Source organism: Pseudomonas sp. P867, from assembly GCF_019891455.1.
Taxonomy (GTDB): Bacteria; Pseudomonadota; Gammaproteobacteria; order Pseudomonadales; family Pseudomonadaceae; genus Aquipseudomonas; species Aquipseudomonas synxantha_A.
This window is the reverse complement of the sequence record NZ_JAFLXB010000002.1, coordinates 225,034-337,874: the sequence shown is the minus strand read 5'-3', so window position 1 is coordinate 337,874 and position 112,841 is coordinate 225,034. Positions and strand designations below refer to the sequence as shown.

At 60.5% G+C, this 112,841-nt stretch carries 109 protein-coding genes and 1 other RNA gene (2 of these 110 only partly in view); 63 read left to right on the top strand and 47 right to left on the bottom strand.

Going from position 1 to position 112,841, the window contains the following annotated elements; translation table 11 throughout:
- Together J1G33_RS05070 and J1G33_RS05065 are read left to right on the top strand one after the other, a co-directional pair.
- Positions 1-100 carry the end of an aldehyde dehydrogenase gene (locus J1G33_RS05070; protein WP_032878725.1) on the top strand. It extends 1,394 nt beyond the left edge of the window, so the window shows 100 of its 1,494 coding nt (coding positions 1,395-1,494); its start codon lies beyond the left edge, outside the window; the stop codon is at positions 98-100.
- 150 nt (positions 101-250) lie between these two features.
- Entirely contained in the window at positions 251-1,393 is a 1,143-nt protein-coding gene (locus J1G33_RS05065; protein ID WP_103734159.1) for an MFS transporter, read from the top strand.
- A gap of 11 nt (positions 1,394-1,404) precedes the next feature.
- On the opposite strand, the gene J1G33_RS05060 is transcribed toward J1G33_RS05065, so the two are convergent.
- Both J1G33_RS05060 and J1G33_RS05055 read right to left on the bottom strand, forming a co-directional pair.
- Positions 1,405-2,973 carry a phospholipase D family protein gene (locus tag J1G33_RS05060; protein ID WP_081883358.1) on the bottom strand — a complete coding sequence of 523 codons (1,569 nt, stop codon included), beginning with the start codon at positions 2,971-2,973 and terminating at the stop codon, positions 1,405-1,407.
- 62 nt (positions 2,974-3,035) lie between these two features.
- On the bottom strand, positions 3,036-4,460 hold the full coding sequence (locus J1G33_RS05055) for a PLP-dependent aminotransferase family protein (RefSeq protein ID WP_103734160.1): 1,425 nt from the start codon (positions 4,458-4,460) through the stop codon (positions 3,036-3,038).
- A gap of 166 nt (positions 4,461-4,626) precedes the next feature.
- On the opposite strand from J1G33_RS05055, the gene J1G33_RS05050 reads away from it, so the two are divergent.
- Complete coding sequence (locus tag J1G33_RS05050; RefSeq protein WP_078822630.1) at positions 4,627-4,851, top strand: DUF1127 domain-containing protein; 225 nt, start codon at positions 4,627-4,629, stop codon at positions 4,849-4,851.
- Here the strand turns inward: J1G33_RS05050 and J1G33_RS05045 are convergent, their stop codons facing one another.
- Positions 4,852-6,144 carry an FAD-binding oxidoreductase gene (locus tag J1G33_RS05045; protein ID WP_032878732.1) on the bottom strand — a complete coding sequence of 431 codons (1,293 nt, stop codon included), beginning with the start codon at positions 6,142-6,144 and terminating at the stop codon, positions 4,852-4,854.
- A gap of 115 nt (positions 6,145-6,259) precedes the next feature.
- On the opposite strand from J1G33_RS05045, the gene J1G33_RS05040 reads away from it, so the two are divergent.
- Positions 6,260-6,613 carry a YkgJ family cysteine cluster protein gene (locus tag J1G33_RS05040; protein ID WP_223017777.1) on the top strand — a complete coding sequence of 118 codons (354 nt, stop codon included), beginning with the start codon at positions 6,260-6,262 and terminating at the stop codon, positions 6,611-6,613.
- Positions 6,614-6,618: 5 nt separating this feature from the next.
- On the opposite strand, the gene J1G33_RS05035 is transcribed toward J1G33_RS05040, so the two are convergent.
- Entirely contained in the window at positions 6,619-7,107 is a 489-nt protein-coding gene (locus tag J1G33_RS05035; protein WP_003176896.1) for an Lrp/AsnC ligand binding domain-containing protein, read from the bottom strand.
- 156 nt (positions 7,108-7,263) lie between these two features.
- Between J1G33_RS05035 and dadA the strand changes: the two genes are divergently transcribed.
- From dadA to J1G33_RS05005, 6 genes are all read left to right on the top strand, one after another.
- On the top strand, positions 7,264-8,565 hold the full coding sequence (gene dadA / locus J1G33_RS05030) for a D-amino acid dehydrogenase (RefSeq protein WP_223017776.1): 1,302 nt from the start codon (positions 7,264-7,266) through the stop codon (positions 8,563-8,565).
- Positions 8,537-8,890 carry a RidA family protein gene (locus J1G33_RS05025; RefSeq protein ID WP_005792470.1) on the top strand — a complete coding sequence of 118 codons (354 nt, stop codon included), beginning with the start codon at positions 8,537-8,539 and terminating at the stop codon, positions 8,888-8,890. Before dadA ends, J1G33_RS05025 begins: the two co-directional genes overlap by 29 nt.
- A 78-nt stretch (positions 8,891-8,968) precedes the next feature.
- Positions 8,969-10,042 carry an alanine racemase gene (alr, locus tag J1G33_RS05020; protein ID WP_005792469.1) on the top strand — a complete coding sequence of 358 codons (1,074 nt, stop codon included), beginning with the start codon at positions 8,969-8,971 and terminating at the stop codon, positions 10,040-10,042.
- Positions 10,043-10,158: 116 nt separating this feature from the next.
- A complete protein-coding gene (locus J1G33_RS05015; RefSeq protein WP_005792468.1) occupies positions 10,159-10,707 on the top strand; it encodes a cupin domain-containing protein in 549 nt (182 codons plus the stop codon).
- A 181-nt stretch (positions 10,708-10,888) separates the two neighbouring features.
- Positions 10,889-11,299 carry a c-type cytochrome gene (locus tag J1G33_RS05010; protein ID WP_032878737.1) on the top strand — a complete coding sequence of 137 codons (411 nt, stop codon included), beginning with the start codon at positions 10,889-10,891 and terminating at the stop codon, positions 11,297-11,299.
- Positions 11,300-11,437: 138 nt separating this feature from the next.
- Entirely contained in the window at positions 11,438-13,360 is a 1,923-nt protein-coding gene (locus J1G33_RS05005; protein ID WP_223017775.1) for an acetyl-CoA hydrolase/transferase C-terminal domain-containing protein, read from the top strand.
- A 115-nt stretch (positions 13,361-13,475) separates the two neighbouring features.
- On the opposite strand, the gene J1G33_RS05000 is transcribed toward J1G33_RS05005, so the two are convergent.
- Both J1G33_RS05000 and rep read right to left on the bottom strand, forming a co-directional pair.
- Positions 13,476-14,048: a xanthine phosphoribosyltransferase gene (locus tag J1G33_RS05000; protein WP_223017774.1), complete on the bottom strand. Its 573-nt coding sequence runs from the start codon at positions 14,046-14,048 to the stop codon at positions 13,476-13,478.
- A 58-nt stretch (positions 14,049-14,106) separates the two neighbouring features.
- A complete protein-coding gene (gene rep / locus J1G33_RS04995; RefSeq protein ID WP_005792464.1) occupies positions 14,107-16,116 on the bottom strand; it encodes a DNA helicase Rep in 2,010 nt (669 codons plus the stop codon).
- A gap of 265 nt (positions 16,117-16,381) precedes the next feature.
- Here rep and J1G33_RS04990 point away from each other — a divergent pair, with 265 nt between their 5' ends.
- Positions 16,382-18,046 carry a bifunctional diguanylate cyclase/phosphodiesterase gene (locus J1G33_RS04990; RefSeq protein ID WP_005792463.1) on the top strand — a complete coding sequence of 555 codons (1,665 nt, stop codon included), beginning with the start codon at positions 16,382-16,384 and terminating at the stop codon, positions 18,044-18,046.
- 125 nt (positions 18,047-18,171) lie between these two features.
- Here J1G33_RS04990 and J1G33_RS04985 read toward each other — a convergent pair whose 3' ends face one another.
- A complete protein-coding gene (locus J1G33_RS04985) occupies positions 18,172-19,575 on the bottom strand; it encodes a NorM family multidrug efflux MATE transporter (RefSeq protein ID WP_103734166.1) in 1,404 nt (467 codons plus the stop codon).
- A 151-nt stretch (positions 19,576-19,726) separates the two neighbouring features.
- Between J1G33_RS04985 and J1G33_RS04980 the strand changes: the two genes are divergently transcribed.
- Both J1G33_RS04980 and J1G33_RS04975 read left to right on the top strand, forming a co-directional pair.
- On the top strand, positions 19,727-20,647 hold the full coding sequence (locus tag J1G33_RS04980; protein ID WP_032878744.1) for a LysR substrate-binding domain-containing protein: 921 nt from the start codon (positions 19,727-19,729) through the stop codon (positions 20,645-20,647).
- A 177-nt stretch (positions 20,648-20,824) separates the two neighbouring features.
- The gene (locus tag J1G33_RS04975; RefSeq protein WP_122733005.1) at positions 20,825-22,801 is read left to right on the top strand and encodes a methyl-accepting chemotaxis protein; all 1,977 of its coding nucleotides are present in this window, start codon (positions 20,825-20,827) and stop codon (positions 22,799-22,801) included.
- A gap of 3 nt (positions 22,802-22,804) precedes the next feature.
- Here J1G33_RS04975 and J1G33_RS04970 read toward each other — a convergent pair whose 3' ends face one another.
- Positions 22,805-23,719, bottom strand: a complete 915-nt coding sequence (locus tag J1G33_RS04970) for an ABC transporter six-transmembrane domain-containing protein (protein ID WP_223017773.1) — start codon at positions 23,717-23,719, stop codon at positions 22,805-22,807.
- A gap of 112 nt (positions 23,720-23,831) precedes the next feature.
- Between J1G33_RS04970 and J1G33_RS04965 the strand changes: the two genes are divergently transcribed.
- Positions 23,832-24,407 carry a TetR family transcriptional regulator C-terminal domain-containing protein gene (locus J1G33_RS04965; protein WP_032878749.1) on the top strand — a complete coding sequence of 192 codons (576 nt, stop codon included), beginning with the start codon at positions 23,832-23,834 and terminating at the stop codon, positions 24,405-24,407.
- A gap of 6 nt (positions 24,408-24,413) precedes the next feature.
- Here J1G33_RS04965 and J1G33_RS04960 read toward each other — a convergent pair whose 3' ends face one another.
- Both J1G33_RS04960 and J1G33_RS04955 read right to left on the bottom strand, forming a co-directional pair.
- Positions 24,414-25,910, bottom strand: coding sequence for a YifB family Mg chelatase-like AAA ATPase (locus J1G33_RS04960; protein ID WP_005792457.1), 1,497 nt, complete (start codon positions 25,908-25,910; stop codon positions 24,414-24,416).
- A gap of 215 nt (positions 25,911-26,125) precedes the next feature.
- The gene (locus J1G33_RS04955) at positions 26,126-26,389 is read right to left on the bottom strand and encodes an accessory factor UbiK family protein (RefSeq protein WP_005792456.1); all 264 of its coding nucleotides are present in this window, start codon (positions 26,387-26,389) and stop codon (positions 26,126-26,128) included.
- A 422-nt stretch (positions 26,390-26,811) separates the two neighbouring features.
- Here J1G33_RS04955 and glnK point away from each other — a divergent pair, with 422 nt between their 5' ends.
- The 4 genes from glnK (at position 26,812) to sutA (ending at position 29,592) form a co-directional block, all read left to right on the top strand.
- Positions 26,812-27,150 carry a P-II family nitrogen regulator gene (gene glnK / locus J1G33_RS04950; protein WP_002555808.1) on the top strand — a complete coding sequence of 113 codons (339 nt, stop codon included), beginning with the start codon at positions 26,812-26,814 and terminating at the stop codon, positions 27,148-27,150.
- A gap of 34 nt (positions 27,151-27,184) precedes the next feature.
- Positions 27,185-28,522, top strand: a complete 1,338-nt coding sequence (locus J1G33_RS04945; protein WP_032878752.1) for an ammonium transporter — start codon at positions 27,185-27,187, stop codon at positions 28,520-28,522.
- A gap of 209 nt (positions 28,523-28,731) precedes the next feature.
- Entirely contained in the window at positions 28,732-29,157 is a 426-nt protein-coding gene (locus J1G33_RS04940; RefSeq protein WP_005792453.1) for a secondary thiamine-phosphate synthase enzyme YjbQ, read from the top strand.
- A gap of 102 nt (positions 29,158-29,259) precedes the next feature.
- Positions 29,260-29,592: a transcriptional regulator SutA gene (gene sutA, locus J1G33_RS04935; RefSeq protein ID WP_032878753.1), complete on the top strand. Its 333-nt coding sequence runs from the start codon at positions 29,260-29,262 to the stop codon at positions 29,590-29,592.
- A 188-nt stretch (positions 29,593-29,780) separates the two neighbouring features.
- Here sutA and J1G33_RS04930 read toward each other — a convergent pair whose 3' ends face one another.
- From J1G33_RS04930 to J1G33_RS04905, 6 genes are read right to left on the bottom strand one after another with little or no spacing between them, the layout of a single operon-like run.
- A complete protein-coding gene (locus J1G33_RS04930; protein ID WP_032878755.1) occupies positions 29,781-30,476 on the bottom strand; it encodes an HAD-IA family hydrolase in 696 nt (231 codons plus the stop codon).
- Entirely contained in the window at positions 30,473-31,372 is a 900-nt protein-coding gene (xerC, locus tag J1G33_RS04925; protein ID WP_103734170.1) for a tyrosine recombinase XerC, read from the bottom strand. Before xerC ends, J1G33_RS04930 begins: the two co-directional genes overlap by 4 nt.
- 2 nt (positions 31,373-31,374) lie before the next feature.
- Positions 31,375-32,091: a DUF484 family protein gene (locus J1G33_RS04920; protein WP_032878760.1), complete on the bottom strand. Its 717-nt coding sequence runs from the start codon at positions 32,089-32,091 to the stop codon at positions 31,375-31,377.
- 13 nt (positions 32,092-32,104) lie between these two features.
- Positions 32,105-32,935, bottom strand: coding sequence for a diaminopimelate epimerase (dapF, locus tag J1G33_RS04915; protein WP_078822621.1), 831 nt, complete (start codon positions 32,933-32,935; stop codon positions 32,105-32,107).
- Between the two features lie 3 nt (positions 32,936-32,938).
- Entirely contained in the window at positions 32,939-34,186 is a 1,248-nt protein-coding gene (lysA, locus tag J1G33_RS04910) for a diaminopimelate decarboxylase (protein ID WP_032878765.1), read from the bottom strand.
- A 9-nt stretch (positions 34,187-34,195) separates the two neighbouring features.
- On the bottom strand, positions 34,196-34,363 hold the full coding sequence (locus tag J1G33_RS04905; RefSeq protein WP_003195417.1) for a lipoprotein: 168 nt from the start codon (positions 34,361-34,363) through the stop codon (positions 34,196-34,198).
- A gap of 238 nt (positions 34,364-34,601) precedes the next feature.
- Between J1G33_RS04905 and cyaY the strand changes: the two genes are divergently transcribed.
- The 3 genes from cyaY (at position 34,602) to rnk (ending at position 35,697) form a co-directional block, all read left to right on the top strand.
- Entirely contained in the window at positions 34,602-34,934 is a 333-nt protein-coding gene (cyaY, locus tag J1G33_RS04900) for an iron donor protein CyaY (protein WP_032878767.1), read from the top strand.
- Positions 34,935-34,936: 2 nt separating this feature from the next.
- Positions 34,937-35,155 carry a DUF1289 domain-containing protein gene (locus tag J1G33_RS04895; RefSeq protein ID WP_078822619.1) on the top strand — a complete coding sequence of 73 codons (219 nt, stop codon included), beginning with the start codon at positions 34,937-34,939 and terminating at the stop codon, positions 35,153-35,155.
- 131 nt (positions 35,156-35,286) lie between these two features.
- A complete protein-coding gene (gene rnk, locus J1G33_RS04890) occupies positions 35,287-35,697 on the top strand; it encodes a nucleoside diphosphate kinase regulator (protein WP_005792442.1) in 411 nt (136 codons plus the stop codon).
- Here the strand turns inward: rnk and J1G33_RS04885 are convergent.
- From J1G33_RS04885 to J1G33_RS04875, 3 genes are all read right to left on the bottom strand, one after another.
- The gene (locus tag J1G33_RS04885; protein ID WP_148853803.1) at positions 35,694-38,534 is read right to left on the bottom strand and encodes a class I adenylate cyclase; all 2,841 of its coding nucleotides are present in this window, start codon (positions 38,532-38,534) and stop codon (positions 35,694-35,696) included. The two genes, rnk and J1G33_RS04885, sit on opposite strands and share 4 nt — an antisense overlap.
- Positions 38,535-38,702: 168 nt before the next feature.
- On the bottom strand, positions 38,703-38,954 hold the full coding sequence (locus J1G33_RS04880) for a TIGR02647 family protein (protein ID WP_032878774.1): 252 nt from the start codon (positions 38,952-38,954) through the stop codon (positions 38,703-38,705).
- A gap of 95 nt (positions 38,955-39,049) precedes the next feature.
- Positions 39,050-39,334 (bottom strand): hypothetical protein, encoded by a 285-nt coding sequence (locus tag J1G33_RS04875; protein WP_032878776.1) that lies wholly within the window; start codon positions 39,332-39,334, stop codon positions 39,050-39,052.
- A 126-nt stretch (positions 39,335-39,460) separates the two neighbouring features.
- On the opposite strand from J1G33_RS04875, the gene J1G33_RS04870 reads away from it, so the two are divergent.
- Entirely contained in the window at positions 39,461-40,120 is a 660-nt protein-coding gene (locus J1G33_RS04870) for a glutathione S-transferase (RefSeq protein ID WP_032878779.1), read from the top strand.
- A gap of 97 nt (positions 40,121-40,217) precedes the next feature.
- On the opposite strand, the gene argH is transcribed toward J1G33_RS04870, so the two are convergent.
- Positions 40,218-41,612, bottom strand: coding sequence for an argininosuccinate lyase (argH, locus tag J1G33_RS04865; protein ID WP_005792438.1), 1,395 nt, complete (start codon positions 41,610-41,612; stop codon positions 40,218-40,220).
- A 501-nt stretch (positions 41,613-42,113) separates the two neighbouring features.
- On the opposite strand from argH, the gene J1G33_RS04860 reads away from it, so the two are divergent.
- From J1G33_RS04860 to J1G33_RS04835, 7 genes are all read left to right on the top strand, one after another.
- Positions 42,114-42,860 (top strand): LytTR family DNA-binding domain-containing protein, encoded by a 747-nt coding sequence (locus J1G33_RS04860; protein ID WP_005792437.1) that lies wholly within the window; start codon positions 42,114-42,116, stop codon positions 42,858-42,860.
- Between the two features lie 138 nt (positions 42,861-42,998).
- Positions 42,999-43,940, top strand: a complete 942-nt coding sequence (hemC, locus tag J1G33_RS04855) for a hydroxymethylbilane synthase (RefSeq protein ID WP_032878783.1) — start codon at positions 42,999-43,001, stop codon at positions 43,938-43,940.
- Complete coding sequence (locus tag J1G33_RS27825; protein ID WP_032878785.1) at positions 43,937-44,695, top strand: uroporphyrinogen-III synthase; 759 nt, start codon at positions 43,937-43,939, stop codon at positions 44,693-44,695. Before hemC ends, J1G33_RS27825 begins: the two co-directional genes overlap by 4 nt.
- Before the next feature lie 18 nt (positions 44,696-44,713).
- Complete coding sequence (locus tag J1G33_RS27820; RefSeq protein ID WP_032878787.1) at positions 44,714-45,829, top strand: uroporphyrinogen-III C-methyltransferase; 1,116 nt, start codon at positions 44,714-44,716, stop codon at positions 45,827-45,829.
- 5 nt (positions 45,830-45,834) lie between these two features.
- Entirely contained in the window at positions 45,835-47,076 is a 1,242-nt protein-coding gene (locus tag J1G33_RS04845) for a heme biosynthesis protein HemY (RefSeq protein WP_223017772.1), read from the top strand.
- A 237-nt stretch (positions 47,077-47,313) separates the two neighbouring features.
- Positions 47,314-47,835 carry a disulfide bond formation protein B gene (locus J1G33_RS04840; RefSeq protein ID WP_078822616.1) on the top strand — a complete coding sequence of 174 codons (522 nt, stop codon included), beginning with the start codon at positions 47,314-47,316 and terminating at the stop codon, positions 47,833-47,835.
- A 208-nt stretch (positions 47,836-48,043) separates the two neighbouring features.
- Positions 48,044-48,502: an Rsd/AlgQ family anti-sigma factor gene (locus J1G33_RS04835; protein ID WP_032878791.1), complete on the top strand. Its 459-nt coding sequence runs from the start codon at positions 48,044-48,046 to the stop codon at positions 48,500-48,502.
- A 52-nt stretch (positions 48,503-48,554) separates the two neighbouring features.
- Here the strand turns inward: J1G33_RS04835 and J1G33_RS04830 are convergent, their stop codons facing one another.
- Entirely contained in the window at positions 48,555-49,232 is a 678-nt protein-coding gene (locus J1G33_RS04830; RefSeq protein ID WP_103734174.1) for an FKBP-type peptidyl-prolyl cis-trans isomerase, read from the bottom strand.
- 192 nt (positions 49,233-49,424) lie between these two features.
- Between J1G33_RS04830 and J1G33_RS04825 the strand changes: the two genes are divergently transcribed.
- A complete protein-coding gene (locus J1G33_RS04825; RefSeq protein ID WP_223017771.1) occupies positions 49,425-50,411 on the top strand; it encodes an AlgP family protein in 987 nt (328 codons plus the stop codon).
- Here the strand turns inward: J1G33_RS04825 and J1G33_RS04820 are convergent.
- Complete coding sequence (locus J1G33_RS04820; RefSeq protein ID WP_032878795.1) at positions 50,408-50,872, bottom strand: TIGR02444 family protein; 465 nt, start codon at positions 50,870-50,872, stop codon at positions 50,408-50,410. The genes J1G33_RS04825 and J1G33_RS04820 overlap by 4 nt on opposite strands.
- Positions 50,873-50,922: 50 nt before the next feature.
- Here J1G33_RS04820 and J1G33_RS04815 point away from each other — a divergent pair, with 50 nt between their 5' ends.
- The 5 genes from J1G33_RS04815 to J1G33_RS04795 all read left to right on the top strand — a co-directional run bounded on the left by J1G33_RS04815 (position 50,923) and on the right by J1G33_RS04795 (position 56,620).
- A complete protein-coding gene (locus tag J1G33_RS04815; RefSeq protein WP_032878796.1) occupies positions 50,923-52,833 on the top strand; it encodes an ATP-binding cassette domain-containing protein in 1,911 nt (636 codons plus the stop codon).
- The gene (locus J1G33_RS04810; protein WP_005792426.1) at positions 52,833-53,405 is read left to right on the top strand and encodes a mechanosensitive ion channel family protein; all 573 of its coding nucleotides are present in this window, start codon (positions 52,833-52,835) and stop codon (positions 53,403-53,405) included. The genes J1G33_RS04815 and J1G33_RS04810 overlap by 1 nt, the downstream gene beginning before the upstream one ends.
- Before the next feature lie 89 nt (positions 53,406-53,494).
- Positions 53,495-54,127 (top strand): LysE family transporter, encoded by a 633-nt coding sequence (locus J1G33_RS04805; RefSeq protein WP_005792425.1) that lies wholly within the window; start codon positions 53,495-53,497, stop codon positions 54,125-54,127.
- Between the two features lie 140 nt (positions 54,128-54,267).
- On the top strand, positions 54,268-56,163 hold the full coding sequence (locus J1G33_RS04800; RefSeq protein ID WP_223017770.1) for an FTR1 family protein: 1,896 nt from the start codon (positions 54,268-54,270) through the stop codon (positions 56,161-56,163).
- A 1-nt stretch (position 56,164) separates the two neighbouring features.
- Positions 56,165-56,620 (top strand): YaiI/YqxD family protein, encoded by a 456-nt coding sequence (locus J1G33_RS04795; RefSeq protein ID WP_223017769.1) that lies wholly within the window; start codon positions 56,165-56,167, stop codon positions 56,618-56,620.
- Positions 56,621-56,624: 4 nt separating this feature from the next.
- On the opposite strand, the gene elbB is transcribed toward J1G33_RS04795, so the two are convergent.
- Positions 56,625-57,290 (bottom strand): isoprenoid biosynthesis glyoxalase ElbB, encoded by a 666-nt coding sequence (gene elbB / locus J1G33_RS04790; RefSeq protein ID WP_005792422.1) that lies wholly within the window; start codon positions 57,288-57,290, stop codon positions 56,625-56,627.
- A 115-nt stretch (positions 57,291-57,405) separates the two neighbouring features.
- On the opposite strand from elbB, the gene J1G33_RS04785 reads away from it, so the two are divergent.
- Complete coding sequence (locus J1G33_RS04785; protein ID WP_223017768.1) at positions 57,406-58,641, top strand: sterol desaturase family protein; 1,236 nt, start codon at positions 57,406-57,408, stop codon at positions 58,639-58,641.
- Here J1G33_RS04785 and J1G33_RS04780 read toward each other — a convergent pair.
- Positions 58,622-59,257, bottom strand: a complete 636-nt coding sequence (locus J1G33_RS04780) for a DedA family protein (RefSeq protein ID WP_194439549.1) — start codon at positions 59,255-59,257, stop codon at positions 58,622-58,624. The two genes, J1G33_RS04785 and J1G33_RS04780, sit on opposite strands and share 20 nt — an antisense overlap.
- A 208-nt stretch (positions 59,258-59,465) precedes the next feature.
- On the opposite strand from J1G33_RS04780, the gene hemB reads away from it, so the two are divergent.
- Both hemB and ppk1 read left to right on the top strand, forming a co-directional pair.
- On the top strand, positions 59,466-60,479 hold the full coding sequence (hemB, locus tag J1G33_RS04775; RefSeq protein WP_005792419.1) for a porphobilinogen synthase: 1,014 nt from the start codon (positions 59,466-59,468) through the stop codon (positions 60,477-60,479).
- A gap of 18 nt (positions 60,480-60,497) precedes the next feature.
- Positions 60,498-62,720, top strand: coding sequence for a polyphosphate kinase 1 (ppk1, locus tag J1G33_RS04770; RefSeq protein WP_005792418.1), 2,223 nt, complete (start codon positions 60,498-60,500; stop codon positions 62,718-62,720).
- Between the two features lie 73 nt (positions 62,721-62,793).
- On the opposite strand, the gene ppx is transcribed toward ppk1, so the two are convergent.
- A complete protein-coding gene (gene ppx / locus J1G33_RS04765; protein WP_005792416.1) occupies positions 62,794-64,296 on the bottom strand; it encodes an exopolyphosphatase in 1,503 nt (500 codons plus the stop codon).
- A 479-nt stretch (positions 64,297-64,775) separates the two neighbouring features.
- Between ppx and J1G33_RS04760 the strand changes: the two genes are divergently transcribed.
- From J1G33_RS04760 to J1G33_RS04745, 4 genes are all read left to right on the top strand, one after another.
- Entirely contained in the window at positions 64,776-65,423 is a 648-nt protein-coding gene (locus J1G33_RS04760) for a DUF1120 domain-containing protein (protein WP_078822608.1), read from the top strand.
- 121 nt (positions 65,424-65,544) lie between these two features.
- On the top strand, positions 65,545-66,231 hold the full coding sequence (locus tag J1G33_RS04755; protein ID WP_256584575.1) for a fimbria/pilus chaperone family protein: 687 nt from the start codon (positions 65,545-65,547) through the stop codon (positions 66,229-66,231).
- A gap of 103 nt (positions 66,232-66,334) precedes the next feature.
- Positions 66,335-68,740 carry a fimbria/pilus outer membrane usher protein gene (locus J1G33_RS04750; protein WP_262416729.1) on the top strand — a complete coding sequence of 802 codons (2,406 nt, stop codon included), beginning with the start codon at positions 66,335-66,337 and terminating at the stop codon, positions 68,738-68,740.
- The gene (locus J1G33_RS04745) at positions 68,706-69,284 is read left to right on the top strand and encodes a hypothetical protein (RefSeq protein ID WP_223017766.1); all 579 of its coding nucleotides are present in this window, start codon (positions 68,706-68,708) and stop codon (positions 69,282-69,284) included. Before J1G33_RS04750 ends, J1G33_RS04745 begins: the two co-directional genes overlap by 35 nt.
- On the opposite strand, the gene J1G33_RS04740 is transcribed toward J1G33_RS04745, so the two are convergent.
- From J1G33_RS04740 to J1G33_RS04725, 4 genes are read right to left on the bottom strand one after another with little or no spacing between them, the layout of a single operon-like run.
- Complete coding sequence (locus J1G33_RS04740) at positions 69,256-69,993, bottom strand: amino acid ABC transporter ATP-binding protein (RefSeq protein ID WP_223017765.1); 738 nt, start codon at positions 69,991-69,993, stop codon at positions 69,256-69,258. The two genes, J1G33_RS04745 and J1G33_RS04740, sit on opposite strands and share 29 nt — an antisense overlap.
- Positions 69,980-70,630, bottom strand: coding sequence for an amino acid ABC transporter permease (locus J1G33_RS04735; RefSeq protein ID WP_032878807.1), 651 nt, complete (start codon positions 70,628-70,630; stop codon positions 69,980-69,982). The genes J1G33_RS04740 and J1G33_RS04735 overlap by 14 nt, the downstream gene beginning before the upstream one ends.
- Positions 70,627-71,295 (bottom strand): amino acid ABC transporter permease, encoded by a 669-nt coding sequence (locus J1G33_RS04730; RefSeq protein ID WP_032878808.1) that lies wholly within the window; start codon positions 71,293-71,295, stop codon positions 70,627-70,629. The genes J1G33_RS04735 and J1G33_RS04730 overlap by 4 nt, the downstream gene beginning before the upstream one ends.
- A gap of 14 nt (positions 71,296-71,309) precedes the next feature.
- Positions 71,310-72,095, bottom strand: a complete 786-nt coding sequence (locus J1G33_RS04725) for a transporter substrate-binding domain-containing protein (protein WP_103734179.1) — start codon at positions 72,093-72,095, stop codon at positions 71,310-71,312.
- Positions 72,096-72,350: 255 nt separating this feature from the next.
- Between J1G33_RS04725 and J1G33_RS04720 the strand changes: the two genes are divergently transcribed.
- From J1G33_RS04720 to J1G33_RS04695, 6 genes are all read left to right on the top strand, one after another.
- Complete coding sequence (locus tag J1G33_RS04720; protein WP_032878811.1) at positions 72,351-73,046, top strand: FCD domain-containing protein; 696 nt, start codon at positions 72,351-72,353, stop codon at positions 73,044-73,046.
- A 120-nt stretch (positions 73,047-73,166) separates the two neighbouring features.
- A complete protein-coding gene (trxA, locus tag J1G33_RS04715; RefSeq protein WP_032881181.1) occupies positions 73,167-73,496 on the top strand; it encodes a thioredoxin TrxA in 330 nt (109 codons plus the stop codon).
- 234 nt (positions 73,497-73,730) lie between these two features.
- On the top strand, positions 73,731-74,990 hold the full coding sequence (gene rho, locus J1G33_RS04710; protein ID WP_003176825.1) for a transcription termination factor Rho: 1,260 nt from the start codon (positions 73,731-73,733) through the stop codon (positions 74,988-74,990).
- 156 nt (positions 74,991-75,146) lie between these two features.
- Positions 75,147-77,129 (top strand): acyltransferase family protein, encoded by a 1,983-nt coding sequence (locus tag J1G33_RS04705; protein ID WP_032878812.1) that lies wholly within the window; start codon positions 75,147-75,149, stop codon positions 77,127-77,129.
- Positions 77,130-77,188: 59 nt separating this feature from the next.
- Positions 77,189-78,655 (top strand): 4-hydroxy-3-polyprenylbenzoate decarboxylase, encoded by a 1,467-nt coding sequence (gene ubiD, locus J1G33_RS04700; RefSeq protein WP_223017764.1) that lies wholly within the window; start codon positions 77,189-77,191, stop codon positions 78,653-78,655.
- Positions 78,655-79,623, top strand: a complete 969-nt coding sequence (locus J1G33_RS04695) for a CDP-6-deoxy-delta-3,4-glucoseen reductase (RefSeq protein ID WP_223017763.1) — start codon at positions 78,655-78,657, stop codon at positions 79,621-79,623. Before ubiD ends, J1G33_RS04695 begins: the two co-directional genes overlap by 1 nt.
- A gap of 121 nt (positions 79,624-79,744) precedes the next feature.
- On the opposite strand, the gene J1G33_RS04690 is transcribed toward J1G33_RS04695, so the two are convergent.
- Positions 79,745-80,227 carry a sn-glycerol-3-phosphate transporter gene (locus J1G33_RS04690; RefSeq protein WP_223017762.1) on the bottom strand — a complete coding sequence of 161 codons (483 nt, stop codon included), beginning with the start codon at positions 80,225-80,227 and terminating at the stop codon, positions 79,745-79,747.
- A 326-nt stretch (positions 80,228-80,553) separates the two neighbouring features.
- Here J1G33_RS04690 and J1G33_RS04685 point away from each other — a divergent pair, with 326 nt between their 5' ends.
- Both J1G33_RS04685 and J1G33_RS04680 read left to right on the top strand, forming a co-directional pair.
- On the top strand, positions 80,554-82,941 hold the full coding sequence (locus tag J1G33_RS04685) for a TonB-dependent receptor (protein ID WP_223017761.1): 2,388 nt from the start codon (positions 80,554-80,556) through the stop codon (positions 82,939-82,941).
- A gap of 27 nt (positions 82,942-82,968) precedes the next feature.
- The gene (locus J1G33_RS04680) at positions 82,969-83,622 is read left to right on the top strand and encodes a gamma-glutamylcyclotransferase (protein WP_198707213.1); all 654 of its coding nucleotides are present in this window, start codon (positions 82,969-82,971) and stop codon (positions 83,620-83,622) included.
- Here J1G33_RS04680 and glpT read toward each other — a convergent pair.
- Both glpT and J1G33_RS04670 read right to left on the bottom strand, forming a co-directional pair.
- A complete protein-coding gene (gene glpT / locus J1G33_RS04675; protein WP_032878817.1) occupies positions 83,619-84,956 on the bottom strand; it encodes a glycerol-3-phosphate transporter in 1,338 nt (445 codons plus the stop codon). The two genes, J1G33_RS04680 and glpT, sit on opposite strands and share 4 nt — an antisense overlap.
- Positions 84,957-85,247: 291 nt before the next feature.
- Positions 85,248-86,225 carry an NADPH:quinone oxidoreductase family protein gene (locus tag J1G33_RS04670; protein WP_223017760.1) on the bottom strand — a complete coding sequence of 326 codons (978 nt, stop codon included), beginning with the start codon at positions 86,223-86,225 and terminating at the stop codon, positions 85,248-85,250.
- Positions 86,226-86,375: 150 nt separating this feature from the next.
- Here J1G33_RS04670 and J1G33_RS04665 point away from each other — a divergent pair, with 150 nt between their 5' ends.
- Positions 86,376-86,783 (top strand): flagellar basal body-associated protein FliL, encoded by a 408-nt coding sequence (locus J1G33_RS04665; protein WP_005792398.1) that lies wholly within the window; start codon positions 86,376-86,378, stop codon positions 86,781-86,783.
- A gap of 41 nt (positions 86,784-86,824) precedes the next feature.
- Here J1G33_RS04665 and J1G33_RS04660 read toward each other — a convergent pair whose 3' ends face one another.
- The 4 genes from J1G33_RS04660 to J1G33_RS04645 form a co-directional block, all read right to left on the bottom strand.
- A complete protein-coding gene (locus tag J1G33_RS04660; RefSeq protein ID WP_032878820.1) occupies positions 86,825-87,943 on the bottom strand; it encodes an ABC transporter permease in 1,119 nt (372 codons plus the stop codon).
- Positions 87,943-90,660 (bottom strand): ribosome-associated ATPase/putative transporter RbbA, encoded by a 2,718-nt coding sequence (gene rbbA / locus J1G33_RS04655; protein ID WP_223017759.1) that lies wholly within the window; start codon positions 90,658-90,660, stop codon positions 87,943-87,945. The genes J1G33_RS04660 and rbbA overlap by 1 nt, the downstream gene beginning before the upstream one ends.
- On the bottom strand, positions 90,657-91,622 hold the full coding sequence (locus J1G33_RS04650; protein WP_032878823.1) for a biotin/lipoyl-binding protein: 966 nt from the start codon (positions 91,620-91,622) through the stop codon (positions 90,657-90,659). Before J1G33_RS04650 ends, rbbA begins: the two co-directional genes overlap by 4 nt.
- 68 nt (positions 91,623-91,690) lie before the next feature.
- The gene (locus J1G33_RS04645) at positions 91,691-92,140 is read right to left on the bottom strand and encodes an EVE domain-containing protein (protein ID WP_032878824.1); all 450 of its coding nucleotides are present in this window, start codon (positions 92,138-92,140) and stop codon (positions 91,691-91,693) included.
- Positions 92,141-92,334: 194 nt separating this feature from the next.
- On the opposite strand from J1G33_RS04645, the gene J1G33_RS04640 reads away from it, so the two are divergent.
- Positions 92,335-92,481: a hypothetical protein gene (locus J1G33_RS04640; protein WP_005792392.1), complete on the top strand. Its 147-nt coding sequence runs from the start codon at positions 92,335-92,337 to the stop codon at positions 92,479-92,481.
- A 7-nt stretch (positions 92,482-92,488) separates the two neighbouring features.
- On the opposite strand, the gene J1G33_RS04635 is transcribed toward J1G33_RS04640, so the two are convergent.
- The 4 genes from J1G33_RS04635 to J1G33_RS04620 all read right to left on the bottom strand — a co-directional run bounded on the left by J1G33_RS04635 (position 92,489) and on the right by J1G33_RS04620 (position 93,909).
- Positions 92,489-93,118, bottom strand: a complete 630-nt coding sequence (locus J1G33_RS04635; protein ID WP_032878825.1) for a 5-formyltetrahydrofolate cyclo-ligase — start codon at positions 93,116-93,118, stop codon at positions 92,489-92,491.
- Between the two features lie 58 nt (positions 93,119-93,176).
- A non-coding RNA gene (gene ssrS / locus J1G33_RS04630) (6S RNA) lies at positions 93,177-93,355 on the bottom strand.
- Positions 93,356-93,385: 30 nt separating this feature from the next.
- Positions 93,386-93,703, bottom strand: a complete 318-nt coding sequence (locus tag J1G33_RS04625) for a cell division protein ZapA (RefSeq protein WP_005792389.1) — start codon at positions 93,701-93,703, stop codon at positions 93,386-93,388.
- A complete protein-coding gene (locus J1G33_RS04620; RefSeq protein WP_003177365.1) occupies positions 93,700-93,909 on the bottom strand; it encodes a TIGR02449 family protein in 210 nt (69 codons plus the stop codon). Before J1G33_RS04620 ends, J1G33_RS04625 begins: the two co-directional genes overlap by 4 nt.
- Before the next feature lie 138 nt (positions 93,910-94,047).
- On the opposite strand from J1G33_RS04620, the gene J1G33_RS04615 reads away from it, so the two are divergent.
- The 8 genes from J1G33_RS04615 to gcvH all read left to right on the top strand — a co-directional run bounded on the left by J1G33_RS04615 (position 94,048) and on the right by gcvH (position 103,030).
- Positions 94,048-94,605, top strand: a complete 558-nt coding sequence (locus J1G33_RS04615) for a YecA family protein (protein ID WP_032878826.1) — start codon at positions 94,048-94,050, stop codon at positions 94,603-94,605.
- Between the two features lie 20 nt (positions 94,606-94,625).
- Positions 94,626-95,948, top strand: coding sequence for a Xaa-Pro aminopeptidase (gene pepP / locus J1G33_RS04610; protein WP_032878828.1), 1,323 nt, complete (start codon positions 94,626-94,628; stop codon positions 95,946-95,948).
- Positions 95,945-97,132 (top strand): 2-octaprenyl-6-methoxyphenyl hydroxylase, encoded by a 1,188-nt coding sequence (gene ubiH / locus J1G33_RS04605; RefSeq protein ID WP_078822596.1) that lies wholly within the window; start codon positions 95,945-95,947, stop codon positions 97,130-97,132. The genes pepP and ubiH overlap by 4 nt, the downstream gene beginning before the upstream one ends.
- A 61-nt stretch (positions 97,133-97,193) precedes the next feature.
- Complete coding sequence (locus J1G33_RS04600) at positions 97,194-98,411, top strand: 2-octaprenyl-3-methyl-6-methoxy-1,4-benzoquinol hydroxylase (protein WP_177464456.1); 1,218 nt, start codon at positions 97,194-97,196, stop codon at positions 98,409-98,411.
- Positions 98,412-98,570: 159 nt separating this feature from the next.
- Positions 98,571-99,575, top strand: coding sequence for an extracellular solute-binding protein (locus tag J1G33_RS04595; RefSeq protein ID WP_223017758.1), 1,005 nt, complete (start codon positions 98,571-98,573; stop codon positions 99,573-99,575).
- Between the two features lie 162 nt (positions 99,576-99,737).
- Positions 99,738-101,354 (top strand): iron ABC transporter permease, encoded by a 1,617-nt coding sequence (locus J1G33_RS04590; protein WP_078822594.1) that lies wholly within the window; start codon positions 99,738-99,740, stop codon positions 101,352-101,354.
- A 156-nt stretch (positions 101,355-101,510) separates the two neighbouring features.
- Complete coding sequence (gene gcvT / locus J1G33_RS04585) at positions 101,511-102,593, top strand: glycine cleavage system aminomethyltransferase GcvT (protein ID WP_005792381.1); 1,083 nt, start codon at positions 101,511-101,513, stop codon at positions 102,591-102,593.
- Positions 102,594-102,646: 53 nt separating this feature from the next.
- On the top strand, positions 102,647-103,030 hold the full coding sequence (gene gcvH / locus J1G33_RS04580; RefSeq protein ID WP_103734193.1) for a glycine cleavage system protein GcvH: 384 nt from the start codon (positions 102,647-102,649) through the stop codon (positions 103,028-103,030).
- A 144-nt stretch (positions 103,031-103,174) separates the two neighbouring features.
- Here the strand turns inward: gcvH and J1G33_RS04575 are convergent, their stop codons facing one another.
- The 6 genes from J1G33_RS04575 to J1G33_RS04550 form a co-directional block, all read right to left on the bottom strand.
- Complete coding sequence (locus J1G33_RS04575) at positions 103,175-104,317, bottom strand: DegT/DnrJ/EryC1/StrS aminotransferase family protein (RefSeq protein WP_032878841.1); 1,143 nt, start codon at positions 104,315-104,317, stop codon at positions 103,175-103,177.
- Between the two features lie 164 nt (positions 104,318-104,481).
- Positions 104,482-104,796 (bottom strand): DUF2388 domain-containing protein, encoded by a 315-nt coding sequence (locus tag J1G33_RS04570; protein ID WP_003176799.1) that lies wholly within the window; start codon positions 104,794-104,796, stop codon positions 104,482-104,484.
- A 68-nt stretch (positions 104,797-104,864) separates the two neighbouring features.
- Entirely contained in the window at positions 104,865-105,311 is a 447-nt protein-coding gene (locus J1G33_RS04565; protein ID WP_223017757.1) for an NfeD family protein, read from the bottom strand.
- Positions 105,312-105,321: 10 nt separating this feature from the next.
- Entirely contained in the window at positions 105,322-106,242 is a 921-nt protein-coding gene (locus J1G33_RS04560) for an SPFH domain-containing protein (protein ID WP_003195285.1), read from the bottom strand.
- A 76-nt stretch (positions 106,243-106,318) separates the two neighbouring features.
- The gene (locus tag J1G33_RS04555; RefSeq protein ID WP_223017756.1) at positions 106,319-108,013 is read right to left on the bottom strand and encodes a GspE/PulE family protein; all 1,695 of its coding nucleotides are present in this window, start codon (positions 108,011-108,013) and stop codon (positions 106,319-106,321) included.
- Between the two features lie 82 nt (positions 108,014-108,095).
- Positions 108,096-108,434, bottom strand: a complete 339-nt coding sequence (locus J1G33_RS04550) for a hypothetical protein (protein WP_223017755.1) — start codon at positions 108,432-108,434, stop codon at positions 108,096-108,098.
- A gap of 127 nt (positions 108,435-108,561) precedes the next feature.
- Here J1G33_RS04550 and J1G33_RS04545 point away from each other — a divergent pair, with 127 nt between their 5' ends.
- The gene (locus J1G33_RS04545) at positions 108,562-109,032 is read left to right on the top strand and encodes an Lrp/AsnC family transcriptional regulator (protein WP_005792372.1); all 471 of its coding nucleotides are present in this window, start codon (positions 108,562-108,564) and stop codon (positions 109,030-109,032) included.
- A 70-nt stretch (positions 109,033-109,102) separates the two neighbouring features.
- Here J1G33_RS04545 and J1G33_RS04540 read toward each other — a convergent pair whose 3' ends face one another.
- A complete protein-coding gene (locus J1G33_RS04540; protein ID WP_223017754.1) occupies positions 109,103-110,470 on the bottom strand; it encodes a CYTH domain-containing protein in 1,368 nt (455 codons plus the stop codon).
- A 158-nt stretch (positions 110,471-110,628) separates the two neighbouring features.
- Between J1G33_RS04540 and argE the strand changes: the two genes are divergently transcribed.
- Positions 110,629-111,777, top strand: coding sequence for an acetylornithine deacetylase (argE, locus tag J1G33_RS04535; protein ID WP_103734196.1), 1,149 nt, complete (start codon positions 110,629-110,631; stop codon positions 111,775-111,777).
- Between the two features lie 133 nt (positions 111,778-111,910).
- Positions 111,911-112,841: the 5' portion of an amino-acid N-acetyltransferase gene (gene argA, locus J1G33_RS04530; RefSeq protein ID WP_005792368.1), read on the top strand. 368 nt of this gene lie beyond the right edge of the window; the window shows 931 of its 1,299 coding nt (coding positions 1-931); the start codon lies at positions 111,911-111,913; its stop codon lies off the right edge, out of view.

Here is a 112,841-nt window from a genome sequence, read left to right as displayed (position 1 = left end):
ACCGTTTGGTGGTTTCAAGCAGTCGGGTAATGGCCGCGACAAGTCGCTGCATGCGTTCGACAAGTACACCGAGCTGAAGGCGACCTGGATCAAACTCTAAGCAGCACTGCAGGCCAAACGTGGGAGGGGGCTTGCCCCCGATAGCTGGGTGTCAGCCACTGCATGTGGTGACTGGCCCACCGTTATCGGGAGCAAGCCCCCTCCCACACTGTTTTGTGCGACCCCGTAAATTATCCACAGGAGCGTGGCAATGCGTTGGGCGACTTATTTCGCCGTCCTGGCCTCGGTACTCAGCGTTGGCCTGGCCTTGGGCGTGAGCATGCCGTTGGTATCCCTGCGTCTTGAAGGCTGGGGCTACGGCAGCTTCGCCATTGGCGTGATGGCGGCGATGCCGGCATTCGGCGTATTGCTGGGTGCCAAGGTCTCCAGCCGAATGGCGTCCTGGCTCGGCACTGCCAACCTGATGCGCCTGTGCCTGTGGGCCGGGGCGCTGTCTATCGGTTTGCTGGCGATCCTGCCCAGCTACCCGGTGTGGCTGGTGCTGCGGTTGATGATCGGGGTGATCCTGACCATCGTATTTATCCTGGGTGAAAGCTGGATCAACCAACTGGTGATCGAGCAGTGGCGCGGCCGCCTGGTGGCGCTGTATGGCTGCACTTATGCCTTGAGCCAGCTGTCGGGACCCTTGCTGCTGGGCCTGATGGGCACCGATCATGATTACGGGTTCTGGGTGGGCGTCGGCCTTTTGGTAGTGGCGCCGCTGCTGTTGCTGGGGCGATCCGGGGCGCCGACGGCTGATGCGTTCAGCGTCACGTTCAGCGAGCTGTGGCGCTTTTGCCTGAGCTTGCCGGCGATTGCCTGGGCGGTGGCGTTATTCGCCGCATTCGAAGCGATGATTCTGACGCTGTTGCCGGTGTACTGCCTGCAACAGGGCTTCACTGCCGAGATTGCCTTGGCGATGGTCAGCACAGTGGTCGTGGGTGATGCGCTGCTGCAATTGCCCATTGGCGCCCTGGCCGATTACTTGCCGCGCCGCACGTTGTTCCTGGGGTGTGCGCTGCTGTTGCTGGCGTCGAGCCTGGCGGTGCCGTTGTTGATGCACACACTGCTGGTCTGGCCGGTGTGGGTGCTGTTCGGCGCCAGCGCGGGTGGGTTGTTTACCCTGTCGCTGATTTTGATTGGCGAGCGCTACCGTGATGATGCGTTGGTGCGTGCCAACGCCCACGTGGCGCAGCTGTGGGGCATTGGCTGCCTGATCGGGCCGCTGGTGGCGGGTGCGGGCAGCCAATGGGTCAGCGGTCATGCACTGCCATTGCTGATGGCGGCGGGGGCGTTGGGGCTGGTGGTGCTGTTGCTGCGCCAAGGGGCGTTTGGAGCAGCGCAGCCTGCCTGAACTTCTTTGGCTTAAAGCATACGTTCCAGGCCAACTGACGTGGCGAACCAAGCATTGAAACGGCGCCACCAACTGCCGGGCTCGCGGGTCAGGGTGTGCAATTGCCCGTTGTCCTCGGTGACCCACACCACATTGCCATCCTGCAATTTCGCCTCGTAGCTCAGCGTCGGCGCCATACCTTCCAGCGCCAGGTTGCGCACATGCTCCGCCAGTTCAGGGCTGTCCACCAGCACGCCGACTTCGGTGTTCCACAGCACCGAGCGCGGGTCGAAATTGAACGAGCCGATAAATGACTTCTCGCGATCGAAGATCATTGCCTTGCTGTGCAGGCTCGAATCGGAGCCGTAGAGGCTGCCTCGACGAAACAGGTGCGGGCCACTGCTGGCACTGGGGTCGCCTGGTTGTCGGCGCAGCTCATAAAGTTTGACCCCATGCTCCAGCAGTGCCTTGCGATAGGGCGCGTAACCGCCGTGCACGGCCGGTACGTCAGTGGCTTCAAGGGAATTGGTCAGCAGGCTCACTGACACCCCTGCGTCGGCCCTACCTGTCAGGTACACCAACCCGGGCGACCCCGGAACGAAGTACGCCGAAATCATGATCAGTTCACGGCTGACCCCTTCCAGCTCCGGGGCCAGTTGGGTGGTGAGCAGCAACTGCGGGTCCGGATCAGCCTTGGCCAGCACCTTGCTCGGTGCGTCCCACAGCGCCTGATTCCAGGCCCAGATCAGCTCACGGCGCCAGATGTCCATACGTGGTCGGGTCTGGTAGGTACGCAGGCGGTTATACAGGGCGTGGTTCTGCTGACGCGATTGCGCCAATGAAGCTTCCAGGCGCCCGCGGGCGACGGCCAGATCGATTTTGGAGGGCATCTTCGAGACAAACTCATCAATAGGTTTGCTCAGTGCGCTGTTCCAGTACTGATCGAAACTGTGACCCAGTTGCTCTGCCACCGGTCCGACGCTGAGCATGTCGATATCGGTGAAGTTCAGGTTGGGCTCGGCGTCGAAATATTCGTCCCCCAGATTGCGCCCGCCCACAATGGCCACGCTGTTATCCGCCAGCCACAGTTTGTTGTGCATGCGCCGATGTTGCAGCGACAGGTTGAATACACGGCCCATGGCGCGTGTAACGCCGGTGCTGCGGCCCAAATGCAGGGGGTTGAACAGGCGAATTTCGATTTTGGGGTGGGCGGCGAGGGTGGCGATGATTTGGTCGAGGCCGTCGCTGGTGGTGTCGTCCAGCAGGATGCGCACACGCACACCGCGGTCGGCGGCCTTGAGCAGTTCGTCCACAAGCATACGCGTGCTGATGCCGTCGTGAACGATGTAGTACTGCAAATCGAGGCTGGATTGGGCGTTGCGGATCAGCTCGGCGCGAGCCATGAAGGCTTCACTGCTGTTGGGCAGCAAGCGAAAACCCGAGCGCCCTTGGTGCGGCGCCGCCTGGGCCTGGATCGAGCGACCGAACGAGGAGCCGTTCGCCGGCAGGGCATCGCTGGGAATACGCGGTGTGTCGACCGTGGCGCAGCCGCCCAGGGCCAAGGTGCCCAACAGCAAAAACGGTAATAGCCGTCGAATTATCAAGGGAGCTGCTTCCAGGTCAGGGCGGTTATCGATATATGACGGCCTTTTCCGGCGAAAGGTCAGTGCAGCGTCTCTGCCAGCATCTTGAGCGCGGCGGCGCCGACCTTGCGCACCGCTTCTTCAATCTGCGGGGTTGGCTTGGCGGCATAGTTCATACGCAGACAGTTACGGTATTTGCCGGAGGCAGAAAAGATGCTGCCTACGGCCACTTGCACGCCTTGTTCCACCAACACGCGATTGAGCTTCAAGGTGTCGAAGCCCTCCGGCAGTTCGATCCACAGCAGGAAGCTGCCTTGGGGCCGACTGGCGCGCGTGCCTGCCGGGAAGTAGCGGCTCACCCAGTCGAGCATCAAGTCGCGATTGCGCTGGTATTGCGTGCGCATCCGGCGCAAATGCGGTTCGAAATGGCCGTTTTTGAGAAATTCGGCAATCGCAATCTGCGGCTGGGTGGCGGTAGAGCCGGTGCTGATGTATTTCATGTGCAACACCCGGTCCAGGTAGCGCCCCGGCGCCACCCAGCCAATGCGTAACCCGGGTGCCAGGGTTTTCGAGAATGAGCTGCAGAGCAGCACGCGGCCATCGTCATCGAAGGATTTAATGGTGCGCGGGCGTGGGTAGCTGTAGGCCAGTTCGCCATACACATCGTCTTCGATGATTGCCACGTCATAGCGCTGCGCGAGTGTCAGCAGTGCGCGTTTGCGCGCCTCCGGCATGATGTAGCCCAACGGATTGTTGCAGTTGGGCGTGAGCTGGATGACTTTGATCGGCCACTGTTCCAGCGCCAGTTCCAGCGCTTCCAGGCTAATGCCGGTGATCGGGTCGGTGGGGATTTCCAGGGCTTTCATGCCCAGGCCCTTGAGGGTCTGCATGGCGCCGTGGAAGCTGGGCGAGTCCACCGCAACAATATCGCCGGGCTCGCAGATCGCCCGGATGCTGGCCGACAGCGCCTCATGGCAGCCGGTGGTGATCACAATGTCTTCAGCGGTCAGTTGGCAGCCGGAGTCCAGCGACAGTCGAGCGATTTGCTCGCGCAATTCCATACAGCCAAGGATGTTGTCGTAATACAGGCCCGGCAGATCCTGGCGACGACTCACCCGCGCCAGGCTGCGCAGCAAAGGTTTCAGGGTGGGTGACAATACATCTGGCATACCACGGCCCATCTGTATGACGTCTTTGCGGGGTACCGCGCGAATCAGCTCAAGCACCTGGTCCCACTGGGAGATCTCTACCGGCCGTTGTGCCGGGCGGCCTACCTCGGGCAGGGCCGGCAGCTCGCGACCGGCGGGTACAAAGTAACCGGACTTGGGCTTGGGCATTGCCAGGCCGTTGTCTTCCAGCAACCGATAGGCCTGCTGCACGGTACTCAGGCTGACCCCGTGCTCCACGCTCAAGGCTCGCACCGAGGGCAAGCGATCGCCGGGGCGATAGAAGCCTTGTTCGATGCGAGTGCCGAGCAATTCAGCGAGGTTGACGTAAAGGGTCATGGCGGCCGCTCCTGATAGACCAGTACAGATAGAGTGAAAATACAGGATTCAGCCATCCATAGGCAGTATCTGTATGGATTTAATAAAAACAGGCTGGATCTGTAATGGTTTTGCTCGTGCCCCCATCCTAGTCACTCAAGGCAACAAGCCAACGAGGGGCAGCAAAATGAACGGCATGAGCGATGTGCGGCTGGCGCTACACAGCCAAGAACTGGAAGCAGGGCAGCAGCGGGCAACGACTGCGCCTGTCGGCAGCCGCTGGAGCCTGTTCTGGCACCGTCGTCACACGCGCAAGGCGTTGCTTACGCTGACCCGCGAGCAGCTGCTGGACGTGGGTTTGACCGCTGAACAGGCGCGCCAGGAAGGCCTGAAGCCGTTCTGGCGCAGTTGATCACACCAGTTCTTTGAGGCGGTGCCAGAGCATCCCCAGCGCCAGCAGCGGTGAACGCAAGTGTTTGCCACCGGGGAAGGTGATGTGCGGCACCTGAGCGAACAGGTCGAAACGCCCCTGTTGCTGGCCGCTGATGGCTTCGCCGAGCAACCTGCCCGCAAGGTGCGTGGCATTCAGGCCGTGACCCGCGTAAGCCTGGGCGTAATACACATTGGGTTGATCCGCCAACCGGCCGATCTGCGGCAGGCGGTTGGCGCCGATGCCGATCATGCCGCCCCACTGGTAGTCGATCTTCACGTCGGCCAGTTGCGGGAATACCTGCAACATTTTCGGTCGCATATAGGCGCCGATATCCTTGGGGTCGCGTCCGGAATAGTGGCAGGCGCCGCCGAACAACAGGCGGCGGTCGGCGGACAGGCGGAAGTAATCCACCGTCACGCGCTGGTCACACACGGCCATGTTCTGCGGCAGCAGGCGGGTCGCTTGCGCTTCACTCAAGGGCTCGGTGGCGATGATGTAGCTGCCAGCCGGTAGTACCTTGCCACTCAATTGCGGGTTGAGCCCATTCAGGTAGGCGTTGCAGCACAGCACCAGGGTTTTGGCACGTACGTGGCCCTGGGCGGTGTGCACCTTGACGTCGGGGCCGTAGTCGATGCGCGTCACTTCAGACTGCTCGAACAACTTCACGCCCAACTGCTGCGCGGCGGCTGCTTCGCCCAGCGCTAGGTTCAGTGGGTGCAGGTGACCAGAGCCCATGTCGATCATGCCGCCCACATAGCGCTCGGAGCCGATCACGCTGCTCATCTGGCTGGCTTGCAGCAGGCGTACCTCGTGGCGGTAGCCCAGGCTGCGCAGTTCTTCGGCATCTTGCGCCAGGCCCTGCAAATCACGGGGTTTGTTGGCCAGGTCGCAGTAGCCCCAGGTCAGGTCGCAGGGAATCTGGAAGCGTTCTACGCGGTCACGCACGATCTCCACGGCTTCCAGCCCCATCAGCTTCATCTGGCGCACGCCGTCACTGCCGATCACGGACGCGAACTGATCCAGCCCGTGGCCGACGCCGCGAATCAACTGGCCGCCATTACGCCCGCTGGCGCCCCAGCCAACCCTGCGCGCTTCCAGCACCACCACGCTGAAGCCGCGCTCGGCCAGCTCCAAAGCCGTGTTGAGCCCGGAATACCCCGCGCCAATCACGCATACATCGGCGCGCAGCTCGCCTGTCAACGCCGGGTACTCGGGGTGCGGCACGCTGCTGGCGGCGTAGTAGGACGCGGTATGCCGGGCGCTGGCGGTCATGGGGAGCCTCCCTGTTTGGAAAATTTGACGCAGGATACAGCGGTCCGATGAAGCTGTCTGCGCGCTGCGTTTTGCGTCAGAATCCACGCCTATTCGCCGTTGGGTATGTGTATCGATGAGTTGCAACAGTCAGAAAGTCAGCGCGCTGCGCAGACAGATTCCTTCATTTGAATGTGTTCCGGGTTGCCATGACTGCTGTGGGCCGGTGACCACTTCGCCTGAGGAAATGTCGCGCCTGCCACGCAAGACGGCCGCCGAGCAGGAGGCCGCCATGGATGAGCTGAACTGCGTGCACCTGGGGCCCCATGGGTGCACGGTGTATGACGAGCGGCCACTGATCTGTCGCCTGTTCGGCACCACCAAGATCTTGCCATGCCCCAATGGGCGCCGACCGGTTGAGCTGATTCATCCGCGGGTCGAGAAGCAGATCCATGAGTACATGGCGAGTACCCGGCAAGTGCTGGTCTGACTGAGTCAATCGGGGATCGGCAGGTTCAGGCTCTCCTTCACCTCTTCCATCACGATATAGCTCTTGGATTCGCGCACATGGGGCAACTTGAGCAGGATATCGCCGAGCAACTTGCGGTACGAAGCCATCTCCGAAATGCGCGCTTTCACCAGGTAGTCGAAGTCCCCTGATACCAAGTGGCACTCCAGCACATGAGGCAGTTTCAGCACGGCGCGGCGAAATTCCTCAAAGGTGTCGCCAGACTTGTAATCCAGGCTGATCTCGACAAATACCAGCAGGCTGCCTTTCAAATGCTGCGGGTTGAGCCGCGCGTTGTAGCCCATGATGATCCCTTCGCGCTCCAGGCGCCGCACCCGCTCGGTACAGGGAGTGGTGGACAGCCCGACCTTTTCCCCCAGCTCCGTGAACGAAATGCGCCCGTCGGTTTGCAGGATGCGCAGGATATTGCGGTCGATCTTGTCCAGCTCCCGCTTGGTCTGGGTGTTGGTACGCATAGGGGATACGCCTCTGTGAAAAGGGTTTTTGCCAAGAATTGTCGCCAAATATAGGCATTTATATAGTGAAATGCACTGGTGATTGTTTTTTACACTGCGTCCATCATTGCTCGAATAACACACGTCAGCGGCTAAGCCCGTGATGAGGATATAAAAATGCGCGTTCTGGTCTTGGGTAGCGGTGTCATTGGGGTGACCAGTGCCTACTATTTGGCGCGGGCCGGCTTCGATGTCTTGGTGGTCGACCGTCAACCTGCCGCTGCCATGGAAACCAGTTTCGCCAACGCCGGCCAGGTGTCCCCTGGCTACGCCTCGCCATGGGCCGCGCCGGGTGTGCCGCTCAAGGCTATCAAGTGGTTGCTGCAGCGCCACGCGCCGCTGGCGATCAAGGCAACCGCCGATATCGATCAATACCTGTGGATGGCGCAGATGCTGCGCAACTGCACGGCCAGCCGCTATGCCGTGAACAAGGAGCGCATGGTGCGCCTGTCCGAGTACAGCCGCGACTGCCTCGACGAATTGCGTGCCGAGACCGGCATTGCCTACGAAGGTCGCAGCCTCGGTACGACCCAGCTGTTCCGCACCCAGGCCCAACTTGACGGTGCCGCCAAGGATATCGCGGTGTTGAAAGAGTCCGGCGTGCCGTTCGAACTGCTTGATCGCGCCGGTATTGCCCGTGTTGAACCGGCCCTGGCCAGCGTTACGGATATCCTCGCCGGTGCTTTGCGGCTGCCGAATGACCAGACGGGCGACTGCCAGATGTTCACCACACGCCTGGCCGAGATGTGCAAGCAGTTGGGTGTGGAGTTCCGTTTCGAGCAGGACATCCAGCGCCTCGATTACGCCGGTGATCGCATTAACGGTGTGTGGATCGACGGCAAGCTGGAAACCGCCGACCGCTATGTACTGGCCCTCGGCAGCTACTCGCCGAAGCTGCTCAAGCCCCTGGGGATCAAGGCACCGGTTTACCCGCTCAAGGGCTACTCGCTGACCGTGCCGATCACCAACCCGGCAATGGCGCCCACCTCGACCATTCTCGATGAGACCTACAAGGTCGCGATCACCCGTTTCGACAACCGTATTCGTGTCGGCGGCATGGCTGAAATAGCCGGTTTTGACCTGTCGCTGAATCCACGTCGACGTGAAACCCTGGAGATGATCGTCAACGACCTTTATCCTCAGGGCGGCGATTTGGCCCAAGCCAGTTTCTGGACCGGTCTGCGTCCGACCACACCCGACGGCACGCCGATTGTCGGTGCCACCCCATTCAAGAACCTGTTCCTGAATACCGGTCACGGCACGCTCGGCTGGACCATGGCCTGTGGCTCTGGCCGCTTGCTGGCCGACCTGATGGCAAAGAAAACGCCGCAGATCAGCGCCGCCGGCCTCGATATTTCCCGTTATGGCAATCACCAGGAGTCCGCACAACATGTCAATCCAGCGCCAGCTCACCAATGAGCGCATGAGCCAGATCGTGGTTCACAGCGGTACCGTGTATCTGGCCGGGCAAGTCGGCGACGACCTGAGTGCCGGGATTGAACAGCAGACCCGTGAAACCCTGGTCAATATCGAGCGTTTACTGGACCTGGCCGGTACCGACAAGTCCAGGTTGCTGTCGGTGACCATCTACCTGAAGGATATTGACGCCGACTTCGCCGGCATGAACGCGGTGTGGGACAAGTGGCTGCCCAAAGGCGTCGCTCCGGCCCGTGCCACGGTTGAAGCCAAATTGTGCGAGCCGCAAATCCTGGTAGAGCTGTCCGTCGTGGCGGCGCTGCCTTAGCAACGATCCCTCTCCCGGCGCCGACGTTGTTGGTCGGCACCGGTTTTTCTTCACCTTGCTGCCTAGAAGCCTGCCGCCATGCGTCCAGCCCGTGCCCTGATCGACCTTCAAGCCTTGCGCCACAACTACCAATTGGCCCGTGAAGTCACGGGGGCCAAGGCGCTCGCCGTGATCAAGGCCGATGCCTACGGCCATGGTGCCGTGCGCGTGGCCCAGGCACTGGAAACCGAAGCCGACGGGTTTGCCGTGGCGTGCATCGAGGAAGCCCTGGAACTGCGTGCCGCCGGCATTCGCGCGCCGGTGCTGTTGCTGGAAGGCTTTTTTGAGGCGGACGAGTTGCCGCTGATCATCGAACAGGATTTGTGGTGTGTGGTGCATTCGTTGTGGCAGCTTGAGGCCATCGAACAGGCCAAGCTGAGCAAACCGCTGACCGTGTGGCTCAAGCTGGACTCGGGCATGCACCGTGTCGGCTTGCATCCCAAGGATTATCAAGAGGCGTACCAGCGTCTGCTGGCCAGCGGCAAAGTCGCGAAGATCGTGTTGATGAGCCATTTTGCCCGCGCCGATGAGCTCGATTGCGTCAGCAGCAACGAACAAGTCACGGTATTCGAAGCAGCTCGCCAAGGCTTGGCTGCCGAAGTCAGCCTGCGTAACTCCCCATCTGTATTAGGCTGGCCAGGCGTGGCCAGCGACTGGGTACGCCCAGGCATCATGCTCTACGGCGCAACGCCATTTGGCGAAGACCAGGCCTTTGCCGCACGGTTGCAGCCGGTGATGACCCTGGAGTCCAAAATCATTTGTGTACGCGAACTGCCGGCTGGCGAACCCGTGGGCTATGGCGCCAGGTTTGTCACGCCCAAGCCGATGCGCATCGGAGTGGTTGCCATGGGCTATGCCGACGGTTACCCCCGCCACGCGCCAACCGGTACGCCGGTGCTGGTGGCGGGCCAGCGCAGCCAACTGCTGGGGCGCGTGTCCATGGACATGCTGTGTGTCGACCTTACCGACTTACCCCAAGCGGGCCTTGGCTCAACCGTGGAGTTGTGGGGCAAGAACATCCTCGCCAGTGACGTCGCCACTGCTGCCGATACCATTCCCTACCAGATTTTCTGCAACCTGCGCCGGGTGCCAAGGCTCTATTGCGGCGCTTGATGGCCGGATACGAATGCAGCTGCTCGGGATTTAGGCCCAAGTGTTGTAAATACTGAACGCTGTCGCCATGATAACGCTCAATTACAACAAAGCCTGAATCCTAGGAGGCTCCTGCATTGGACGTCGGCGAACGACTGCAATCCATCCGTAAACTCAAAGGTCTTTCCCAGCGCGAGCTTGCCAAGCGCGCGGGCGTCACCAACAGCACCATTTCGATGATCGAGAAAAACAGCGTCAGCCCCTCGATCAGCTCCCTGCGCAAGGTGTTGGGCGGTATCCCCATGTCCATGGTCGAGTTCTTTTCCGAGGAGATCCTCCAGGAAATACCGACGCAGATCGTCTATAAAGCCAATGAGCTGATCGACATCTCTGACGGTGCCGTCACCATGAAACTGGTGGGCCGGGCGCACCCGAGCCGGGCCATCGCCTTTCTCAACGAAATTTACCCGCCGGGCGCCGACACGGGCGAAGAAATGCTCACCCATGAGGGCGAGGAAACCGGGATTCTGCTGGAAGGTCGCCTGGAATTGGTGGTCGGTCTTGAAACTTTTGTGCTCGAAGCTGGCGATAGCTACTACTTTGAAAGCACCAAGCCCCATCGTTTTCGCAACCCGTTCGATGTGCCGGCGCGACTAATCAGCGCAGCCACGCCCGCGAACTTTTAACAAAAGAGGCGCCCTGCCAGCGTTGCAGAGGCTCCCATAGCTGTATCCGTGTGGCCGTATCTCCCTTTATTTAATAGGGTTGTTTCGGCAGCCCGGGCTAACCGTTATACTTTCGCCGCCTGCGAAACCGTGGCCGCAGGCGTGAATAGCCACCATTGAGGGTGAACGCGTGAACCTAATTATGAAAATGCTGGCTGCACCAGCAACCGTACTGGCCCTATGGGCTGTCAGCGCTCAAGCTGCGACCAATGATGACATTGCCAAGCGCCTGGAGCCTGTGGGCCAGGTTTGCGTCCAGGGCCAGGAATGCAAGGGCATGGAAGTGGCCGTGGCAGCGGGCGGTGGCGGTGCGAAAACACCGGACGAGATTATCGCCAAGCACTGTAACGCGTGCCACGGTACTGGCCTCTTGGGTGCGCCGAAAGTTGGCGACACCGCCGCCTGGAAAGAACGCGCCGACCACCAGGGCGGCCTCGATGGCATCCTGGCCAAGGCCATCACCGGTATCAACGCCATGCCACCCAAAGGCACCTGCGCTGATTGCTCGGATGAAGACCTCAAAGGCGCCATCAAGAAGATGTCCGGCCTGTAATCAGACGATCTTCGCCAAAAATGCCGCTTACGAGCGGCTTTTTTGTGCTCGCGATTTATGTTTCGACGCTGTTCATTGCAGCAAAGACCCGGCAAGCTCGGTCCAACTCCAATTCATGGAATGTTCGGGAGCAGTCCGATGGTGCAGTTGTGTTCAATCGAGCAAGCAGTTGACGACGTACTGGCGCGGTTGCCGGCGCATATCCAAATGGGCATGCCGCTGGGTCTTGGCAAGCCCAATCTGTTCGCCAACGCGCTGTACCGGCGTATTGCCAAACTGCCGGAGCGGGCGCTGACGATCTACACCGCGTTGAGCCTGGGCCGCCCGACGATGGGCGATGGCTTGCAGAAGCGCTTTCTCGAACCGTTCATCGAGCGGGTGTTTGGTGACTACCCTGAACTGGACTTCCTCGCCGACCTGCACAAGGACAGCCTGCCGAAAAATATCCAAGTGCAACAGTTTTTCATGCAGCCCGGCAGCCTGCTCCACAGCACTTCGGCGCAGCAGGATTACGTCAGCAGCAACTACAGCCATGCCGCCCGCGACATCAATGCTGCCGGCCTGAACCTGGTGGCGCAACTGGTTGCCAGCAGCGCCGAGCATCCTGATCGCCTGAGCCTGAGCTGCAACCCGGATATCACCCTCGACCTGCTGCCGATGATCGCCAAGCGCCGCGAAGCCGGGGAAACCATCCTCGTTGTCGGCCAGGTCCACAGCGATCTGCCCTACATGCCCGGCGACGCCGAGTTGGGCATGGACGCGTTCGACTACCTGCTCGATGAAAAAGACAGCACCACATTGTTTTCCACGCCGAACATGCCGGTGGGCTTCCAGGATCATTTTATTGGCCTGCACGCCAGCACCCTGGTACGTGACGGCGGCACCTTGCAGATTGGCATTGGCTCCATGGGCGATGCGCTGACCGCTGCCTTGCTGGCGCGCCAGGCCGATAACGAAGCCTATCGATTGCTGCTGACGGACCTGGATGTGTATCAGTGGGCGCCACTGATCAGCCGTGAGGGCGGTGTCGAGCCTTTCGCACGTGGTCTTTACGGTTGCAGCGAGATGTTCGTCAACGGGCTGTTGGTGCTGGCGGATGCGGGGATTGTGCGCCGCAAGGTCTACCCGGATGTGGCGACCCAGACGCAGGCCAACGAAGGCACTCTGGACGATGCGGCGCAACCCGATGGCGTGTCGATCCACGGTGGCTTCTTTCTAGGGCCGCGCAGTTTTTACCAGCGCTTGCAGGAAATGACCCACGCCAAGCGTCTCGAATTCAACATGACTGCCATCAGCTATATCAACGAGCTGTACGGCCAGGAAGAACTCAAGCGGCTGCAGCGCCTGGATGCGCGCTTTATCAACAGCGCGATCATGGTCACATTGCTCGGTGCCGGCGTGGCCGACCAGCTGGAAGACGGTCGCGTGCTCAGCGGTGTGGGCGGGCAATACAATTTCGTTGCCCAGGGGCATGCGCTGGACGGTGCGCGTTCAATCCTGATTTTGCGCAGCTGGCGGGAGTCGGCGGGCGAGGTCAGTTCCAATATTGTCTGGGAGTACGGCCACTGCACCATTCCCCGGCACCTGCGGGATATCGTCATTACCGAGTACGGCATTGCCGACTTGCGCGGGCAGACGGATGCCAAGGTGATCGAAGCGCTGCTCAATATCACCGACTCGCGTTTCCAGGGCGACTTGATTGAGCAGGCACAAAAGGCCGGCAAGCTGCCCAAGGACTTCCAGCTGGATCCGCGCTTTGCGGACAACACGCCGGAACGCCTCCAGGCGATTCAGGCCAAGCATCGACGGTTGTTCCCGGAATACCCGTTGGGCAGTGATTTCACGGATGAGGAGCGGGACTTGTTGCGAGCGCTGAACTGGCTCAAGAGCAAATTCAAGCTGACGGAGATTCTGGAGTTGGGCAAGGCGGCACTGGATGCACCGGAGCCGCAGGCGTATCCCGAGCATTTGGTACGGATGCGTCTGGATAAGCCGGAGGGGTTTAAAGAGGATTTGTATCAGCGGCTATTGCTTGCTGGGCTACAGGCCACCGCCCGCTGACAGGCAACACAAATCAAATGTGGGAGCTGGCTTGCCTGCGATGAGGGCCTGACAGTCGATATCTCTGTCGTTTGACACTCCGCTATCGCAGGCAAGCCAGCTCCCACACGTTGATTTAGTCGATGAAGGTCACGACACCACCCGCCAAGGACTTCACCCGCGCCAGCGACTCAACCCGATAACCCTGCGCATCCAGCTCTGCACGCCCACCCTGGAACGACTTCTCGATCACGATCCCCAAGCCCGCAACAGTCGCGCCGGCCTGCTTGATGATCGAAATCAGCGCCTGGGACGCTTTGCCGTTGGCCAAAAAGTCATCGATCACCAGCACGCGGTCGCTGCTGGTCAGGTGGCGTGGGGAGATCGCCACGGTGCTTTCGGTTTTCTTGGTGAAGGAATACACCGTTGCCGACAGCAGGTTTTCCGTCAGGGTCAACGACTGCTGCTTACGCGCGAAGATCACCGGTACACCCAGGTTCAGCCCGGTCATGATCGCCGGTGCAATACCTGAGGCTTCGATGGTGACGATCTTGGTGATCCCCGAATCCTTGAACAGCGCGGCGAATTCGTCGCCGATCAGTTTCATCAGTGCCGGGTCGATCTGGTGGTTCAAAAAGGCGTCGACCTTGAGAACCTGATCGGAAAGCACGATGCCTTCTTCGCGAATTTTCTTTTGCAGTGCTTCCACGGAAAGCTTCCTCTGATGGCGCAGCAGGCGCCGAAAGTAGATTGAAAAGTAGTCGATTCTAGCGCTTTAGCATTGCGCGTATATCCGCCAGGGCGGTGTTGCCGCGAACGGCCTTCACCTCGGTGGGGGTGTCGTCATTGCCTTCCCAGGCCAGGTCATCGGGCGGCAGCTCGTCAAGGAACCGGCTGGGGGCACAATCGATGATTTCGCCGTATTGCTTGCGCTTGGCGGCAAAGGTGAAGGCCAGGGTCTGACGTGCGCGGGTGATGCCCACGTAGGCCAGGCGCCGTTCTTCCTCGATGGTGTCGGCTTCGATGCTGGAGCGGTGTGGGAGGATTTCCTCTTCCATGCCCATGATGAACACGTAGGGAAATTCCAGGCCCTTGGAGGCATGCAAGGTCATCATCTGCACGCCTTCGGCGCCGTCTTCCTCTTCCTGCTGGCGCTCAAGCATGTCACGCAACACCAGCTTGCCGATGGCGTCCTCGACGGTCATTTCGCCGTCTTCGTCTTTTTCCAGGGTGTTCTTCAGCGCTTCGATCAGGAACCAGACGTTGCCCATGCGGTAATCCGCGGCCTTGTCGCTGGAACTGTTGGTGCGCAGCCAGTTTTCATAGTCGATGTCCATGACCATGCTGCGCAGGGCGCTGATCGGGTCTTCGCCGGCGCACTGTTCGCGCACCTTGTCCATGAAGCGCTTGAAGCGCGACAGGCGATCGGTGAAGCGCGTGTCCAGGTGTTCGCCCAGGCCGATTTCGTCGGTGGCGGCATACATGGAAATCTTGCGTTCGGTGGCGTAGTTGCCGAGCTTTTCCAGGGTAGTGGAGCCGATTTCCCGGCGCGGTACGTTGATCACCCGCAGGAAGGCGTTGTCGTCGTCCGGGTTCACGATCAGCCGGAAGTAGGCCATCAGGTCTTTTACTTCCTGGCGTCCGAAAAAGCTGTTGCCGCCCGACAGGCGATACGGCACCTGGTGGTGCTGCAGTTTCAGCTCGATCAGCTTGGCCTGGTAGTTGCCGCGATACAGGATCGCAAAGTCGCTGTAGGGCCGGTCGGTGCGCAGGTGCAGGCTGAGGATTTCCACGGCCACGCGTTCGGCTTCGGCGTCTTCGTTGCGGCAGCGGATCACGCGGATCTCATCGCCATGACCCATCTCGCTCCACAGTTGTTTTTCAAACTCGTGGGGGTTGTTGGAGATCAGCACGTTGGCGCAACGCAGGATGCGGCTGGTGGAGCGATAGTTCTGCTCCAGCATCACCACTTTCAGCGACGGGTAGTCTTCCTTGAGCAGCATCAGGTTTTCCGGGCGGGCGCCGCGCCAGGCGTAGATCGACTGGTCGTCGTCGCCCACCACGGTGAACTGGTTGCGCGTACCAATCAGCAACTTCACCAGCAGGTATTGGCTGGCGTTGGTGTCCTGGTATTCGTCCACCAGCAGGTAGCGTACCTTGTTTTGCCACTTCTCCAGGATGTCCTTGTGTTCCTGGAACAGCTTGACCGGCAGCAGGATCAGGTCGTCGAAGTCCACTGCGTTGAACGCCTTGAGCGTGCGCTGGTAGTGGGTGTAGACAATGGCGGCGGTCTGCTCCTTGGGGTTGCGTGCAGCTTCCAGGGCTTCGGCGGGCAGGATCAGGTCGTTTTTCCATGAGCCGATCATGTTCTTGATTTCGTCGACGCCGTCGTCGCCTGCGTATTCCTTCTGCATGATGTCGGTCATCAGGGCTTTGACGTCGGTCTCGTCAAAGATCGAGAAGCCGGGCTTGTAGCCCAGTCGCACATGCTCCTTGCGGATGATGTTCAGGCCCAGATTGTGGAAGGTACACACCGTCAGGCCGCGGCCTTCGCCGCCCTTGAGCAGGGTGCCGACCCGCTCTTTCATTTCCCGCGCCGCCTTGTTGGTAAAGGTCATGGCGACGATGTACTGGGCGCGGATGCCGCAGTTCTGGATCAGGTGCGCGATCTTGCGGGTGATCACGCTGGTCTTGCCGGAGCCGGCGCCGGCGAGCACCAATAGAGGGCCGCCGACGTAGTTCACGGCTTCTTGCTGCCGGGGATTGAGTCGGGACATACGGAGTTTTAGGAGTCGTTGTTCAAAAGGGCGGGCATTTTAACAGGCTGGCAAGATTCTGCTGCCTTAGAACGACGGTGTGACGTACCACTCGATCTAAATTTGCCGGTTTTGCTACTTTGCCGCAGGATGTGGGGAATACTCAGACTATTTTTCACAGTCTGCGTGTTTGATAACACCTATCATTTGTCACGCATTTATCATTGCCAGGCCGCACGTCATAATGCCATCGCTCACGAAATTTAGCAGAGTCTAGGGAGTTAGCTTGTCTACGCCTGTCGAACCCTTGCGTTTGCTGCTGCTGGCCGAAGAGCCTGCATGGGCAGCGTTGTTGCGCGAGTGCCTGGTGCCGATGGGCGAAGGGGCTGTGCTGATCAGTGCACCCAACTGGGACTCGGTGAGTCGTCTGTTCGATGACGATCAGGGCGCCGTGCTATTGACCACGCCCAGCCTGCAGCCCGGTCCTGGCCGCTGCAGCTTGCCGTGTGTATTGCTGTTGGAGCAGGAGCCGCTGGTGTCGCCGCTCGGTGTCAGCGACTGGTTGATCCTGAATGGGCTGGACCCTGAAACATTGCGCCGCTGCTTGCGCCATGTGCGCGAGCGCGGCGTTCTGGAGAACACCTTGCAGCGCTTGGCCGAGCAGGACCCGCTCACCGGTATCGCCAACCGCCAGGGCTTCCAGACACTGCTGGCGGCGCGGCTGGCGGACAACGAAGGCCGCGGCCTGGCTCTGGGCCATCTGGACCTGGACAACTTCCGTCATGCCAACGACGCCCTCGGCCACCAGGCCGGCGATCGGTTGATCCTGCAAGTGGTGTCGCGGCTCAAGAGCCAGCTCGAAGCCGGGGACCAGCTGGCGCGGCTGGGCAGCGATGAATTTGCCTTGCTGATCGACACCCGTCGCGCGCCCCAGCGTGCCGAGTGGATGGCCGAGCGCATCACCGAAGTGATGGCCGAGCCTTACTGGGTCGATGGCGAAAGCTTGTTGATCGGCTGCAGCCTGGGCGTGGCACATGCGCGCGCCCGCGCCGGCGCTGACCCGTTGATGTGGCACGCCCATATCGCCATGCAGCAGGCCAAAAGCACCCAGGGCTGCACCTTTCACATCTTCAATGAACGCATCAACCGCAACGCTCGCAGCCTGGCCGACCTGGAAAGTGAACTGCGCCGGGCTTTGCGCCGCGATGAGCTGGAGCTGCATTACCAGCCGCGCCTGGACTTGGACGACGGTCATATCGTCGGCCTCGAAGCCCTGGTGCGCTGGCGCCACGGTGAGCGCGGCTTGTTGCCACCCAGCGAATTCGTGCCGCTGGCCGAGCAGAGTGGCCTGATCGTGCCTTTGGGCTACTGGGTGATTTCCCGGGCCCTGCGCGACATGCAAGACCTGCGCGAACGCGGCCTGCCGCCGCTGCACATGGCCGTCAACCTGTCGTTTCGCCAGTTCCAGGACAGCCAATTGCTCTCCACACTCAGTCGCCTGATTGCCGAGCGTGGCGTGGAAGCGCAATGGCTGGAGTTCGAATTGACTGAAACCGCGGTGATGCGCCGCAGCGATCTGGTCAAGCAGACCATGGACGCCCTGGGCCGCCTCGGCGTGCGGTTCTCCCTGGATGACTTCGGCACCGGGTTTTCGTCATTCGTGCACCTCAACAGCCTGCCGATCGCCTTGTTGAAGATCGACAAAAGTTTTGTCGGCGGCATGGAAGAGCGCGAAGAAAACCGCAAATTGGTACACGCGATGATCAACCTGGCCCACAACCTCAACCTGGAAGTGGTGGCCGAAGGCGTGGAGACACCCGAGCAGCTTGAGCTGTTGCGGTTGTTCGGTTGTGACCAGGCCCAGGGGTACCTGATCAGCAAGCCGTTGCCGTTGGCGGAACTGGTGGAGTACCTGATGTTTGGGCAAAGCCAGCAGGCGCTGTTGGGCTGAGCCTTCAAAGTGGTTCAAATGTGGGAGCTGGCTTGCCTGCGATAGCGGTCGTTCAGCTAATAATGATTAGCCTGACACACCGCTATCGCAGGCAAGCCAGCTCCCACATGGACCGCGTGCACTCGCTAGTCAGGCAGTGCCGCTTGGAATCCAACAGGAGCATCCGGCTCCCGCCGAATCATCCGCTTCATCTTCGCCTCAAACGCCCATGTCAGGCTCACCGCCGCGCACGCCAGTCCCAGCGCCAAGCCCCACCATACCCCGGTGGGCCCCCAGCCTAAAGTGAACGCCATCAGCCAGGCCGAGGGCGCACCGATCAGCCAGTAGCAACCCAGGCCGACCAGGAAGGTGGTCTTGGCGTCCTTCAAACCACGGATACAGCCCATGGCAATGGTCTGCACACCGTCGAACAATTCAAACCACGCGGCGACGGCCAGCAGGCTGACGGCCAGGACGATGACGTCATGGAACGCCGGGTTGTCATGGTCGAGGAACAGCCCGATCAACGGGTCGGAAAACAGCCACAACACTACGGCAAATCCCAGCATTACCATGGCACCAAAGCCTATGCCGACCCGACCGGCCATGCGTGCCTGCAACAACTGCCCGGCGCCGTAATGCTGGCCGATGCGCATGGTCACCGCGTAGGACATCCCCGCCGGTACCATGAACGCCACCGAGACAATTTGCAGGGCAATCTGATGCGCGGCCAACTGGGTACTGCCCATGGTGCCCATGCACAACGCCGCAAAGGCAAACAGCCCGACCTCTACTGCATAGGTGCCGCCGATCGGCAGGCCCAGGCGCCACAGCTCGCGCAGGTAGTGGGTATTCAAGCGCAGCAGTCCAGTACCCAGCGGGTAGGCGGCGTAGGCGCGGTTGCTGCGGATGTACCACATCAATGCCAGCGCCATGCCGTTGGCGACGATGGCGGTCACCAGGCCAATGCCCATCAGGCCCAGTTTCGGCAGGCCGAACATGCCTTCGATCAAGGCGTGATTGAGCAGGTAGTTGACCACGGTGCCGCACAGGCTGATCACCATCACCGGCGTCGCCTTGCCGATCGCGCTGGTAAAGCCGCGCAGCGCCATGAAAGTCAGATAGCCGGGCAGGGCGAAAGGCAGGATGGTGAGGAATTGCCCCGCCGCTTGTACGTTGGTTTCGGTCTGGCCGAACATCAGCAGCACCGGCTTCAAGTTCCATAGCAGCAGCGCCGCTGCCAAGGCCATCAACCACGCCAGCCACAGCCCGGCCTGGGTGAGGCGCGTGGCGCCGTCGATATCGCCTGCGCCGTGACGAATGGCGACCAGGGTGCCCACCGCGGCAATCACGCCGATGCAGAAGATCGCCACGAACGAATAGCTCGCCGCGCCCAGGCCGCCGCCGGCCAGGGCTTCGGGGCTCAGGCGCGCCATCATCAGGGTGTCGGTCAGCACCATCAGCATGTGCGCCAACTGTGAGGCAATCAACGGCCCCGACAGCCGCAGAATGGCCCAGAGTTCGGTACGTGCCGGATGTTGCATGATCATCACACTCAAATAGTCAGGAAATGGGGGGAGATTGATTCTCGGCGCTTTGGGCGCTTTGCACAAAAGGATAAAAGCGATCGTTCACATGATTAAAACTCATGCCTCGTTGATTCTGATAGGGTGCCGATATTGCGCCGTCGGAGCTTTCCCAATGTCTCGTCGTCTTCCTCCACTGTATGCCCTGCGTGCATTTGAAGCCGCTTCCCGGCACAACTCCTTCACCCGTGCGGCGCAGGAACTGTCCATCACCCAAAGTGCGGTCAGCCGGCATATCCGCACCCTCGAGGAGCATTTCGCCTGCCGCCTTTTCCAGCGCAGCGGTCGCAATCTGCAGCTCACCGAAGCCGCACGCCTGTTGCTGCCCGGCGTGCGCGAAGGCTTCGCTGCGTTGGAGCGCGCCTGTCATACCTTGAATACTGAAGATGACATTCTGCGCATGAAGGCACCGTCCACCTTGACCATGCGCTGGCTATTGGCGCGCCTGAGTCGCTTCCGCGCCTTGCAGCCAGGCAATGAGGTGCAACTGACCAGTGCGTGGATGAGCGTGGATGAAGTGGACTTCAACCAGGAACCCTTCGACTGTGCGGTGTTGTTGAGCGATGGGCATTTTCCGGCGGACTGGGAGGCCAGTTACCTGTTCCCCGAATTGCTGATCCCCGTGGGCGCGCCGAACCTGCTGGATGATGGACCTTGGGACGCTGCCCGCCTGGCGAGTGCCGAGTTGTTGCATCCCACGCCTGATCGTCGTGACTGGCGCAACTGGCTGGAGCGCATGGGGTTGTCGTCCCGGGTGTCTCTCAAGGGTGGGCAGGTGTTCGATACCCTTGAGTTGGGCATGATCGCGGCGGCGCGTGGCTATGGCGTGTCCATGGGCGATTTGTTGATGGTGGCCGAAGATGTCGCCCAGGGACGCCTGAGCCTGCCGTGGCCCAGGGCGGTCGCCAGTGGGGAAAGTTACTACCTGGTGTGGCCGAAAACCCGTCCCGGGGGGGAACGCTTGCGACGGCTGGCGGAGTTTCTTCAAGGTGAAGTCAAAGCGATGGAGTTGCCCCAGGTTGAACGTCTCGATTGAGTAGGTGCCGGCGTTTGATGCAATCGTTTGCGGGATACCCCTGTGATTCGCTCAAGTATTACCAAGTGCCGCCGAAGAAGGTGTGTTGGAACCATCGTGCACCAACGTTTCCCACTAGATAATTTGCCGAGCAGCGCTATGAGATCAGGATGATCCTGGCCTCGGCCAGGAGCTGTCATGTCTCAACCTCGTGCCCGGATTGCCTCCCAGTTAGGTCTCGCCCTTGCCGTGATTCTGGCTGTCGTTATCAGCGGCAGCACTGTGTTTGCCCTGCGTTCCCTTGACTCCGCCAACCTCGACACCCGTGAGGAGCACCTGGCCAGCGAGGCGCGTTTGCTCGCCGACCAACTCAATACCTTCCACAGCACCTTGCGCGAGAGTACCCAGCGTTTGAGCGGGCTGTTTGAAAAACGCTTCGGCGCCGGCCTGAGTGTGCGTGCCGACCAACCCGTGGCCGTGGCCGGTGTACAGACGCCGAGCCTGTACCTGGGTAATGAGGTGCTGAACAACAATTTCGAAGAAGTGGATGAGTTCAAGCAAATGTCCGGCGGTGTGGCCACCGTATTCGTGCGCAGCGGCGACGACTTTATCCGCGTGAGCACTTCCCTGACCAAGCAGGACGGCAATCGTGCCATCGGGACCGTGCTTGACCGGCAGGGCGCGGCTTACCAGCGTGTTGCCGATGGCCAGACCTATATCGGCCGTGCGGTATTGTTCGACCGTTCCTACATGACCCAGTACAGCCCGGTACGTGACAGCAACGGCAAGGTCATCGCCGTGCTGTTTATCGGCTTCGATTACACCGACGCGCAGAACGCCCAGTTTGAAAACCTCAAGCGCTTCCGCCTCGGCCAGACCGGCTCCCTGGCGCTGCTGGATGAGCAGAAGCATTGGCTGGTGCCGCCAGCCGGCGTGCAGGCGCCGGACCAGGCCATTGCCGTGATGCTCGACCTGGCAAAGACGCCGGGGGCAGGGCGTTTTTGGAGCGACAAGAATGAAGATTTCTATAGCGTCTCGGTGCCGTTCGAAGGCGGCCCCTGGGCGGTGGTGGCGAGTATGCCCAAGGCGGAAATACGCGCCGTGACGTGGGAAGTCGGGATTCGCCTGGTGATCGGCAGCGTGCTGGCGATGTTGCTGGCAGTGGGCGCCACGGTGTGGCTGTTGCGCAGCAAGCTGGCGCCATTGAGTGATTTGGTACGCCAGGCGCAAGCTCTGGGCGCAGGCGACTTGAGCGCACGCCTTAACGTGTCCAGCCATGACGAAATCGGGCAGTTGGCGCGCAGCTTCAATCAGATGGGTGAGGCGCTGTCGACCATGGTTTCGCATATCCGCAGTGCTGCCGAACAGGTCAACAGCCGCGCCCAGGCGCTGTCGGGGCTATCCGGTGGCGCCTACGAAGGCATGGAGCAACAGTCCGGCGAGATCACCAGTATGGCCGGCGCGGTGGAAGAGTTCAGCGCTACCTCGTTGAACATCGCCGACAACATGGGCAACACCGAGCGCCTGGCGCAAGAGAATGCCCAGCAGACCCGGATCGGCCGCACCTCGATGCAAGAGGCGTCATCGTCGCTGGAGCATATTGCCACTGCCCTGAACAGCACAGCCGCAGTGATCAACACCTTGGGCCAGCGCTCCCAGGAAATCGGCGGGATCGTCGGTGTGATTACCTCCATCGCCGAACAGACCAACCTGCTGGCGCTCAACGCCGCCATCGAAGCCGCTCGCGCCGGTGAGCAAGGCCGCGGTTTTGCCGTGGTCGCCGACGAAGTGCGCAACCTGGCCTCGCGCACCCGCCAGGCCACCGATGAAATTTCGGCGATGATCCAGAGCATCCAGCAGGAAACCGGCAACGCCATCAGCACCATGGAACACGGCAAGGTATTGATGCAGGACGGCCTGTCGCGCAACGCCGACGTCGCCTCGGCCCTGGCGCGTATCGATGAGCAAAGCCGCTCGGCCGGCCAGCAATTCGCTGCGATCACCACCGCCACCCAGGAGCAGAGCAGCACCGCAACCCTGCTCAGCAGTAACTTGCAGAGCATTGCCCTGGCCAACAGCGAGCAGCGCGAAGTGGTGTCGAACCTGGCAGTCACCGCCAAGGAACTGGAAACCTTGGCGGCAGGCTTGCGTCAGGAGGTAGACCGGTTTCGTTGAGGCTTAGTGGTCGCCCAGCCCTGGGTCTACGCGCTTGCCGATGTCCTTGAGCCGCGCCAGTTGGTCGACCATACCTGGCGCTTCATCCATGCTGGTCACGAAGGTCCACAGGTAAGTCATCACCGCGTAGATGTGGCCGGCCTTGACCGCTGGGGACAAGGCCAACTGGCTGATCGCAACCACAAACAGCAAAGCCGCGAGCGTACCGAGAAACAGGTACGCCACAGCCTCGCGGTCTGAAAGCCAGATGCGCAGGCGCGACAGCACCTGGTAGTGACGTCGCAGGGTCGGCGCGCCGACCTTTTCGACCAGGCCGATTTCTTTCTCCAGGCGGTTATTCAGGCGCTCGTGTAGTTCCTGATTGCGCTGTGCAAAGCGTGGCAACAAGGTCATGCACAGCAGCAGCGCGGCCAGACAGGCCATGCCTACCCATGGCTCAATCACGATCAACATTACCGCCGCGCCCACAATCGACACCAACGCCGTGGCGATGATTGGCACGTGCTTTTCAAAGAAGTCGACAAATTCCCGTGCCAGCACCACCCGTGCCGCTGATTTCGAGGTGCTGTGGTTCTGTTGGCGCTGGTTGAGGATGACTGGCACCGCAAGGTCGGCGTAAATGCGCGTGAACGTGCGTGTATCCAGCGCTCGCCGTGCCGCCCCGACCACCCAGAACGCCATGACCACGGCGGCATAGAACAACGCACTGGTGGCATCGCCGCGGATAATCGAATCCACCGCGAACCCGGCAAACAGCGGATAGGCCAACAACAGTGCGTTCTCCAGCGCCACCAGCGACAAGGTGCAAGACAGCTTGCCGGGATAGGCTTTGGCAATAGCCTTGAGTGTCTGGCTGGCGGACTGCTGGCCGATTTTCTGGCTTTCTTCGATCAGAATTTGGGGGGTGACGGATGTCATGGGTGCACCAAAGGAGTGATAGACGCTATTATTGAGCGACTGCTCAAGTATCCTTGAGCGATCGCTCAAAAAGCAAGCGCCGCTCATCTACCGGCGCCCGAAGGAATTGCCCATGTCGCGTATCGACCGTAAAGACCAGATCATCGCCGCCGCTCTTGAGCTGTTTCGCAGCAAGGGCTTTGCCGCGGTGTCCACCCGTGACTTGGCCGAACATGCCGGGCTGTCACGCAGTCACGTCTATCACTATTTCAGTGACTGGAATGAACTGCGTCGCGAAGCTTTTGTGCGCTTTGCCAATGAGCAATTGGATGAAGTGCGCGAGCCGTTGGCCGATGCTCCACCGCTGGAGGCGCTTATGGGGTTCTTGCGCGACTGCCTGCCCAGTACCGCTGACGCCGCTTGGGCGCTGTGGCTCGACGCCTGGGACGAAGCCATGCACGACCCGCAAATGGCCCAGGCTTACCTGGTGATCAACGCCCAGTGGCAAGGCATGCTTGCCGAAGTGATCGAGCGGGGCGTTGCCGATGGCGTCTTTCGCTGCGAGTCGTGTCAGCGCGCTGCACGGCAGATCTTCGCCCTGGCGATGGGCTATGCCGATGACCTGATGCTCAAGCCTTCCGCAGAGTCGGCAGAAGCGGTGCTGGAAGAGGTGCTGGAAGTGGCGAGGCTGCTGCTGGATTTTGCCTGACAAGTGCTAGCCATGAGCGGCTGGTCGGTACTGCAACGCCTCCGCCAAATGATGGCGGGCGATGCCTTCCACTTGCTCAAGGTCCGCCAGGGTGCGAGCCACCTTGAGCAACCGATGGGCTGCACGCAGCGATAATGTCAGTCGTTCGCACGCGCTTTCCAGCCAGCTTTCATCGGCTTTGGTCAACTGGCAGTGTTCGCGTAGCCGTGGCAGATCGAGGAATGCATTGGCACAACCCTGGCGCTGGTGCTGGCGTTCACGGGCTTGCGCCACCTGGGCGGACGCTTGCGCGGTGGTGTCACCGGCCTGTTGGGAGGGGCTCAGCGCAGTGACCTCCCGCGCGACTGTCAGGTGCAAATCAATCCGGTCCAGCAGCGGCCCGGATAGCTTGTTGCGATAGCGTTGTATCTGTTCCGGCGTGCACCGACAACGCCCGCTGGGTTCGCCCATGTAGCCGCACGGGCAGGGGTTCATGGCCGCGACCAATTGGAAGCGTGCCGGGAAACTCACCCGGTCCCTGGCTCGGGAGATCACGATATGCCCCGACTCCAATGGCTCGCGCAGCACCTCCAGTACCTTGCGATCAAATTCCGGCAGCTCATCCAGAAACAGCACGCCGTGATGGGCCAGGGTGATTTCCCCCGGCTGCGGCTTCGAGCCGCCACCCACCAGCGCCGGGCCGGATGCCGAGTGGTGCGGCTGGCGAAACGGGCGATTAGGCCAATGGCTCAGGGGGGCCAGGCTGACCACGGATTGGATCGCGGCCACTTCCAGCGCCTCCTGCTCGCTCAGCGGTGGCAGCAAGCCCGGCAGGCGGCTGGCCAACAGGGTTTTGCCGGTACCGGGTGGCCCGCTGAACAGCAGGTTATGTGCGCCGGCCGCCGCAATCAGCAAGGCACGCTTGGCTGCCAGTTGGCCCTGCACTTCACTCAGGTCCGGGTAAGGCTTGTTCAAGTACAGCAAGCCGTCGGACCTGTAGGGCTCAATCGGCACATGCCCATTAAGGTGCGCCACCACTTGCAGCAGGTGGTCCACCGCAATCACTTTGAGCCCCGACGCCAGGCAGGCTTCCTCGGCATTGGCCCTGGGCACTATCACGGTGCGCCCGGCCTTGCGCGCCGCAAGCGCGGCCGGCAACACACCCTTCACCGCCCGTACCTCGCCCGATAACGCCAACTCACCAAGGCACTCCACGTCATCAAGCATCAAGGCCGGCACTTGCACACTGGCCGCCAGGATCCCCAGGGCAATCGCCAGATCAAAGCGCCCGCCGTCCTTGGGCAGGTCGGCGGGCGCGAGATTGAGGGTGATGCGCCGGGCCGGGTATTGCAGCGCCGAGTTGAGAATGGCGCTGCGAACGCGATCCTTGCTTTCCTTCACTGCAGTTTCCGGCAGGCCCACCAGCGTCAGCGATGGCAAGCCATTGGCCATATGCACTTCAACGGTGACGGCGGGGGCTTCAACGCCGACCTGGGCGCGGCTGTGCACGATAGCGAGGGACATGCTCGTTCCTTGAATGGGTGGGCCGCTTCCTGCGGGTTTTTCAAGGGTAGACGAGGCGGGACGGAGCGGGGCGAGGGAGATTTTACAGAACGTATCCGGGCGGCAATGCAAAACAAATGTGGGAGCTGGCTTGCCTGCGATAGCGGTATGTCAGCAAAGAATCATCCGCTGATGCACCGCCATCGCAGGCAAGACAGCTCCCACACTAACCGTGTTTATTCAGCAGAGGATGGCGCCAACCGTGCTTCAAGTTCAGCCACCTTCGCCTCCAGGCTCTCCAACCGCGCACGCGTGCGGGCCAGCACCACCATCTGGCTGTCAAACTCTTCCCGGCTGACCAGGTCGAGCTTGCTGAAACCACTTTGCAGCAATGCCTTGAACTGGCTTTCGATTTCATTGCGGGGCAGCGGGGTGTCGCCGCTGAACAGGCGAGAGGCGTGGCCGCTCAGGGCGTCGAGGAGGTCTTTGGGCGCGAGCATGGGAAACATTCCGGAAAACAGTTGGCCAGCAGTGTATCACGCAGCGTCTATAGTCTTTTTCATGCCGCGTTGCGCACGGTTTTCGCGCATCAAAGCGGGCGGCTGCGCACCGTTTTGATGCGCATTGCGGCCGCACGCACGCCCCGTGGGTGGGCACAAGTGAGCAAGGGATTGATTTCAGTGGTATTTACGGAGCTGGCAAGGTTTCTGCTTAGACGATCATGACCCATGCACTGATGCAGTCGCTGTGACGAATGCAGTGCGCCGACGGATCAGGGGTACAGGTTTCGTCACCAGTGGATCGCTGGCGTCGCAACGGCAAATGCCGAGGCGACGATGCGTTACAAAGCCAGGCACTGCGCTTAGACTTGAGACGGGTTTGTTTTCCTGGGGCAAGTCCACCAATTCGGGAGAGAGTTTTCATGAAGCTAGTCACTGCCATCATCAAGCCGTTCAAGTTGGACGATGTACGCGAGTCACTGTCCGAGATCGGCGTGCAGGGCATTACCGTTACTGAGGTCAAGGGCTTCGGTCGGCAGAAGGGTCATACCGAGCTGTATCGTGGCGCGGAATACGTAGTCGATTTCCTGCCGAAGGTGAAGATTGATGTCGCCATTGACGACAAGGATCTTGACCGGGTTATCGAGGCGATAACCAAGGCGGCCAACACCGGCAAGATCGGTGACGGCAAGATCTTCGTGGTCAATCTGGAACAGGCTATTCGCATCCGTACCGGCGAAACCGATACCGACGCAATCTAAGCCGCCAAACCCCAACGCCCCAGGAGAAAACACTATGACTCTGCGTAAATTCGCAGGGCTCGGAGCCCTGCTGTCCATCGTAATGCCAAGCCTGGCCATGGCGGCAGACGAAGTGGCTGCTCCAGTCCTCAACTCCGGCGACACCGCCTGGATGCTGACCGCCACCGCTTTGGTGCTGTTCATGACCATCCCTGGCCTGGCGCTGTTCTACGGCGGCATGGTCCGCTCCAAGAATATTCTGTCAGTGATGATGCAGTGCTTTGCCATCACCGGCTTGATCAGCATCCTGTGGGTCGTCTACGGCTACAGCATCGCGTTTGATACCACCGGTATGGAACAGGGTGTGGTCAACTTCAACTCCTTCTTCGGCGGCCTGGGCAAGGCGTTCCTGGCGGGTGTCACCCCGGCCAGCATCACCGGGCCTGCGGCGCTGTTTCCGGAAGCCGTGTTCATCACCTTCCAGATGACCTTCGCCATCATCACCCCGGCGCTGATCGTCGGTGCCTTCGCAGAGCGCATGAAGTTCTCCGCGATGCTGATCTTCATGGCTATCTGGTTCACCCTGGTCTACGCGCCGATCGCGCACATGGTCTGGAGCGGCAACGGTGGCCTGATGTGGGACTGGGGCGTGCTGGACTTCGCCGGCGGCACCGTCGTGCACATCAACGCGGGTGTGGCGGGCCTGGTGGCGTGCATCGTGCTGGGCAAGCGTAAAGGCTTCCCGACTACACCAATGGCACCGCACAACCTGGGTTATACCTTGATCGGCGCGGCCATGCTGTGGATCGGCTGGTTTGGCTTCAACGCCGGCTCCGCTGCGGCGGCCAACGGCACGGCGGGCATGGCGATGCTGGTGACCCAGATTGCCACGGCTGCTGCGGCGCTGGGCTGGATGTTCGCCGAGTGGATCACTCACGGCAAGCCAAGTGCACTGGGCATTGCCTCAGGTGTGGTGGCCGGCCTGGTCGCCGTGACGCCAGCCGCTGGCACCGTGGGCCCGATGGGTGCTCTGGTGATCGGGCTGGTTGCCGGTGTGGTGTGCTTCTTCTGCGCCACCAGCCTCAAGCGCAAGCTGGGCTACGACGACTCCCTGGACGCCTTCGGTGTGCACGGTATCGGCGGTATCGTCGGTGCGATCCTCACCGGTGTGTTTGCAGCCCCGGCACTGGGCGGTTTCGGCACCGTGACCGATATCGCTGCCCAGGTCTGGATCCAGTGCAAAGGCGTAGGCTTCACTGTGATCTATACAGCCATCGTGACCTTCGTCATCCTCAAGGTGCTGGACATGGTCATGGGCCTGCGTGTCACTGAGGAAGAAGAGGCTGTGGGCCTCGACCTGGCGCAACACAACGAGCGCGGCTACAACTTGTAAGTACGCGAAAAAAACATGCCCGGCTTGCCGGGCATTTTTTTGTCTGGTGTTTGTCTTTGGCTAAAGGTGTATGGGTTTTTTATCAACTTTGTGATGGGATCCACACGGCACTTTTCAGAGTGCAAATGTCTTACAGGCATGAAGGCGTATTCGGCACTTTGTTTTTTCCCAGAGCGCGCTAGAATGCGCGCCGATGGGCGGAGAACTGTATGTGGCAACAGACCCTGATTACCCTGCGGGCCAAGCCCCGGGGCTTTCATCTGGTAACGGACGAGTTGCTTGCCGGCTTGCCTGAATTGAAGGCTTGCCGTGTGGGCCTGTTGCATTTGTGGCTGCAGCACACCTCGGCCTCGTTGACCGTCAACGAGAATGCCGACCCGGCGGTTCGCCGTGACTTCGAGCGTTTTTTCAACCTGCTGGTGCCACAGGGCCGCGCAGGGTTTGAACACAACGACGAAGGTCCGGATGATCTGCCGGCGCACTTCAAGGCGAGTCTGCTGGGCTGCCAGCTGAGTTTGCCGGTCAAGGCCGGCCGCTTGGCGATGGGGACCTGGCAAGGTGTTTATCTGGGCGAGCACCGTGATCATGGCGGTGCTCGTAAAGTCCTCGCCACCTTGCACGGTGAAGAGGCATAAGCCACTGGAAATCCGGTGGATGTTGATTTTTTTCCGGCGACCTCGACAGAGGGTGAAGCTGGGCTATAACTAATCTGCTTTTCGCAAGTCATGAGGTAGAACATGAGCGACGATGATCTGGAACAAGACGACCTCGAAGTAGGTGATGAAGACGACACCGAAGAAGGTCTTGAAGTAGCGGCGGAAGACGTTGCTGACGATGCCGAGGATGGCGGTGCCGATGACGCGGCTCCCAAAGCCAAAGGCAAAGCCAAGGCTGCTGTTTCGGTAGACGAGCTGCCAAGCGTTGAAGCCAAGAACAAAGAGCGCGATGCCCTGGCCCGTGCGATGGAAGAGTTCCTCGCTAAAGGCGGCAAAGTGGTCGAAGTCGAGGCTAACGTGGTTGCAGACCCACCGAAGAAGCCGGATAACAAGTACGGCAGCCGACCTATCTAAGGTCTGCCTCCTGCTTGTAAGAAAAAGCCCGCCGTCGCTGCGGGCTTTTTCATGCCTGGAGCCATTACCAGTTCGCTGCAATACCTTGTGGGAGCTGGCTTGCCTGCGATAGCGGTGTATCTGCGAGCCCTGTGTTGATTGGCCCACCGCTATCGCAGGCAAGCCAGCTCCCACATTGGGGGGCAGTGTTAACCCCAGCGACTCAGCAGTGGCGGCAACTCCGTCAGGCTGCGAATCTGCGCATCCGGGTGCTTGTCACCCTCCCAGGCCTTGCCCGCGGGGTTAAACCACACCGCCCGCAGCCCCGCCTGCTGAGCACCGGCGATGTCATCCCCAGGGTGATCGCCCACGTGCACCGCCGCTCCGGCGTCCACGCCACCGCGCTGCAACGCCTCTTCAAACAAGCGCCCGTCCGGCTTGGCAATGCCGATGTCTTCAGCGCGCAAGGCAAAATGGAAGTACTCCGCCAGGCCAACGCGCTGCACATCGGCATTGCCATTGGTGATCACCCCCAGCAGGAAGTGCTGGCGCAGCGCCTTGAGCATCGGCTCGGCTTCCGGGAACACGGTGAGCTGGTGACGTGCATGGATGAACGCTTCGAAGCACACATCCGCCATTTGCGCCGCTTCAGGCTGGGGATAGCCGGCCTCTTCGAATGCCAGCATCAACACCCGATGGCGCAGGATGCTGATGCGGTGCTTGAGCTCGGGATGACGCTGCAATACTTGCTGGCGCAGGCTGGCGAAATGCTCCAGGGGTAGGTCCCCGACCTTGGAGGCGTTGAGCGCCAGCCATTCGCGCATCGACGCTTCGGCGCTGATGATGACGGGTACGTTGTCCCAGAGGGTGTCGTCCAGGTCGAAGGTGATCAGCTTGATACTCATGAGTCGCTGCCTTTGATGCGTTTGGCCCGGGGATGGGCGCTGTCGTACACCGTTGCCAGGTGCTGGAAGTCCAGGTGTGTATAGATCTGGGTGGTCTTGATATCGGCGTGGCCGAGCAGTTCCTGTACGGCGCGCAGATCCTGGGAGGACTCCAGCAGGTGGCTGGCGAAGGAATGGCGCAGCATGTGCGGGTGCAGATTCTGCCCCAGCTCCCGCTCGCCGGCGGCCTTGACCCGAAGCTGGATCGCTCGGGGCCCCAGGCGTCGGCCTTGCTGGCTGACGAACACCGCATCGTCCGCCGGGTTGGTCAAAAGGCGCAGTGGCAGCCATAGCTGCAAGGCTTCGCGGGCTTTTCTGCCCACCGGCAGTACGCGGGTCTTGCTGCCTTTGCCGAGCACTTGTATCAGGCCATCGGCGAGGTCCAACTGATCGAGGTTCAGGCTTGTCAGCTCCGACAGGCGCAGGCCCGAAGAATAGAACAGCTCAAGGATTGCCTGGTCGCGATGGGCCAGGAAGTCATCCTCTACCGCACCATCGAGCAGCTGCAAGGCACGATCGGTATCCAGGGTCTTGGGCAGGCGCCGCTCGCCTTTGGGCGGGGACAGGCCATTGGCCGGGTCGTGATCGCACAGGCCTTCGCGATTGAGGTAGTGATAGAGGCCGCGCACTGCCGACAGCAGGCGAGACAGGCTACGCGAGGACTGGCCTTGCTGGTGCAACCGGGCGATCAGGCTGCGCAGGGTCTGGATATCCAGGGCTTTCCAGCTACTGACGTGCTGTTTCTCACAATAGGCCAGGACCTTGTTCAAGTCCCGCCGATAGGCTTCAAGGGTGTGGGGCGACACCTGGCGCTCATTGCGCAGGTGAGCGCAATAGGCGTCCAGTTGCCGCTCCATGGTCAGCGCACCGCGCGCAGTGTGGTGGTGTGGCGCGGCAGGACGCGGCCCAGCACTTCGGCGATGTAGGTCAGGAACAGCGTGCCCACCGAGCTTTTGTAGTGCGCAGGGTCACGGCTGGCGATGGCCAGCACGCCGTGCAAGCCTTGATGGCTGACGGCGATGACGGCGGTAGAGCCGATCTGCTTGCGCTGCTCGGCACCAAACAGGAAGTCCAGTTCATGTTCACGCAAGGTGCCGCTGACAGTCTTGCCTTCGGACAGCAGGCCGCCGATGGCTGTGTGTGCTTCGCCACCTGTGACCCAGCGACCCACCGGCATCGGGTTGTCGCTGAACAGGATCAGGCTGACAAAGGGCACCTGGAAGTCCTCGCGCAGGCTGTCTTCCACGGCGATCACCGTTTCTTCCAGGCTGGCGGCGTCCATCAGGGTCAGGATCAGGCGGCGGGTCTTGTCGAACAAGCGGTCGTTGTCGCGGGCCACGTCCATCAGGTGGGAAAGCCGATGGCGCATTTCAATATTGCGCTCGCGCAGGATCTTCATCTGCCGTTCCACCAGCGACACGGTATCGCCGCGCTGGTGGGGAATGCGCAAGGCCGGCAGCAGTTCTTCATGCTCGACGAAGAAGTCCGGATTAGCCTCAAGGTACGCCGCGACAGCAGCGGCCTCCAGGCTTTCACTCGGGGTAGCGTGTGCGGGTACTTGAGGCTTATCGGTCATTGGCTTGGCTCACTCATAGACGGACCTGTCCTTCGTATACACGCGAGGCCGGCCCGGTCATCATCACCGGGTGGCCAGGGCCTGCCCATTCGATGGACAAGCGTCCACCGGGCAGGTCGATCAGCAGCGGCGAGTCCATCCACCCCTGGCTGATCGCGGCTACGGCAGCGGCACAAGCGCCGGTACCGCAAGCCTGGGTTTCGCCGGCGCCGCGTTCCCAAACGCGCAATTGCGCGCGGGTACGGTCGATCACCTGCAGGAAGCCCACATTGACCCGCGCTGGAAAGCGCGGGTGATGTTCGATCTTCGGCCCCAGTTCGTGCACCGGGGCGTTATTGATGTCGTTGACCCGCAGTACCGCATGGGGGTTGCCCATGGACACGGCGGCGATATCCACGGTTTTGCCATCCACGTCCAACGGGTAACTGAGGGCCTGCTCGGTGGCCTGGAACGGAATATCCGCCGGCACCAGGCGTGGCGCGCCCATGTTGACGCTGATCTGGCCGTCACTGCGAATATCCAGTTCGATCACACCGCCCTTGGTTTCGACGCGAATCTGGCGCTTGGCCGTCAGGCGCTTGTCCAGCACAAAGCGTGCAAAGCAGCGCGCACCGTTGCCGCACTGTTCCACTTCGGAACCGTCGGAATTGAAGATCCGGTAGCGGAAGTCCACCTCCGGGTTGCTCGGCGCCTCCACCAGCAGCAACTGGTCGAAACCGATGCCGGTGTGACGATCGCCCCACTGTTTGGCGTGTTTGGGCAGGATGTGCGCGTGCTGGCTGACCAGGTCCAGAACCATGAAATCATTGCCCAGCCCGTGCATCTTGGTAAAACGCAGCAGCATGGCTTACTCCGGCAGCAGGCTTTCGCCAGCATACAACTGGGCTACCGTCTCGCGGCGACGCACTTCAAATGCTTGATCACCGTCCACCAGCACCTCGGCGGCACGGCCGCGAGTGTTGTAGTTGGAACTCATGACAAACCCATAGGCACCCGCCGAATGCACGGCCAGCAGATCACCTTCTTCCAGGGCCAGCTGACGATCCTTGGCCAGGAAGTCGCCGGTCTCGCAGATCGGGCCGACGATGTCATAGGTGCGTGCTTCGCTTGCGCGAGGCGTCACGGCGGTGACATCCATCCAGGCCTGGTACAGCGCCGGGCGGATCAGGTCGTTCATCGCCGCATCGACGATGGCGAAGTCCTTGTGTTCGGTGTGCTTGAGGTACTCGACCTGGGTCAACAGCACGCCGGCGTTGGCGACGATATAGCGGCCCGGCTCGAACATCAGCGTCAGGTCGCGGCCTTCGATGCGTTCGCGCACGGCCTGGATATAGTCGCTAATCAACGGTGGCTCTTCGTCTCGATAACGTACGCCGACGCCGCCGCCCAGGTCGATGTGCTGCAGGTAGATGCCGCACTCGCCCAAACGATCGATCAAGGCCAGCAGACGGTCAAGGGCATCCAGAAAGGGTGGCAGTGTGGTCAGTTGCGAGCCGATATGGCAGTCGACACCCAGCACTTCCAGGTTCGGCAGTTGCGCGGCGCGGATGTACACCTCTTCGGCGTCGGCGATGGCGATGCCGAACTTGTTCTCTTTGAGACCGGTGGAAATGTACGGGTGGGTGCCGGCGTCGACATCCGGGTTGACGCGCAGGGAGATCGGCGCACGAACGCCCATCTCGGCGGCAACGACTTGCAGGCGCTCCAGCTCGTCGGTGGATTCGACGTTGAAGCAATGCACGCCGACTTCCAGGGCGCGGCGCATGTCTTCGCGGGTCTTGCCGACGCCGGAGAACACGATTTTCTCAGCCTGGCCGCCGGCGGCCAATACGCGTTCGAGCTCGCCACGGGAGACGATGTCGAAACCGGCGCCCATGCGCGCCAGGACATTCAGCACACCCAGGTTGGAGTTGGCCTTGACCGCGTAGCACACCAGATGCGGCACGCCATCGAGGGCGTCAGTGAACGAGCGGTATTGGGCTTCGATATGCGTACGGGAGTACACGTAGGTCGGGGTACCAAAGCGCTGGGCAATCGCGGACAGCGCCACGCCTTCCGCGAACAGCTCGCCGTCCCGGTAGTTAAAAGCGTCCATAAGTTTCCCTTAGTAGGTGTCGTGCTTATGCGCTTTTGACGGCTTTTGCGACGATTGCGCCTGTTCATTCGGATCTTTGCTGTCATCCGGCAGGTACAACGGGCCTTTCTGGCCACAGGCACTAACGAGGCAAGCGACCGCGACGAGCGCAGCAAGGGAAGAGATCAGGCGCTTCATGGCGAAATCCTTGAATATGCATTAATTGCGCCCGAGTATACCGACCACCCGGCAGCTTGCCTATGCGCCGCACTACCCGTCCGGCGGGGCTTTGCCGAGGAGCACAAGAAGCGGGCTACGCTACTTGATGATATTTCGTACTGCCATCTGTCATGAAATCGGTATCCTTTGCAATCGGCGAAGCGCGTCCGTATTGTGCCCCGCTTGAGCAAAACCAGACACTTTTGAGGTTGCCACAATGAGTTTGACCGAAGCCCGTTTTCACGACCTGGTGGATGCCACCCAGGAGAAGCTGGAAGATATTTTCGACGACAGCGACCTGGATGTGGATCTGGAAAACTCGGCTGGTGTGCTGACCGTCAAGTTCGAGAGCGGCCCGCAACTGATCTTCAGTCGCCAGGAGCCGCTGCGTCAGCTGTGGCTGGCTGCGCGCTCCGGTGGCGTTCACTTCGACTACGACGAAGAAAGCGGCAAATGGCAGTGCGACAAAAGTGAAGAGTTGCTGGGCGAAATGCTCGCGCGCCTCGTCGAGGAATATACCGGCGCCGAGCTGGATTTCGAAGAGATCTGACCGTGACCCAGCCTGTACCTGTACGCCCGCCCAAGCCGCTGTTCAGCAATGTCAGCCCGGCGGTGCCGTCACCTTGTATCAGTTTGTGTCGCCTGGACGAGCAGAAAGTCTGCCTCGGCTGCTTCCGCCACGTGGAAGACATCCGTGAATGGCGCTCCGCCGACGATGCGCGGCGCCGGGTGATCTGCGCGCAAGCTGAGCAGCGCAAGGCCCAAGCCTGACAGCATCTTGTTTATTTGTGACGCTGTGGTAGTGTCCGGGTACACCTCAACTCATCGAGGTCCGTGAGAACCCCGCCTTTTTCTGGCGGGGTTTTGCTTTTTTGTGCAGAAAAAAGGAGTCTGCCTGAATCATGACCGCACCTTCCATCATTCTTACCCGTCTTGACGTGCAGCGTCTTGAGCAACTGATCGACCGCTTGGGCGACGAGTTTCCCGGCGTCGAAGCGTTGCAAGCCGAACTCGACCGCGCCGAAGACGTGGTCGGTCACGATGAAGTGACTGCGGGTGTCGTGACCATGAACTCCAGCGTGCATTGCCGTGAGCAAAGCAGTGGCAAGGACTATCACCTGACGCTGGTCTACCCCAAGGACGCGAACGCCGACGAAGGCAAGATCTCGATCCTGGCTCCGGTAGGCAGTGCTTTGCTGGGGCTGCAAGTGGGCCAGCATATCGACTGGCCTGCACCGGGTGGCAAGACGCTCAAGCTGGAATTGCTCAGTGTCGAAGGCCAGCCCAAGGATGGCGGGGCTTTCTCGCTCTAAATCTGGCCCAGTGCGGCATTGAGGGACTGTTCCAGTTCGGCTTTGTAGCGCAGGTACAAATTGCTCGGGCTTTGCACATCACCGAGCAGTCCTGACAAGTCCAGATCAGTGATGTAGCAACGGTAACGTTCGGTTTCCCGGCGTTGCCCGACGATCTCCCGGGCGACCACGGCAAACAGTTGGTCGCCAAATTCCAGTTCGCAAAATTCCCGCTGATTGCAGTAAAGGGTGATCCCCACCTGGCCAGGCGCGCCTTTGCCGATAATTGCCTGCACGTCATAAAACGGCTTGTTGGCAGGGTTCTGCGGCGCCGGTCGTGGTTCCACGCCGCGGGCGCGGCTGCTGCCCGATGGCAATAACTGATAGTACAAGGTGTGCACTTCACCCAGGGGCTGTCGGGAATCCAGGGACGACAGCGCTTCGCGGCGATAGAGGATCGATTGCAGGAAGCGTTGCAGCGGAGCCAGCAGACTTTGTTCATCATGAAACGGCAAGCGCTGCTGCCAAAGCGCGTTGAATTCGTCGAGTACGTACAGCTGGGCGAAGCCTTCATTGACTCGATAGAACACTTGCACGCAATCGGCCTGGCCCATAGGCAGGAGCAGCGCCAGGTCATGGTCTTCCAGGGCCATGGCGTCAAGGTGCCAAGGGCTGTAGCTGGCCAGTTCCTCACTGAGGTAGGCAATCAGCGCGTCCTGGGTTGGCAGTGACACATGATTGGCCTGGCCCGGTGTCAGTTCCATGACGTGATAGTGCTGTTGCACCTGCAACAGGTAACGATGATTGCCTTGGCCAAGCAGCAGGTGTTGTGCGGTGTCGAACACCTCTTCTACACGCTGGGCAATGAACTGCGCACGGTTGTGGCAAAAACAACGCACTTGCAGCCGTGGCAGATGACCCAGCGGTAGTTGGTTGAGGTAATCGCGCAGGCAGTCGAGCAGGGCGTGGGGGCCGTCATAGCGGCTGACCATCACCTCGTTCCAGCTGTTAAGCATGACCTGGTCCAGGGTCAGCACCAGGTTTTCGCGTACACCGGCGTAGCTCAGGGAGTCGGTGCGCTCTGTTGTCATCAGGATATTCAGGTCGCGATGATGCTTGAGCGGGTCAACCCCGACGTTGATCAGCAACAGCACGTCTTCGGGCACTGACGGGCGCAGCAAGCGGCTCTCATCGACACTGGCCAGGGGCAGGGCGATGGTCTGTTGCAGGCTGCCCAGCAGGTTGAACAACTCGAACTCGGTCATGTCGCTGACACCGGGGTGCAGCGCCAGGCGGGTACTGCTGTCGATCACGCCGTTGCGATGGCACCAGGTGAGCATTTCCAGCAGGTCCCGGCTGCGTTTGATCGGCGCGAAGTGCTCCCACTCCAGGGCCGTCAGGTTGCCGTTATACAAACCCCAATGGTGCTGGCCCGGTTCCTTGCGGTTGGGCGACTGCACCAGGGTCAGGGTGTCTTCGGCCAGGTCCGGGGCGATGCCTGGGTTAATGAACTCAACCTTGCCGGCCTTGCGTTCGAACGCCGCATACAAGCGCCGGCCCAGTACATTGAGGTCGCGTTTGTTGATCAGGCTGGCAGTCTGTTCGCTGCGGGCGAACTGGGTGAGGAAACGGTAGCTGTAGTTCAGTTCATTGACCAGAGCGCGGCGCTCGGAAGCAACCTGACGCACTTTCCACTGGCTGCGACTGTCCAGCAGGGCCAGTTGGCGCTGGTCCCAACCCCATTCCTGGGCCAGGCGTTCCAGCAGCAGTCGCTGCCAAGTGGGGGTGCGCTGGCCGGCGCTGAGCTTGCGGTTGATCTTCAGGTACAGGCTGCGTCGTACCAGTTCCAGGCGATCCGGCTCGTTGCGGGCCTTGAGGTATTCCTCGATGCGGCGATACACCACGATGTAAGGGTCCAGCTCATCCAGGTCCACTTGGTTGGCGAACACCGCTCGCTTGAAACGCAGGCTCAGGCAGTACACGTTCGGATGTTCGCTGGCGTAGACCTCGGTCAGCAGCAGCTTGAGCACCGATTTGTACGGTGACTCGATGCCCTTGAACAATTGCCACAGCCCGGCACCTATGAACTCGCCCGGCGGGATATGGGCCAAGTGACCCAGGTCGAGGGTTTCATCGGCGCGGATAAACCGCTTGGAAATCAGGGCGTGGGTAAATTCGGCGTAGCGCTTTTCTTCGTAGACCGGCACCAGCCACCAGATCGGCGTGCGCCCGGCCAGCCAGATGGCTGTGCGGTAGAACTCGTCCAGCAGCAGGTAGTGCTGGGTAGTACCGCAATCGTCGGAGCTTAGTTGCGTATCGCGTTCACCCAGGACAAAGCGTGTAGGTTCGATCAGGAAAAAATGCGCCTCGGCGCCCATGCTCAAGGCCCAGGCTTCCAGCAGTTGGCACTTCTTGCGCAGCTCTGCCAGTTCGCTTTCGTCCAGGTCGGGAGCGTGGCACACCCACACGTCCATATCGCTTTGATCGGCCTGGGCCAGCGTGCCGAGGCTGCCCATCAGGAACAGGCCGTGGATGGGGCGGGGCGGGTTGCCATGGCGCGGTTTATAGGAGAACGAGCGGGTCAGGCGTTGGGCTTCGGCCAGGGCCTGGGCGTCAGGTTCGAAATTCGACAGCCCCGCCGGGGTGCTGCTGGAGACATAGCCCGGCAACAGTGGGTGATTGACGTGGAAAAACAGCGGCAACAAAGTCAGCACGCCTTGTTGGCGTGGTGTCAGCCCCTCGACAGCCCGGGCCATGCGGCCCTCATTGAGGGCCATGAAACGCGCGCGCAACTGGGTCAGCACCTTGCGGTCGATGCCTTCGTCCAGATCGGGGCGGATTTCGTGGGTGCGGGTCATGTCGAACTCGGTGGCTCGCTGGGCCCGACGTGGGCAGCCATGCAGGAGTCTACAGACAGTAGCGTAGGAGTTTTAGAGGGAAGTGGCTTTTTGGCGTCAGAATTTTTGCGCCACACAACAGCGCCCTCGGAGTCCGCAACGGGCGGACCCCATGGGCGGGATCAGGTGTCAGGCAGCTTCTTTTTTCGTTGTGTTCAAAATCGTCAGCAGGCTTTGGGTGTGTTGAGCTGCATCCCGACCCAGGCTGGTCAGGTAGCCGCCATCGGGTTGGGTAATCAGATCTTTGTCAAAAAGGCGCTTGGCAGCTGCGATGGCAGCCGAAGCGGCGGTCTGGTGGACTTTCAGACCCTCCTGGGAGCTGTCCAGGTTGAAGAGTGCAAGGATTTCCAGTTCGGCAACCAACTCGGGGGTATACGACATAAGGACTCCAGACTTTCTAAAATTTATTAGAGGCTAGCAGGCCATAAGGTGAACGCACTTTGCCGAACTGTCCAGCGTGTTGCTGCGTACTGGGGTTATTCCTTTTCAGGCGGCAACTCCGGCAATGCTCGCAGCGCTGTTTCATACCATTGGGTATCGAATGCACGGTCTTCGTCCAGCATGGCATCAATCTCGAAGGCCAGCACGTGAGCCATCAGATTCAGGATGTCGTCGCGCTCGTAGCCCACCAGGGTCAGTTTGTTGAACGTTGCCTTGGCCGCTGGCGGGTTGTCGCTTTCGATCTGGTTTTCGATGGCTTCGATCAGCGTGGTTTCGGTGAATTCTTCTTCGTCATTGTCGATATCGGTCGGCTCGCTCATGGCAGGCTCCTCAAGGAAAGGGTGCCAGTCTACCGCCATTCAGGCAGGTGATGCTGCTGGTCAGGCCGGGCGCCTGGAACTATAACTCTTGCAGCCAACCCCACACCCGGCCTGGAGGCATCTGCAATGCTCAAGCTCTACGGATTTTCAGTCAGTAACTACTACAACATGGTCAAGCTTGCACTTCTGGAGAAAGGGCTGGCTTTCGAGGAGGTGCCTTTCTATGCAGGCCAGACCCCCGAAGCCTTGGCGGTGAGCCCGCGAGGCAAAGTGCCGGTGCTGGGCGTCAAGCAAGGGTTTATCAATGAAACCAGCGTGATTCTGGAGTACATCGAACACACTCAGGAAGGCCCTTCATTGCTGCCGGCCGACCCTTTTCAACGGGCTCAGGTGCTGGCGCTGTGCCGTGAAATCGAGCTCTACATCGAACTGCCTGCGCGAGCGTGTTTCGCCGAGGCTTTTTTCGGCATGACGGTGCCGGAGGCGATCAAGGAGAAATCCAGGGCCGAGCTGCTGCTTGGGATCGGTACGTTAGGTCGGCACGGTAAGTTCGCGCCTTATGTGGCTGGGGAGAACTTCACCATTGCGGATTTGTATTTCATGTACAGCCTGAACCTGGCGTGCGGCGTGGGCGAGAAGCTGTTCGGGCTGGACCTGCTGGCGCAGTTGCCGCAGGTGAAGGCCTTGTTGGGGCGCCTGAATGAAATGCCCAACGCGCAGAAGGTCGAGGCGGACAGGCAGGCGGCGATGCCTGCATTCATGGCGATGATTGCGGCCAAAAGGTGAGCAAATGTGGGAGGGGGCTTGCTCCCGATGGTGGTGTATCAGGTAAGAAAATCTTAGCTGACCCACCGCCATCGGGAGCAAGCCCCCTCCCACAGTTTTAGCGGCTGGCGAGCAATTCTTTGCCGCGCACGACCGCTGCCTTGACCTGTGCCGGCGCAGTGCCGCCCACATGGTTGCGGGCATTTACCGAGCCTTCCAGGGTCAGCACGGCAAACACATCCTGTTCGATCTGGTCGCTGAACTGGCGCAGTTCTTCCAGGCTCATTTCCGCCAGGTCCTTGCCGGTGTCCACCCCGTATTTCACCGCGTGGCCGACGATTTCGTGGCAGTCACGGAACGGCAGGCCACGGCGCACCAGGTAGTCCGCCAGGTCGGTTGCCGTGGAGAAACCCCGCAGGGCTGCTTCACGCATGATCGCGTGTTTGGGCTTGATCGCGGGGATCATGTCGGCAAAGGCGCGCAGCGAATCACGCAGGGTGTCCGCGGCGTCGAACAGCGGTTCCTTGTCTTCCTGGTTGTCCTTGTTGTAGGCCAATGGTTGGCCTTTCATCAGGGTCAACAGGCCCATTAGCGCGCCGAATACACGGCCGCTCTTGCCGCGCACCAACTCAGGCACGTCAGGGTTTTTCTTTTGCGGCATGATCGAGCTGCCGGTGCAGAAGCGGTCCGGCAGGTCGATGAACTGGAATTGGGCACTGGTCCATAGCACCAGTTCTTCGGAGAAGCGCGACAGGTGCATCATCGCGATACTGGCGGCGGCACAGAATTCGATGGCGAAGTCGCGGTCCGAAACACCGTCCAGGGAGTTGCCGCCCACGGCGTCAAAACCCAGCAGTTGCGCGGTGTACTCGCGGTCGATCGGGTAGGTGGTGCCGGCCAGCGCAGCGCTGCCCAACGGCATACGGTTGGCGCGCTTGCGGCAATCGACCAGGCGCTCGTAATCGCGACTGAGCATTTCGAACCAGGCCAGCAGATGGTGGCCGAAGGTCACTGGCTGTGCGGTCTGCAAGTGAGTGAAGCCGGGCATGATGGTGTCCGATTCACGCTCGGCCTGCTCCAGCAGACCTTTTTGCAGGCGGGTGATTTCGGCCAGGATCAGGTCGATTTCATCGCGCAGCCACAGGCGAATATCGGTGGCTACCTGATCGTTACGGCTGCGGCCGGTGTGCAGTTTCTTGCCGGTCACGCCGATGCGATCGGTCAGGCGTGCCTCGATGTTCATGTGCACGTCTTCCAGATCGACGCGCCAGTCGAACGTGCCTGCCTCGATTTCACCGCGGATGGTGGTCAGGCCGTCGATGATGCTGTCACGCTCGGCGTCGGTCAGCACGCCGACCTTGGCCAGCATCGTGGCATGGGCGATGGAGCCCATGATGTCGTGGCGGTACAGGCGCTGGTCGAAGGTGACGGAGGCGGTGAAGCGCGCGACGAAGGCGTCGACGGGTTCACTGAAGCGGCCGCCCCAGGACTGGTTGGTCTTGTCGGTGCTCATGGATTCGCTCGTGATCTGCTTGAAAGAGGCATGAAGGTGTACCGGCGATAATAACAGGGTTGCCCGTGAAGGCGGTGCCGCGGGTGATCGGCAATTTTATTTGTGTCGTAGATGGCTAAGTGCCTTGCCGCCGAACGCATCCGGGACGAGACTGGAGATACGTACTTATTGAAACGATATTTGACGATTGAGCAATATCGTCTCAGTGAGCGTCTACAGTTGGACTGCTAGTGTGTGAATGCACCAAAGTCTGGTGATGCGGTCATAACCAGACTATCCATTAAACAGGGGGGTATTCGGATTGTGTATCAGTGAACCCTACGACGATGCCCGAAGGCAGCAGGTCTTGGGCGCTATTGAACAGGTCCGGGTAAATTTGGGTGCCGCTCTCAGGGCACTTTTTGCCGCTCGCGCTAGTCTTAGCGTGGATCGCTGTGACGTAAGTCACCGCACCTGTCTACGCTATCCTTGTGCGAGACTCACGCAGGAATCCAGCGCAATATGAATGTCCTGATCGTTGATGACGAACCCCAAGCCCGCGAGCGACTGAGCCGTCTTGTCAGTGAACTCGAGGGTTATACAGTCCTTGAACCGAGTGCCACCAGCGGTGAGGAGGCGTTGACGCTGATCGACAGCCTCAAGCCGGATGTGGTGCTGCTCGATATCCGTATGCCGGGCTTTGATGGCCTGCAAGTCGCTGCCCGCCTGAGCGAGCGCGAATCGCCACCTGCCGTGGTGTTGTGCGCGGCCCAGGAAGAGTTCTCTGCACAGACGCTGGAAGACAGCGGTGTCAGTTTTCTCGTCAAGCCGGTCACCGCCGAGGCCTTGCTCAAAGCCTTGAAAAAAGCCGAGCGTCCCAGCCGTGCCCAACTTGCCGCACTGACCCAGCCTGCGGCCCAAAGTGGTAACGGGCCACGCAGCCACATCAGTGCGCGCACCCGCAAAGGCATCGAGCTGATCCCGCTCAACCAGGTGGTCTACTTTATTGCCGATCACAAGTACGTGACCCTGCGCCACGAAGCCGGCGAAGTGCTGCTGGATGAGCCGCTCAAGGCTCTTGAGGATGAATTCGGCGACCGTTTTGTGCGTATCCATCGCAACGCGCTGGTAGCCCGCGAACGTATTGAGCGCTTGCAGCGCACACCCCTGGGGCACTTTCAGCTCTTCCTGAAGGGGCTCAATGGCGATGCGTTGATCGTCAGCCGACGCCATGTCGCCGGCGTGCGCAAGATGATGCAGCAGCTTTAGCCCAAGGGCTGGGGCGCGGTCTGCCTTCCTTATCCCGGTGCGATGTGGCCAGGGAGGCCCCGCACTTGCTGATTCAAATCAAAGCGTATTTGCCTGAGCTGTTATTATCCGCCGTATCTATTCAGTACGGATTGATCCATGTCCTCTCGCGAAATCCGCATCGCCACCCGTAAAAGCGCCTTGGCCTTGTGGCAGGCCGAATACGTCAAAGCACGCCTTGAGCAGGCTCATCCGGGCCTCAAGGTATCCCTGGTGCCCATGGTCAGTCGCGGCGACAAGCTGCTGGACTCACCCCTGTCGAAAATCGGCGGCAAGGGTCTTTTCGTCAAGGAGCTGGAAACTGCGCTGCTGGAAAACGAAGCCGACATCGCTGTGCATTCGATGAAAGACGTGCCCATGGACTTCCCTGAAGGCCTGGGCCTTTTTTGCATCTGCGAGCGCGAAGATCCGCGTGATGCCTTTGTTTCCAATACCTACGCGTCCCTGGATGACTTGCCGCTGGGCAGCATCGTCGGCACCTCCAGCCTGCGTCGCCAGGCTCAGTTGTTGACACGTCGGCCCGACTTGCAGATTCGCTTTTTGCGCGGCAACGTCAATACGCGCCTGGCCAAGCTGGATGCCGGCGAATATGACGCGATCATTCTTGCCGCCGCCGGCTTGATCCGCTTGGGCTTCGAAGATCGCATCACATCGGCCATCAGCGTCGAAGACAGCCTGCCCGCCGGCGGGCAGGGCGCAGTCGGCATCGAATGTCGGACCGTCGACAGCGAAATCCACGCACTGCTCAAGCCCCTCGATCACGCCGATACCGAAGTTCGTGTGACCGCCGAGCGTGCCCTGAACAAACACCTCAATGGCGGCTGCCAAGTCCCCATCGCCTGCTATGCCGTACTCGAAGGTGAGAACCTGTGGCTGCGTGGCCTGGTGGGGGATCCGGATGGCGGTACCCTGCTGACCGCCCAGGTGCGTGGGCCGCAACGAGATGCGACGGCCTTGGGGATTCAGGTTGCCGAGGAGTTGCTGGACAAAGGCGCCGGTGCCATTTTGCAAAAAGTCTATGGCGAGGCCGGTCCGCAGTGACCGACTGGCGAGTGCTGCTGACGCGGCCTGCCGAGGAGTCGACAGCCCTGGCGGCTTTATTGTCCCAGGCCGGTATATACAGCAGCCGTCTGCCGTTGCTGGAGACGCAAGCGTTAGCGGTCACGGCTGAGCAACAAGCGGTGTTTGACGCGTTGCAGCGTTATTGCGCGGTCATTGTTGTGAGCAAGCCGGCCGCGCGCCTGGCGCTGCAACGGTTGGGGAATGCCGTGCCGCCAATGCCGTGGTTCAGCGTCGGTGCGGCGACGGCGCAGATCCTCGCCGGTCATGGCCTCGACGTTCATTATCCCGCCACTGGCGATGACAGCGAGGCCTTGCTTCAATTGCCTGCATTGCGCGAGGCTATCGCACAGCCGGGCGCCAAGGTACTGATCCTGCGTGGCGAGGGCGGCCGCGAGTTGCTGGCAGAGCGTTTGCGCGAGCAAGGTGCTAGTGTCGACTATCTGGAATTGTATCGGCGTTTTCTCCCGGTCTACGAGACGGGTGCGCTGATGCAACGCATCCGGTTGGAACGCTTGAACGGCCTGGTGGTCAGCAGTGGGCAGGGTTTTTTACACCTGCAAGCCCTGGCGGGCACCGATTGGCCACAGGTGGCACAGCTGCCGTTGTTCGTGCCCAGCCCGCGCGTCTATGAGATGGCGCGGGCCGCTGGCGCAAAAAAAGTTGTGGATTGTCGCGGCGCGAGTGCCGCGGCTTTGTTAGTGGCGTTGGGGAGCTATCCCGTTCCCACTCTCTGATACGCAAAGGACGGATACGTGAGCGAAACAGCCTTGCCTAAAGATGAAGCTCAGCCCGCGCTTGATGCGCCGGTCGAGACACCGGTCACCGCGCCGCGCCGTGGCAATGGCCTGGCGGTCGTCGCCTTGCTGCTAGGGGCTGCTGGCGTAGCTGCTGGCGGCTGGGGGATCTGGCAGGTCCGCGCCCTTCAAGCCAGCAGCCAACATCAATTGAGCCAAGTGCAGACCCTGGATGACCAATCCCAGAGCCTCAAGCAAAGCCAGCAACAGTTGGCCGCCCGTCTGGCGCAATTGCCGGGTGCGGACGAGCTGGAAGAGCGCCGCCGCCTGGTTGCCCAGTTGCAGGGCGATCAGCAACGCCTGAGCCAGCGCCTCGAAACGGTGTTGGGCGCCAGCCGCAAGGATTGGCGCCTGGCCGAGGCGGAGCATCTGATCCGTCTGGCCAGTTTGCGTTTGTCTGCCTTGCAAGACATCAACAGTGCGCAGTCGCTGGTCCAGGGCGCCGACGAGATTCTTCGCGAGCAGAGCGACCCAGGGGCTTTCACCGCCCGTGAGCAACTGGCCAAGAGCCTTGCCGCATTGCGCAGCACTGAGCAACCAGACCGCACCGGCCTGTACCTGCAACTGGCGGCCTTGCGTGACCAGGTCGTGCAACTGGCGGCGATTGCCCCGGAGTATCAGCTTACGGAACCTGCTTCCCAAGGGCGCCCCACCAGCGATACGCAGAACCAGTTGAGCCAGTGGTGGGAACAGATTTCCCGCTATTTCCGCATCGACTTCAACCCGGATGACAATATCCGGCCATTGTTGGCAGGCCAGGGTTTGAACCAAGTGCGCCTGGCCTTGAGCCTGGCGCTGGAGCAGGCGCAGTGGGCCGCGCTCAACGGCGAGTCGGCGGTATACAGCCGCTCGCTGGGCGAAGCGCGCAGCGTATTGCAAGACAACTTCAATCAGGACAACCCGCAGAGCAAGGCGATGCTGGCGCGTATCGCTGAACTTGAGCCCAAGGCCGTGTCGGTGGTGACGCCGGACCTGGCTGCGAGCCTGGCCGCCGTGCAGGCTTACCTTGAACGTCGTCATCTGTCTGCCGACGAAGCCAAGGCCGCGGCCGGCAAACCGGCGACCCAGGAGTAGAGCTGATGAAGCGTTTCTATGTGATCCTGGTGCTGGCGATTGCAGTCGCCCTCGCACTGGCCGTGGGTATTTCGAAACACACCGGCTACGTGCTGATTACCTATCCGCATTTGCTGCATTACGAGTCAAGCCTGTGGGCTACCCTGGTGGCGGTGTTTGCCATCGGCCTGGCGATCTACCTGGTTCGTGTGTTGCTGAGCCTGATCACCACCTCCGGTGGCGTGGTCAATCCATGGTCGCGACGCAACCGCAGCCGCCGTGTGCAGATCGCGATCGAGCAAGGCCAGATGGACCTTGCCGAGGGCCGCTGGGCCAGTGCCGAGCGCCACTTGCACCGTGCTGCCGAAGCAGAGCGTCAGCCGCTGCTCTATTACATCGGTGCTGCCCGTGCGGCCAATGAGCAGGGCCGCTATGAGGAGTCCGACGGCTTGCTGGAGCGCGCCCTGGAGCGCCAGCCCCAGGCGGAATTGGCCGTAGCCCTGAGCCATGCGCAACTGCAGATGGACCGCGGCGATACTGAAGGCGCCCTGGTTACGCTTCAGGCGATGCACGAGCGTCACCCGCATAACGCGCAGGTACTCAGGCAGCTACAGCGCCTGCATCAGCAGCGTGGCGATTGGTCGTCGGTGATTCGCCTGCTGCCTGAGCTGCGCAAGGACAAAGTCTTGCCCGCCAGTGAGCTGGCCGAGCTGGAACGTCGTGCCTGGGGCGAAAACCTGAGCCTGGCTGCCCAGCGTGAGGAGCAGGGCGAGGCGGGCTTGCAGTCTCTGGAGCGTGCCTGGGAGCAACTGACTTCGGCCCAGCGCCAGCAGCCACAATTGGTGCTGGCCTATGCCGACCAGTTGCGTCGGCTAGGCGCGGATGCGAAGGCCGAGGAAGTGCTGCGTGGTGCTCTCAAGCGCGACTATGACAGCCATCTGATTCGGCTGTATGGCCTGTTGCGTGGCAGTGACCCGGCGCGCCAGTTGAAGTTTGCCGAAGGCTGGCTCAAAGACCATCCGGGCGATGCCAGCTTGCTGCTGACGCTTGGCCGTCTGTGCCTGCAAAACAGCCTGTGGGGCAAGGCGCGGGACTATCTGGAAAGCAGCCTGCAAGTTCAGCGCAACCCCGAAGCCTGTGCCGAATTGGCCCGCCTGCTGGCCCAACTGGGCGACACCGAGCGCAGCAACCAGCTGTTTCAGGAAGGTCTGGGGCTGCTCGACAATCGTCTGTTGTCCTCGTCTCTGCCAGTACCCGCGCGTATTTGAAGTAGGAAAGGGTGAATGGATTGGCTCGGATCTATCCGACACCCGATCTTTAAAATCCCAATAAACACTCGGTATAACTGACGTGATGACTAATTCCTACTTGTTGTAACTGGATTTCCGCCATGCCTTGGCGGAATGTCCTTGCTTCTTCGCGGAATTGTCTGCTCCGAGGCGTCTTGAAAGGGGTCGGGCCTTTCCTCTACCGTAGCGACCTATCTCTTGCAGTGCGGATAAACAATGTCTTTGGCCCCTTTACGCTCCTTGTTTTTGCTGGCGTTCATGGCGGGTGCGCTGACGTTGGGCGCGTCCTTCTATCTGGAATACGGCGCGTTGCTACAGCCTTGCTTTCTGTGCCAGGTACAACGTCTGCTTCTGGCCACTTTTGCGCTGATCAACCTGATGGCCGCCCTTCATAATCCCGGGCGCTCCGGCCTTTGCCTGTATGGGCTGGCGAGCACCGTGTGTGCATTATTGGGTGCCATCACTGCCGGGCGCCAAGTGCTATTGCAGAATATTCCGTCAGGTGCGGGCCGGGATTGCTGGCCCAGCCTGCACTACATGATCGAAAACCTGTCGTTCTGGCAGGCGGCGCGGTCAGTGTTCAACGGGACTGTCGATTGCGTTGAAATCAACTGGACGCTATTTGACCTGAGCCTGCCGGAGTGGAGCCTGTTGTTCTTTGTGGCGATGTTGATCCTGGGTGTCATGCAATGCTCGCGGCTGTTGTTCAGTAAGCATTTGCGCATCACAACGTCATGAAAACGGGACGCGCGTTGTAGGAGGGGATTAAACACTTGTATGAACATTCTCTCCTGCGTACCTTGAAGCCATAGTCCTGCGGGCATAATCTGGCCCGCACGCGTATCCAAACCATTTGTCAGACGCGGCTTTGTTCGACTGCTGCTTAATCCTTCAAGTGTTGCGCAGGTACAGAGCAGCAGCGCCCCTATAGGGAAGAGAGATCATCATGCTGGAAAGTTGTCAGAATGCTCAGGAACGTTGGGGTGGGGTGCACAAGCTGATCGACAGCTGGCTGAAGGCACGCCACGAACTGGTTCGGGCCTTTGATGCTCTCGGTGCCAAGCCCGAAGCATTGGGTGAGAATCGCGAGCCATTGCAGGATTTCTGTGGGGTACTGGTTGACTACGTATCGGCAGGCCATTTCGGCGTCTACGAGCAACTGACCAAAGAGGCGGAAGCCTTCGACGACCAGCGTGGCCTCGACCTGGCAGAGACTATTTACCCGCGCATCGATGTGATCACGGAAAAACTGCTGGCGTTCACCGACCTGTGTGACGCAGGGAAATGCGTAGCGGAAAAATTCAAAGAACTGGGCGCGCTGCTGCATGAACGTTTCGAGCTGGAAGACTGCTTGATCGAAGTACTGCACAACGCCCATAAGGAAGAGGCTGCCACCCAAGTCTGAAGCTTGGTAGGGAGATAAAAAACGGTGCGCATGTCGCACCGTTTTTTATGGGTCAGTGGCGAGTGCCGAGCAGTTCTATCTCGAACACCAGCGGTGTATAGGGCGGGATCAACTCACCTGCGCCGTCTGCGCCATAGGCCTGGGCTGAAGGAATCACCAGACGCCATTTCGCACCCACCGGCATCTGTTGCAATGCACTGTTCCAACCGCTGATCACGCTGTTCAGGCGAAACCATTGTGGTTGCGTACTTTTGTCAAAGACAGTTCCGTCAGGCAGTCGGCCCACGTATTTCACCTGCACTTCATCGCTGGCTAACGGCTTGTTGCCAGTGCCCGGTGCCAGCTCGGTGAGCAGAATCCCATTTGCCAATTCACGAACACCACTGGCGGCGTTTTCCCGAGTTAGAAATTGCTGTTCGGCGGCGAGTGCTTTTTCGCTTTGAGGTAGCTGGGCGTTGGCGGCGTTTTGCGCTTCGTGCTCGGTGAGAATCTGTTCGATGCGCGCGTTGTCGAGCGCCAGCGGCTTGCCTTGATAGGCTTGCTTGAGGCCGTCGATCAGGGCCTGGATCTGCAGGTCGGGGACTTCCTGGCGCAACCGTTCGCCGAGGCTTGCGCCCAAGCTATAGGCTAGATCATGCGCCTCTGTGGCAGTGTTTTTTGACGGCGATTGCTCGCTCGCATCGGCCACGAAGATCGCCAAGCCAAGCACTAGAAAAAGATAACGCGACATGGACATTCTCCCGGCGAAAGTGCGACGGATTATGCCAGTGTGAGTGCGTAAAAACTGGTGAGCATTTGCGTTATATCGATAAGAATTTTCGTACCGTGCAACGCAAGCCCAACGATACTGTCAACATGCGCTAGCGGCGGTAAGAGCAGAGGGCTAGTATGAGCCGCACCCACGTCAGCCAGGAGGTAAACCATGTCGGCCAAACAGAAGCCTGTAAATACCCCGTTGCACTTGCTCCAACAACTTTCGGGCAGCTTGCTCGAACATCTGGAAAGCGCATGTTCCCAGGCGTTGGCCGATGCAGAAAAACTGCTCGCCAAACTGGAAAAACAACGCGGTAAAGCGCAAGAAAAGCTGCACAAGTCCCGTACCAAACTGCAAGACGCCGCTACTGCCGGCAAGTCCAAGGCGCAAACCAAAGCCAAGGGCGCAGTCAAAGAACTTGAGGACCTGCTGGATGCCCTCAAGGATCGTCAAGCTGAAACCCGCAGCTACATTTCCCAACTCAAAAAAGACGCTCAAGAAAGCCTGAAGCTGGCCCAAGGCGTTGGTCGTGTGAAGGAAGCCGTAGCTAAAGCGCTGGGGGCTCGTACACCCGCAAAAGTTGCAGCCAAGCCCGCTGCCAAAACCACTGCTGCCAAGCCAGTTGCTAAAACTGCAGCTGCCAAACCAGCAGCCAAGCCAGCTGCTAGAACCGCTGCCGCCAAACCAGCAGCCAAGCCAGCCGCTAAAACTGCAGCTGCCAAACCAGCAGCCAAGCCAGCCGCTAAAACTGCAGCTGCCAAACCAGCAGCCAAGCCAGCCGCTAAAACTGCAGCCGCGAAACCAGCAGCCAAGCCAGCCGCTAAAACTGCAGCCGCGAAACCAGCAGCCAAGCCAACCGCTAAAACTGCAGCCGCGAAACCAGCAGCCAAGCCAACCGCTAAAACTGCAGCCGCGAAACCAGCAGCCAAGCCAGCCGCTAAAACTGCAGCCGCGAAACCAGCAGCCAAGCCAGCCGCCAAACCTGCAGCCGCGAAACCAGCAGCCAAGCCAGCCGCCAAACCTGCTGCTGCCAAACCAGCAGTCGCCAAGCCAGCCACTCCAGCGGCACCGGCAGCATCCACCGCTCCAACCGCATCGGCCAGCACCACGCCTGCACCGGTAGCGCCAAGCACCACCCCAGCCAGCGCTTCCTAAGCGTCGGTGGCCGCGACGCGCAGCGCCTGCAGCGCGTCGTGGTCAAGGTTGGCGGCTTCGGTCGCCAGGCCTTCAAGCCATTCGTACTGACCCACCACCTCATTGATCGGCCATGCCTGCGCCAAGGTTTCCAGGCGCGCCAGCAGTGTTCGTTCAGCCTCCAGCTCCAGGGCTTTGACCCGCTCGCGCAACGATGCCAGCTGCGTATCCTGCTGCGCCAGGGCTCGCCATTGCACGCGCAGGTATCGCAACGGTTCGACAACCTGCACCCGCCACGGACGGGCAAGCTGTTGCAGCGCCTGCACCCGCTCAGGTGTATGTGCCACACCGCGCCGCTCCAGCCAGGCACCACACAGCAGCAGGCATACATCCGCGCCTTGTTCCTGCAAACGCAGGCAAGCGGCCTCTACACCCGGGCGAGCGTAGGTAGAAAGGGCAAAGCTCCACAGGTCAGCGCACATATTCACACCCAAGCCAGCGGCCAACGAAGCTGGTAGACTCCGCCGCCATTATGATCCGACTTCAAAGCCTAACATTACAGCGTGGCCCGCAACGTCTTCTCGAAGACGCCGAGCTGACCCTGCACGCCGGTCACAAAGCCGGCCTGATCGGTGCCAATGGCGCCGGCAAATCCACGTTGTTCGCCTTGCTGCTCGGTGAGCTGACCCCGGATTCCGGGGACTGCCTGCTGCCGGCCGACTGGCGCATCGCCCATATGCGCCAGGAGATCGACACCCTGGACCGCATCGCGATCGACTACGTGCTCGATGGCGACCTGCGCCTGCGCCAGGTGCAACACGACCTCGCCGAAGCCGAAAAAGCCCAGGACGGTGCCGCCCAGGCCCGTCTGCACGCCGAGCTGGACAGTGCCGACGGCTACACCGCCGACGCCCGTGCCCGCAAAATGCTCGCTGGCCTTGGCTTTACCAACGAACAGATGGACCGCCCGGTCGCCGACTTCTCCGGCGGCTGGCGCATGCGCCTGAATCTGGCCCAGGCACTGATGTGCCCCTCCGACCTGTTACTGCTCGACGAACCGACCAACCACCTGGACCTCGATGCGATCCTGTGGCTGGAGGATTTCCTCAAGAGCTACCAGGGCACCTTGCTGCTGATTTCCCACGATCGGGATTTCCTCGACGCCGTGGTCGACAACATCGCCCACGTCGAACAGAAGAAAATCACCCTCTACCGTGGCGGCTATACCGCGTTCGAACGTGCCCGTGCCGAGCGCCTGGCCCAGCAGCAACAGGCCTTTGAAAAGCAACAGGCGCAACGTGCGCACATGGAAAGCTACATCGCCCGCTTCAAGGCCCAGGCCACCAAGGCCCGTCAGGCCCAGAGCCGCATCAAGGCGCTGGAGCGCATGGAAGAACTGTCGGCGGCCCACGTCGATTCGCCGTTCGATTTTGTGTTCCGTGAGTCGGTGAAGATCTCAAGCCCCCTGCTCGATCTGTCGGACGCTCGCTTGGGCTACGGCGACAAGACCATCCTGGAGAAGGTCAAGCTGCAGCTCACGCCGGGCGCACGCATTGGTTTGCTCGGCCCCAACGGCGCGGGCAAGTCGACGCTGATCAAGAACCTGTCGGGTGAGCTTGAGCCACTGGCTGGCCGCCTGACCCGTGGCGAGAACACGGTGGTGGGCTACTTCGCCCAGCATCAACTGGACTCGCTTGATGCCAAGGCCAGCCCGCTGTTGCACCTGCAACGCCTGGCGCCCACCGAGCGCGAGCAAACCCTGCGCGACTTCCTCGGCGGTTTCGACTTCCGGGGGGCGCGTATCGACGAGCCAGTGCTGAATTTCTCCGGGGGCGAAAAAGCCCGACTGGCCCTGGCCCTGATCGCCTGGGACCGTCCAAACCTGCTGCTGCTCGACGAACCGACCAACCACCTGGACCTGGAGATGCGCCTGGCACTGACCATGGCCCTGCAGGAGTTCAGCGGTGCGGTACTGGTGGTGTCTCACGATCGCCACCTGCTCAAGAGCACCACCGACAACTTCCTGCTGGTGGCCGACGGCAAGGTCGAAGAATTCGACGGCGACCTGGACGACTACGCACGCTGGCTGACCGAGTACCGCCTGCGCAATGCGCCGGCCAGCAACACCCCGGTCAACCCGGACAAGACCGACAAGAAAGCCCAGCGCCAGGCCGCCGCCGCGCTGCGCCAGCAGCTGGCGCCGCACAAGCGTGAGGCCGACAAGCTGGAAGCCGAGCTGGGCAAGGTGCACGAGCGCCTGGCCAAGATCGAAACCAGCCTGGGTGATAGCTCCGTGTACGAGGCGGCGCGCAAGGATGAGCTGCGTGACCTGCTGGCCGAACAGGCCAAGCTCAAGGTGCGCGAAGGGCAATTGGAGGAAACCTGGATGGAGGCCCTCGAACTGCTCGAAACCTTGCAAGCGGAGCTGGAGGCGCTGTCCTGATGGAAGCGTTGCAACTGCCGGTACCGGCGCAATGGGTCGAGCCCGTATGGATCGGCGTGCAAATCCTGCTGATCCTGCTGGCCGGCTACCTGGCCCAGCGCTTCGTCGCCAAGGGCCTGACGCGCCTGGGTGAGCGTTACCCGTTCCCGCCGCAACTGCTGATGCCCCTGCGCGGCGGCTTGCGCTGGCTGATCATGGGCAGTGCGCTGATCTTTGTGCTGGGGCGCCTGGGGGTGTCTGCCACGGTGTTGTGGACGGCGCTGTCAGGGTTTGTCGCGGTAGCGGCAGTGGCGTTCTTCGCCATGTGGTCGGTGCTGTCCAACCTGTTGTGCGCAATTCTGATCTTCACCGTCGGGCCGTTCCGCCTTGGGGATATTGTCGAGCTGGTGGACACCGTCGACAAACCCGGCGTGAAGGGCAGGGTCGTGGCGATCAACCTGCTTTACACCACATTGATCGAAGTAGAAGAAGCCGGGACCAGCAGCGCGATGGTGCAAGTGCCTAACAGCTTGTTCTTTCAGCGCTCGGTGCGCCGTTGGCCTGGCACCCATGTATTTCCGGGCGACCGCTAGCGTTTACATCTTGTAAAAATCTATAGCCAGCCTTCGGTCGGTAGAGTTAGCTTAAAGGCACAATCGCTGACTCCCTTCTGAGGTGCGCAATGGCTCTCGACACATGGCTGGCCTTTTTCCTGGCCAGTTGGATCATCTCCCTTTCTCCTGGCGCCGGTGCCATCGCCTCGATGTCCAGCGGCCTGCAATACGGTTTTGTCCGTGGCTACTGGAACGCCATTGGCCTGCAACTGGGCCTGGCGATGCAGATTGCCGTGGTCGCGGGTGGCCTGGGGGCCATTCTGGCGGCGTCGTCTACCGCGTTCTATGCGATCAAATGGTTTGGCGTGGCCTACCTGGTGTACCTGGCCATCAAGCAATGGCGCGCCCTGCCCATGGACATGACCGATGACGCCGCCGTGCGCCCGATCGGGAAGCCGATGGCGATGATGTTCCGCGGCTTTTTGGTCAACGCCAGCAACCCTAAGGCCCTGGTGTTCATGCTGGCGGTGTTGCCGCAATTCGTGAACCCGCAGGCGCCGCTGTTGATTCAGTACCTGATCCTCGGTGCAACCATGATCAGCGTCGATATGATCGTGATGGCGGGTTACACGGGGTTGGCGTCGAAAGTCTTGCGTCTGTTGCGTACGCCTAAACAACAGAAGCGCGTAAACCGCACATTCGCCGGCTTGTTTGTTGGCGCTGCCGGCTTCCTCGCCAGCCTGCATCGCGCTACTGCGTAATTGCCGAAACCGAATCGAAATGTGGAAGGGGCAAGCTCCCTCCCACATTGGATTTAGGGGTGATATGAAATAACACCTTGAGTCGAATTCATTAAAGCTCAACAATAGTGTTACTTCGTATTTCCACTTGAGATTCATTCATGACTGCCCCTTTCCGCTTTCTTGCGTGGCTGCTGTTGCCGGCGCTGATGTCGTGCAGCTTCAATCTCTTGGCCGCGACCGCCGAAGGCGCGCCACAGGCCCTGCATTTGCTGGATTACATCGGCGCCGACTACCCGCCTACGGTAGAGGCAGGCAAGGTGGTAGACGACTCGGAATACCGCGAGCAGGTGGAGTTTCTCGGAGTGCTGCAGGGTTTGGTGGCTGATCTGCCCGACAAACCCGAGCGCGCTGAGTTGATAAGCGGCGTTAATGAATTGCTGGCGGCGGTCACCGCCCATCAGGACGGCGCGAGCGTGGCCCGCCAGGCTCGTCAGTTGGGCGCCAAGCTGGCCGTGGCGTATGAAGTCAGCCAAGCACCGGCCATCACGCCGGACCCGACACGCGGCGCGCCGCTTTATGCCCAGCATTGTTCGGTATGCCACGGCACTGTCGGCGCCGGTGATGGTCCGGCTGGCATGGGCATGACGCCGCCCCCCGCTAACCTGCGTGACGCCACGCGCCTGGATCGCTTGAGCCTGTATGCGATCTACAACACCCTCGGTCTGGGTGTCGAAGGCACTGATATGCCGTCGTTCGCTGACCAACTGGACGATCGCCAGCGCTGGGACCTGGCGACCTATATCGCCGGTTTCACCGCCGACCCGGCTGCCGCCAAAAGCGAGCAGGCGTTCAACCTCGCCGACCTGGCGCGCCAGACCCCCAATGAAGTGCTCGCCGCTGACGGCCCTGGCGCTGCGGCGACGTTCCGCGCCCAGCGTGCACAGCCGCCACAGGTTCAGCGTGGTCCCGCGCAGTTGCTCGACTACACGGCCGCCACGCTGGACAAGAGCCTCGCGGCTTTCCGCAACGGCGACCACGAGCAGGCCTATGATTTGTCCGTCGCTGCCTACCTGGAAGGCTTCGAGCTGGTGGAAAGCTCCCTGGATAACGTCGACGCCAATGTGCGCAAAGACACCGAGAAGGCCCTGATGGCCTATCGGCAATCGTTGCAGGATGGTTTGCCTATGGAGCAGGTGCAGCAGCGTCTGGACGTTGCCAAAGGCAAACTCACTGAATCCGCCGGCTTGCTGGGCGGCGATGGCCTGAGCTGGTCATTGAGCTATATCTCTGGCCTGCTGATCCTGTTGCGCGAAGGCCTGGAAGCGATTCTGGTGCTGGCGGCGATCCTCGCCTTCCTGCGTAACACCGGCCAGCAGTCGGCGGTTCGCAGCGTCAACGTCGGTTGGGGCCTGGCGCTGTTGGCAGGCTTGGCTACGTGGGCCTTGGCGGCGTATGTGATTGACGTCAGCGGGGCCCAGCGAGAACTGCTCGAAGGCTGCACGGCGCTGTTCGCCAGCGTGATGGTGCTATGGCTCGGCGTGTGGATGCACGACCGGCGTCACGCGGCAGCCTGGCAGGATTACATCAAGAGCAGCCTGGTGGGCGGCGGCGGCCGTTTCGGTTTTGCCGTGCTGGCGTTCTTCTCGGTTTATCGCGAGCTGTTCGAAGTGATCCTGTTCTACGAAACCCTGTGGCTGCAGGCCGGCCCTGCCGGGCACAACGCGGTGCTGGCCGGTGGTGCCACTGCGCTGGTGCTGCTGGTGGGCCTGGCCTGGGTGATCCTGCGTGGCTCGGCGAAGTTGCCGTTGGCGCTGTTCTTCGGCATCAACGCTGCGTTGCTGTGCGCACTGTCGGTGGTGTTCGCCGGGCACGGTGTCAAGGCCTTGCAGGAGGCGGGCATCTTCGGCACGCGGCCGGTGGCGTTTTTTGACTTCGACTGGCTGGGCATCCATGCCGATGCGTATTCGTTGGGCGCGCAGGCTGTGGCGATCCTGGCGATTGTGGTGCTGTATGGCCGCAGCCGGCTGACCGAGAAGCGCCGGGCGGCGGCGTAGCATGCGGGTATGGATCGACGCCGACGCCTGCCCTCGGGCGGCCAAGGACCAGGTAGTGAAGTTTGCCCTCAAGCGCCAGTTCGAGGTGGTGCTGGTGGCCGGGCAGATCCAGATCAAGCCGAGCTTTTCCTGTGTGAAGCTGATCGTGGTGCCCAGTGGCCCCGACGCGGCCGATGATTACCTGGTTGAGCACGCCGTACCCGGCGAACTGGTGATTTGCAGTGACGTGCCCTTGGCCGATCGGCTGGTGAAGAAGGGCGTCACGGCCCTCGATCCGCGAGGCAAGGAGTTCAGCCCGGCGAACATGAGTGAGCGCCTGGCGGTGCGCAACCTGTTCACCGACCTGCGTGAGCAAGGTCAGATGGGCGGCGGACCACCGCCCCATGGCGAGAAGGATAAGCAGGCGTTTGCCAATGCCCTGGACCGAATCCTTACACGTCTTATGCGCCCAGCCTGACCTGTCAGTCGTTCTCGTGGGTCAACTCCAGCACCCGATCGACCAACTTGTTGATCCCTGACGCCACTTCACTGATGTTCTTGCCGAGCATATACGCCGGCGTACTGACCAGCTTGCGCGCCTTGTCCTCGACGATATCTTCCACCGTGCATTCGTGGTGCGTGGCGCCCATCTTGTCCAGGGCAGCCGCTGTGTCGGCATCGTTACCGATGGTGCAGGTCACGCCAGGGCCGTAGATCTTCGCGGCCAGGGCCGGAGAGATGCAGATCAACCCCACCGGCTTGCCTGCTTCGGCAAACGCTTCAGCCAGTTCCAGCACCTGCGGGTTGACGCTGCAGCCGGCGCCCTCCACGGCGAAGTTCGACAGGTTCTTCGCTGCGCCAAACCCGCCCGGCACGATCAGGGCGTCGAAGTCGGCGGCATTGGCTTGGCCAATATCCTTCACTGCGCCCCGGGCGATACGCGCAGACTCCACCAGCACATTGCGCGACTCGGGCATTTCTTCGCCGGTGAGATGGTTGATCACGTGCAATTGCGCAATATCGGGTGCAAAGCATTCCACTTGAGCGCCGCGCTGGTCCAGGCGCAGCAACGTGATCACGCTCTCGTGAATCTCTGCGCCGTCGTATACGCCACAGCCGGAAAGGATCACTGCAATCTTTTTGCTCATGGGCATTTCTCCTGATTCATGGCGTTAAATGTCTACTAATTTGTAACCTGTTGCCAATGGGATCTCACGTCGCTGCACCTAATCTTGATGTAACAAAAATAGACCGGACTAGCCCATGGACTTTGTGCCTTACGCAGTACCGTTTTTTATCGCCCTGATCGTTGTGGAGCTGCTGGCCGACCGTTGGCGCGGTGCACGCAACTACCGAGTAGCGGACGCCATCAACAGCCTCAGCACCGGTGTGCTGTCCACCACGACCGGTTTGCTGACCAAGGGCGTGGGCCTGTTGACCTACGCGTTCGCCCTCAAGCACCTGGCGCTCATCGAGCTGTCGGCCCAGAGTGCCTGGACCTGGGTGTTCGCCTTTGTGTTCTATGACTTCTGTTATTACTGGCTGCATCGCATGGGCCATGAGCGCAATATCCTGTGGGCCGCGCATTCGGTGCATCACCAGAGCGAGGACTACAACCTCACCACCGCCTTGCGCCAGACCAGCACCGGTTTTCTGCTGAGCTGGATCTTCTACCTGCCTCTGGCTGTGGTCGGCGTGCCGCTGGTGGTGTTTATCAGCGTGGCTTCGCTCAACCTGTTGTATCAATTCTGGGTCCATACCCGCCACGTTCCCAAGCTGGGCTGGTTTGAGTGGTTCTTCGTGACGCCGTCCAATCATCGGGCCCACCACGCACAGAATGCTCTCTACATGGATCGTAACTACGGCGGGGTGTTCATTATTTGGGACCGGCTGTTCGGTACTTTTCAAGAGGAAGACGACAACGAGCCGGTGATCTTTGGGGTAACCACACCCCTGGCCAGTTGGAACCCGCTGTGGGCCAACCTGCAGTTTTATGCGCAGTTATGGAGTGACGCCCGGCGCACCGAAAGCTGGCGGGACAAGTTGCGCATCTGGTTCATGCGCACCGGCTGGCGCCCGGCGGACGTCAAAGCCAAATACCCGATAGCCAAGCCGGACCTGAGCCAGTTTCGCAAGTTCGAAGTGCCTTTGGATGCGCGGCAGCAGGTCTACATCGCCTTGCAATTTGCTGCTTATGTGGGCTTTGGCAGTTATCTGATGAATTTCGGTGAGGGCTTGCCTGCGGCGGCGTTGGTGCTCGGCTGGGGCGCGATGGCGCTGGGCCTGTTTACGTTGGGGGTGGCGCTGGAGAATCGCCCATGGGCGTTGAAGGCCGAGCTGGCGCGCCTGGCGCTGAACCTGCCGTTGGTATGGCTGGCGCCGCTGGTCGGCTTGTGGCCTGCCAGCCCTCTCGCCTGGCTGGGCCTGGCGAGCTACAGCCTGCTCAGCGTGATTGGTCTCTACTGTTGCAGAGGCCGTTTTACTCGGTTGGCGTCTTAGGCGTTTCGACCGAGGCTTGCTCGACAGCCTGTCGCGCCTTGGCCTCGGCACACGCTTGGCGGGCGATGCGAGCATTCTTGAAGCGACGTCGCAGCCACAGGCCAAAGCCCAGCAACAGCAAGGCGCCCAGTACCCATAGCTCGTACTTCTTGACGCTGCCGAGCATACCTTCCAGCACCGCACCGAAATGATAGGCCGCAGCCCCCAGTGCAGCGGCCCAGATCGCCGCACCAATACCGTTGAGGATCAGGTAGCGCATCGGCGGGTAACCGGACAGGCCGATCGCCACGGGCATCACCGTGCGCAACCCGTAGACGAAGCGAAAGCTCAGCACCCAGATATCCGGGTGCTTGCGGATATGCTCCAGTGCCTTGTCGCCCATCAACTGCCACCGCGGCTTGCGTGCCAGCAGCTTGCGGCCGTGCTTGCGCCCCATGTAGTACCAAAGCTGGTCGCCGGCATAGCTGCCAAAAAAGGCAACGACCACCACCAGGTTGATATCCATGTAGCCACGAAACGCCAGGAAGCCTGCGAGTACGAGGATGGTCTCGCCTTCGAAAAACGTGCCGAGAAAGAGGGCAAAGTAGCCGAAGTCATGCAGAAATTGTTGAAGCATGGTCTGGGGTGCTGGCGAAATGAACGCGCAGCCTACGCCTTCACGAAGATTCATGAAAGTATCGAGATGTGTCACGAAGTGAACAATTCCTACATAAATGACGAATGCGACTACAGGTCGCATCGATAAGCACAACTGTCATTCCTTCGTCATAATGGCCGCTTATAACTGCAACGCTCGCCCGTAAACGCGGGCTCAGGAGTCTGTCGTGAGCTTTACCCCTGCCAATCGCCTGTTCCCCGCCACTCGTCTGCGTCGCAATCGTCGTGATGATTTTTCTCGCCGCCTGGTACGTGAAAATGTACTGACGACGAACGATCTCATCCTGCCGGTCTTTGTGCTCGACGGTGAAAATCGTCGGGAAGCAGTCGCCTCGATGCCGGGTGTGGAGCGTTTGACCATTGATCAGTTGCTGATCGAGGCGGCCGGTTGGGTCGAACTGGGGATCCCGGCACTGGCGCTGTTTCCGGTGACCCCACCGCAGCTCAAGTCTCTGGACGCCGCCGAAGCCTGGAACCCGCAAGGGATCGCGCAGCGCGCCACCCGTGCCCTGCGCGAGCGCTTCCCGGAGCTTGGGGTGATCACTGACGTGGCGTTGGACCCGTTCACTACGCACGGCCAGGATGGCATTCTTGACGAAGAGGGTTATGTTCAGAACGACATCACCGTCGATGCACTGGTCAAGCAGGCTTTGTCGCACGCAGCGGCGGGCGCCCAGGTGGTTGCGCCGTCGGACATGATGGACGGGCGTATCCAGGCGATTCGCGAAGCCCTTGAGCTGGCCGGTCACGTCAATGTACGAATCATGGCCTACTCGGCCAAATACGCCAGCGCCTATTACGGCCCCTTTCGCGATGCGGTGGGGTCGGCGCTGAACCTGGGCAAGGCCAACAAGGCTTCGTACCAGATGGACCCGGCCAATAGCCAGGAAGCGCTGCACGAAGTGGCGGCCGACCTGGCCGAAGGCGCAGATATGGTGATGGTCAAGCCCGGGATGCCGTACCTGGACATCCTTTATCGGGTCAAAGAGGAATTCAAAGTGCCGACCTTTGTCTATCAGGTCAGCGGTGAATACGCCATGCACATGGCGGCGATCCAGAATGGTTGGTTGAGTGAAGGGGTGATCCTCGAATCCCTGACTGCCTTTAAACGTGCCGGCGCTGATGGCATTCTGACCTACTTCGCCGCCCGCGCTGCCCAATTGCTTAGAGAGCAACAATAGCCCTCACAGGAACACTCGATGAATACCGAAGGACTCTCCGAAGTTGCCGTAAAAGACGCTCACCCGGTGGTTGAACAAGTTTCCCAGACCCCGCCGGAGCTGGAGCCTGCCCCGCCAGCGGTGGTTGCCGAAGCACCTGCGCCGGCACCGGTGGCCGTGGTCACCAACCTGGATGACAGCAGCCTGTACATCCATCGCGAGTTGTCACAACTGCAATTCAACATCCGCGTGCTGGAGCAGGCGCTGGATGAGTCCTACCCGTTGCTGGAGCGGCTGAAATTCCTGCTGATCTTCTCCAGCAACCTGGATGAGTTCTTCGAGATTCGCGTTGCCGGCCTCAAGAAGCAGATCACCTTCGCCCGTGAACAAGCCGGGGCCGACGGCCTGCAACCGCACCAGGCGTTGGCGCGCATCAGTGAGCTGGTACATGGTCATGTGGACCGCCAGTACGCAATCCTCAACGACATCCTGCTGCCGGAACTGGAAAAGCATCAGGTCCGCTTCATTCGTCGTCGTCACTGGACCGCCAAGATCAAGACCTGGGTGCGCCGTTACTTCCGGGACGAGATTTCGCCGATCATTACCCCCATCGGCCTGGACCCTACGCACCCGTTCCCACTGCTGGTGAACAAGAGCCTCAACTTCATCGTCGAGCTTGAAGGTATCGATGCCTTCGGTCGCGATTCGGGTCTGGCGATTATCCCGGCCCCGCGTCTGTTGCCACGCATCATCAAGGTACCGGAAGAGGTAGGGGGCGCTGGCGACAACTATGTATTCCTGTCGTCGATGATCCATGCTCACGCCGATGACCTGTTCCAGGGCATGAAGGTCAAGGGCTGCTACCAGTTCCGCCTGACCCGTAACGCCGACCTGGCACTGGATTCCGAAGACGTCGAAGACTTGGCTCGCGCCCTGCGTGGCGAGTTGTTCTCGCGGCGTTATGGCGATGCGGTGCGTCTGGAAGTGGCGGACACCTGCCCCAAACACCTGTCGGACTACCTGCTCAAGCAGTTCAACCTCGCCGAATCCGAGTTGTACCAGGTCAACGGCCCGGTGAACCTGACGCGCCTGTTCAGCATTACCGGCCTGGACAGCCATCCTGAGCTGCAATACAAGCCGTTCACGCCACAGATCCCGAAACTGCTGCAAAACAGCGAGAACATCTTCAGCGTTGTGAGCAAGCAGGACATTCTATTGCTGCACCCCTTCGAGTCGTTCACCCCAGTGGTCGACCTGCTGCGCCAGGCCGCCAAGGACCCGCATGTTCTGGCCGTGCGCCAGACCCTCTACCGCAGTGGCGCCAACTCGGAAATCGTCGATGCGCTGGTAGATGCGGCGCGTAACGGCAAGGAAGTCACCGCGGTGATCGAGCTGCGTGCGCGTTTCGACGAAGAGTCCAACCTGCAACTGGCCAGCCGTCTGCAAGCGGCCGGTGCGGTGGTGATCTACGGCGTGGTCGGTTTCAAGACCCACGCCAAGATGATGCTGATCCTGCGCCGTGAAGCCGGTGAGATCGTGCGCTACGCCCACTTGGGCACCGGCAACTACCACGCCGGCAACGCCAAGCTCTACACCGACTACAGCCTGCTGACATCCGACGACGCACTGTGCGAAGACGTCGGCAAGTTGTTCAGCCAGCTCATCGGCATGGGCAAGACCTTGCGCATGAAAAAGCTGCTGCACGCGCCGTTCACCCTCAAGAAGGGCATGCTCGACATGATTGCCCGCGAGACCCAGTTTGCCCTCGATGGCAAGCCGGCGCACATCATCGCCAAGTTCAACTCGCTGACCGATCCGAAGATCATCCGCGCGCTGTACAAGGCCAGCCAGTCGGGCGTGCGCATTGATTTGGTGGTGCGTGGCATGTGCTGCCTGCGCCCGGGTATTGTCGGCGTGTCGCATAACATCCACGTGCGCTCGATCATCGGCCGCTTCCTGGAGCACACCCGTGTGTTCTACTTCCTCAACGGTGGTGAAGAGCAGATGTTCCTCTCCAGCGCCGACTGGATGGAACGCAACCTCGATAAGCGTGTGGAGACCTGCTTCCCGGTAGAAGGCAAGAAGCTGATCATGCGGGTCAAGAAGGAGCTGGAAAGCTACCTTACCGACAACACCCACAGCTGGAGCCTGCAGTCGGACGGGCGTTATGTACGCAACACCCCGACCGGCAACCAGAACCCGCGCAGCGCGCAGGCGACGTTGCTGGAGAAGTTGGGTAGCCCGATTCTTGCGGTGAACTAAAACCCAGCACCAGCAAGGTCTAAAAAATGTGGGAGGGGGCTTGCTCCCTCCCACATTTGTTTTGCAGTGTGCTTTAGCGCAGGTTCAGGCTGAACCCCACCCGCGTCAGCCATTCCGCTTCCTGGGCGAAGTCCGCCTGGGTCAGCTGGTTTTCATCCAGCCAGCCCTTGGGGAAGATCACTTCCAGGCTGTCATCAGCAGCGCGCAGTTTTACCTGGGGCATTTCCTGGGTGCCACGAATGTGGTGGAACAGGATTGCAAAGCGCAACAGCGCGCACAGGCGAATCAGCTTGATGCCGTCTTTGCCGAATTCGGCAAATTTGTCCTTGGGAATATTGCGGCGATGGCCGCGCACCAGCAGCGCGAGCATCTGTTGGTCTTCGCGGGAGAACCCAGCCAGGTCCGAGTGCTCGATCAGGTAGGCGCCGTGCTTGTGGTAATGGTAGTGGGCGATGTCCAGGCCCACTTCATGCACCTTGGCAGCCCAGCCCAGCAGCTCGCGCCAGACGCCGTCTTCCAGGTCCCAATCGGCGGCCACCTGGTCGAAAGCGTGCAAGGCTTTACGCTCCACGCGGGCGGCTTGTTCCAGATCGACGTGGTAGCGCTCCATCAGCGAGCTGAGGGTGCGCTCGCGCACGTCTTCGTGGTGATGACGGCCCAGCAGGTCATAGAGCACGCCTTCGCGCAGGGCGCCGTCACAGTGGTCCATGCGTTGCAGTTCGAGGGCGTCGAAGATGGCTTCGAGAATCGCCAGGCCCGCAGGGAAAATGGCGCGTCGATCAGGTTTGATGCCGTCGAAGTCGATTTTCTCCGCATCCCCCAGCTTGAACAGCTTGCGCTTGAGCCACGCCAGACCTTCGGCATTCACCTCGCCAGTGCCATGGCCGCCAGCCTTCAAGGCCAGACCGATGGCGCGGATGGTGCCGGACGAGCCGATGGCTTCATCCCAGGTCAGGCGGTGCAGGGCATGTTCAATGCTCATGATCTCCAGCCGCGCCGCCGTGTAAGCCTGGGCATAGCGCGCCGGCGTGATCTTGCCATCCTTGAAGTAACGTTGAGTGAAGCTCACGCATCCCATCTGCAGGCTTTCACGCAGCAGTGGCTCGAAACGCTGGCCGATGATGAACTCGGTACTGCCGCCACCAATGTCCGCCACCAGGCGTTTGCCGGGCGTGTCGGCCAGTGTGTGGGAAACGCCGAGGTAGATCAGGCGCGCCTCTTCACGGCCAGAGATAACTTCCACCGGGTGCCCGAGGATTTCCTCGGCACGATGGATAAACTCATTGCGGTTTCGGGCTTCGCGCAACGCGTTGGTGCCGACGATGCGTACGGCGCCAGGCGGCATGCCATTGATCAATTGCGCAAATCGCTTGAGGCAGTCGAGCCCGCGCTGCATGGATTCTTCATTGAGCTTGCGCTCGTCGTCGATCCCGGCGGCCAGTTGCACTTTTTCGCCGAGCCGCTCAAGGATGCGGATCTCACCGTTCTGGGCCTTGGCCACGACCATGTGAAAGCTGTTGGAGCCCAGGTCGATGGCGGCGATCAAGGACAGATTCTTGGCTTGGGATTGCGGCATGGTTTGGGGATCTCGGTCGATAACCTTGCCATCGTGCCACGATCGACCGCTGGAGCCAACGCGTTGTGCTTCGGTAATTTTCCCGATGTGGTCTGTAGGAAAATTTTTGAAAGTTCAGGGCTGCTTCGCAAGTTTCCAGCAAACAAACTTTTCGACGATGTAAGACGTTTTAACCGGATGCAGTTGTAAGTATTTAGATAATTTCTCCTACAGTGAGTGGGGCTAGATGTTGTTCTATATCTTGCTCAAGACTACAAGGTCGATAGGTTAAAGTAATTTTTATGCTGGCTGGAGCCTACAATAAATACCGTGCTGTCTGATTTTTTATCCGGGCATCTACGCGCCAGACTGTCACTCGGCAATTCTGCCGGGGTGTTATTTATTTATAGTTTTTGTATCAGGGATAATAAGCTGTTGGGCGACGGAGTCGCCAAAACCAAAATAAAGAGCGCCTGCTAACTTCAAGTGACAGGACGAACATGAAAAAAATTATTGGATTGACTTTCGGCATCGCATGTCTGGCTGCGACCCTGCAGGTTCAGGCAAACACGAGCGCCCAGTTAGTCGTCAGGGGGACGATCACGCCTGCGGCGTGCAACCTCAGCCTGGCGGGCAGTGGCATCATCGACTACGGCACTATTCGCTCCGGCGAATTGTCTCGCACGGCATTCAACCCCCGTGAAGAGAGGACCACGTCTCTGGTTATCAATTGCGGCACTACGCCTGCCAGGTTCGGGCTCACCTTTACAGATCTGCAAGCGGGGAGCAAGGTGGCAGGCATCCTGGGGGCGGGCTTTTCCGAAGCGCAGAATTTCGGTCTGGGGATGGCAGCGTCCCGGCGCACTGGTGGCTATTCGGTCACCCTCAGGGACCTCCGCTCTACCGGAACAACGTTGTTTCCGATCATGCGCACCGGGCTCGGTGCCTGGCAGAACAGCGACGGCAGGGTTGCCCAATCGCCCAGTCAGTACTCCTGGCGTAATAGCGTGACTGTCACCCCTGCCGCTATTAGCCAACTGACCGCCACGGTGGCGGTGAAAGCAGTGATCAACAAGGCCCAGGACTTGGACCTGAGCCGCGACATCTCCATAGATGGGCGCGCCACGCTTGTATTGAGTTACATCTAAACAACCGAAAGCAGCCGATCAAGAAAGCCAACCCTTTCTTGTTGGCTGTTTTTCTTTGGGCGTTGGATGGCCAAACGTCAACTTCATAAGTTGTGGGGAATATTGAGTGCGTGTTTTTTTAATAAGTCTTACGTGGCTATGGAGTGTGTTTTTCAGTGTGGTTGCTACGGCGGACGGGATGTTGCCGGAAACAACTGTGGTCGTGCTTTACGAAGAAGTTGGCGAAGCCTCGATCAATATCAAGAACACCGATGCAGGGCCGGCGTTGCTTCATTCTGTTATTGAAAACGTGCCTGAAGATCTGGAGCCGCTACTGATTGTCACGCCTCCCATTACCCGTGTGGAAGCGGGGGATACGCAACTGGTGCGTTTCATCAGCACGTTGAAGCAGCCGCTCAAGACCCAACGGCTCAAGCGCGTATCTTTTGAGGGCATTCCCCAGGCGCGTGCCGCGGATGGTGCGACCATCGGTATCACTCTTCGGCAGAATCTGCCGTTGATCCTGCATCCCAAAGACTTGCCACGCCACCAAACGCCGTGGGAGCTGCTGAGGTGGGAACGGGTCGCAGAGCGACTCACCGTCCACAACGACAGCGCTTACGTCGTACGCCTGGCGCCGCATGTGCAGCTGCTTCCACAAGGCGTTCAAGCCACACTGCCGCGCACCTATGTCTTGCCGGGTGAGGCATTGGCGTTGAAGGTTGACGGTGCTTTGAGCGATGTGGCGCAGGTTGAGATTCAACCCGCCACGGTCTATGGATTTTCGGTAGATAGCTACCGTGCACCGGTCAACACAGATGCGCGTTGATCGGTTCATGATCGTTTCTTCGGCGCGCGGTATTGCTGGCCCGTTCCGGCCCTGCAAATCCAGATTGTTCATTGGGCTCACGGTGCTATGGGGTTTGCCTGGCATGACGGCTGCGCTGGAGCTTGGTGAGGGATTTGACCTGGCTGCGCTGACGACCCACGGCATAGACCCCCAGGTCTCCGATTACTTTCGCAGTGCGGCGCGCTTTCGTGAAGGTATTCAAGTGGTGGGATTGCGCGTCAATGGCAATCCCCTTGGGCTGGTCGATGCTCTGTTCGATTCGCAGGGAGGGCTGTGTTTCACTCCCGGGTTGCTGGAGAAGGCGGGGTTGGTAAAGCCTCGGGAGATCATTCGAGAAGGCGCCACGCCCGATCAGGCGTGTCATGACTTCCTCGGTGCGTTCCCGGCGACCATGGTGCGCTTGCGCCCCGGTACTGACGAAGTGGCGCTGGTGGTGCCGACCCAGGCTTTGCGTGAACCCGAATGGGAGAGCGGGCGTTCTTCCCGGGGCGGCGCGGCCGCGTTGTTCAACTATGACGTACTGGGTTATGACAGCCACTCGCGTAGCGGCCCGACCCGGTTCGTGTCGGCCTATACCGAAGCGGGCTTCAACCTGGATGACTGGATTGTTCGCAGTCGCCAGTTCTATGTGTCCGACAACGGCCATACCCGTACCGAGCACCTGCATGCCTATGCCCAACGGGATATCGCCGCGTTGCAGTCGACCTTCCAGGTGGGCCAGCTCTCCAGTAATAACCCGCTGTTTGGCGGGATCCAGCTGTCCGGCTTGCAGTTCTCCCCTGATGGGCAGTCCAGGGCCCCGGCGGGCGGCAATAATGCGGTGGTCGAAGGCTTGGCCCAAAGCCAGTCGCGAGTTGAAGTGCGCCAGTCCGGGGTGTTGATCCACAGTACATTGGTGCCCGAAGGGCCGTTTCGGTTGACGGGGGTACCGCTGCTCAATGGCACCAGTGACCTTGATGTCAGTGTGATTGACGTGCGTGGCGCCAGGCGCAGTTTTGTCGTGCCGGCGGCTTCGTTCGCGGGTGCTGCCCCATCGGCGCCGGGCTATTACTTTTCGATTGGCCAGCTGCGCAAAACTGCAGGTGAAGAGGGGCCATCACCGGTGGTCGCCATGGGCAGTGGCACCTGGGGGCTGGGGCGCGATGCGTCTGCGGGTTTTGGCTTGTTGAGTACCGATGACTATTGGGCCGCAGGTGGCACTCTGAGCAGTGTATTTTTCCAGCGGGTCTCTGTGAGCGCACGACATAACCTGTCCCGAGACAGCCACAACGCGGTGTCCGGGTCACGCAGCAGCGTCTCCGTGAGTAGCCCACTGGTTGCCGATCTAGATGTCAACTTAAGTGCAACCACCCAGACGCGCGGTTATCGCGAGGTCACTGAGGCAGGTCGGTCGCTCAGGGGCGATGAGCTGAACTCGCACTTCAAGAACCAATACACCGCGGGCATGAGCTGGGCCGACCCCACACTGGGCATATTTTCGCTGAACTACACTCGCAGTGCTCAATTTGGCGGGCAGACGAGCGAGCACGTATTCGCCTCCTGGAATAAGTCGTTCGGTCGCGTCGATGTCGCATTTATCGCGGACTCGCAAGTGGGCGGTACGCGGGCCCGCCGAGACGCCCCACTGGATGGCAGCCGGCGTGACAGTGCCTTGGATCACGACTTGTCCTTGCGGTTGCAGGTCAGCGTGCCGCTGGGCGGGGATCGGCGTGTGAGCAGCTTCACGAGCCGCCGTGGGGACCACTTCACTGCGGGTACCGCGCTCAGCGAAAGGGTCAACGAGTATGTGAATTACGAAGTCGGCATCGAGCGTGACATGCGGGCCCGGGAGCAGTCAGTGCGCGGGCGGGTGGACCTGTTGCCGCGCTATACCCAAGTGGGCCTGGGCGTCAGCCGCGATTCCCTGGGCACCAGCTATACCGGGCAGTTGCGGGGCGGTGCAGTGGCGCATGAAGGCGGGGTGACCTTGTCGCCTTATAGCGTGCAAGACACGTTCGGCATCGTCTCGGTCGGCGATATCGGCTCCGCAAAAATCCAGACGCCGCAAGGCCCTGTCTGGACCGACTTCAAAGGCCAAGCGGTGATCGCGGGCTTGCCGGCCTACACCAACAGCCGAGTCGAAGTGCAGACTCAATCCTTGCCCAAACGAGTGGACCTGAAAAACGGCACCCAAGTGCTTACGGCGGGCCGAGGTTCGTTCAATACCGTGGATTTTGACGTAGTGAAAGTACGCCGAATGCTGGTGACTGCGAGCGATCAGCACGGCCGACCGTTACCTCAGGGCGCTTCGGTATTGGGCAAGGGCAACCGCTTTCTCACCAGCGTAGTAGGTGAGGGCATGATTTTCCTCAACGACGTTACGGAGTCGCAAAGCTTGCGGGTTTCATTGCCGGACTCTTCCACTTGCCTACTGCACATTGACCCTGAGGCCAAGCCTGACAATGACAAATTTTATGAAGCCGCATCGGCGGTATGCCGAGGTGATTAAAAAGGCCCTGAGCCCGCCCTTGGCGCTGTTTTGCACACTGCTGGCGCCGCTTGATGCGATGGCTGAGAACTGCCACCTGTCGCTGGGCCAGCCGCGTATCGACTATGGCCAGATACGCAGGGATGCCCTGGTTGAAACCACTTCCGTGGTACTGGCAACCCGCTCGTTGAGTGTCAATGTACTCTGCGCCGAGCCTGCGGCCATGGCGTTGCGTTTTGTTGGCGCGGCAGCCGATGGGCAGGGATTTCGGTTCGGTCGCGAGGGGCATTTGCGGCTGAGTATCAAGCATGCCCAGGTAGATGGGCGTACCGTCGGGTGGTCGGCTGCCCACGTGCCAGGTGAGGCGGACAGAGGCCAGTTGTTGCCCGGCCAGGTTTTGGTGGCTCGAGCAGCAGGGGGGCCGGTGGTAGGGCGGCGACTCACCGCCCAGGTCGATATCGATACCCAATTGCCCTTCGATGCCTTGTCGGTGCGCAGGGAGACGCACCTGGAGGCACGGGGCATTTTTGAACTGGTCAGCCCGGCTGTTCAACCGAGCCAATGAAGTTGGCGAGCTCTACGGTACTAGGGTTGGCAAACAACACCTTCGGGTCGCCGGTTTCATGCACTTTGCCTTGGTGCATGAACACCAATTTGTCGCCAACTTCCCGGGCAAAGCGCATTTCGTGGGTGACCATGATCAGCGTCATGCCGTCCTGGGCCAGTTGACGCACCACGCTGAGCACCTCATTGACCAACTCCGGGTCCAGGGCCGAGGTAATCTCATCGCACAACAGCACCTTGGGTGACATGGCCAGCGCGCGGGCAATGGCGACCCGTTGCTGCTGACCACCGGACAGCCGATCGGGGAAGGCGTCGAACTTCTCGCCCAGCCCAACGCGTTCGAGCATTTGCCTGGCCAACTGTACCGCTTTGGCCTTGGGCACTTTTTGCACCACTTGTGGTGCCAGCATCACGTTTTCGCCGACGCTCAGGTGCGGGAACAGGTTGAACTGCTGGAACACCATGCCGACTTTCTGCCTTAGGCTGCGCAGGTCGGCGCGGGCGGCATCAAGGTATTCGCCATCGACTTCGATCACACCGTCATTGATCGACTCCAGGCCATTGAGGGTACGCAGCAAGGTGGACTTGCCCGAGCCGCTACGGCCGATGATCGCCACAACCTGGCCTTCTTCCACCGTCAGGTCGATGCCCTTAAGGACGTGATGATCGCCGTAATACTTATGCAGGGCAGAAATTCTAAGCAGAGGCATGCAGTCTCCTTTCCAGGTAGCGCGCACTGAGGGACAAGGGGTAGCAGAGCAGGAAATAACCGAGGGCCACCAAGCCGTAGACCATAAACGGCTCGAAGGTGGCGTTGGCGAGCATGCCGCCGGTCTTGGTCAGTTCGGTGAAGCCGATGATCGAGGTCACGGCGGTGCCTTTGACCACCTGCACCGAGAAACCCACCGTTGGCGCAACGGCAATGCGCAGCGCTTGGGGCAGGATCACAAAACGCAGTTGCTCAAAAGGGTTCAGGGCCAGACTGGCCGAGGCTTCCCATTGGCCATGGGCGATGGAGTCCACGCAACCGCGCCAGATTTCGGCCAGGTAAGCGCTGGTGAACAGGGTCAATGCGATTGCAGCTGCCAGCCAGGGCGATATGTCCACGCCAAGCAGGGCAACGCCGAAAAACACCAGGAACAACTGCATCAGCAAGGGCGTGCCCTGGAACAGTTCGATATAGGTGCGGGCAATATTGCGTGGGAAAGCTTTGCGGCTGATGCGCATCGTCATCACCAGCAGGCCGATCAGGCCACCGCCCACAAATGCTACCAGTGACAGCAGCAGGGTCCACTGCAGGCCAGTGAGCAGGTTGCGCACGATGTCCCAGAGGGTGAACTCACTCATCGACTGTTCCTCATCACAAACCGCCGGCCGATCCAGTTGAGCAGTTGGCGAATCAGCAGCGCCATGCACAGATACACCAGGGTGGTCAGGGCATAGGTTTCAAAGGCGCGGAAATTACGCGACTGGATAAAGTTGGCGGCAAAGCTCAATTCTTCGGTGGCGATCTGCGAACACACCGCCGAACCGAGCATCACAATGATGATCTGGCTGCTCAGGGCCGGCCACACCTTGCCCAGCGCCGGTAGCAGTACCACGTGACGGAACGCTTCGAAGCGCGTCATCGCCAGCGCGGCGGCGGCTTCCAATTGCCCGCGCGGGATGGCCTGGATCCCGGCGCGGATGATCTCGGTGGAGTACGCCCCCAGGTTGATCACCATTGCCAGCACAGCGGCTTGCCACTCGGTGATTTTCAACCCCAGGGACGGCAGGCCGAAGAAAATAAAGAACAACTGCACCAGAAACGGCGTGTTGCGGATCAATTCGACATACACACCAAAGATCCATGCAAACGGCTGGATCTTCCACGCCCGCACCACGGCACCGACGGTGCCCAGGGCAACCCCAAGGAGGGCGCCGATGGCCGTCAGTTCAAGGGTAAACAACGCGCCGCGCAGCAGCAGGTCGGTATTGGCCAGCACCGGCACAAAGTCGAATTGATAGGCCATCGTTCAACTCCGCCTCAGAGGTCAGCAGGCAGCGGTTCTTTGAGCCACTGCAGTGCGTTTTTTTCCAGGCTGCCGTCCGCCTTGGCCGCAACCAGGATCTGGTTGACCTTCTCCAGCAGCGCCGGCTCGTTCTTGTTCACGCCTACGTACACCGGCGAATCCTTGAGCTTCACCTTCAGCGCGGGGACGCGTTTGGGGTTGCGTTCGCTGATTGCGACCATGACCACGTTGCCGCTGGCGATCAGGTCGACCTGGCCGGCCAGGTAAGCGGCGATGGTTGAGTTGTTGTCCTCAAAGCGCTTGATCGTGGCTTCCTTGGGCGCCACGGCGGTCAGCTCGATATCCTCGATGGCGCCGCGGGTTACGCTGATGGTCTTGCCCTTGAGGTCGTCGATCGTGCTGATTGCCGCCTCGGGTGGGCCGAACACCGCGAGGTAGAACGGCGCGTAAGCCTTGGAGAAATCAATGACCTTTTCGCGTTCGGGGTTTTTGCCCAGGCTGGAGATCACAAGGTCCACCTTGCCGGTGGTAAGGAACGGAATGCGGTTGGTGCTGTTGACCGGGGTCAGTTCCAGCTTGACCTTGAGCTGGTCGGCCAGCAGCTTGGCGGTGTCGATGTCCAGGCCACGTGGCTGCATGTTGGGGCCGACCGAACCAAACGGCGGGAAGTCCTGGGGCACGGCGACCTTGAGGGTGCCACGGGCGACGATATCGTCCAGACCATTAGCCTGGGCGGGTGCCTGGCTCAGCATCAGGCTGGCAAACAGGGCAGTGAGCAGGGCGCTGTAGCGCTTGGTCATGGCAACTCTCCGAAAAAGGCGAAGGAATTTTCTGAGTTTGCTCAGTGCACAGCCCATGCCAGCTCTCTCGGAATGGTCTGTAAGGCACGGATTCGTTGAAGTGTCATGGTCTTACTGGTCTGAACAGTTGCGAGATTTTTCGCACCCTTTTCGAGCGCCGTAAAAAACGCACGGGCCCCTTTGGGGCGTGGCTTGCCGACAGACTTCAATAGCTTTACAACTAGCTCTTCAGCTGACGGGAACCTTGAGTTTTTTATGAATTCCATTGCCCAAGCCGTACCGGAAGCGGCCTTGCAAGCCATCCGCAAACTGATAAAGGAGCAAGGCTTTGGGCCGGGCGAGGCATTGCCTTCGCAACGCGATTTGGCGATGCGGTTGGGCGTGAGCCGGGCGTCGTTGCGCGAGGCCTTATCGTCCTTGAGCGCATTGGGTGTGGTCAGTGTACAGCCGGGCAAGGGCGTGTTCGTGCTGGCGCCGGACCCGCCATCCGAGCTCGCCTGGCCGTTTGCGGCGCAGGCCACACCGCTGGACATCTTCCAACTGCGTTACGCGCTTGAAGGGTTCGCTGCGGGTTTGGCGGCAGTCACATTGACCACGAACGAGCTCGACAGCCTGGAAGACAATGTCGAGGCGATGCGCAAGGTCCTCAAAGCGGGTGACTTCGAAGCCGCCGCCCGGCTGGACTTTGAATTTCACCAGCGCATCCTGTTGGCCAGCGGCAACCAGGCCATGGTGAGTATTCTCAGTGCCAGCGCCGAGGTGTTTCTGGAGAGCCAGAAACTACCGTTCATCCGGCCGGAGCGAGCCATGGAGACCTGGCAGGAGCATCGCAAAATCCTGCGCGCCTTGGCCCGGCGCAGCAGTGCGGCAGCGCAGAAAACCATGCAGGAACACGTTCGCAATGCGGCGTTGCGAACAGGCATCGTGTTTGTGACTGCCGTGACGCCATGAGTTGGCTATATCCCCACTCATGCAACGCCATAGCAAGACTCAATCAGAGGCGGCTTCCTGAACGAGGGAAGGGCAGCTATGATGGGCAACGTTTTTTTTGCTTACAATCCGGAGACATCCATGAGCAACGATCTTATCAAGCACGTCACCGACGCGACCTTTGAGGCCGAAGTACTCAAGGCTGCTGGCCCGGTGCTGGTTGACTACTGGGCTGAATGGTGCGGCCCTTGCAAAATGATCGCTCCGGTTCTGGACGACATTGCAACCACCTACGAAGGCAAACTGACCATTGCCAAACTGAACATCGACGAAAACCAGGAAACCCCGGCCAAGCACGGCGTGCGTGGTATTCCGACCCTGATGCTGTTCAAGAACGGCAACGTCGAGGCCACCAAGGTTGGCGCGCTGTCCAAGTCGCAACTGGCTGCATTCCTCGACGCGAACATCTAAGCGTCGTCAAAAAAGCCCCGAAAATCTCGGGGCTTTTTCGTAAAGCAGGGCTAGACGCTCCGAAACTCAGGTGGTACATTCGGCCCCGCACTGGTTTCTCCACTGCCCCCTGCAAGCCGTCGCCGACGCATTCCTTTTCGATTAGTACGCGATCCTGTCGCCTTCTCTGCGGCGCGGCCTCATTAAGCCAAAAGCTTAATTTCCCCCCTCCATAAATGATTACGTCATTCCTATATGAATCTGACTGAACTCAAGCAAAAGCCGATTACCGACCTGCTCCAACTGGCCGAAGAAATGGGCATAGAAAATATGGCCCGTTCGCGCAAGCAGGACGTGATTTTCTCCCTGCTCAAGAAGCACGCGAAAAGCGGCGAGGAAATCTCCGGTGATGGCGTGCTGGAGATTCTCCAGGACGGCTTCGGCTTCCTCCGCTCCGCAGACGCTTCCTATCTCGCCGGCCCAGACGATATCTATGTCTCGCCGAGCCAGATCCGTCGCTTCAACTTGCGCACCGGTGACACCATCGTTGGCAAGATCCGTCCTCCGAAGGAGGGCGAGCGGTATTTCGCCCTGCTCAAGGTCGACACGATCAACTTCGATCGCCCCGAGAACGCGAAAAACAAGATTCTCTTCGAGAACCTGACCCCGCTGTTCCCGACCGTGCGCATGAAGATGGAAGCCGGTAACGGTTCCACCGAAGACTTGACCGGTCGTGTGATCGACCTGTGCGCCCCGATCGGCAAAGGCCAGCGTGGCCTGATCGTCGCACCGCCGAAAGCCGGTAAAACGATCATGCTGCAGAACATTGCAGCGAACATCGCCCGTAACAATCCTGAAGTTCACCTGATCGTACTGTTGATCGATGAGCGTCCGGAAGAAGTGACCGAGATGCAGCGCACCGTGCGCGGCGAAGTGGTTGCCTCGACGTTCGATGAGCCGCCAACCCGCCACGTGCAGGTAGCCGAAATGGTGATCGAAAAGGCCAAGCGCCTGGTCGAACACAAGAAGGACGTGGTGATCCTGCTCGACTCCATCACCCGTCTGGCCCGTGCCTACAACACTGTGATCCCGAGCTCCGGCAAGGTATTGACCGGTGGTGTCGATGCCCACGCCCTGGAGAAACCGAAACGTTTCTTCGGCGCCGCGCGCAACATCGAAGAAGGCGGCTCGCTGACCATTATCGCCACCGCGCTGGTTGAAACCGGCTCGAAGATGGACGAAGTGATCTACGAAGAGTTCAAGGGTACCGGCAACATGGAGCTGCCCCTGGACCGTCGCATTGCTGAAAAGCGTGTGTTCCCGGCGATCAACATCAACCGCTCCGGCACTCGCCGCGAAGAGTTGCTGACCGCTGACGACGAGCTGCAGCGTATGTGGATCCTGCGCAAGCTGCTGCATCCGATGGACGAAGTGGCTGCCATCGAGTTTCTGATCGACAAGCTGAAAACCACCAAGACCAACGACGAGTTCTTCCTGTCGATGAAACGCAAGTAATACAGCGTTTCAGGTCCAAAAAAATGGCGCCCTTAATGGGGCGCCATTTTTTTTGCGTCGAGATTCTGCGATTTTTGTGGCATAAGTATCCGTTAAGTAACAAAAATTGACGCGTGACTTCGCTCATCCCTTTCGTCGCAGACTGACCACATTCTTATGACCACCCTTGCTTACCGCAGAGACATCGATGGCCTGCGTGCCATCGCTGTCCTTGCAGTCGTGTTGTTCCACTTTGGTGTCCCTGGCATTACTGGCGGTTTTGTTGGCGTTGACGTCTTCTTCGTCATCTCGGGCTTTCTAATCACGTCAATTATCTGGCGAGAGCGTCAAGCTGGACGCTTCAGTTTCATCGACTTCTGGGCTCGCCGTGCCCGACGTATCTTGCCCGCGCTGTTTGTGATGATCGCCGCGACACTGGCAGTGGGTTGGTTTCTGTTGGCGCCCAAGGACTATGAAGAGTTGGGGCGGTCTGCGCATTATCAGGTGACCTTTACCTCGAACCTGTTGTTCTCGCGCCAGCACGGCTATTTCGATGCCTCATCGGACATCAAGCCCTTGCTGCATACCTGGTCATTGGCGGTAGAAGAGCAGTTCTATATTTTCTTCCCATTGCTGCTGACCTTGCTTTCCAGCCGTTTGAAGCACTGGCGCCTGGCATTGTTCGCGGTGCTGCTGGCGTCGTTTGGCATGAGCGTCTGGGCGGTTCAGCATGAGCCACAGAAAGCTTTCTTCCTGTTGCATCTGCGGGCCTGGGAGCTACTGGCCGGTGCGATGCTGGCGGTGCAGCCCAAGCGTGAATGGCGCGCCTCGCCGGCCTTGGCGCAAGGAATCAGCCTGGCTTCCCTGGCATTGATCCTCATCGCTGTATTGGGTTACGACGCGAAAACGCCGTTCCCAGGCGCGACTGCGTTGTTGCCTGTGCTGGGTGTGGTCGGGTTGATCTGGGCCAACGGCCAGCAACAGACTTGGGTCGCTCGCCTGTTGGGCACGCGGATCATGGTGGGTATCGGGCTGATCTCTTATTCCTGGTACCTCTGGCACTGGCCGGTATTCGTGTACGCCAACTACGCCGCGGTGGATGGCTTGAGCGCGCTGGAACTGGCGGGGCTGATGCTGCTTTCGCTGGTGCTGGGCTATCTGTCCTGGCGCTTCGTGGAAACGCCGTTCCGGGAAAAACGTTTGCTGGCTTCGCGTAAGGCGATTCTGGCGTCAGCCATGGTCGGCATTCTGGGGCTGGGCTTCACTGGCCTTGCGATACGCGAAGCTGACGGCGTGCCTTCGCGCTTGTCCGAGCAGGCGTTGCGCTTTGCCCAAGCCAAGAAGTGGAGCCCGGACCTGCTGGCGTGCATGGCCGACAAAGATACGCCCGATGAACGCTTGTTCTGCCATTTCGGCCCCAAAGACCAATCGGTTTCAGCGTTGGTATGGGGTGACAGTCACGCTACCGCGCTGATACCGGCACTCAAAGAGGGCGCTGATCGTCACGATATCAGCCTGGTCGAAGCCAGTTTTGCCGGCTGTATTCCCCTCGATGGCCTGGAGAATATTGCCCGCTGCGCGCATTTCAACCGTCGCGTCGAGAAGGCCATGGCTGAGCAGACATTCAGCGATGTGGTGTTGGCCGCCCGCTGGAGCCTGTATGTGTATGGGCAAATGTCGGGTGACAAGGAGCATGCGCTCAAAGACCCCGGCACTGGCCAGTATGTGCGTGCCGTCGCCGAGCAACGCTTCGCCCAAGGCTTGCGTGAACGCATCCAGGGTTTGCGTGCTGCCGGCCATAAGGTCTGGCTGGTCAAGGAAGTGCCGCTGCAGGAAATCATCGTGCCTTACCGTCTCAGCCGGTTGGCGATGATGAACCGGCCCGTGAGTGGTGAAGGGCTGGCCGTGGCCGAGCATGTGAAGCGCCAGGCGTTCATCACGCAATTGTTTGACGAACTGGCGGCTGCCGACAGTGGTGTCGCGGTGCTGGACCCTGCGCCCCTGCTGTGCGGCGCCGATGGTTTGTGCCGGGTCGAACTCAATGGCCGCGCGCTGTATACCGACGATAACCATCTGTCAGACGTGGGGGCGCGACACATTGAAGCCTTCCTTGAGCCATTGTTCAGTTCGTTGCAATCACGCAGCTTGACGGCCAATTAAGCTGCCAGCCGCCCTCAGAGCAGGTAGGATGTACGCCTATTTTACGGGTGGCATGGTTAATGAAATTCAAGGATCTTCGGGATTTCGTGCAGCAACTTGAGCAGCGCGGAGAGTTGAAACGTATCCAGATGCCGATTTCTCCGGTACTGGAAATGACTGAGATTTGCGACCGCACCTTGCGCAACAAGGGCCCGGCGCTGCTGTTCGAAAACCCGACCGGCTTTGATATCCCGGTGCTGGGCAACCTGTTCGGTACGCCCGAGCGCGTAGCCTTCGGCATGGGTGCCGAGTCGGTCAGCGAGCTGCGCGAGATCGGCAAGTTGCTGGCGTTTCTCAAGAAGCCCGAGCCGCCCAAGGGCTTGAAGGACGCCTGGTCGAAGTTGCCGATCTTCCGCAAGATCATCGCCATGGCGCCCAAGGTGGTCAAGGATGCGGTGTGCCAGGAAGTGGTCATCGAAGGCGATGATGTCGATTTGGCCATGCTCCCGGTCCAGACGTGCTGGCCGGGCGATGTCGGCCCGCTGATCACGTGGGGCCTGACTGTCACCAAAGGCCCGAACAAGGATCGCCAGAACCTCGGCATCTACCGTCAGCAAGTCATTGGCCGCAACAAGGTGATCATGCGTTGGCTGAGCCACCGTGGCGGCGCACTCGACTTCAGAGAGTGGTGTGAAAAACACCCGGGCAAGCCGTTCCCGGTGTCCGTGGCCCTGGGGGCCGACCCGGCGACCATTCTCGGCGCCGTGACACCTGTGCCCGATAGCTTGTCCGAATACGCCTTCGCCGGCCTGTTGCGCGGTAATCGCACCGAATTGGTCAAGTGCCGCGGTAACGACTTGCAGGTGCCGGCTACCGCCGAAATTATCCTCGAGGGCGTGATTCACCCGGGTGAGATGGCCGATGAAGGCCCTTACGGCGACCACACCGGCTATTACAACGAAGTCGACAGCTTCCCGGTGTTCACCGTCGAGCGCATCACCCATCGGGTCAAACCGATCTACCACAGTACCTACACGGGGCGTCCACCCGATGAGCCGGCGATTCTCGGAGTGGCGCTCAACGAAGTGTTCGTACCGATCCTGCAGAAGCAATTTCCGGAAATCACCGACTTCTACCTGCCGCCCGAGGGCTGTTCGTACCGCATGGCCATCGTGACCATGAAGAAGTCGTATCCGGGCCATGCCAAGCGCGTCATGTTGGGTGTGTGGTCGTTTTTGCGACAGTTCATGTACACCAAGTTCGTTATCGTGACCGACGACGACATCAATGCGCGGGACTGGAACGATGTGATCTGGGCCATCACCACGCGCATGGACCCCAAGCGCGATACCGTGATGATCGATAACACGCCGATCGACTACCTCGACTTTGCCTCGCCGGTATCGGGCCTGGGTTCGAAAATGGGCCTGGATGCCACCCACAAATGGCCGGGTGAAACCACTCGCGAGTGGGGCCGGGTGATCGTCAAGGATGAAGCCGTCACCGCGCGTGTCGATGCGATCTGGAAAGAATTGGGAATAGATTGATGCGTGTAACCCTGCAACCTTCCGGCGCTGTACTGGAGCTGGTCCCTGGCGAACGAATCCTCGAAGGTGCACGCCGCCTGGGGTACGAATGCCCCCAGGCCTGCCGCAATGGCGTGTGCCATGTGTGTGCGGCGTTGCTGGTGGAGGGCCGGGTAAGCCAAGCCGGTGAAGTGCGCGACCATGGCGAGTTCTATACCTGCATCGCCGAGCCGCTGGAAGACTGCATTGTGTTGTGGGATGGCGTACTCGCGCCAGGAGAGTTGCCGTTGCGCAAATTGTCATGCCAATTGATCGAGTGCGTGGAAGTCGGCGGCGATGTCTGGCGTGTGCGCCTGCGCGCCCCGGCCGGTAAGGCGGTGCGTTACCACGCCGGGCAATACTTGATGCTCGAACGGGAGAACGGCGAGAAATCGGCGTTCTCCCTGGCTTCTGCACCCCATGCCGGGCGTGAGTTGGAGCTGCATGTGCTGGTGCGCGAGGACAGTGCGCGCAACCTTATCGAACAATTGCAGCGCAACCAGATGGCCCGTGTGGAACTGCCGTTCGGTGACACCCACCTGGCCGAGTTGCCGGACGGACCACTGGTGCTGATGGCCGCCGGTACCGGTATGGCGCAGATGCACAGTCTGATCGAGCACTGTCGCGCTTCGGGCTTCAAGCACCCGGTGCACCTGTACTGGGGCGTACGGCGCCCGGAAGATTTCTACCAGATCGAGCACTGGGATCAGTGGCTGCAACTGCCCAATCTGTTCCTGCACAAAGTGGTCAGCGACCTCTGTGGCTGGGAAGGGCGCTGCGGTTTGCTGCACGCTGTGGTGTGCGAAGACATTGCCGACCTCAATAGCGTGCATGTCTACGCCAGTGGTTCGCCAGCAATGATCTACGGCACCCTGGATGCATTGGTCGATGCCGGTATGGATGCGCACCGTATGCGCGCCGATGTCTTTGCCTATGCCCCACGGCCCTGAAGTGTTGCGCTGAATAATGTGGGAGCTGGCTTGCCTGCGATAGCGGTGGGTCAGTGTCTCATTTGCCGACTGGCGCACCGCTATCGCAGGCAAGCCAGCTCCCACAGGGGGCAGTGTCGTGTCAGAAGCGTAAGCCAGTCGTCACCATCGCTGCATTGAACCCCAGCAACACCAGCTCCGCCGCGACCGGCCCGTAATGGGTACCCACGGACGGAATGATCACTGGCGCTACGCCAAAACGATTCAAGGGGATCTTGTCGCGATACTCGCCGCGATAGCCCTGGATCAACCCACCGGTCAACTTCGTATACACCGGGTAGTCGGCCATGTCGTAGCGCTTGCCCGCATAGGCATAGTACGAGCGTTGGCGGAACGAGTTGCGAAAGGTCACCCCGCCATACACCAGGCCCGACGCCTCATTGCGCTCCAGGCCGATCAGGTCCTGTTTGTTGTTGTGTTGCGGGTCGGGTGCAAAGTGCCGGGTGTAGACGCTTGTCTGGGCGTACCAGAAGCCTTTGTCGTCAGTCGCCGTTGGCGTTTCGCTAGCCAGTGCAGTGGTGGCCTGGGCAAGCAGTAACAGGCCAGGCAATCGGAATTTTTTCATGGCGACCTCGGTAGTCGATTTGATGAACGGCTAAGTGGGTCGTTACAGGCGCGCCAGTTTGACGGCTTGGCACGCGCCCAGGCTGAACCGGGGCTGAAATTACCGGGATTAGACGCGTGGATCCTGACGAATGGGCGAGCGTGCTTATGCTTTTGCTTATTCTTTTAAGGTATTTATTCTGGATGATGAATATCTTTAAGCTATATCGCAACGGACTACCGACTTCACCGACCATAACCAGATACTGACCGCCACCGCCCGCCAGCCGGATCGATCGTACGAACTTCGCGTATTGCAGTTCTATTTTTGATTCAAAGGGGAGCGGTATGGGGAGCTACAGGAAACACGCGCTATACACGGCGATTTTGTCGGCCAATTTGCTGACCGTTGTGGGATTCAATCCAGTTCTGGCAGACGAAACTTCTGCGGTTGATGCACCTAAACTCGACACTGTGATCGTCACCGGCACCCGGGCCCAAGAGCGCACCGCCAGTGCATCGCTGTCGCCAATCGACGTAATCTCCGGTGAAACCCTGCGCAGTACTGGCTCCGATGAGCTGGGTGCCGTATTGGCGCGGCTGATACCGTCGATCAACTTCCCCCGGCCAAGCCTGGTGGACGGCGCCGAACTGGTGCGTCCGGCGCAGTTGCGCGGCTTGTCGCCGGACCAGGTGCTGGTGCTGGTCAACGGCAAGCGCCGCCATGCCAGTGCCTTCGTCAACCTGGGCGGTGCGGTTGGGCGCGGTTCGGCCCCGGCAGACTTGAATGCCATTCCGCTGTCGGCGGTGGACCATATCGAGGTGCTGCGCGACGGCGCTTCTGCCCGTTACGGCTCCGACGCGATCGCCGGGGTGATCAACGTGATCCTCAAAAACGCCGACCATGGCGGCTCGGTGTCCAGCAAGTTTGGCGAGTACAAAAAGGGTGATGGCATCCAGCGTAATGTCAGTGGTAATACGGGCCTGGCATTGGGCGACAATGGCTTTATCAACCTGTCTGCCGAAGGCGCCGACAACGATTACACCAACCGCGCCGGTAACGACTACCGCCCCGGCAGTATTGGCTCCACCACCTACGGCCAGCGTGTGTTCCGCCAAGGTGAGCCGGCCACCAATGAAGGCAAACTCCAGTTCAACTCGGAGTATTCCTTCAGCGATGCCGCCGAGTTCTACACCTTCGGTGGCTACAGCAAGCGGCGCGGTGAAACGGCAGCCTTCTACCGGGCAAGCAACGCTTCCAACAACATCAAGGCACTCAACCCCAACGGTTACCTGCCATTGATCAAAGGCAATCTGGAAGATACCTCGCTGGTAGTGGGCCTGCGCGGCCTGCTGGCCTACGACTGGCATTACGACCTGTCGGCCAACTACGGCAAGAACCAGTACGAACTGGGGACTGAAACCATCAACACCTCACTGGGCCTGGCAACGCCGCGTAAATTCAACAACGGCACCCTGAGCAACGATCAGAAGCAAGTCAGCCTGGACCTGTCCCGTGAGTTCGATGTGGGCTTTCTGCCGTATCCGGTCTCTGTGGCGTTCGGCGGTGAATACCTGCATCAGGGCTATGAAATCGAGGCGGGCGAGCCAGCGTCCTATTACCAGACCGGCAGCTCCGGCCTGGGCGGTTTCCGCGATGCCGACGCCGGCACCAGCACACGCCATAATTGGGCGCAGTACCTGGACCTGGAAACCAACTTCACCGAAAAACTCAGCGCCTCGGCCGCCGTGCGCCATGAGGATTACAGTGACTTTGGCTCCAACGTCAGCGGCTCGCTGTCGGCCCGCTACGACTTCACCCCCCAGGTGGCCTTGCGCGGCAGCATCTCCAACGGTTTCCGTGCGCCGTCCCTGGCCCAGCAGAATTTTGCCTACACCTCATCGCAGTTGATCGGCAGCACCATCCAGGAAGCCGGCACCTTCCCGGCCAACAGTCAGGTGGCGCGGCTGCTCGGTGCCGAAGACCTCAAGGCGGAAAAGTCGCGCAACTACAGCCTCGGCCTGGTGCTGGAGCCGGCCGATGACCTGACCGTCACGCTCGATGTGTACCGCATCGACATCCGCGACCGCATCAGCCTGTCCTCCAACCTCAATCTCAACCCGGCCACGGTGGCTTACCTGCAAGCCAATGGCGTCGGCAATATCAACTACACCACGGCCCGGTACTTCACCAACGCCACGGACACCAGCACCGATGGGGTCGACCTGGTGGCCAATTATCGCTACCAGTTCGATAACGGCATTCGCTGGAACAGCACCCTGGGCTATAACTACAACCACACCAAGGTCACCGATGTGAAAGCCAACCCGGCGGTACTCGATAGCCTGGGGGCCAACCTGGTGCGAGTGGACCGTCGCGAACGTATCGGCTTGCTGGGCGACACCACACCCCAGCACAAACTGAGCCTGGGCAACGACTTCACCTTCGGCCAGTGGGCGCTGCACAGCAACCTGGTGCGCTATGGCGAGTTCACCAGCTATCAGGCGGACAAGATCAACGACCAGACTTTCAAGGCCGCCTGGGTGCTGGACCTGTCAGCCGACTACAAGCTCAAGAACTGGACCTTCACCCTGGGTGGCGACAACGTTACCGACAAATACCCAGAGAAGGTTAATGCTTACGCCAGCAGCGGCGGCAATCTCGCCTACAGCACTTTTTCGCCGTACGGTTACAGCGGCGCGTTCTATTACGGTAAAGTCGCTTACAACTGGTAACACACAGGAGGCGCACCGCTTTTCGCCATGACCGCCATTGAAACCGATCTTTTGCAGTTGGCTTACCCTCCGCGGCTCGATCTTGGGCCGCAACTCACTCACGAACAATTAATGAGCTCGATGCAGGCCACTATGGCCCGGCACAAGGGTGGGCCAGTGTGGCTGTTTGCCTATGGTTCGCTGATCTGGCGCCCTGAATGTTCGTCGACCGAACGGGTGCGCGCACGGGTTCATGGTTATCACCGCGGCTTGTACCTGTGGTCCCACGAGCATCGGGGCACGCCGGAGTTGCCGGGGTTGGTGTTCGGGCTGGATCGCGGCGGGTCCTGCAGCGGGTTTGCCTACCGCTTGCCGGAGGACCAGTTGGAGGCCTCGCTTTACGCCCTATGGCAGCGTGAGATGCCTTACCCCTCGTACCGGCCGCACTGGCTCAGTTGCCGATTGGAAGATGGCAGCACCGTGCAGGCGTTGGGGTTTGTTCTGGAGCGGCACTTGCCCAGCTATGCCGGCAACTTGCCCGATATTGTGCTTAATCATGTGCTGCAAAGCGCTTGCGGGCGTTACGGCACGACTCGCGATTATGTCGAGCAGACCGTGAACGCCCTGCGTAGCCACGCCATGCCAGATAAAAACCTGGAGGCGCGGCTCAAGCGTTGTGCCAGGGATTGCTCTGCCGATTAACGCGCCGAGCTGACGCTGTTGGTGTGCCACAGCGTGGGGATCAGGAACGCGATCGCCAGTACACAGGCACCAATCAGCAGCACGAAACCACCGTCCCAGCCGAAATGGTCAACCGTGTAGCCCATGGCCGCACTGGCTGCTACCGAACCGCCCAGGTAACCGAACAAGCCGGTGAAACCCGCGGCAGTGCCGGCGGCTTTTTTCGGTGCCAGCTCCAGCGCCTGCAGGCCGATCAGCATGACCGGGCCGTAGATCAGGAAGCCGATCGAGAACAGCGCAATCATGTCGATCATCGGGTTGCCCGGCGGGTTGAGCCAGTAAACCAGGGTCGCCACGGTGACCAGCGCCATGAACACGATACCGGTCAGGCCGCGATTGCCACGGAAGATTTTGTCCGACATCCAGCCGCACAACAACGTGCCTGGGATACCGGCCCACTCATAGAAGAAATACGCCCAGGACGACTTATCGACCGTGAAGTGCTTGGCTTCTTTCAAGTAGGTCGGCGCCCAGTCCAGTACGCCGTAGCGCAACAGGTAGACGAACACGTTGGCGAAGGCGATGTACCACAGCATTTTGTTGCGCAGCACGTACTTGACGAAGATTTCCTTGGCGCTGAATTCGTCTTCGTGGCTGGCGTCGTAGCCTTCCGGGTAATCGTTCTTGTACTTCTCGATAGGCGGCAAGCCCACCGATTGCGGGGTGTCGCGCATGGTGATGAAGGCAAACGCCGCGACCGCCAGGGCCACGGTGGCCGGCACGTAGAAGGCAGCATGCCAGTCGTTGAACCACGCCATGCCCAGCAGGAACAGCGGGCCGATCAAGCCACCGCCGACGTTATGCGCCACGTTCCACACGGACACCACGCCGCCGCGTTCTTTCTGCGACCACCAGTGCACCATTGTCCGCCCACTCGGCGGCCACCCCATGCCCTGGGCCCAGCCGTTGATGAACAGCAAAATGAACATCATGGTCACGCTGGACGTTGCCCAAGGTGCGAAACCGAAAATGAACATCACCCCCGCTGAAACCAGCAGGCCGAACGGCAGGAAGTAACGTGGGTTGGAGCGGTCGGACACCAGCCCCATGAGGAACTTGGATAAACCGTAGGCAATCGCAATCGCCGACATCGCCAGGCCCAGTTCACCACGGGTGTAACCCTCGTCGATCAAGTAGGGCATGGCCAGGGAGAAGTTTTTGCGCAGCAGGTAGTAGCCGGCGTAACCGAAGAAAATACCAGCGAAGATCTGCCAGCGCAGCCGTCGGTAGGTACTGTCTATTTTTTCTTCAGGCAGAGGCGCCTGGTGTGCGGCAGGTCGAAAGAAAGCAAACATTCAAGAGCTCCAAATTTCTTGTTTTGACTGCGGATGCGAATGTTACAGTTTCGTTACCGAAAATAGCATCGCCTCTTATCTGCAAACACAGGAAACGAGAGCAATTGCATGTTCTTTTACGAACATGTCGCTAATAGATAAGTGATGGTCGTGATTAGGTCCTAAGACCACTGAGTAACTACTGTGGGAGCTGGCTTGCCTGCGATGGCGGTTTTTCAGGTTCATCTGTAGTAGCTGACCCACCGCTATCGCAGGCAAGCCAGCTCCCACATGGATTGCATTTCAGGTGTGTTATCGGGTTTGGACAACTATTTTACCCACTGCCTTGCGCTGCCCCAGGTCATTAATCGCCTGGGCAGCCTGCTCCAGCGGATACACCTGCGACACCAACGGCTTCAACTTGCCCTCGGCATACCACGTGAACAACTGCTGAAAATTCGCCGCGTTATCCTGCGGCTGGCGCTGGGCAAACGAGCCCCAGAACACCCCAACTACCGCCGCGCCCTTGAGCAATGCCAGGTTCACCGGCAATTCGGGAATGCGCCCGCTGGCAAACCCCACTACCAGCAGGCGGCCGTTCCAGGCGATGGCGCGGACGGCCTGGTCAAACAGGTCGCCGCCCACCGGGTCGTAGATCACATCCGCGCCATTGCCGCCGGTGAGGCGTTTGATCTCGTCCTTGAGGCTGGTTTCGCTGTAGTTGATCAACTCATCAGCCCCGGCCGTCTTGGCCACCGCGAGTTTGTCGGCGCTGCTGGCGGCGGCGATCACGCGTGCGCCCATGGCCTTGCCGATTTCCACCGCGGCCAGGCCCACACCGCCGGAGGCGCCTAGCACCAGCAGGGTCTCACCGGGTTGCAGGTTGGCGCGCTGTTTAAGCGCGTGCATCGAGGTGCCGTAGGTCATGCTGAAGGCGGCGGCGATGTTGAAGTCCATGCTCGGCGGAATCGGCAGCACGTTATAGCCAGGCACCGCGACCTGCTCGGCAAAGCTGCCCCAACCGGTCAACGCCATTACGCGGTCACCGACCTTCAAGTGGCTGACTTTCTCACCCACCTCGCTGACCACGCCCGCCGCTTCGCCACCGGGTGAGAATGGAAAGGGCGGCTTGAACTGGTACTTGCCCTCGATGATCAGGGTATCCGGGAAGTTCACCCCGGCCGCGTGCACGTCCAGCAGGATTTCGTTCTTCTTGATCGCAGGGCTGGCGATCTCTTCCAGCACCAGGGTTTCGGCGGGGCCGAAGGCTTTGCACAGCACAGCTTTCATCGGACTATTCCTTTTGGCATCGTGGCCGATAAGTGTAGGAGGGTGCGCCCGTGGGTCAACGAGCATACCCGCGCCTGATAAGCCCCCATAAGCTTGTGCTCAGCCTTGCTAGCGTTATGCTACCGGGCAAACGAATTCGAGGAATGAACTGTGAAAGCGTGGATCCTGTTGATGCTGGCCCTGACATTGCCGATGGCCGTCCAGGCCGAAGAAGCCAAGGAAGGCGAGGCGCCGAAAGTCAGCTATATCAGCCTGACCCCGCCGTTTGTGGGTAACTACGGCCTGGATGGCACGGCCAAACTCAAGGTTTACAAGGCCGATATCGCCCTGCGCGTGACCGGCACCGAAGCAGCTGCGGCGGTCAAAGCCAACGATCCGTTGATCCGCAACCAACTGGTGGCGCTGTTTACCCAGCAGACCAGCGAGGCCATGAGTACGGTCGAAGGCAAGGAAAAGCTGCGTCAGGAAGCCCTGAAACAAACCCAGCAAGTGATGAATGACGAGACCGGCAAGCCGATGGTGGAAGATTTGCTCTTCAACAATCTGATCATCCAGTAAAGCCGGCGCTTAGCGCCATTCGCGAGGTCCTGCCAGGCGTCTCAGGAAGCCAGGCTCTTGCGAAACCGCGCCAACGCCACCGCAAAAAACACCAAGCCAATCGCCGTCAGGGCCAGCAAGTCTGGCCACACCACGCTCAACCCCGCATCCCTGAATAGAATCGCTGCACTCAAGCTTACAAAATGCGTCGATGGCGAGCCCTGCATCACCCACTGCAACCATTCGGGCATGCTATCCAGCGGCGTACTGCCGCCAGAGAGCAACAGCATGGGAATGATCACCGGGATCGCCAGCAGGCCGAACTGCGGCGTCGAGCGGGCGAGAGTGGCGAGGAAGATCCCCAACGCAGTACTCGCAAATAAATACAGCGCCGTCACCAGCAGGAACAGGCCCAATGACCCGGCCAGCGGCACGCCGAGCAAGCCTTTGACCACCAGTTCCAGGGACAGCCACGTACACAACACCACCACCAGCATGTTGCTCCAGATTTTTGCCAGCATGATCTCCAGCGCGGTCAGGGGCAGCACCAGCAGGTGGTCGAGGGTGCCGTGCTCGCGTTCGCGCAGCAGGGCGGTGCCGGTCAGCACGATGGCGAGGATGGTGATGTTGTTGACGATCTGGATCACCGCCAGGAACCAGCCACCTTCCAGGTTGGTATTGAACAACGCCCGGGTGGTCAGCAGGGCCGGAGCTTTGCCGGCAGCATCGGCCTGGCTGCTGTAGGTCAGCAGTTCGCGTTGGAAAATCCGCCCGATGTAACCCGCACCCATGAATGCCTGGCTCATCGCCGTGGCATCAACGTTCACCTGCACCCCCGGCTGGCGCCCCGCCAGCAGGTCGGCCTGGAAATTCGCCGGTACATTGACGACGAAGGTGTATTGGCCGCTGTCCATGACCCTGTCCAGCTGGTCGTAGGCCAGTGGCGCCGGCGCCTGGAATTCCGGTGGTTGCAGGGCCTCGGCCATTTGCCGCGAGAGCGCGCTGTGATCTTCATCGACAAAGGCCACGCTGGCGTTGTGCACGCCAATCACTGAACCGGCAGCGGGCATGTAGATCGCCACGGTGAAGGCGTAGAACAGAAATAGTAGCAACACGCTGTCGTGGCGCAGGCTGGTGAGTTCCTTGAGCCCCAGGCGCAGGATATGGGCGAGCTTGTGCATCAGGCCTCCTGCTTCTTGAGCATCACCAGGCTCAGCCCGGTAAAACCGACGAAAAATCCGAACAACGCCAGGCATTGTGGCCACAACTGGCGCAGGTCCAGGGCCTTGGTGAAGGTGCCCACCGCAATATCCAGAAAGTGCCCGGCCGGAAACAGCATGCCCATCAGCGCTGCCGCACCTTCCAGGGACGAACGCGGCACGATCAGCCCGGAAAACTGGATGGTCGGCAGGCTGGTGATGATCATGGTGCCGAGGATCGCCGCGATCTGGGTGCGGGTGAACGCCGAGATCAGCAGACCCATGCTCGTGGTCGCCAGCACGTACAACAGGCCACCAAAAGCCAGGGTCAGGCCGCTGCCTTTGAACGGTACACCGAACAACCAGCGGTTCATCGCCACTAGCAGTGCCAGGTTGACCAGGCTGACGACCAGATAGGGCGCCTGTTTACCCAACAGGAACTCCAGGCGCGTCAGTGGTGTGGCATAGAAGTTGGTGATCGACCCCAGCTCCTTCTCGCGCACAATGCCGAGGGCGGTGAGCATGGCCGGAATGAACGCCAGGATCAGCGCCATCACGCCAGGGCCAATGGCATTCACGCTGACCACGTCCTGGTTGTAGCGAAAGCGTGTTTCAAGCTTGACGGCGGCCCGGTTGTTCAAGGGTAAGCTACTGAGTTCAGCCAGTTGCGCAAGGTTGCCCTGGTGCACGGCCTCCACGTAGTTGCGGCTGGTTTCAGCGCGAAACGGCATGCCGCCGTCGAGCCAGGCCGCGACGGTGGGCTGGCGGCCGGCGTAGAGGTCACGGCCAAAGCCGGGTGGGATCTCCAGGGCCAGCTTGATTTCCGAACGTTGCAGGCGCCGGTGCAATTCGTTGGCGTCGCGAATGGGTGCTTGCTCGGCGAAATAGCGCGAACTGCGAAATGCCTCTAGATAGGCGCGGCTTTGCGGGGTCTGGTCCTGGTCGTAGACGGCGAAGGCGAGGTTTTCCACGTCCAGGGAAATCCCGTAGCCGAAGATCACCATCATGAACATCGCCCCGAGCAGGGCGAAGGCCATGCGTACCTTGTCGCGCAGCAGCTCCTTGCCTTCGCGGCTGGCCACGGCTAACCACCGCGCCAGGCTGAAGCCGTGTTTGCTCGCGGGCGGCGTGTGGGCATCGTTGACCGTTGCACGGGGCGCGCTGGATTCGGGTTCGCCCTGGGCCTGCTCCAGGCAGGTGACGAAAGCCGCCTCCAGGGTATCGCCGTGGAACTGCTGTTGCAGCGCCTCGGGCGTGTCGCAGGCCAACACCTTGCCGGCATGCATCAAGGAGATGCGGTCGCAGCGCTGGGCTTCGTTCATAAAGTGTGTGGACAGGAAGATGGTCACGCCTTGTTGGCGCGACAACTCGATCAGCAACCGCCAGAAATCATCCCGTGCCGCCGGGTCGACACCCGAGGTGGGCTCATCGAGGATCAGCACTTCCGGGCGATGCAGCACCGCAACCGCCAAGGACAAACGCTGGCGCAGGCCAAGGGGTAACTCGCCGGAGGGCTGTTCGGCCACTTCACCCAGGTCGAAACGTTGGATCAGTTCATCAATGCGCGGACCGCTGTCGGCCTTGGGCAAGTCGAACAGTTGCGCATGCAGCACCAGGTTCTGGCGCACGCTCAGTTCGCCATACAGCGAGAAGCTCTGCGACATGAAACCTACGCGCTTGCGGGTCGCCAGGTCCTTGGCGTCCACCGGCTTGCCCAGCAGGATTGCACTGCCCTCGGTGGCCGGCATCAGCCCGGTCAGCACTTTCATGGTGGTGGTCTTGCCGCAACCGTTGGAACCGAGGAAGCCGAAGATCTCGCCGCGGCCAATGGCAAAGCTGACGTTGTTCACCGCGGTGAAATCGCCAAAGCGCAGGGTCAGGTCGTGGGCTTGAATGGCGATATCGGCGTTGCCGCCTGTGCGCGGTGGAATTACCAGCGGCTGGCTGTCGTGAGCACTGTCGCCCTGGAAGTGCGTGAAGGCCTCATCCAGCTTGCCGCTGGGCGTTATCGCCGCCAGTTCGCGGCTCAGTCCATCGGCGATCAACCTGCCACGGTCGAGCATCAGGCAATGCTCGAATTGCTCGGCCTCTTCCATGTAGGCGGTGGCCACCAGCAGTGTCAGTTGCGGGCGCTCACTGCGTACGCTATCTACCAGCTCCCAGAAACGCCGGCGGGACAGCGGGTCGACGCCGGTGGTGGGCTCGTCGAGGATCAACAGGTCCGGATCATGGATCAGCGCGCAGCACAGGCCGAGCTTCTGTTTCATCCCGCCGGAGAGCTTGCCTGCCGGGCGCTCGGCAAAGCGTGCGAGGTCGGTGGCGAGCAGCAGGTTGTGCATGCGCTGGTCGCAATCGGTTTTCGACAGGCCGAACAAGGTGGCGAAGAAACGGATGTTCTCGCTGATGGACAGCTCGGGGTACAGATTGCCGCCCAGGCCCTGGGGCATAAAGGCGATGCGCGGGTACAGGCTGTTGCGATGGCGACGGTCTTGGATAGAACCGCCGAGCACCTGCAACTGGCCCTCCTGCAGCTTTTTAACCCCGGCGATCAGACCCAGCAGGCTCGACTTGCCGGCGCCGTCCGGACCTATCAACCCGCAGCGGGTACCGGCTGGCAAGCTGAAGGCAACGTCGAGCAGTGCCTGTTGCTTGCCGTAGCGGTGGTTGATCCCCGTGGCGTGCAGCGCCAGGCCGCTCATTGCAGGTTGGCCGGCCAGTCGACATCGGCCGTGCGTACATAGCCCGCGCCGGGCATGCCCGGTTTGGCTTGTGGCACGGCGCTGGGCTGAGTCAGGCGCAATTTGACGCGGAACACCAGTTTTTGCCGCTCATCGCGGGTTTCGACTTCCTTGGGAGTGAACTGGGATTTGGCCGCGACAAAACTGATTTTGGCCGGCAGCGCTTGCTGGGGCAGGGCGTCGAGCAGGATGCGCGCTTCACTGCCGACGGTCAGGCGGCCGGTGACGGATGCGGGCAGGTAGAGATTCATGTACTGGTCATTGGGGTCAATCAGCAGCAACACGCGACCACCCGCGCCGAGCACTTCGCCCGGCTCGGCCAGGCGCAATTGGATGATGCCGTCGATGGGCGCACGCAGGCTGCTGTCGTCGATTTCGCTGGTGAGTTGGGCGACTTGGGCCTGGGCCGCACCGATCGCGGCCTTCACTGCGTTGACTTGGGCTTGGGCCGCGATCACCGCCGCATTGCCGGTGTTCTGGCGAGCTTGCTGCTGGTCGATCAATTGGCTGCTGGCAAAGCCGCGCCGGTACAGCTCTTGGGTGCGCTTGAGTTCCTGGCTGGCCAGCAGTTGCTCGCTTTGGCGCAACTGCACGTTGGCTTCAGCAGAGGCGAAGTTTTCCCTGGCGCGTAACACCTCTGCTTCGGCCTGGGCGCGCTGGGCTTGCAGGGTGCGGGTGTCCATGCGTGCCAGCAACTGGCCCTTGAGCACTTTGTCGCCTTCATCCACGTGCACTTCGGCCAGGCGCCCGGGGATCTTGGCGGCGATTTGCACTTCGGTGGACTCCAGGCGCCCATTGCCCATGCTCAAGCCCTCGGGCAGGCGGTCCTGGGTCGAACGCCAGTAGCCAAAGGCCCCCGCCCCCAGCAAGAGGACGATCAGGGCGATGGCGAACAGACGGGACGTATGGTGGTTCGTAGACATGGCTGCATCCTGCGGCGTTAGCGTCCAGTGTGATGGGTTTGGCCCGTGAGGGTCTTGATATCGGTCAGTTAAAGCAGCTGAAGGATGGCCGTCCATTGTTCAGGCGTGACCGCCATGACCGAAAGCCGGCTACCTTTCTGCACCAGCGGCATTTCGGCAAGAGCGGTTTGCTGCTTTAGATAGCCCAGGCCCAGCACCTTGGGGAAGGTGTTGACGTGGCCCACGGTGATGGCACTCCACGGATTTTTCTCCGCACTGGCCTTGGCGTCGAAATAATGGCTGTCCGGTTCCAGCGCTGTAGGATCCGGGTAGGCGGCCTCGACGATTTTGCCGATGCCGGCAATCCCTGGCTCCGGACAGCTGGAGTGATAGAAGAAAAACTCATCGCCCACCGCCATGGCGCGCAGAAAGTTGCGCGCCTGATAGTTGCGAACCCCATCCCAGCGGGCTTCGCCGAGCTTTTCCAGGTCCTCGATGGACAATTCGTCAGGCTCGGATTTCATCAGCCAGTAGGCCATTTTTGGGCTCCTGAAAAAGGCATTGGGCAAGTTGTCGGGCAATTGCATGACAAACCGACAGTCGGTTGGCGTCAAGGTTTGCGTGTTGGTTCACGTTACCGCAGAATGCGCGCTTTTAGGCTTGGCGCAGCTGCAACGGACTACTTTGGAACGTTGTTGTCATCGTGTACGAGGTGCCTGAAGGGGGGCAATCGATGCAACGTAAACCGGATTTACTATGGATTTTGGTTATTTTGTTTGGTCTGGGCGTTGTGACCACCGGGTATGCCCAGAGCTTGTGGTCGAACAAGGCCGACGCACCGGTTGAACTCTCGCCAGTGCAGCAACAATTCAAGCGTTAATAAGGCTTCAAGGCGTCGCTGGTTCCAGCGACGTTTGTGCAACATACCAGTGCTTATCGGTGACAGTGCCCGCCAGCGGCACGTCCCAACTTGCCTGCGCCAAGCGGTCTACCTGCTGACATTCATGGGCCAACCCCAGCAAGGTCGGCTTGCGCCAGCTTTTGCGCCTGGCCAGGTAGGCCAGGCTGCGGTCGTAGAATCCGCCACCCATGCCCAGGCGTCCGCCTTCGCTATCGAACCCCACTAACGGTAACAGCACCAGGTCGAGCGCCCAGACTTTGCGCTGCTGGTGGACATTGACCCGCGGCTCAAGAATGCCAAAGCGGTTGGGCGACAACTTATCCCCAGGCCGCACGCGCTGGAACACCATCTTGGTGCGCGGCCAGGCACTCAGTACCGGCAGATAGGTGGCCTTGCCACGGCGCTGCGCCGCGCGCAGCAGCAGGCGCGGATCGATTTCGCCGTCCGTCGGCAGGTATAAGGAAATATGTTTGGCCCGGCGAAACAGCGGGTGCTGCGCCAGTTGCCGGTACAGGCCAAGGGCGGCCTGGCGCTGCTCGCTTGGCGTGAGGGCACGGCGGGCCTTGCGCAACATGCGTCGAAGTTGCGGACGGGACAGCGGCGCAGGTTCGGTCATGGCTTATCGGCTCATAAAACAATGCCAGTCCTGGGACTGGCATTGAGTTTGGGAATTCAGGCTCCCCGACAGAGCCGCTGTCGACTTAGCCCTTGAACCCGAAAGTTCAAGGTGGAAGAAGCAGTAGGCTTTAAGGCTTTCCGTCTAGCGGACATGCACACCAGCCCAACGTGCAACTTCCAGGGTAGTGCGAATCGGCTCAGGGACATCGCCGACTGGCAAACACGCCAGGGAGTGGGGCGAGTATACCTTAAACAGACTCGGCAATCAGCCCTTGGGTGCGTCGGAATCCGTGGAAAGCACCAGATCCACGCGCTCGAGCAGGTCACGCACTTGCTCGCGGGTCGAGCCGCTGGCCTGCACGTCAGGGCGTTCCTGCTTGTGCAGCAGATCGTGGGTGATATTCAGCGCGGCCATCACGGCGATGCGGTCGGCGCCGATCACTTTGCCGCTGCTGCGGATTTCACGCATCTTGCCGTCCAGGTAACGCGCAGCGCTCACCAGATTGCTGCGTTCTTCCTGGGGGCAGATGATCGAATATTCTTTGTCGAGGATCTGCACGGTAACGCTATTGCTTGAACTCATGAGTCTTGCTCCAGGGCCTTCAGGCGCGAAATCATCGATTCGACCTTACGCCGGGCGATTTCGTTTTTTTCAATGAGGTGAGCGCGTTCCTCGCGCCAGGTCTTTTCCTGAGCTAATAGGAGTCCGTTTTGACTCTTTAGTTGCTCGACCCGATCAATTAGCAGTTCGAGTCTGGCCATCAGCGCTTGCAGGTCGGTGTCTTCCATTGGGTTCCACTGGATTTGTCTGATGAATGGCAACTGCAGGATAAACGATCTGACGCCCTCGATAGTCTTGGTGCGTCTGCCGGTGCTAGGATACAGCGCTCCATTCTAGACATTGCGCCGTCTGGCGCCTAGCTCACCATGCCCATTCAGAATTCCCCGTACGACGCTTTTTCCAAACTGCTGAGCACCAGCGGTCACCCATGCTCGCCTGCCGAACTGCACGGCGTGCTGTTGGGCCGCAGCTGCACCGGCGTGGGCTTTGATGCCGACAACTGGCTGGCCGACGTGGCCGAGCTGCTGGAAACCGAACCGACCGAAAACGTGCGTAACGCGCTGATCGGCCTGCAAGAGATGGTCAAGGGCGAGCTGACCGGTGACGACGTCACCGTGGTTCTGCTGCTGCCGACCGACGACGCCCCACTCACCGAGCGTGCTGCTGCCCTGGGCCAGTGGTGCCAGGGTTTCCTCCACGGTTTCGGCGTGAACGCCGGTGGCCTGGAGCTGGGCACCGACGCCAAGGAAGTGCTGCAGGACCTGGCAGCCATCTCCCAGGTGCAAGATGCCCTGGAAGAGTCCGAAGACGGCGAAGGCGACTACATGGAAGTGATGGAATACCTGCGCGTCGCGCCGTTGCTGCTGTTCACCGAGACCAAAAAGTCTGCTGAACCTGCTGCACCCAAGCCTTCGCTGCATTAAGAAAGGAACCCCATCTGCCCATGATTCATATCCCCAAAGCGGAATACACCCGTCGCCGCAAGGCGCTCATGGCGCAGATGGAACCCAACAGCATCGCGATCCTGCCGGCAGCCGCCGTGGCCATCCGCAACCGCGATGTCGAGCACGTGTACCGCCAGGACAGCGACTTCCAGTACCTGAGCGGTTTCCCCGAGCCCGAAGCGGTGATCGTGCTGATGCCCGGTCGCCAGCATGGCGAATACGTGTTGTTCTGCCGTGAGCGCAACGCTGAGCGCGAGCTGTGGGACGGCCTGCGCGCCGGCACTGAAGGCGCGATCCGCGACTTTGGCGCCGACGACGCATTCCCTATCACTGATATCGACGACATCCTGCCCGGCCTGATCGAAGGCCGCGACCGGGTATATTCGGCCATGGGCAGCAATGCCGAATTCGACCGGCATGTGATGGAGTGGATCAACGTGATCCGCTCCAAGGCGCACCTGGGCGCCCAGCCACCGAACGAATTCGTTGCCCTGGATCATCTGCTGCACGACATGCGCCTGTATAAATCGGCGGCAGAGGTGAGGGTGATGCGCGAAGCAGCGCGCATTTCCTGCGCGGCCCATGTGCGGGCGATGCAGGCCAGCCGTGCGGGTTTGCATGAGTTCAGCCTGGAGGCCGAGCTGGATTACGAGTTCCGTAAGGGCGGTGCGAAAATGCCAGCCTACGGTTCCATCGTCGCCGCCGGACGCAACAGCTGCATCCTGCATTACCAGCAGAATGACGCGCTGCTCAAGGATGGCGACCTGGTGCTGATCGACGCCGGTTGTGAGATCGACTGCTACGCCAGCGACATCACCCGCACCTGGCCGGTCAACGGCAAGTTTTCGCCTGAGCAAAAGGCGATCTACGAGATTGTGCTGGCCTCCCAGGAAGCCGCCTTCAAGCAGATCGCACCGAACAAGCATTGGAACCAGGCCCATGAGGCTACCGTGCAGGTCATCACCGCCGGCTTGGTGAAGTTGGGGTTGCTGCAAGGTGACGTTGACGAACTGATCGCCAGCGAAGCCTACCGCGCTTTCTACATGCACCGCGCCGGCCACTGGCTGGGCATGGATGTGCATGATGTGGGCGAGTACAAGGTCGGCGGTGAATGGCGAGTGCTGGAAGTCGGCATGGCCTTGACCGTGGAACCGGGCATCTATATTTCCCCGGACAACCAGAACGTGGCAAAGAAATGGCGTGGCATTGGCGTACGCATCGAGGATGACGTGATAGTGACCAAGCAAGGCTGTGAAATCCTGACCGGCGCGGTGCCCAAGACCGTTGCCGAGATCGAAGCACTGATGGCGGCTGCCCGATGAGCCGGGTCAACTTGGCGATTATTGGTGGTGGCCTGGTGGGTGCCAGCCTGGCCCTGGCGTTGCAGGCTGGGGCCAAGGCACGTGGCTGGAAGATCGTGCTGATCGAACCCTTTGCCCCGGGCGACAGCTACCAGCCCAGTTATGATGCGCGTTCTTCGGCGCTGTCCTTTGGTGCCCGCCAGATTTATCAGCGTCTGGGCCTGTGGCAGGACATTGCCCGCCGCGCCGAACCGATCAAGCAGATCCACGTATCGGACCGCGGGCGTTTCTCTACCGCGCGCTTGTCCGCCATGGAAGAGGGCGTACCGGCCCTGGGCTATGTGGTGGAAAACGCCTGGCTGGGCCAATGCCTGTGGCAAGGCCTGGATAAAGACGTCGTCAGCTGGCGCTGCCCCGCGGAAGTCACGCGCATGGAGCCGCTGCCTGATGGCTATCGCCTGACCCTCAACGATGAAACCGTGCTGGAATGCGACCTCGCGGTGTTGGCCGACGGCGGCCGCTCCGGCCTGCGCGAGCAACTGGGCATTGGCGTGAAGACCCGGCCCTACAACCAGAGCGCACTGATCGCCAATATCACCCCGAGCGAAGCCCACAATGGCGAAGCGTTCGAGCGCTTTACCGATGAGGGGCCGATGGCCTTGCTGCCGCTGCCGGACAACCGCTGTGCGCTGGTCTGGACCCGCATCGGCATGGACGCCCAGCGCCTGGCCGACCTTGACGAGCGCAGCTTCCTGAGCGAGTTGCAGGGCGTATTCGGTTATCGCCTGGGCACCCTCAAGCAAGTGGGCGCCCGTCATCTGTACCCGCTGACCCTGGTGGAAGCTGAAGAGCAAGTGCGCTCGCATCTTGCGGTCCTCGGCAATGCCGCCCACAGCCTGCACCCGATTGCCGGGCAGGGGTTCAACCTGTCCCTGCGCGATGCCAATGCCTTGGCCGAAGCCTTGTTGGCCGGCCCGGCAGTGCCAGGTGACCTGGCGACGTTGCAAGGCTATCGGGATCGCCAGCGCCTGGACCAACAACTGACCGTAGGCTTTTCCGATCAGGTCACACGCTTGTTTGGCAGCGGCCAGCCGCTAATGGCGCTGGGCCGTAACCTGGGCTTGCTCGGCCTGGATCTGTTGCCGCCGGCCAAGCGCTGGTTCGCCCGCCAGGCCATGGGGCTGGGGGTGCGCTCCGATGTTTGAGCCGGCCCATCACTTTATTGGCGGCCTGTGCCGCACACGAGACAAGGCTTAAAGCATGGACATGCGCGCAGATGTGCTGATTGTCGGGGCCGGAATGGTCGGAAGCGCCCTGGCGCTGGCGTTGCAGGGCAGCGGCTTGCAGGTGCTGCTGCTCGACGGCAGCCCGCTAAGCGTCAAACCGTTTGAACCGCAGGCGGCGTTTGAGCCGCGGGTGAGCGCGTTGTCCGCTGCCAGCCAACGCATCCTCGAACGCCTGGGCGTGTGGGACGGCATCGTCGAGCGTCGCGCCAGCCCTTACGGCGAGATGCAGGTGTGGGACGGCAGCGGCACCGGACAGATCCACTTCTCGGCGGCCAGCGTGCATGCCGAGGTGCTCGGGCATATCGTCGAAAACCGCGTAGTGCAGGATGCTTTGCTGGAGCGCTTGCACGACTGCGACCTCGGCCTGCTGGCCAATGCGCGCCTGGAACAGATGCGCCGCTCCGGCGATGACTGGCTGCTGACCCTGGCTGATGGGCGCAAATTGCGTGCGCCGCTGGTGGTGGCCGCCGATGGCGCCAATTCCGCAGTACGCCGCCTGACCGGCACCCCGACCCGCGAGTGGGATTACCTGCATAACGCGATCGTCACCAGCGTGCGCAGCAGCCAGCCGCACCAGCGCACGGCCTGGCAACGCTTTACCGATACCGGCCCGCTGGCGTTCCTGCCGCTGGTACGGGATGGGCAGGAAGATTGGTGTTCGATTGTCTGGTCGACCACGCCGGCTGAATCCGAGCGCCTGATGGCCCTGGATGATGAACGCTTCTGCCGGGAGCTGGAGCGCGCCTTCGAAGGGCGCCTGGGCACTGTGATCAGCGCCGACCCGCGAGTTTGCGTGCCGTTACGCCAGCGCCATGCCAAACGCTACGTGGCCGAAGGCCTGGCACTGATCGGTGATGCTGCCCACGTTATTCACCCGTTGGCGGGGCAGGGCGTGAACCTGGGCTTTCTTGATGCGGCGGTATTGGCCGAGGTGTTGTTGGCGGCCACCGAGCGCGGCGAGCGCCTGGCAGATGTTAAGGTCCTGAGTCGTTACGAGCGGCGGCGCATGCCTCACAACCTGGCGTTGATGGCGGCAATGGAAGGCTTTGAGCGCTTGTTCCAGGCGGATCAACTGCCGCTGCGCTGGCTGCGTAATGCCGGCCTGAAAATCGTCGACCAGATGCCTGAAGCCAAGGCAGTGTTTGTGCGCCAGGCGCTAGGTTTGACTGGCGATCTACCAGAACTCGCTAAACCCTGATTGAAACACAGTCCCCTGTGGGAGGGGGCTTGCCCCCGATGAGGCCCTCAACCCTCGCGCATATTCGGGCTGTGCAACATCTGGTAACGCCTCCACCGAGCGTTACCAAATGTGAGTCCTTATCATTTGCCCTCAATTTGCAAATGAGAGACCGCACCCATGTTGGTACCCAAGCGCCTCCTGACTGCCCTGGCACTCACCCTGATCGGCAGCACCACCGTGCAGGCAGCCGACGAAGTCGTGGTCTACTCCTCGCGCATCGATGAGCTGATCAAGCCGGTATTCGATGCCTACACCAAGAAGACCGGGGTGCAGGTCAAGTTCATCACCGACAAGGAAGCGCCGCTGATGCAGCGCATCAAGGCCGAGGGCGAGAACGCCACCGCCGATCTGCTGCTCACCGTCGACGCCGGCAACCTCTGGCAGGCCGAGCAAATGGGCATCCTGCAACCGTTCACTTCCGCTGTGATCGACAAGAATATCCCGTTGCAATATCGCTCATCGGCCCACGCCTGGACCGGCTTGAGCCTGCGTGCGCGCACTATCGCCTATTCCACCGAGCGGGTGAAACCGGGCGAACTGACCACCTACGAAGCCCTGGCAGACAAGCAATGGGAAGGCCGCCTGTGCCTGCGTACCGCGAAAAAAGTCTACAACCAGTCACTGACCGCCACGTTGATCGAAACCCATGGCGCGGCCAAGACCGAAGAGATCGTCAAGGGCTGGGTCAACAACCTGTCCACCGACGTGTTCTCCGATGACATCGCCGTGCTGGAAGCCATCAATGCCGGACAGTGCGACGTGGGTATCGTCAATACCTACTACTACGGCCGCCTGCACAAGCAGAAGCCGGATCTGGCGGTGAAACTGTTCTGGCCGAACCAGGGCGACCGTGGCGTGCATGTGAACCTGTCGGGCATCGGCCTGACCAGGCACGCGCCGCACCCGCAAGCGGCCAAGGCACTGGTGGAGTGGATGACCACGCCTGAGGCGCAGAAAATCTTTGCCGACGTGAACCAGGAGTTCCCGGCCAACCCGGCGGTACCGCCATCGGCGGAAGTGGCGAGCTGGGGCAAGTTCGTGGCCGATACCTTACCGGTAGAAGTGGCGGGCAAGCGCCAGGCTGAAGCCATTCGCCTGATGGATCGCGCTGGCTGGAACTGAATGTGTAAATTGCCACAGATCTAAATGTGGGAGGGGGCTTGCCCCCGATAGCGGGGTATCAGTCTAATCATCATTGACTGGCACTCCGCTATCGGGAGCAAGCCCCCTCCCACATTGTTTTGTGTCTCCCCTTTAGATAACCCGTTCACAGAGAGTTTGCTCTTGGCCCACCCCGCCCAACGCCGCTGGTACCTGCCGGTCTTCACCGTCGCCGCCCTGGTGCTGCTGCCGCTGAGCGTGCTGCTGCTGTCCTGGCAAAGCATCGACCACCAGATCTGGTCCCACCTCTGGGACACCCAGATGCCGCGCTTGCTGGGCAACACCCTGACCCTGGTACTCGGCGTCGGTATTGGGGTGACGCTGCTGGGCGTGAGCCTGGCTTGGCTGACCAGCCTCTGCGAATTCCCCGGGCGACGTTGGCTCGATTGGGCGCTGATGCTGCCCTTTGCGATCCCGGCTTATGTGCTGGCCTTCGTGTTCGTCGGTCTGCTGGATTTTGCAGGGCCCGTGCAAACCCTGCTGCGCGAATGGTTCGGCAATGGGCTGCGTTTGCCGCGAGTGCGCTCCACCAGCGGCGTGATCATCGTGTTGGTGCTGGTGTTCTATCCCTACGTTTACCTGCTGGCACGTTCTGCGTTCCTGGCCCAGGGCAAAGGCTTGATGGAAGCGGCGCGGGTATTGGGGCAATCGCCATGGCAAGCATTCTGGCGCGTGGCGTTGCCGATGGCGCGACCAGCGATTGGTGCCGGTGTGGCCCTGGCGTTGATGGAGACCCTGGCAGATTTCGGCGCCGTCTCGGTGTTCAATTTCGATACCTTCACCACGGCTATCTACAAAACCTGGTATGGCTTTTTCAGCCTTTCCAGCGCCGCGCAACTGGCCAGCCTGTTGCTGCTGGTTGTGATGTTGGTGCTGTATGGCGAGCGGCGCGCGCGCGGGGCCAGCCGGCCGAGCAATGAGCGGCCACGCGGCAAGGCGTTGTACCACCTGCACGGGTTCAAGGCCGTGGCGGCCAGCGCCTGGTGCGGCCTGGTATTTGCCTGTGCGTTTGTGATCCCGATGCTGCAACTGGTGGCCTGGTTCTGGCAGCGCGGGCGCTTCGACCTGGATGAGCGCTATACGGGCCTGATCGTCCACACCCTCTACCTGGGTGGTATTGCCGCGCTGATTACGGTCAGCGTGGCGATGATCCTGGCCTTTGCCAACCGCCTGGCGCCGACCCGGGCGATTCGCTCCGGTATCAGCCTGGCCAATGTCGGTTATGCCTTGCCGGGCTCGGTGCTGGCGGTGTCGATCATGCTGGCGTTCAGCTACCTGGACCGCGAACTGGTGGTGCCACTGTCCGGCTGGCTGGGCGGCGCGGGCAGGCCCTTGCTGTTGGGCAGCCTGTCGGCATTGGTGCTGGCTTACCTGGTACGGTTCCTGGCAGTGGCCTACGGGCCTTTGGAAAACAGCCTGGCGCGCATTCGTCCGTCATTGCCCGAAGCTGCACGCAGCCTTGGGGTGAGCGGTCCACGACTGTTTTGCAAAGTGTATCTGCCGTTGTTGTTGCCCGGCACCCTGAGCGCGGCGCTGCTGGTGTTCGTGGATGTACTCAAGGAAATGCCCGCGACATTGCTGATGCGCCCGTTTGGCTGGGACACGCTGGCGGTACGGATCTTCGAGATGACCAGTGAAGGTGAATGGGCGCGGGCTTCTTTGCCGGCGTTGACCCTGGTGCTGGTCGGGTTGTTGCCGGTCATCGGGCTGATCCGTCGCTCTGCTCGGCAAATCGGTTAGGTGCCAGTCCTACGGCATGAGGCTACAATGCGCGGCATTCGGTGCGCTCCGTCTTTCGGATCGACCTGCTGTATGTGGCTGCGGGCCTTGTAAATCAAGGTGTTCGGCACAAGTGGCAGCTCTGCGCACCTTCGCCAAGCCCGGAAGGAGAAACCCATGGGACAGCGTACGCCTTTGTATGACCTGCATCTCGCCCTCGGCGCGAAAATGGTCGATTTTGGCGGTTGGGATATGCCTTTGCATTACGGCTCGCAGGTTGAAGAACACCATCAGGTGCGGCGCGACTGTGGGGTGTTCGATGTATCTCATATGACCGTAATCGATGTCACCGGCCCTCAGGCCAAGGAATGGCTTCAGCACCTGCTGGCCAATGACGTCGATCGATTGCACGGCTGCGGCCGTGCGCTGTACAGCGCCATGCTCAACGAGCAAGGCGGAGTGGTGGACGATATGATCGTCTACCGAACCGAAACCGGGTACCGGCTGGTGGTCAATGCCGCCACCCGCGATCAGGATATGGCCTGGATGCAGGCGCAACTGGGCGATTACCAGGTGCAGCTGCATGAGCGGTCCGAATTGGCCATGCTTGCCATCCAAGGGCCTCATGCCCGGCATAAGATCGCCGAACTGGTGACTCAGTCCCGTGGCATCCTGATCCACCAGCTCAAGCCGTTCGAAGGCCATGCCGACGGCGACTGGTTTATCGCCCGTACCGGCTACACCGGCGAAGACGGCCTGGAAATTGTCCTGCCCGCCGACCAGGCACCGGGTTTTTTCAACGATCTGGTGGGGGCGGGCATTTCACCTATCGGCCTCGGCGCCCGCGATACCTTGCGCCTGGAGGCCGGCATGAACCTGTACGGCCAGGATATCCATCAGCAGGTATCGCCCCTCGCGGCCAATATGGCCTGGAGCATTGCCTGGGAACCTGCCGGGCGCAATTTTATCGGTCGTGCTGCGCTGGAAGCGGAAAAGGCGGCCGGTGTGCAGTTCAAATTGGTCGGGCTGGTGCTGGAAGAGCGTGGAGTTTTACGCGCTCACCAAGTGGTTCGTATCGCCAATGTTGGCGAAGGAGAGATCACCAGTGGTAGTTTCTCGCCTACGCTAAGCAAATCCATTGCCCTGGCGCGCGTACCGGCGGCGACTGCCGACCGGGCCGAAGTGGAAATCCGCGGCAAGTGGTACCCGGTTCGAGTGGTCAAGCCGACCTTCGTACGCCATGGCAAAACCTTGATCTAACTATTTTCCGGCAGGCCAATGGCCGCTGACATTTCTTCTTGAGGACACAGACTATGAGCAATATCCCTGCCGACCTGCGTTTTGCCGAAAGTCACGAATGGGCCCGTCTGGAAGCTGATGGCACCGTGACTGTCGGCATCTCCGACCATGCACAGGAAGCTTTGGGTGATGTGGTGTTTGTTGAACTGACTGAAGTGGGCAAGGTGTTTGCCGCTCAAGATCAGGCGGGTGTGGTTGAGTCGGTGAAAGCCGCTTCGGATATCTACTCGCCGGTTGCTGGCGAAGTGATTGCTGTCAACGAAGAGCTGAGTGGCAGCCCTGAGCTGCTGAACTCTGACCCTTACGGCGCCTGGATCTTCAAGCTCAAGCCAAGCGACAAGGCTGAACTGGACAAACTGCTGGATGCCGCCGGCTACAAAGCCGCCATCGGCGACTAAACGCAATAGCTGCAACAGCACACATCAATGTGGGAGCTGGCTTGCCTGCGATTGGATCACCCGTGTATCACCGATACACCGAGGTGCCTGCATCGCAGGCAAGCCAGCTCCCACAGTTGATTGGGGTGTGCCTGCTGGTTGTGTTCAGTCTTTCTTCAGTACCGCTTTAACCGCCGCTACAGCCCGCTCCACATCCGCCTCTGTCATTGCCGTGAACATCGGCAACGACACGATCAAACGCCCAACACGCTCCGCCACCGGGAACATGCCTTCCTTGAAACCCTGTGCCCGATACAGGCTCAGCAAGTGGATCGGCGGGTAGTGATAGCCAATGCCAACGCCGTGGGCCTGCATCTGCTCCATGAACGTTGCGCGAGCAGGCAAGCCGTCCTGGCGCTCCGGCAACACCAGTTGGAACAGGTGCCAGTTGCTGTTCTCGAAATCCGCCGGCGGCAGTTGCGCGCCATATTTCTCTTCGAAGTCACTGCCAAAGCACTGGAAGTAGTGGCGTGCCAGGTGCTGGCGGTGGGCCGTGATCTTCTCGATATGCGCAAACTGCCCCAGGCCAATGGCGGCGGCGATGTCGGTCATATTGAACTTGCCGCCCAGGACATCCACATCCAGGCCATCGAAACCGGTGCGGGTCACGCCCTGCAGGCGATACTTCTCTGCCAGGCGAGCCTCCTCGGCGTTGTTCAACACCAGGCAGCCACCCTCGGATGAGGTGATGTTCTTGTTCGCCTGAAAGCTGAACGACACGAAGTCACCGGTTGCACCGATGCGTTCCCCGTCCCAGCTGGAGCCCAAGGCTTGCGCGGCGTCTTCGACGATACGCAGGTTGTACTTGTTGGCCAGCGCGTAAAGCATCGGCATGTCCAGGGGCAAGCCCGCCAGGTAGACCGGGATGATCGCTTTGGTACGTGGTGTGATTGCCGCCTCAACCTGGGCCAGGTCAATGTTGCGGGTAATCGGGTCGATATCGGCGAACACTGGAGTAGCGCCGACTTCGAGGATGACGTTGGCGGTGGCCACCCAGGAAATCGGTGTCGTGATGACTTCATCCCCAGGCCCGATACCGGCGATGCGCAAGGCGATCTCCATGGTGCAGGTGCCCGAGTTGAAGGTGCGCACCGGCCTCCCGCCAAAGTATTCCGACAACTGCGCCTCGAACGCCTGCACTTTTGGCCCGCTGGTGATCCAGCCGGAACGCAGGACATCGCCGACTGCCGAAATGGTGGCTTCATCAATGGTCGGTTTGGAAAACGGCAGGAAAGGCTGTTGGCTCATGACGAAGAAGGCATCCGTTCAAGATAGGCGATGAATGTTAAACGTGTCAGTAACGCATGGTTGCACGGCAAGACTGAATATAGCCTGTCGCTTATGAACGATTCGTCATAGGGCAGGCAAAAAAATGCCGCTTGAAAAAGCGGCATTTTTTATCGGTGCGGCTGTTACTCGGTTACAGCATTCTTCGCCAGGATGGCGTTAGCCAGTTCCATGTCCGTGGCCTGAAGGCCAGGGTTGTCGGCGCGGACCTTCTGCATGGCCGCTTCCAGGTACGGGCCGCGGATGCCGCCGTCGCTGGCGACGAAGCTGCCCGCGTCGTCCTGGGCGGCGACTACCAGCTTGTGGTCCTTGAATGTCAGGTAAGTCGAGCCAGTGGTGGCGCCCGACGAGATGACATTACGCCAAAAGCTATCGGCCATGGCTGAGCCGACAGGTAGGGAAAGCACAGCGAGGGTTGCGACAGCATATTTAAGACGCATGATGGGTGACTCCGGTGGGTTATCTGTACGTTTTGATTGTAGTTAAGTCGATCCAGTTCCATCACTGACTAAACAGTTTCAACCTCTAAAATCACCCCATCCTGGCCAACCACGCGTACTTGAGCGCCTGCTGGGGCATCGGCACCGGTGACCATCCACACGCCATCGCCGACTTTAATCTTGCCCCGGCCATCCACAATCGCCTGATGCACCATGAAGGTGCGCCCGATCAATTCGGAGCCGCGCTCGTTCAACCCCAGTTGATCGCTGACCTTGGCGCTGCTGCGTTGGCGCTTCCACCAATACACGGCCGTCAGGATCGACAGCATGGCGAACAGCAGCAGTTGCCACTCCAGCCCGAGTGGCGGGACCAGGAACTTGATCACCCCCACTGCGGCCGCGGCGATACCCATCCACAACAGGTACCCGCCGGCGCCGAACACCTCAAGAATCAACAGCACGGTGCCCAGCGCCAACCAGTCCCAGAACGACAAATGCAGCAAAAAGTCCCACATGGTGTTGGCCTCAGCCTTTCTGGTTGCCGAAAGTCGCCTTGACGATTTCGCCGATACCGCCCACGGCGCCAATCACCTGGCTGGCTTCCAGCGGCATCAGGATGACCTTGCTGTTGTTGGCCGACGCCAGCTTGCCCAAGGCATCGATGTATTTTTGCGCGACGAAGTAGTTGACCGCCTGCACATTGCCCGACGCGATGGCTTCGGACACCACTTGTGTCGCTCGAGCTTCGGCTTCGGCCTGACGCTCACGTGCTTCGGACTCCAGGAACGCGGCCTGGCGGCTACCTTCGGCTTCAAGGATCTGCGCCTGCTTCTTGCCTTCGGCCGTCAGGATCGCCGACGCACGCAGGCCCTCGGCTTCGAGGATCTGTGCACGCTTGATTCGCTCGGCTTTCATCTGGCCGGACATGGCGGCCATCAGGTCGGCAGGTGGGCTGATGTCCTTGATCTCGATACGGGTGATCTTTATGCCCCACGGCGCAGTGGCTTCGTCCACGGTGCGCAGCAGCTTCTCGTTGATGCCATCACGCTGGCTGAGCATGGCATCAAGCTCCATGGAGCCCAGGACGGTACGGATATTGGTTTGCAGCAGGTTGCGGATTGCGTGTTCGAGGTTGTTGACCTCGTAGGCCGCCTGGGCGGTGTTGACCACCTGGAAGAAGCACACGGCATCGATCTGCACGGTGGCGTTGTCGGCAGTGATGACTTCCTGGGGCGGAATATCCAGCACGCTTTCCATCACGTTGATCTTGCGACCGATGCGGTCCATGACCGGGATGATGATGTTCAGGCCGGGCTTGAGGGTGTTGGTGTAGCGTCCGAAACGTTCGACGGTCCATTGGTAGCCCTGGGGCACCACTTTGAAACCCATGAACAGGATGGCGATGGCCAAGCCCACAAAAAGAAGCAGTACGGTTCCGATCTGCATAGCGATTCCTTATCTGAAGATGTCAGTGAACGACGTTGGGCCGATTGTAGCGGTCTGGTCACCGATAAGGACGGTTTCACGGCCCGACAAACAAAGGATTTGTTTCTGAATCCCCAGGCGTGACCCGTAATATTTCCGTCATCGTGGTCACGCCGGCGTTCACTTTATCGATGCCGGCCATGCGCAAGCTGTTCATGCCCTGCGCGAGCGCCTCACGGCGTAGCGCCTGTATGTCCGTACCGGGAGTCACCAGCGCCTTGAGCGCTGGGTCTAACGGCATGATTTCATACAGCCCGGCTCGGCCTCGATAACCGCTGTCACGGCATTCCATACAACCGACGGCCTCGTAGCAGCCTATGTTCTCCACACCCGTCACACGCTTGCAGTGGGTGCACAAAACCCTCACCAGACGCTGCGCCATGACGCCTATGAGTGTGGCCTTGATCAAATAATGAGCAATGCCAAGCTCCTGCAGTCGGCTGATGGCGCTGGGCGCATCGTTGGTATGCAGGGTCGAGAACACCAGGTGCCCGGTCAGTGCGGCCTGTATGGCCATCTCGGCGGTTTCCCGGTCACGGATTTCACCGATCATGATGATGTCCGGGTCCTGGCGCAGCAGGGCGCGGACGCCGCTGGCAAAGGTGAGGTCGATATTGTGTTGGACCTGCATTTGATTGAACGCCGGCTCGACCATTTCAATCGGGTCTTCTACCGTGCACAGGTTGACCTCTCGGGTCGCCAGTTGCTTGAGGGTGGTGTAGAGGGTGCTGGTCTTGCCCGAGCCGGTCGGGCCTGTGACCAGGATGATGCCATTGGCTTGCCGAGTCATGGCGTGCCAGCGCTGCTGATCGGCGCTCGACAAGCCCAGCTGGTCGAAGTCCTTGAGCAGCACCTGAGGGTCAAAAATCCGCATCACCAGCTTTTCGCCAAACGCGGTCGGCAGGGTCGAAAGGCGCAATTCCACTTCCGCGCCTGCCGGGTTCCTGGTCTTGACGCGACCATCCTGGGGTTTGCGTTTCTCGGCCACATTCATTCGCCCAAGACTTTTCAAGCGGCTGACCACTGCGGTGGTGACCTGAGGCGGAAATTGATAGACGTCATGCAACAGCCCGTCGATGCGAAAACGCACCCGGCCCTGATCGCGACAGGGTTCGATATGAATATCGCTGGCCCGTTGGGCAAAGGCGTATTGCAACAGCCAGTCGACGATATTGACGATATGCGCGTCATTGGCATCGGGCTCCTTGTCGCTGGCGCCGAGGCTGAGCAGTTCGACGTTGCCGGGTATCGCCATTTTCTGATCGGCGCCGCTGACTGACTTGGCCAAGCGGTAAAACTCGTGGAGGCAGCGCTGGATATCGCGGGGGTTGGCCACCACGCGCTTGATGGTGCGTTTGAGCACTTGAGCGAGCCCGGCTTCCCAGGCGCTGATGTACGGCTGGGCGCTGGCGATCGTGACGCTTTGGGCATCCACGGCGACCGCAAGAATGCCGTGGCGCTGGGCGAAGGCATGGGACATCAACGGCACCACGCTCGCCACGTCGATCTTCAACGGGTCGATGCGCAGGTAAGGCTGACCTGCATGTTGTGCCAGCCATTGGGTCAGGGTCTCAAGACAAGGGCCTTGGGCTGCGATGCATTCCAGGGGATGTTGAGTGCAAGATGCTGCCTGAATGCTATGGGCCGCCTGTGCGGTAATCAGCCCTTGCTCGATCAATGCCGGCAATAATTGTTGCAGTTCCAAGGGTTGGTCGAGGGAGGCAGCGGTCATGCAGGTTTCCTGGGCGGTTTGGGGTGTAATCCCAGACTAGTCAGCCGCTGGAAATCCTCGTTCCCAGGTGTATTGCAGGTTTTTACCGCGCCGTCGCCGCCAGTGCCTGAGGCCGCTCGGCATCAGCCGGCCACAGCTCCAGGTCGCAGACACTGATCAGGTTTCGAATCTTTTCACCGATGACTTGGGCACGGTGCCAGCTAAGGCCGTCGATCACGATATCGATATTCAGCAGGTCGACGTCCCGGCTCATATTGACGTGGGCTGGCGTCAGGAACTGCAGCGCAAAGTAGTTCAGCACCCGGCACAGCACGTCGGGCTCAGCCTCGGCGACGATCCGATAGTGCGCCTGACAGTGGGCGCTGTTGACGGCCCACGCATCGACGCGGGTGACAGGGTGGGCGGTTTCGACGGCGTGCATACTGACTCTCCAAAATCGACTGGAGGAATTTTCACATTCGCCTAGGGAGATTTCTTATCTAAGATGAGCCTTATTGGCGCATTATCGAATCAATCAATTCAAAAAATACACTTTCATAGGTATTTCTATGCACAGCGAGTTGGACGTCTACGATCGCCGCATTCTGGCCCTGCTGCAAGAGGACGCCTCGCTCTCCAGCGCACAGATCGCCGAGCAGGTCGGCCTGTCGCAGTCTCCGTGCTGGCGACGCATTCAGCGGCTCAAGGAAGAGGGCGTGATCCGGGGCCAGGTCACCCTCTTGGACCGCAAGAAAATCGGGCTCAACACGCAGATTTTCGCCGAGATCAAACTCAACGCTCACGGCCGCTCCAACTTCACTGAGTTCACCGAAGCGATTCGCGGATTTGCGGAGGTGTTGGAGTGTTATGTGCTGATGGGGTCGGTGGATTTTCTGCTGCGCATCGTCACTTCGGACATCGAGGCGTATGAGCGGTTTTTCTTCGAGAAGTTATCGATGGTGCCGGGGATCCAGGAGGTCAACTCCATCGTGGCGTTGTCGGAGATCAAGTCCACTACCAGCCTGCCAGTATTGCGCTGACAGGGCGGGCCTCATCGGGAGCAAGCCCCCTCCCACACAATGTGGGAGGGGGCTTGCTCCCGATGCGATTTTACAGGCGCAGGAGGGTCTTCCAGGCCCGGTTCTGATACACCGCAATCGCCTGGTGCATACGCGCATCCAGCGATTCATCGGTGATCGGCTGGTTAGCCAACTGCGCCAGCTTGTTCAGCTCGCCGTACAAACGGTCCAGTTCAGCAATGTCTACCACATGGCGCGCATGGTGCAGCCAGGCCTGGATGCGTTCGATGCGCGGCAGTTGCTCGGCGAGGTCTTCGGGCTGTTGCTGGTAGCGCGGCAGTTGCAGGGCGACGGCGTCGTCGGCCAGCAGGCGTGGCAGCCAGTTGGTGATTTGCGCAGCACCCTGGCGGTTGCCGCGCACGTTGCGCTCGGCGGTCCAGGTACGGTCCAGCAGCCAGCGCGAGGTATTCAGTGAGAACAGGCCCCAGCGTACATCTTGCAATTCTTCGATGAACTGCTCCGGTGCGGCTTTGCGAATGTCTTCATCGTCGTCACCGGCCTGGACCAGCGGACGCCAGTCTTCCAGCAGTGCATCCAGGGCGCTGCGCAGTTCGCTGGTGGATTGGCGCGGCGCGGCCTGGCCGAGGCTGCCGATCAGCGCGCGCAACTCGCCCAGGTTCTCGACCCAGTCCTGCAGCAAGCGCCAGTGGCCGTTGAAACGGTATTGCTCGGCCAGGCGCTGGCTGCTGCCCAACAGGTGCCACATGATTGCGGCGAAAGCATCATCCAAAGGCATTTCGGCGTGGATCTGCGGTGCCGGCAGGCTCAATGAGTAGCTGCTCGCGTCATACAGGCGGTAGCCGCGCTCGGCTTTGCTGATGTCACAGGGCATCAGCGCCAGGGTCGCAGCCAGTTCGGCGGCCAGCTCCAGCAGGGCGGCGGGTTCGCCTTCGCGCAATTCCAGTTCCAACTCGCAGATTTCTTCCTTCTGCTTGCCGACCACCACATGGCCCAGGTCCAGGGCGGCTTCGATCACCACCTTGGCCTTGCCACGGCCCCAACCGATTTCGGCGCGTTCACGCACGAAGTCGGTGGTGAAGATCGGCTTGAGGGTCTTTTTGTCCAACTCGGCCAGTTGCTCGGGCCAGCACTCGCCGTCGAGTTTCTTCACATCGAGCTTGGCTTTGGGCAGGTCCCAGTTGTACTCGTTGCGTTCCGACAAGCCGGCGACGCTTTGGCCGCGGGTCTTGAGGGTCTGAATGATGTCGTCACCGTCCTTGCGCAGGCGCAGGGCGACCTTGGCCTGCGCCAGGTCGCGCTCGGGGGTGTCGAAGTACTGATTCATCAACTCACGGCGTTCCCAGCCACTTTTGTTGCGTTTTTTCAGTAGCGGGTGCTCACGTAGCGCGGCGAGTGTTTCGCGGCTGACGCGGAGCTTGATTTCGGTTTCTTTCTGCATGGCCGGAAAATCCAGGATCGGGAGCGCAGCCGGGGAAAAGTGTGGCTGCCAAGGTCGTGCAGTGTACAGGACTGAGCCCGGCAACGTGCCGCAACGGTTTATTGTGTTGGGCAGATGCCTCTATAGTGAGGTTCATCCGGGAAGTTGGGAGACCGCGCATGCCGTTACCGTCCATGAAAGAGCAGTTCGCCGCCTTGATCGCCGCGCCGTCGGTGAGTTGCACCCAAGCGTCTCTCGACCAGACCAACCGCCCGGTGATCGATCTGCTCGCCGCGTGGCTGGGCGACTTGGGTTTCGCTATCGACATCCAGCAAGTCAGCCCTGGCAAGTTCAACCTGCTCGCCAGTTTCGGCAGCGGCCCCGGTGGCTTGGTGTTGGCGGGCCATAGCGATACGGTTCCTTATGATGAGGCGCTGTGGAAGACCGATCCGCTCAAGCTGACGGAAGTCGATGGCCGTTGGGTGGGGCTGGGCAGTTGCGACATGAAGGGATTTTTTGCCCTGGCCATTGAAGCGGTGTTGCCGTTGCTGGACCAGCCGTTCAAGCAGCCGCTGCTGATCCTCGCCACCTGTGACGAGGAAAGCTCCATGTCCGGCGCGCGTGCCCTGGCCGAGGCGGGGAGGCCGTTGGGACGGGCGGCGGTGATTGGCGAGCCAACTGGGCTCAAGCCGATTCGCCTGCATAAAGGCGTGATGATGGAACGTATCGACATCCTTGGCCGCAGCGGCCACTCGTCGGACCCAAGCCTGGGCCACAGCGCCCTCGAAGCCATGCACGATGCCATCGGCGAACTGCGCGGCCTGCGCCTGGCCTGGCAGCGTGAGTATCGCAATGCGCAATTCAGCGTGCCGCAGCCGACCATGAATTTCGGCTGTATCCACGGCGGCGACAATCCTAATCGCATCTGCGGCCAGTGCTCCCTGGAGTTCGACCTGCGACCCTTGCCGGGCATGGACCCCGAAGTGCTGCGTGCGGCGATCCGGCAGAAGCTCGAACCCTTGGCCGAGCGTCATAAGGTCAAGATCGACTACGCGCCGCTATTCCCCGAAGTGCCGCCTTTCGAGCAGCCCGAAGACACCGAGTTGGTGCGGGTGGCGGAACGGTTGACCGGTCATCGTGCCGAAGCAGTAGCGTTCGGCACCGAAGCGCCTTATCTTCAGCGCCTTGGTTGTGAAACCCTGGTGCTTGGCCCCGGCGACATCGCCTGCGCCCACCAGCCGGGCGAGTACCTCGAAATGTCACGCTTGACGCCTACAGTGCGTCTATTGCGGGAACTGATCGAACATTACTGCCTGAAACCTGCATAAATTAACCTTTGTCCATTCGTACATAAGGAGAGCGAGCGTGTCGCCAAGCCTGTTCCGACGATAACCATCAGCCCGCTGTGCGTTTTTGCGACTCATCCTTTTTCGGCTGCTTTTTATTACAGGCCCAGGTGTTATGCCCGAATACGTTAATTGGCTTCGTCACGCTTCGCCCTATATCAACGCCCACCGCGACTGCACCTTTGTGGTCATGCTGCCTGGCGACGGTGTGGAACATCCCAACTTCGGCAATATCGTCCACGACCTGGTGCTGCTCCACAGCCTGGGTGTGCGGCTGGTGCTGGTGCACGGTTCGCGTCCGCAGATTGAAACCCGCCTTGAAGCACGCGGCCTGACCCCGGCTTACCACGAAGGCTTGCGCATCACCGATGCGGCGACGCTGGAGTGCGTGATCGACGCGGTCGGCCATCTGCGTATCGCCATCGAAGCGCGCCTGTCCATGGACATGGCCTCGTCGCCCATGCAGGGCTCGCGCCTGCGCGTGGCCAGCGGCAACCTGGTGACGGCGCGCCCGATTGGCGTGCTTGAGGGCGTTGACTATCACCACACCGGCGAAGTACGCCGGGTCGACCGCAAAGGCATCAACCGCCTGCTGGACGAGCGCTCTATCGTGCTGTTGTCGCCGTTGGGCTACTCGCCTACCGGTGAAATCTTCAACCTGGCCTGCGAAGATGTCGCCACCCGTGCCGCCATCGACCTGGGTGCCGACAAATTGCTGCTGTTCGGCGCCGATCCCGGCCTGATCGATGAGAACGGCCGTCTGGTACGTGAATTGCGCCCACAGCAAGTGCCTGCGCACCTGCAACGCCTGGGCAGCAACTATCAAGCCGAGCTGCTCGATGCCGCTGCCGAAGCCTGTCGGGGTGGAGTAGGGCGCAGCCATATCGTCAGCTACGCCGAAGACGGCGCCTTGCTCACCGAGCTGTTTACCCGTGACGGCGGCGGTACGCTGGTGGCCCAGGAGCAATTCGAACTGGTGCGCGAAGCGGCGATTGAAGACGTCGGCGGTTTGCTGGACCTGATCAGCCCGCTGGAAGAGCAGGGCA

Coding starts and splice junctions, on each gene's coding strand:
- J1G33_RS04745 (WP_223017766.1), top strand. CDS start 68,706: ATGAAGCCGCATCGGCGGTATGCCGAGGTGATTAAAAAGGCCCTGAGC.
- J1G33_RS04545 (WP_005792372.1), top strand. CDS start 108,562: ATGCACAGCGAGTTGGACGTCTACGATCGCCGCATTCTGGCCCTGCTG.
- cyaY (WP_032878767.1), top strand. CDS start 34,602: ATGAGTTTGACCGAAGCCCGTTTTCACGACCTGGTGGATGCCACCCAG.
- J1G33_RS04705 (WP_032878812.1), top strand. CDS start 75,147: ATGACCACCCTTGCTTACCGCAGAGACATCGATGGCCTGCGTGCCATC.
- J1G33_RS04965 (WP_032878749.1), top strand. CDS start 23,832: ATGTCGCGTATCGACCGTAAAGACCAGATCATCGCCGCCGCTCTTGAG.
- J1G33_RS04955 (WP_005792456.1), bottom strand. CDS start 26,389: ATGCTCGCGCCCAAAGACCTCCTCGACGCCCTGAGCGGCCACGCCTCT.
- argE (WP_103734196.1), top strand. CDS start 110,629: ATGCCGTTACCGTCCATGAAAGAGCAGTTCGCCGCCTTGATCGCCGCG.
- J1G33_RS04615 (WP_032878826.1), top strand. CDS start 94,048: ATGCCCATTCAGAATTCCCCGTACGACGCTTTTTCCAAACTGCTGAGC.
- J1G33_RS04645 (WP_032878824.1), bottom strand. CDS start 92,140: ATGGCCTACTGGCTGATGAAATCCGAGCCTGACGAATTGTCCATCGAG.
- hemC (WP_032878783.1), top strand. CDS start 42,999: ATGTCCTCTCGCGAAATCCGCATCGCCACCCGTAAAAGCGCCTTGGCC.
- J1G33_RS05045 (WP_032878732.1), bottom strand. CDS start 6,144: ATGACCGCCAGCGCCCGGCATACCGCGTCCTACTACGCCGCCAGCAGC.
- J1G33_RS04730 (WP_032878808.1), bottom strand. CDS start 71,295: ATGGCCTATCAATTCGACTTTGTGCCGGTGCTGGCCAATACCGACCTG.
- J1G33_RS04685 (WP_223017761.1), top strand. CDS start 80,554: ATGGGGAGCTACAGGAAACACGCGCTATACACGGCGATTTTGTCGGCC.
- glpT (WP_032878817.1), bottom strand. CDS start 84,956: ATGTTTGCTTTCTTTCGACCTGCCGCACACCAGGCGCCTCTGCCTGAA.
- J1G33_RS04815 (WP_032878796.1), top strand. CDS start 50,923: ATGATCCGACTTCAAAGCCTAACATTACAGCGTGGCCCGCAACGTCTT.
- ppk1 (WP_005792418.1), top strand. CDS start 60,498: ATGAATACCGAAGGACTCTCCGAAGTTGCCGTAAAAGACGCTCACCCG.
- sutA (WP_032878753.1), top strand. CDS start 29,260: ATGAGCGACGATGATCTGGAACAAGACGACCTCGAAGTAGGTGATGAA.
- J1G33_RS04845 (WP_223017772.1), top strand. CDS start 45,835: ATGAAGCGTTTCTATGTGATCCTGGTGCTGGCGATTGCAGTCGCCCTC.
- J1G33_RS04860 (WP_005792437.1), top strand. CDS start 42,114: ATGAATGTCCTGATCGTTGATGACGAACCCCAAGCCCGCGAGCGACTG.
- J1G33_RS04670 (WP_223017760.1), bottom strand. CDS start 86,225: ATGAAAGCTGTGCTGTGCAAAGCCTTCGGCCCCGCCGAAACCCTGGTG.
- xerC (WP_103734170.1), bottom strand. CDS start 31,372: ATGGAGCGGCAACTGGACGCCTATTGCGCTCACCTGCGCAATGAGCGC.
- pepP (WP_032878828.1), top strand. CDS start 94,626: ATGATTCATATCCCCAAAGCGGAATACACCCGTCGCCGCAAGGCGCTC.
- J1G33_RS05010 (WP_032878737.1), top strand. CDS start 10,889: ATGAAAATGCTGGCTGCACCAGCAACCGTACTGGCCCTATGGGCTGTC.
- rnk (WP_005792442.1), top strand. CDS start 35,287: ATGACCGCACCTTCCATCATTCTTACCCGTCTTGACGTGCAGCGTCTT.
- J1G33_RS04800 (WP_223017770.1), top strand. CDS start 54,268: ATGACTGCCCCTTTCCGCTTTCTTGCGTGGCTGCTGTTGCCGGCGCTG.
- J1G33_RS04980 (WP_032878744.1), top strand. CDS start 19,727: ATGTCTCGTCGTCTTCCTCCACTGTATGCCCTGCGTGCATTTGAAGCC.
- J1G33_RS04960 (WP_005792457.1), bottom strand. CDS start 25,910: ATGTCCCTCGCTATCGTGCACAGCCGCGCCCAGGTCGGCGTTGAAGCC.
- lysA (WP_032878765.1), bottom strand. CDS start 34,186: ATGGACGCTTTTAACTACCGGGACGGCGAGCTGTTCGCGGAAGGCGTG.
- J1G33_RS04835 (WP_032878791.1), top strand. CDS start 48,044: ATGCTGGAAAGTTGTCAGAATGCTCAGGAACGTTGGGGTGGGGTGCAC.
- J1G33_RS04550 (WP_223017755.1), bottom strand. CDS start 108,434: ATGCACGCCGTCGAAACCGCCCACCCTGTCACCCGCGTCGATGCGTGG.
- J1G33_RS04600 (WP_177464456.1), top strand. CDS start 97,194: ATGCGCGCAGATGTGCTGATTGTCGGGGCCGGAATGGTCGGAAGCGCC.
- ppx (WP_005792416.1), bottom strand. CDS start 64,296: ATGCCGCAATCCCAAGCCAAGAATCTGTCCTTGATCGCCGCCATCGAC.
- J1G33_RS04795 (WP_223017769.1), top strand. CDS start 56,165: ATGCGGGTATGGATCGACGCCGACGCCTGCCCTCGGGCGGCCAAGGAC.
- J1G33_RS04720 (WP_032878811.1), top strand. CDS start 72,351: ATGAATTCCATTGCCCAAGCCGTACCGGAAGCGGCCTTGCAAGCCATC.
- J1G33_RS04750 (WP_262416729.1), top strand. CDS start 66,335: ATGACGGCTGCGCTGGAGCTTGGTGAGGGATTTGACCTGGCTGCGCTG.
- J1G33_RS04905 (WP_003195417.1), bottom strand. CDS start 34,363: ATGAAGCGCCTGATCTCTTCCCTTGCTGCGCTCGTCGCGGTCGCTTGC.
- J1G33_RS04920 (WP_032878760.1), bottom strand. CDS start 32,091: ATGACCGATAAGCCTCAAGTACCCGCACACGCTACCCCGAGTGAAAGC.
- J1G33_RS04740 (WP_223017765.1), bottom strand. CDS start 69,993: ATGCCTCTGCTTAGAATTTCTGCCCTGCATAAGTATTACGGCGATCAT.
- J1G33_RS04875 (WP_032878776.1), bottom strand. CDS start 39,334: ATGAGCGAGCCGACCGATATCGACAATGACGAAGAAGAATTCACCGAA.
- J1G33_RS04975 (WP_122733005.1), top strand. CDS start 20,825: ATGTCTCAACCTCGTGCCCGGATTGCCTCCCAGTTAGGTCTCGCCCTT.
- J1G33_RS04540 (WP_223017754.1), bottom strand. CDS start 110,470: ATGCAGAAAGAAACCGAAATCAAGCTCCGCGTCAGCCGCGAAACACTC.
- J1G33_RS04930 (WP_032878755.1), bottom strand. CDS start 30,476: ATGAGTATCAAGCTGATCACCTTCGACCTGGACGACACCCTCTGGGAC.
- J1G33_RS04735 (WP_032878807.1), bottom strand. CDS start 70,630: ATGAGTGAGTTCACCCTCTGGGACATCGTGCGCAACCTGCTCACTGGC.
- J1G33_RS04810 (WP_005792426.1), top strand. CDS start 52,833: ATGGAAGCGTTGCAACTGCCGGTACCGGCGCAATGGGTCGAGCCCGTA.
- rbbA (WP_223017759.1), bottom strand. CDS start 90,660: ATGAGCGGCCTGGCGCTGCACGCCACGGGGATCAACCACCGCTACGGC.
- J1G33_RS04565 (WP_223017757.1), bottom strand. CDS start 105,311: ATGTGGGACTTTTTGCTGCATTTGTCGTTCTGGGACTGGTTGGCGCTG.
- J1G33_RS04940 (WP_005792453.1), top strand. CDS start 28,732: ATGTGGCAACAGACCCTGATTACCCTGCGGGCCAAGCCCCGGGGCTTT.
- J1G33_RS04760 (WP_078822608.1), top strand. CDS start 64,776: ATGAAAAAAATTATTGGATTGACTTTCGGCATCGCATGTCTGGCTGCG.
- J1G33_RS04785 (WP_223017768.1), top strand. CDS start 57,406: ATGGACTTTGTGCCTTACGCAGTACCGTTTTTTATCGCCCTGATCGTT.
- trxA (WP_032881181.1), top strand. CDS start 73,167: ATGAGCAACGATCTTATCAAGCACGTCACCGACGCGACCTTTGAGGCC.
- J1G33_RS04830 (WP_103734174.1), bottom strand. CDS start 49,232: ATGTCGCGTTATCTTTTTCTAGTGCTTGGCTTGGCGATCTTCGTGGCC.
- J1G33_RS05040 (WP_223017777.1), top strand. CDS start 6,260: ATGAGTTGCAACAGTCAGAAAGTCAGCGCGCTGCGCAGACAGATTCCT.
- gcvT (WP_005792381.1), top strand. CDS start 101,511: ATGGGACAGCGTACGCCTTTGTATGACCTGCATCTCGCCCTCGGCGCG.
- J1G33_RS05050 (WP_078822630.1), top strand. CDS start 4,627: ATGAACGGCATGAGCGATGTGCGGCTGGCGCTACACAGCCAAGAACTG.
- J1G33_RS04970 (WP_223017773.1), bottom strand. CDS start 23,719: ATGACATCCGTCACCCCCCAAATTCTGATCGAAGAAAGCCAGAAAATC.
- glnK (WP_002555808.1), top strand. CDS start 26,812: ATGAAGCTAGTCACTGCCATCATCAAGCCGTTCAAGTTGGACGATGTA.
- J1G33_RS04690 (WP_223017762.1), bottom strand. CDS start 80,227: ATGAAAAAATTCCGATTGCCTGGCCTGTTACTGCTTGCCCAGGCCACC.
- J1G33_RS04885 (WP_148853803.1), bottom strand. CDS start 38,534: ATGACCCGCACCCACGAAATCCGCCCCGATCTGGACGAAGGCATCGAC.
- J1G33_RS04680 (WP_198707213.1), top strand. CDS start 82,969: ATGACCGCCATTGAAACCGATCTTTTGCAGTTGGCTTACCCTCCGCGG.
- J1G33_RS04695 (WP_223017763.1), top strand. CDS start 78,655: ATGCGTGTAACCCTGCAACCTTCCGGCGCTGTACTGGAGCTGGTCCCT.
- J1G33_RS04825 (WP_223017771.1), top strand. CDS start 49,425: ATGTCGGCCAAACAGAAGCCTGTAAATACCCCGTTGCACTTGCTCCAA.
- J1G33_RS04635 (WP_032878825.1), bottom strand. CDS start 93,118: ATGACCGAACCTGCGCCGCTGTCCCGTCCGCAACTTCGACGCATGTTG.
- J1G33_RS04880 (WP_032878774.1), bottom strand. CDS start 38,954: ATGTCGTATACCCCCGAGTTGGTTGCCGAACTGGAAATCCTTGCACTC.
- J1G33_RS05055 (WP_103734160.1), bottom strand. CDS start 4,460: ATGACCCTTTACGTCAACCTCGCTGAATTGCTCGGCACTCGCATCGAA.
- J1G33_RS04555 (WP_223017756.1), bottom strand. CDS start 108,013: ATGACCGCTGCCTCCCTCGACCAACCCTTGGAACTGCAACAATTATTG.
- ubiH (WP_078822596.1), top strand. CDS start 95,945: ATGAGCCGGGTCAACTTGGCGATTATTGGTGGTGGCCTGGTGGGTGCC.
- J1G33_RS04575 (WP_032878841.1), bottom strand. CDS start 104,317: ATGAGCCAACAGCCTTTCCTGCCGTTTTCCAAACCGACCATTGATGAA.
- J1G33_RS04945 (WP_032878752.1), top strand. CDS start 27,185: ATGACTCTGCGTAAATTCGCAGGGCTCGGAGCCCTGCTGTCCATCGTA.
- J1G33_RS04725 (WP_103734179.1), bottom strand. CDS start 72,095: ATGACCAAGCGCTACAGCGCCCTGCTCACTGCCCTGTTTGCCAGCCTG.
- J1G33_RS05025 (WP_005792470.1), top strand. CDS start 8,537: ATGTCAATCCAGCGCCAGCTCACCAATGAGCGCATGAGCCAGATCGTG.
- J1G33_RS04620 (WP_003177365.1), bottom strand. CDS start 93,909: ATGGAAGACACCGACCTGCAAGCGCTGATGGCCAGACTCGAACTGCTA.
- alr (WP_005792469.1), top strand. CDS start 8,969: ATGCGTCCAGCCCGTGCCCTGATCGACCTTCAAGCCTTGCGCCACAAC.
- J1G33_RS04780 (WP_194439549.1), bottom strand. CDS start 59,257: ATGCTTCAACAATTTCTGCATGACTTCGGCTACTTTGCCCTCTTTCTC.
- J1G33_RS04595 (WP_223017758.1), top strand. CDS start 98,571: ATGTTGGTACCCAAGCGCCTCCTGACTGCCCTGGCACTCACCCTGATC.
- rep (WP_005792464.1), bottom strand. CDS start 16,116: ATGTCCCGACTCAATCCCCGGCAGCAAGAAGCCGTGAACTACGTCGGC.
- elbB (WP_005792422.1), bottom strand. CDS start 57,290: ATGAGCAAAAAGATTGCAGTGATCCTTTCCGGCTGTGGCGTATACGAC.
- J1G33_RS04625 (WP_005792389.1), bottom strand. CDS start 93,703: ATGAGTTCAAGCAATAGCGTTACCGTGCAGATCCTCGACAAAGAATAT.
- J1G33_RS05005 (WP_223017775.1), top strand. CDS start 11,438: ATGGTGCAGTTGTGTTCAATCGAGCAAGCAGTTGACGACGTACTGGCG.
- J1G33_RS04870 (WP_032878779.1), top strand. CDS start 39,461: ATGCTCAAGCTCTACGGATTTTCAGTCAGTAACTACTACAACATGGTC.
- J1G33_RS05035 (WP_003176896.1), bottom strand. CDS start 7,107: ATGCGTACCAACACCCAGACCAAGCGGGAGCTGGACAAGATCGACCGC.
- J1G33_RS04560 (WP_003195285.1), bottom strand. CDS start 106,242: ATGCAGATCGGAACCGTACTGCTTCTTTTTGTGGGCTTGGCCATCGCC.
- gcvH (WP_103734193.1), top strand. CDS start 102,647: ATGAGCAATATCCCTGCCGACCTGCGTTTTGCCGAAAGTCACGAATGG.
- argH (WP_005792438.1), bottom strand. CDS start 41,612: ATGAGCACCGACAAGACCAACCAGTCCTGGGGCGGCCGCTTCAGTGAA.
- J1G33_RS04840 (WP_078822616.1), top strand. CDS start 47,314: ATGTCTTTGGCCCCTTTACGCTCCTTGTTTTTGCTGGCGTTCATGGCG.
- J1G33_RS04805 (WP_005792425.1), top strand. CDS start 53,495: ATGGCTCTCGACACATGGCTGGCCTTTTTCCTGGCCAGTTGGATCATC.
- J1G33_RS04640 (WP_005792392.1), top strand. CDS start 92,335: ATGCAACGTAAACCGGATTTACTATGGATTTTGGTTATTTTGTTTGGT.
- rho (WP_003176825.1), top strand. CDS start 73,731: ATGAATCTGACTGAACTCAAGCAAAAGCCGATTACCGACCTGCTCCAA.
- J1G33_RS04820 (WP_032878795.1), bottom strand. CDS start 50,872: ATGTGCGCTGACCTGTGGAGCTTTGCCCTTTCTACCTACGCTCGCCCG.
- dadA (WP_223017776.1), top strand. CDS start 7,264: ATGCGCGTTCTGGTCTTGGGTAGCGGTGTCATTGGGGTGACCAGTGCC.
- ubiD (WP_223017764.1), top strand. CDS start 77,189: ATGAAATTCAAGGATCTTCGGGATTTCGTGCAGCAACTTGAGCAGCGC.
- J1G33_RS05065 (WP_103734159.1), top strand. CDS start 251: ATGCGTTGGGCGACTTATTTCGCCGTCCTGGCCTCGGTACTCAGCGTT.
- dapF (WP_078822621.1), bottom strand. CDS start 32,935: ATGCTGCTGCGTTTTACCAAGATGCACGGGCTGGGCAATGATTTCATG.
- J1G33_RS04570 (WP_003176799.1), bottom strand. CDS start 104,796: ATGCGTCTTAAATATGCTGTCGCAACCCTCGCTGTGCTTTCCCTACCT.
- J1G33_RS04660 (WP_032878820.1), bottom strand. CDS start 87,943: ATGCACAAGCTCGCCCATATCCTGCGCCTGGGGCTCAAGGAACTCACC.
- J1G33_RS04985 (WP_103734166.1), bottom strand. CDS start 19,575: ATGATCATGCAACATCCGGCACGTACCGAACTCTGGGCCATTCTGCGG.
- J1G33_RS04650 (WP_032878823.1), bottom strand. CDS start 91,622: ATGTCTACGAACCACCATACGTCCCGTCTGTTCGCCATCGCCCTGATC.